This is a genomic window from Clostridium sulfidigenes (assembly GCF_000732635.1).
Lineage (GTDB): Bacteria > Bacillota > Clostridia > Clostridiales > Clostridiaceae > Clostridium_J > Clostridium_J sulfidigenes.
The window spans coordinates 115,344-230,686 of record NZ_JPMD01000001.1; the positions used below are offsets into that span (position 1 = coordinate 115,344).

The 115,343-nt window shown below is 30.4% G+C and carries 109 protein-coding genes and 1 riboswitch (2 of these 110 cut by a window edge); of the genes, 102 read left to right on the plus strand and 7 right to left on the minus strand.

The window, feature by feature from the left end; genetic code table 11:
* From IO99_RS00650 to IO99_RS00710, 15 genes are all read left to right on the plus strand, one after another.
* On the plus strand, positions 1-475 hold the 3' portion of the coding sequence (locus tag IO99_RS00650; RefSeq protein ID WP_035129058.1) for a hypothetical protein. The gene continues 116 nt to the left of window position 1, outside the view; 475 of the gene's 591 nt are visible here — the last part of the coding sequence; the start codon falls outside the window, past its left edge; it ends in the stop codon at positions 473-475.
* Between the two features lie 12 nt (positions 476-487).
* Entirely contained in the window at positions 488-2,920 is a 2,433-nt protein-coding gene (locus IO99_RS00655; RefSeq protein WP_035129061.1) for a Kelch repeat-containing protein, read from the plus strand.
* Positions 2,921-2,940: 20 nt separating this feature from the next.
* Complete coding sequence (locus IO99_RS00660) at positions 2,941-3,162, plus strand: hypothetical protein (RefSeq protein WP_035129064.1); 222 nt, start codon at positions 2,941-2,943, stop codon at positions 3,160-3,162.
* 3 nt (positions 3,163-3,165) lie between these two features.
* Entirely contained in the window at positions 3,166-3,312 is a 147-nt protein-coding gene (locus IO99_RS18900; RefSeq protein ID WP_156964256.1) for a hypothetical protein, read from the plus strand.
* Positions 3,313-3,683: 371 nt separating this feature from the next.
* On the plus strand, positions 3,684-3,866 hold the full coding sequence (locus IO99_RS00665) for a hemolysin XhlA family protein (RefSeq protein ID WP_035129067.1): 183 nt from the start codon (positions 3,684-3,686) through the stop codon (positions 3,864-3,866).
* A gap of 13 nt (positions 3,867-3,879) precedes the next feature.
* Positions 3,880-4,131, plus strand: coding sequence for a phage holin family protein (locus IO99_RS00670; protein WP_035129069.1), 252 nt, complete (start codon positions 3,880-3,882; stop codon positions 4,129-4,131).
* Between the two features lie 51 nt (positions 4,132-4,182).
* Positions 4,183-5,046: a peptidoglycan recognition protein family protein gene (locus tag IO99_RS18590; RefSeq protein ID WP_084178014.1), complete on the plus strand. Its 864-nt coding sequence runs from the start codon at positions 4,183-4,185 to the stop codon at positions 5,044-5,046.
* A gap of 496 nt (positions 5,047-5,542) precedes the next feature.
* A complete protein-coding gene (locus IO99_RS00680) occupies positions 5,543-6,136 on the plus strand; it encodes a hypothetical protein (RefSeq protein ID WP_035129072.1) in 594 nt (197 codons plus the stop codon).
* A 13-nt stretch (positions 6,137-6,149) separates the two neighbouring features.
* Positions 6,150-6,326 carry a hypothetical protein gene (locus IO99_RS18905; RefSeq protein WP_156964257.1) on the plus strand — a complete coding sequence of 59 codons (177 nt, stop codon included), beginning with the start codon at positions 6,150-6,152 and terminating at the stop codon, positions 6,324-6,326.
* Positions 6,323-6,985 (plus strand): PIN domain-containing protein, encoded by a 663-nt coding sequence (locus IO99_RS00685; protein ID WP_035129075.1) that lies wholly within the window; start codon positions 6,323-6,325, stop codon positions 6,983-6,985. Before IO99_RS18905 ends, IO99_RS00685 begins: the two co-directional genes overlap by 4 nt.
* Before the next feature lie 526 nt (positions 6,986-7,511).
* On the plus strand, positions 7,512-7,859 hold the full coding sequence (locus IO99_RS00690; protein ID WP_035129078.1) for a hypothetical protein: 348 nt from the start codon (positions 7,512-7,514) through the stop codon (positions 7,857-7,859).
* Between the two features lie 1,381 nt (positions 7,860-9,240).
* Entirely contained in the window at positions 9,241-9,870 is a 630-nt protein-coding gene (locus IO99_RS00695) for a sugar transferase (protein WP_278245212.1), read from the plus strand.
* Between the two features lie 408 nt (positions 9,871-10,278).
* Positions 10,279-11,403, plus strand: a complete 1,125-nt coding sequence (locus tag IO99_RS00700; protein ID WP_035129081.1) for a DegT/DnrJ/EryC1/StrS family aminotransferase — start codon at positions 10,279-10,281, stop codon at positions 11,401-11,403.
* Between the two features lie 118 nt (positions 11,404-11,521).
* Positions 11,522-12,847 carry a nucleotide sugar dehydrogenase gene (locus IO99_RS00705; protein WP_035129084.1) on the plus strand — a complete coding sequence of 442 codons (1,326 nt, stop codon included), beginning with the start codon at positions 11,522-11,524 and terminating at the stop codon, positions 12,845-12,847.
* 57 nt (positions 12,848-12,904) lie between these two features.
* Positions 12,905-14,281 (plus strand): mannose-1-phosphate guanylyltransferase/mannose-6-phosphate isomerase, encoded by a 1,377-nt coding sequence (locus IO99_RS00710; RefSeq protein ID WP_035129087.1) that lies wholly within the window; start codon positions 12,905-12,907, stop codon positions 14,279-14,281.
* Positions 14,282-14,348: 67 nt separating this feature from the next.
* On the opposite strand, the gene IO99_RS00715 is transcribed toward IO99_RS00710, so the two are convergent.
* Entirely contained in the window at positions 14,349-15,308 is a 960-nt protein-coding gene (locus IO99_RS00715) for an LCP family protein (RefSeq protein WP_035129090.1), read from the minus strand.
* 622 nt (positions 15,309-15,930) lie between these two features.
* Between IO99_RS00715 and IO99_RS00720 the strand changes: the two genes are divergently transcribed.
* The gene (locus tag IO99_RS00720; protein WP_035129093.1) at positions 15,931-16,701 is read left to right on the plus strand and encodes a tyrosine-protein phosphatase; all 771 of its coding nucleotides are present in this window, start codon (positions 15,931-15,933) and stop codon (positions 16,699-16,701) included.
* A 120-nt stretch (positions 16,702-16,821) separates the two neighbouring features.
* A riboswitch (cyclic di-GMP riboswitch) is annotated at positions 16,822-16,905 on the plus strand.
* Between the two features lie 266 nt (positions 16,906-17,171).
* On the opposite strand, the gene IO99_RS00725 is transcribed toward IO99_RS00720, so the two are convergent.
* Positions 17,172-18,230, minus strand: a complete 1,059-nt coding sequence (locus IO99_RS00725) for a GGDEF domain-containing protein (RefSeq protein ID WP_035129096.1) — start codon at positions 18,228-18,230, stop codon at positions 17,172-17,174.
* 313 nt (positions 18,231-18,543) lie between these two features.
* Here IO99_RS00725 and IO99_RS18190 point away from each other — a divergent pair, with 313 nt between their 5' ends.
* The 34 genes from IO99_RS18190 (at position 18,544) to IO99_RS00880 (ending at position 50,865) form a co-directional block, all read left to right on the plus strand.
* Positions 18,544-18,738, plus strand: a complete 195-nt coding sequence (locus IO99_RS18190) for a hypothetical protein (protein WP_051823794.1) — start codon at positions 18,544-18,546, stop codon at positions 18,736-18,738.
* 69 nt (positions 18,739-18,807) lie between these two features.
* On the plus strand, positions 18,808-19,206 hold the full coding sequence (locus IO99_RS18195) for a hypothetical protein (RefSeq protein WP_051823795.1): 399 nt from the start codon (positions 18,808-18,810) through the stop codon (positions 19,204-19,206).
* Between the two features lie 195 nt (positions 19,207-19,401).
* The gene (locus IO99_RS00735) at positions 19,402-19,611 is read left to right on the plus strand and encodes a hypothetical protein (RefSeq protein WP_035129100.1); all 210 of its coding nucleotides are present in this window, start codon (positions 19,402-19,404) and stop codon (positions 19,609-19,611) included.
* A gap of 56 nt (positions 19,612-19,667) precedes the next feature.
* Positions 19,668-19,889 (plus strand): hypothetical protein, encoded by a 222-nt coding sequence (locus IO99_RS00740; protein ID WP_035129103.1) that lies wholly within the window; start codon positions 19,668-19,670, stop codon positions 19,887-19,889.
* Between the two features lie 477 nt (positions 19,890-20,366).
* On the plus strand, positions 20,367-20,705 hold the full coding sequence (locus tag IO99_RS00745; protein ID WP_035129106.1) for a single-stranded DNA-binding protein: 339 nt from the start codon (positions 20,367-20,369) through the stop codon (positions 20,703-20,705).
* Positions 20,706-20,960: 255 nt separating this feature from the next.
* Positions 20,961-21,887 carry an SPFH domain-containing protein gene (locus IO99_RS00750; protein ID WP_278245217.1) on the plus strand — a complete coding sequence of 309 codons (927 nt, stop codon included), beginning with the start codon at positions 20,961-20,963 and terminating at the stop codon, positions 21,885-21,887.
* Between the two features lie 2 nt (positions 21,888-21,889).
* Positions 21,890-22,630, plus strand: coding sequence for a hypothetical protein (locus tag IO99_RS00755; protein ID WP_035129109.1), 741 nt, complete (start codon positions 21,890-21,892; stop codon positions 22,628-22,630).
* 51 nt (positions 22,631-22,681) lie between these two features.
* Positions 22,682-22,807 (plus strand): hypothetical protein, encoded by a 126-nt coding sequence (locus IO99_RS19710; RefSeq protein ID WP_341349068.1) that lies wholly within the window; start codon positions 22,682-22,684, stop codon positions 22,805-22,807.
* Between the two features lie 33 nt (positions 22,808-22,840).
* The gene (locus IO99_RS19715; protein ID WP_035129111.1) at positions 22,841-23,071 is read left to right on the plus strand and encodes a TM2 domain-containing protein; all 231 of its coding nucleotides are present in this window, start codon (positions 22,841-22,843) and stop codon (positions 23,069-23,071) included.
* A gap of 212 nt (positions 23,072-23,283) precedes the next feature.
* Positions 23,284-24,393: a capsular polysaccharide biosynthesis protein CapF gene (locus IO99_RS00765; RefSeq protein ID WP_035129115.1), complete on the plus strand. Its 1,110-nt coding sequence runs from the start codon at positions 23,284-23,286 to the stop codon at positions 24,391-24,393.
* A 2-nt stretch (positions 24,394-24,395) separates the two neighbouring features.
* Positions 24,396-25,532: a non-hydrolyzing UDP-N-acetylglucosamine 2-epimerase gene (gene wecB, locus IO99_RS00770; RefSeq protein WP_035129117.1), complete on the plus strand. Its 1,137-nt coding sequence runs from the start codon at positions 24,396-24,398 to the stop codon at positions 25,530-25,532.
* 151 nt (positions 25,533-25,683) lie between these two features.
* A complete protein-coding gene (locus tag IO99_RS00775; RefSeq protein ID WP_051823799.1) occupies positions 25,684-26,484 on the plus strand; it encodes a YveK family protein in 801 nt (266 codons plus the stop codon).
* A gap of 93 nt (positions 26,485-26,577) precedes the next feature.
* Positions 26,578-27,231: a CpsD/CapB family tyrosine-protein kinase gene (locus IO99_RS00780; RefSeq protein ID WP_035129118.1), complete on the plus strand. Its 654-nt coding sequence runs from the start codon at positions 26,578-26,580 to the stop codon at positions 27,229-27,231.
* Positions 27,212-27,877 carry a sugar transferase gene (locus IO99_RS00785; protein WP_198028536.1) on the plus strand — a complete coding sequence of 222 codons (666 nt, stop codon included), beginning with the start codon at positions 27,212-27,214 and terminating at the stop codon, positions 27,875-27,877. Before IO99_RS00780 ends, IO99_RS00785 begins: the two co-directional genes overlap by 20 nt.
* 35 nt (positions 27,878-27,912) lie before the next feature.
* Positions 27,913-29,115, plus strand: a complete 1,203-nt coding sequence (locus IO99_RS00790) for a glycosyltransferase family 4 protein (protein WP_035129120.1) — start codon at positions 27,913-27,915, stop codon at positions 29,113-29,115.
* 60 nt (positions 29,116-29,175) lie between these two features.
* Positions 29,176-30,213, plus strand: coding sequence for a polysaccharide biosynthesis protein (locus tag IO99_RS00795; protein ID WP_035129122.1), 1,038 nt, complete (start codon positions 29,176-29,178; stop codon positions 30,211-30,213).
* Between the two features lie 56 nt (positions 30,214-30,269).
* Complete coding sequence (locus tag IO99_RS00800; protein ID WP_035129124.1) at positions 30,270-31,379, plus strand: hypothetical protein; 1,110 nt, start codon at positions 30,270-30,272, stop codon at positions 31,377-31,379.
* Positions 31,380-31,391: 12 nt separating this feature from the next.
* Positions 31,392-32,510, plus strand: coding sequence for a glycosyltransferase family 4 protein (locus IO99_RS00805; protein ID WP_035129125.1), 1,119 nt, complete (start codon positions 31,392-31,394; stop codon positions 32,508-32,510).
* Positions 32,504-33,823 carry a hypothetical protein gene (locus IO99_RS00810; protein WP_035129128.1) on the plus strand — a complete coding sequence of 440 codons (1,320 nt, stop codon included), beginning with the start codon at positions 32,504-32,506 and terminating at the stop codon, positions 33,821-33,823. The genes IO99_RS00805 and IO99_RS00810 overlap by 7 nt, the downstream gene beginning before the upstream one ends.
* Before the next feature lie 108 nt (positions 33,824-33,931).
* Positions 33,932-35,425: a polysaccharide deacetylase family protein gene (locus IO99_RS00815; protein WP_035129131.1), complete on the plus strand. Its 1,494-nt coding sequence runs from the start codon at positions 33,932-33,934 to the stop codon at positions 35,423-35,425.
* 12 nt (positions 35,426-35,437) lie between these two features.
* A complete protein-coding gene (locus tag IO99_RS00820) occupies positions 35,438-36,724 on the plus strand; it encodes an oligosaccharide flippase family protein (protein WP_051823801.1) in 1,287 nt (428 codons plus the stop codon).
* Position 36,725: 1 nt separating this feature from the next.
* Complete coding sequence (locus tag IO99_RS00825) at positions 36,726-38,303, plus strand: asparagine synthase C-terminal domain-containing protein (RefSeq protein WP_035129134.1); 1,578 nt, start codon at positions 36,726-36,728, stop codon at positions 38,301-38,303.
* A 53-nt stretch (positions 38,304-38,356) separates the two neighbouring features.
* Positions 38,357-38,494: a hypothetical protein gene (locus IO99_RS18910; RefSeq protein WP_156964258.1), complete on the plus strand. Its 138-nt coding sequence runs from the start codon at positions 38,357-38,359 to the stop codon at positions 38,492-38,494.
* A complete protein-coding gene (locus IO99_RS00830; protein WP_051823803.1) occupies positions 38,491-39,459 on the plus strand; it encodes a GNAT family N-acetyltransferase in 969 nt (322 codons plus the stop codon). The genes IO99_RS18910 and IO99_RS00830 overlap by 4 nt, the downstream gene beginning before the upstream one ends.
* 4 nt (positions 39,460-39,463) lie before the next feature.
* A complete protein-coding gene (locus tag IO99_RS00835; protein ID WP_035129503.1) occupies positions 39,464-40,426 on the plus strand; it encodes a GNAT family N-acetyltransferase in 963 nt (320 codons plus the stop codon).
* Between the two features lie 195 nt (positions 40,427-40,621).
* Positions 40,622-41,029 (plus strand): glycerol-3-phosphate cytidylyltransferase, encoded by a 408-nt coding sequence (tagD, locus tag IO99_RS00840; protein ID WP_035129137.1) that lies wholly within the window; start codon positions 40,622-40,624, stop codon positions 41,027-41,029.
* Positions 41,030-41,470: 441 nt separating this feature from the next.
* Positions 41,471-42,277, plus strand: a complete 807-nt coding sequence (locus tag IO99_RS00845; RefSeq protein WP_035129140.1) for an ABC transporter permease — start codon at positions 41,471-41,473, stop codon at positions 42,275-42,277.
* A gap of 15 nt (positions 42,278-42,292) precedes the next feature.
* The gene (locus IO99_RS00850; protein WP_035129143.1) at positions 42,293-43,150 is read left to right on the plus strand and encodes an ABC transporter ATP-binding protein; all 858 of its coding nucleotides are present in this window, start codon (positions 42,293-42,295) and stop codon (positions 43,148-43,150) included.
* A 15-nt stretch (positions 43,151-43,165) separates the two neighbouring features.
* The gene (locus IO99_RS18200) at positions 43,166-45,877 is read left to right on the plus strand and encodes a CDP-glycerol glycerophosphotransferase family protein (protein WP_051823805.1); all 2,712 of its coding nucleotides are present in this window, start codon (positions 43,166-43,168) and stop codon (positions 45,875-45,877) included.
* A gap of 38 nt (positions 45,878-45,915) precedes the next feature.
* Positions 45,916-46,641 (plus strand): phosphocholine cytidylyltransferase family protein, encoded by a 726-nt coding sequence (locus tag IO99_RS00860; RefSeq protein ID WP_051823806.1) that lies wholly within the window; start codon positions 45,916-45,918, stop codon positions 46,639-46,641.
* Between the two features lie 19 nt (positions 46,642-46,660).
* Entirely contained in the window at positions 46,661-47,704 is a 1,044-nt protein-coding gene (locus IO99_RS00865; RefSeq protein ID WP_051823807.1) for an iron-containing alcohol dehydrogenase family protein, read from the plus strand.
* Positions 47,705-47,820: 116 nt separating this feature from the next.
* Positions 47,821-49,023 carry a CDP-glycerol glycerophosphotransferase family protein gene (locus IO99_RS00870; RefSeq protein ID WP_035129145.1) on the plus strand — a complete coding sequence of 401 codons (1,203 nt, stop codon included), beginning with the start codon at positions 47,821-47,823 and terminating at the stop codon, positions 49,021-49,023.
* Positions 49,020-50,117 carry a CDP-glycerol glycerophosphotransferase family protein gene (locus IO99_RS00875; RefSeq protein WP_084178017.1) on the plus strand — a complete coding sequence of 366 codons (1,098 nt, stop codon included), beginning with the start codon at positions 49,020-49,022 and terminating at the stop codon, positions 50,115-50,117. Before IO99_RS00870 ends, IO99_RS00875 begins: the two co-directional genes overlap by 4 nt.
* A 205-nt stretch (positions 50,118-50,322) precedes the next feature.
* The gene (locus IO99_RS00880; protein WP_035129148.1) at positions 50,323-50,865 is read left to right on the plus strand and encodes a transposase; all 543 of its coding nucleotides are present in this window, start codon (positions 50,323-50,325) and stop codon (positions 50,863-50,865) included.
* Positions 50,866-50,977: 112 nt separating this feature from the next.
* Here IO99_RS00880 and IO99_RS00885 read toward each other — a convergent pair whose 3' ends face one another.
* Positions 50,978-51,406: a CBS domain-containing protein gene (locus tag IO99_RS00885; RefSeq protein WP_035129150.1), complete on the minus strand. Its 429-nt coding sequence runs from the start codon at positions 51,404-51,406 to the stop codon at positions 50,978-50,980.
* A gap of 286 nt (positions 51,407-51,692) precedes the next feature.
* On the opposite strand from IO99_RS00885, the gene IO99_RS18205 reads away from it, so the two are divergent.
* On the plus strand, positions 51,693-54,536 hold the full coding sequence (locus IO99_RS18205) for a M4 family metallopeptidase (protein WP_051823808.1): 2,844 nt from the start codon (positions 51,693-51,695) through the stop codon (positions 54,534-54,536).
* Between the two features lie 174 nt (positions 54,537-54,710).
* Here the strand turns inward: IO99_RS18205 and IO99_RS00895 are convergent, their stop codons facing one another.
* Positions 54,711-56,735 carry a methyl-accepting chemotaxis protein gene (locus IO99_RS00895; protein ID WP_051823809.1) on the minus strand — a complete coding sequence of 675 codons (2,025 nt, stop codon included), beginning with the start codon at positions 56,733-56,735 and terminating at the stop codon, positions 54,711-54,713.
* 399 nt (positions 56,736-57,134) lie between these two features.
* On the opposite strand from IO99_RS00895, the gene IO99_RS00900 reads away from it, so the two are divergent.
* The gene (locus tag IO99_RS00900) at positions 57,135-57,914 is read left to right on the plus strand and encodes an SGNH/GDSL hydrolase family protein (RefSeq protein ID WP_035129152.1); all 780 of its coding nucleotides are present in this window, start codon (positions 57,135-57,137) and stop codon (positions 57,912-57,914) included.
* Between the two features lie 353 nt (positions 57,915-58,267).
* Here the strand turns inward: IO99_RS00900 and IO99_RS00905 are convergent, their stop codons facing one another.
* Positions 58,268-58,846 carry a sigma-70 family RNA polymerase sigma factor gene (locus IO99_RS00905; RefSeq protein WP_035129153.1) on the minus strand — a complete coding sequence of 193 codons (579 nt, stop codon included), beginning with the start codon at positions 58,844-58,846 and terminating at the stop codon, positions 58,268-58,270.
* 418 nt (positions 58,847-59,264) lie between these two features.
* On the opposite strand from IO99_RS00905, the gene IO99_RS00910 reads away from it, so the two are divergent.
* The 13 genes from IO99_RS00910 (at position 59,265) to recJ (ending at position 78,928) form a co-directional block, all read left to right on the plus strand.
* Positions 59,265-60,440, plus strand: a complete 1,176-nt coding sequence (locus tag IO99_RS00910) for an FprA family A-type flavoprotein (RefSeq protein ID WP_035129154.1) — start codon at positions 59,265-59,267, stop codon at positions 60,438-60,440.
* Between the two features lie 192 nt (positions 60,441-60,632).
* Positions 60,633-61,691 carry a glycosyltransferase family 4 protein gene (locus IO99_RS00915; protein WP_035129155.1) on the plus strand — a complete coding sequence of 353 codons (1,059 nt, stop codon included), beginning with the start codon at positions 60,633-60,635 and terminating at the stop codon, positions 61,689-61,691.
* Positions 61,692-61,790: 99 nt separating this feature from the next.
* On the plus strand, positions 61,791-62,924 hold the full coding sequence (locus tag IO99_RS00920; RefSeq protein WP_035129157.1) for a glycosyltransferase: 1,134 nt from the start codon (positions 61,791-61,793) through the stop codon (positions 62,922-62,924).
* Positions 62,925-63,034: 110 nt separating this feature from the next.
* Positions 63,035-63,823 carry a rhomboid family intramembrane serine protease gene (locus IO99_RS00925; RefSeq protein WP_035129513.1) on the plus strand — a complete coding sequence of 263 codons (789 nt, stop codon included), beginning with the start codon at positions 63,035-63,037 and terminating at the stop codon, positions 63,821-63,823.
* A 202-nt stretch (positions 63,824-64,025) separates the two neighbouring features.
* Positions 64,026-64,895 carry a radical SAM protein gene (locus IO99_RS00930; protein WP_035129159.1) on the plus strand — a complete coding sequence of 290 codons (870 nt, stop codon included), beginning with the start codon at positions 64,026-64,028 and terminating at the stop codon, positions 64,893-64,895.
* A gap of 184 nt (positions 64,896-65,079) precedes the next feature.
* The gene (locus IO99_RS00935; RefSeq protein WP_051823810.1) at positions 65,080-66,354 is read left to right on the plus strand and encodes an L-cysteine desulfidase family protein; all 1,275 of its coding nucleotides are present in this window, start codon (positions 65,080-65,082) and stop codon (positions 66,352-66,354) included.
* Positions 66,355-66,558: 204 nt separating this feature from the next.
* The gene (locus tag IO99_RS00940; RefSeq protein ID WP_035129164.1) at positions 66,559-67,959 is read left to right on the plus strand and encodes an MATE family efflux transporter; all 1,401 of its coding nucleotides are present in this window, start codon (positions 66,559-66,561) and stop codon (positions 67,957-67,959) included.
* Positions 67,960-68,107: 148 nt separating this feature from the next.
* Entirely contained in the window at positions 68,108-69,115 is a 1,008-nt protein-coding gene (locus IO99_RS00945; protein ID WP_084178019.1) for an alpha/beta hydrolase, read from the plus strand.
* Between the two features lie 361 nt (positions 69,116-69,476).
* Entirely contained in the window at positions 69,477-70,511 is a 1,035-nt protein-coding gene (mnmH, locus tag IO99_RS00950) for a tRNA 2-selenouridine(34) synthase MnmH (RefSeq protein ID WP_035129166.1), read from the plus strand.
* A 399-nt stretch (positions 70,512-70,910) separates the two neighbouring features.
* On the plus strand, positions 70,911-72,866 hold the full coding sequence (locus tag IO99_RS00955) for a DNA gyrase/topoisomerase IV subunit B (RefSeq protein ID WP_035129169.1): 1,956 nt from the start codon (positions 70,911-70,913) through the stop codon (positions 72,864-72,866).
* Between the two features lie 11 nt (positions 72,867-72,877).
* Positions 72,878-75,793, plus strand: coding sequence for a DNA topoisomerase IV subunit A (locus IO99_RS00960; protein WP_035129171.1), 2,916 nt, complete (start codon positions 72,878-72,880; stop codon positions 75,791-75,793).
* A gap of 21 nt (positions 75,794-75,814) precedes the next feature.
* Positions 75,815-77,134 carry a M16 family metallopeptidase gene (locus IO99_RS00965; RefSeq protein ID WP_035129172.1) on the plus strand — a complete coding sequence of 440 codons (1,320 nt, stop codon included), beginning with the start codon at positions 75,815-75,817 and terminating at the stop codon, positions 77,132-77,134.
* A gap of 15 nt (positions 77,135-77,149) precedes the next feature.
* Positions 77,150-78,928 carry a single-stranded-DNA-specific exonuclease RecJ gene (recJ, locus tag IO99_RS00970; RefSeq protein ID WP_035129174.1) on the plus strand — a complete coding sequence of 593 codons (1,779 nt, stop codon included), beginning with the start codon at positions 77,150-77,152 and terminating at the stop codon, positions 78,926-78,928.
* A gap of 146 nt (positions 78,929-79,074) precedes the next feature.
* On the opposite strand, the gene IO99_RS00975 is transcribed toward recJ, so the two are convergent.
* Together IO99_RS00975 and IO99_RS00980 are read right to left on the minus strand one after the other, a co-directional pair.
* A complete protein-coding gene (locus IO99_RS00975) occupies positions 79,075-79,266 on the minus strand; it encodes an alpha/beta-type small acid-soluble spore protein (RefSeq protein ID WP_035129176.1) in 192 nt (63 codons plus the stop codon).
* A 128-nt stretch (positions 79,267-79,394) separates the two neighbouring features.
* Positions 79,395-79,598, minus strand: a complete 204-nt coding sequence (locus IO99_RS00980) for an alpha/beta-type small acid-soluble spore protein (protein ID WP_035129178.1) — start codon at positions 79,596-79,598, stop codon at positions 79,395-79,397.
* 373 nt (positions 79,599-79,971) lie between these two features.
* Between IO99_RS00980 and IO99_RS00985 the strand changes: the two genes are divergently transcribed.
* The 37 genes from IO99_RS00985 to IO99_RS01155 all read left to right on the plus strand — a co-directional run.
* Positions 79,972-81,045 carry an undecaprenyldiphospho-muramoylpentapeptide beta-N-acetylglucosaminyltransferase gene (locus IO99_RS00985; protein ID WP_035129182.1) on the plus strand — a complete coding sequence of 358 codons (1,074 nt, stop codon included), beginning with the start codon at positions 79,972-79,974 and terminating at the stop codon, positions 81,043-81,045.
* A 557-nt stretch (positions 81,046-81,602) separates the two neighbouring features.
* Positions 81,603-83,003: an MBL fold metallo-hydrolase RNA specificity domain-containing protein gene (locus tag IO99_RS00990; RefSeq protein WP_242844059.1), complete on the plus strand. Its 1,401-nt coding sequence runs from the start codon at positions 81,603-81,605 to the stop codon at positions 83,001-83,003.
* 225 nt (positions 83,004-83,228) lie between these two features.
* Positions 83,229-86,738 (plus strand): pyruvate:ferredoxin (flavodoxin) oxidoreductase, encoded by a 3,510-nt coding sequence (nifJ, locus tag IO99_RS00995; protein ID WP_035129184.1) that lies wholly within the window; start codon positions 83,229-83,231, stop codon positions 86,736-86,738.
* Between the two features lie 176 nt (positions 86,739-86,914).
* Positions 86,915-87,307, plus strand: coding sequence for a DUF1292 domain-containing protein (locus tag IO99_RS01000; RefSeq protein ID WP_035129187.1), 393 nt, complete (start codon positions 86,915-86,917; stop codon positions 87,305-87,307).
* Between the two features lie 138 nt (positions 87,308-87,445).
* Positions 87,446-88,084 carry an HAD-IB family hydrolase gene (locus IO99_RS01005; protein ID WP_035129516.1) on the plus strand — a complete coding sequence of 213 codons (639 nt, stop codon included), beginning with the start codon at positions 87,446-87,448 and terminating at the stop codon, positions 88,082-88,084.
* A gap of 2 nt (positions 88,085-88,086) precedes the next feature.
* Positions 88,087-88,296 carry a hypothetical protein gene (locus IO99_RS19385; protein ID WP_242844060.1) on the plus strand — a complete coding sequence of 70 codons (210 nt, stop codon included), beginning with the start codon at positions 88,087-88,089 and terminating at the stop codon, positions 88,294-88,296.
* Positions 88,289-88,909, plus strand: a complete 621-nt coding sequence (locus IO99_RS01010; protein ID WP_242844061.1) for an aminotransferase class IV — start codon at positions 88,289-88,291, stop codon at positions 88,907-88,909. Before IO99_RS19385 ends, IO99_RS01010 begins: the two co-directional genes overlap by 8 nt.
* A 93-nt stretch (positions 88,910-89,002) precedes the next feature.
* Positions 89,003-90,766, plus strand: a complete 1,764-nt coding sequence (locus IO99_RS01015) for a FapA family protein (protein WP_035129189.1) — start codon at positions 89,003-89,005, stop codon at positions 90,764-90,766.
* 11 nt (positions 90,767-90,777) lie between these two features.
* The gene (locus IO99_RS01020) at positions 90,778-91,236 is read left to right on the plus strand and encodes a chemotaxis protein CheW (protein WP_035129191.1); all 459 of its coding nucleotides are present in this window, start codon (positions 90,778-90,780) and stop codon (positions 91,234-91,236) included.
* Positions 91,237-91,239: 3 nt separating this feature from the next.
* Positions 91,240-91,728: a chemotaxis protein CheD gene (locus IO99_RS01025; protein ID WP_035129193.1), complete on the plus strand. Its 489-nt coding sequence runs from the start codon at positions 91,240-91,242 to the stop codon at positions 91,726-91,728.
* A 25-nt stretch (positions 91,729-91,753) separates the two neighbouring features.
* Positions 91,754-92,881 carry a protein-glutamate methylesterase/protein-glutamine glutaminase gene (locus tag IO99_RS01030; protein WP_035129195.1) on the plus strand — a complete coding sequence of 376 codons (1,128 nt, stop codon included), beginning with the start codon at positions 91,754-91,756 and terminating at the stop codon, positions 92,879-92,881.
* Complete coding sequence (locus IO99_RS01035) at positions 92,881-93,645, plus strand: CheR family methyltransferase (protein WP_035129197.1); 765 nt, start codon at positions 92,881-92,883, stop codon at positions 93,643-93,645. The genes IO99_RS01030 and IO99_RS01035 overlap by 1 nt, the downstream gene beginning before the upstream one ends.
* Positions 93,646-93,656: 11 nt before the next feature.
* On the plus strand, positions 93,657-95,813 hold the full coding sequence (locus IO99_RS01040; protein WP_035129199.1) for a chemotaxis protein CheA: 2,157 nt from the start codon (positions 93,657-93,659) through the stop codon (positions 95,811-95,813).
* Between the two features lie 10 nt (positions 95,814-95,823).
* Positions 95,824-96,417 carry a chemotaxis protein CheC gene (locus tag IO99_RS01045; protein WP_035129201.1) on the plus strand — a complete coding sequence of 198 codons (594 nt, stop codon included), beginning with the start codon at positions 95,824-95,826 and terminating at the stop codon, positions 96,415-96,417.
* 17 nt (positions 96,418-96,434) lie between these two features.
* Positions 96,435-96,794 (plus strand): response regulator, encoded by a 360-nt coding sequence (locus tag IO99_RS01050; protein ID WP_035129202.1) that lies wholly within the window; start codon positions 96,435-96,437, stop codon positions 96,792-96,794.
* A gap of 16 nt (positions 96,795-96,810) precedes the next feature.
* Entirely contained in the window at positions 96,811-97,209 is a 399-nt protein-coding gene (locus IO99_RS01055; RefSeq protein ID WP_035129203.1) for a chemotaxis protein CheW, read from the plus strand.
* Positions 97,210-97,235: 26 nt separating this feature from the next.
* Positions 97,236-98,231: a flagellar motor switch protein FliM gene (gene fliM / locus IO99_RS01060; protein ID WP_035129204.1), complete on the plus strand. Its 996-nt coding sequence runs from the start codon at positions 97,236-97,238 to the stop codon at positions 98,229-98,231.
* Positions 98,224-99,408 (plus strand): flagellar motor switch phosphatase FliY, encoded by a 1,185-nt coding sequence (gene fliY, locus IO99_RS01065; RefSeq protein WP_035129205.1) that lies wholly within the window; start codon positions 98,224-98,226, stop codon positions 99,406-99,408. The genes fliM and fliY overlap by 8 nt, the downstream gene beginning before the upstream one ends.
* A gap of 121 nt (positions 99,409-99,529) precedes the next feature.
* Positions 99,530-99,817 carry a flagellar biosynthesis anti-sigma factor FlgM gene (gene flgM, locus IO99_RS01070; protein ID WP_035129206.1) on the plus strand — a complete coding sequence of 96 codons (288 nt, stop codon included), beginning with the start codon at positions 99,530-99,532 and terminating at the stop codon, positions 99,815-99,817.
* Positions 99,818-100,228: a flagellar protein FlgN gene (locus IO99_RS01075; protein ID WP_035129207.1), complete on the plus strand. Its 411-nt coding sequence runs from the start codon at positions 99,818-99,820 to the stop codon at positions 100,226-100,228.
* 10 nt (positions 100,229-100,238) lie between these two features.
* Complete coding sequence (gene flgK / locus IO99_RS01080) at positions 100,239-101,924, plus strand: flagellar hook-associated protein FlgK (protein WP_035129208.1); 1,686 nt, start codon at positions 100,239-100,241, stop codon at positions 101,922-101,924.
* Between the two features lie 27 nt (positions 101,925-101,951).
* Positions 101,952-102,923: a flagellar hook-associated protein FlgL gene (flgL, locus tag IO99_RS01085; protein WP_035129209.1), complete on the plus strand. Its 972-nt coding sequence runs from the start codon at positions 101,952-101,954 to the stop codon at positions 102,921-102,923.
* 210 nt (positions 102,924-103,133) lie between these two features.
* Positions 103,134-103,538 carry a flagellar assembly protein FliW gene (gene fliW, locus IO99_RS01090; protein ID WP_035129210.1) on the plus strand — a complete coding sequence of 135 codons (405 nt, stop codon included), beginning with the start codon at positions 103,134-103,136 and terminating at the stop codon, positions 103,536-103,538.
* Between the two features lie 4 nt (positions 103,539-103,542).
* Positions 103,543-103,758 (plus strand): carbon storage regulator CsrA, encoded by a 216-nt coding sequence (gene csrA / locus IO99_RS01095; protein ID WP_035129211.1) that lies wholly within the window; start codon positions 103,543-103,545, stop codon positions 103,756-103,758.
* A gap of 221 nt (positions 103,759-103,979) precedes the next feature.
* Entirely contained in the window at positions 103,980-104,327 is a 348-nt protein-coding gene (locus tag IO99_RS01100) for a flagellar protein FlaG (protein WP_035129212.1), read from the plus strand.
* A 15-nt stretch (positions 104,328-104,342) separates the two neighbouring features.
* Positions 104,343-104,732 carry a flagellar export chaperone FliS gene (gene fliS / locus IO99_RS01105; protein WP_035129213.1) on the plus strand — a complete coding sequence of 130 codons (390 nt, stop codon included), beginning with the start codon at positions 104,343-104,345 and terminating at the stop codon, positions 104,730-104,732.
* Positions 104,733-104,744: 12 nt separating this feature from the next.
* Positions 104,745-106,820 carry a flagellar filament capping protein FliD gene (gene fliD, locus IO99_RS01110; protein WP_035129214.1) on the plus strand — a complete coding sequence of 692 codons (2,076 nt, stop codon included), beginning with the start codon at positions 104,745-104,747 and terminating at the stop codon, positions 106,818-106,820.
* A gap of 6 nt (positions 106,821-106,826) precedes the next feature.
* The gene (gene fliT, locus IO99_RS01115) at positions 106,827-107,165 is read left to right on the plus strand and encodes a flagellar protein FliT (RefSeq protein WP_035129215.1); all 339 of its coding nucleotides are present in this window, start codon (positions 106,827-106,829) and stop codon (positions 107,163-107,165) included.
* Between the two features lie 231 nt (positions 107,166-107,396).
* Complete coding sequence (locus IO99_RS01120) at positions 107,397-108,209, plus strand: flagellin N-terminal helical domain-containing protein (protein ID WP_035129216.1); 813 nt, start codon at positions 107,397-107,399, stop codon at positions 108,207-108,209.
* 195 nt (positions 108,210-108,404) lie between these two features.
* Complete coding sequence (locus tag IO99_RS01125; RefSeq protein ID WP_035129217.1) at positions 108,405-110,045, plus strand: glycosyltransferase; 1,641 nt, start codon at positions 108,405-108,407, stop codon at positions 110,043-110,045.
* Positions 109,978-110,268: a hypothetical protein gene (locus tag IO99_RS01130; RefSeq protein WP_035129218.1), complete on the plus strand. Its 291-nt coding sequence runs from the start codon at positions 109,978-109,980 to the stop codon at positions 110,266-110,268. The genes IO99_RS01125 and IO99_RS01130 overlap by 68 nt, the downstream gene beginning before the upstream one ends.
* Positions 110,261-110,419 (plus strand): hypothetical protein, encoded by a 159-nt coding sequence (locus IO99_RS18920; RefSeq protein WP_156964259.1) that lies wholly within the window; start codon positions 110,261-110,263, stop codon positions 110,417-110,419. The genes IO99_RS01130 and IO99_RS18920 overlap by 8 nt, the downstream gene beginning before the upstream one ends.
* A 122-nt stretch (positions 110,420-110,541) precedes the next feature.
* Complete coding sequence (locus IO99_RS18210) at positions 110,542-111,924, plus strand: glycosyltransferase family 2 protein (RefSeq protein WP_051823811.1); 1,383 nt, start codon at positions 110,542-110,544, stop codon at positions 111,922-111,924.
* A gap of 29 nt (positions 111,925-111,953) precedes the next feature.
* Positions 111,954-112,655, plus strand: a complete 702-nt coding sequence (locus IO99_RS01140; protein WP_035129219.1) for a WbqC family protein — start codon at positions 111,954-111,956, stop codon at positions 112,653-112,655.
* A gap of 20 nt (positions 112,656-112,675) precedes the next feature.
* Entirely contained in the window at positions 112,676-113,407 is a 732-nt protein-coding gene (locus tag IO99_RS01145; protein WP_035129220.1) for a class I SAM-dependent methyltransferase, read from the plus strand.
* A 24-nt stretch (positions 113,408-113,431) separates the two neighbouring features.
* On the plus strand, positions 113,432-114,424 hold the full coding sequence (locus IO99_RS01150; protein ID WP_051823812.1) for a glycoside hydrolase family protein: 993 nt from the start codon (positions 113,432-113,434) through the stop codon (positions 114,422-114,424).
* Positions 114,402-115,343, plus strand: partial view of a glycoside hydrolase family protein gene (locus IO99_RS01155; RefSeq protein WP_035129221.1) — the 5' portion only. 18 nt of this gene lie beyond the right edge of the window; the window shows 942 of its 960 coding nt (coding positions 1-942); it begins with the start codon at positions 114,402-114,404; the stop codon falls past the right edge of the window. The genes IO99_RS01150 and IO99_RS01155 overlap by 23 nt, the downstream gene beginning before the upstream one ends.

The following is a 115,343-nucleotide window of genomic DNA, read 5'->3' on the forward strand; positions in this document are numbered from 1 at the left end:
GAAGAAAAACTTAGATAACTCTTGTATAGTTTCTATGGATGAAGAAAGTATAATCAGAACAGAAATATTTCTTAATATACAACCAGAAGGTAATTTAGAACAAAGAAGACAATATTTATTAGCACTAGGCAGAAAAAGAGATAAACTTAATGAAGTCACTATAAAGTCTATGGTTATGGCAATAATGAATGTGGATAGTACGGTTAAGTTTTATACTGGTTCAGAGGAGAATTCTCCAGAGCATGGACAAGGTGTAATTCAAATTATGGTTTTCCCTAGTTCTAATCAGGAGGAGTTTAGATTTGAGGATATTGAAAGGGCATTAAAACCTTTAATACCTGGACATATTAAACTTAATGTTACTAGATACTACTCTAGTTGGAGAGATGTAATGAATAACTTTACAAACTGGAGAAATATAAAAGATACTATGAAAAATTGGAGAGAGCTATATTACTATATGCCTCAAAATTAAAGGAGTGATGTTATGCAAGAAACTACTAATTATAGATTTAAAAAGATAGGTTTAGATGACTCTCCTCCGGATATAACTGCTACTAATCCTAATTGGGACGAGGCTGATAAGATATTAAAAGAGCATGAGGAAGGTATAAAAAAAGTCAGCAATATACCTACTGACATAGAAGGTATAAAAGGAAGACTAGATGCAGTTGATAGAGAAATACCTCTAAAACTAAATAAAAATGCACTAGAGCCGATAACAACAGGAGGAACAGCTAGTGCTTATACTATAACTGTAGAAGATCCTAATCTTTTTGAATATACAATAGTGCCTCATGTAGATAATGTAGATAATGCTACTATTTCCTTTAATGGAGGTACTGCTATTCCATTAAAGGAGGATGAAAATCCTATAAATGAAGGTACTTTAAGAGCTAATATTCCAGTAAAAATAGTGAGGGTAGGTAATGGTGTTTTTATAGTAAATAAACGTGGCGGAGGTATTACAAAATGTCCAGAATTAATTAGAACTGAACCTTATGCTATTACAGACCTCCCTCCAGCAACATTTATTAGCACTAGTGGAGGAAGATTAATTTATAATAAAGGATATTTATATTTATTTAGTGGTTATAAACTTTTTAGATTAGATTTAAAAGGTGAAAATTGGGAGGAATTAGCTGAGATACCGATTAACTTTTCTCAGGGTTCGTTAGTGGTTATAAATGATAAAATATACCTTATAGGAACTTCTGCGGCGGGGTTTAGTAAAAAAGTATATATATATGATATAGCTACAAATAGCTATATTCAAGGTGAAGATATTCCGACAAGTGCTTCTTCACTAACTGGTGCAGTAGCTATAGTAGTTGAGGGCTACATTCATATATTTTACAATACGCTTCATTGGAGGTATGACCCAACTAATAATACCTATGTTGAATTAGCTAAAGCTGTGTATAGTTATTCTTTTACCCCAATTGTTGAATTTCAAAATAAGATATATTCTTTTAGTTCAACTAATGATATCGTTTATTATGATGTTGCTACCGATACTTATACAGTTACAGGAACAAAGACTATAAATCCACATACTTATGGTGGAGCTACTAAATTTGGTTCATATGTTTATATCTTAGGAGGCGGTGTTGATTTTAACATTAACTATAAGACAAAAGTAGATAGATACAATTTTATTACTAATACCTGTGAGGAAGTAGATGGAATGGTTTCGAATGATGGTGGAGCCAGTTATACAGCGGATAATGAAAATATTTATTATGGGTGTACTGGTTATAATTATATAATAGCTTATAAACCTAAAAAAGAGGTATGGTACATACCCCAAAATATAACTATTTATCCACCAGAAACATATATACAACCTATTTCAGGTGAAATAAATAGGGTAAACACCCCATTGAAAACGTCAAAGGAAGGAGAATTTTCTCTAATACCTGGTCAAATATGGACTATGCAAAATAATGATAAAGTAGTAAAAACTAATATTTTCGTTGACTCTAGATTGGAGAGAATACAACATGAAAACTTACCTTATTACTTTTATTTAGGTACAGGAATCCTTGTGAAAGATGATATTTATATATTTGGGGGTGCTTTAGATTATAATGATGATACCCATAAATTTAAAGCCCTTAAATATAACATTCCAACGGATAAATTAACTGAAATAGCTGACTCCCCTTTACCTTGCTATATGACTAGTTTAGCTTTTGTAGAGTCTAATAAAATACATTTAATAGGGTCATATGCTAATGTTAGCACATTTGGTAAGTCCCACTGGGTATATGATATTGAAAAAAACATCTACACTCAGTTAGCAAATTTCCCGGAGGAAAAATACGGTTCAGGCTTAGGGTATTATAAAGGCATACTTCATATTTACAGTGGTGCCCCTAACCAAAATAATTATTGGAAGTATGACGTAACTAATCAAACTTACACCCTTTTTAAAAGTTTAGGTATAAATGGAATTACCATTCTTAATAATAAAACTACATGTGTAGGTGATGTTATGTATGTGACACACGTAGAATTAAATAAAATATATAAATTATTTCTTAGGACATCTAGGCAAGTACAATTAGGTTCACTCGATGCTTCTTACCAAGGAGAGAAGGGTCAATCTTGTATATGCAATGGTAACTTGTTTTGCATAGGTGGCTCATACCCCTCTTTCATAGGAGAATACCACTTGGAAGGACTTGGTTCATCCAAATATGCCTCAACTGGATTATCACCAGATGAATTATTGGGTTGTATTGCTATAGGTAGTAAATCAAGAATGTATTTATTTGGTGGAAAAGGTCGTTCTTACGATAATAAATTTATTGAAAGAAGACTAAGGACAGAGAAAATGTGGGTAAATGGTAGGTGTGAGTATCTAGGTAGAGTAATTGAAGGTAATGGTCTAGTTAATATAGACTATCTAAGATAAATAAAGAAAGGATGATATTAATGTATACTTATGAAATTAAAGAAAATGGATATGTAATTTTAAAAAATGGGAGGGCTTATATAGTACAGGAGGAACCATTCATACCAAATCCATCTTTAACTTACGAGGAGAATGCAAAAGCACAAATATTAGGTCTTGAAGCACCGGTTAAAGAGGAAGAAGATTTAAAAACAAGAATGGCTAATATGGAAATAGCAATGGCTAATATGATGGGGGTGTAGAATATGCCAAGTTGGAAAAAAAGTATATTTATAAATGCAATTAAAGCAAGAATGGAATTAGAGAGTAGAACTGAAGAGGATATAATACAGGAGTATACTAAGCTTACAGAAGAAGAAAAAACAGAGATATTAACTGATATAAACAAGTAGAGCCATAAGGCTTTTTTATTTTGGACAAATTACCAATAGAATTATATTACGAAGTAACATAAAGGCATTAGATTAATTTCTAGTGTCTTTTATTTTTCGAAAAATAATGTATGAAACTAAAGCTTGTCTGCTTTTAATGGATTATTTTTCTATACATTAAATTAACCATGAAGTGAATACTATGGATAGATGATTATTTACAAAATCATAATCTTATCTTATTTCTAGTATGCTAAAAATATTAAATAAATATACACTTATTTTAATATTTTTTAATTATTTTTTTAAAAGTTTAGTTCCTGTACTTATTATGGCATTTAAAATGATTTTTATACTTTTATTTAATATTTTTATTTTGAAGGAGGTGCAATATGGCTGATGAAAATACACAAGAGATAAAAGAAAGATTAGTAAGGATAGAAACCCTATTAGAAGTTAATAACAAAGATTTGTATAACAGAGTTAAAAAATTAGAAGATAGTCAGACATGGTTATGGAGAACTGTAGTAGGTGCACTTATTGGTGGAGCTATAGCTATTATATTTAAAATATGAAGGAGAGATAATTATGGAAATTATTAATTACATTACAGAAAATGCTTTAATTTTAATACCAGTACTATTAATAATTGGAGCTATACTTAAAGACACTGAAAGAGTAAAAGATAAGTATATTCCAGTAATTTTATTACCTATAGGTATTATATTAAGTCTCTTGGTAATGAAAGGTTTTAGTGCAGATAGTGTTGTTCAAGGAATACTTGTAACTGGAGCTGCAGTATATGGAAACCAATTAATTAAGCAAATATCTAAAGAGTAGTTTACAGAGTGAGAGCAATCTCACTCTTTTATATTTAAGGAGGAATGAATTATGAAATCAATAATAAGAAAGATATCTAAGTATAACTTTTCTAGTAGAAGTGGTCAGAAAATAAAATATATTGTAATGCACTTTACAGGAAATAAAACCGACACTGCTTTAAATAATGCTAATTATTTTGGCGGAGGGAATAGAAATGCTTCAGCGCATTATTTTGTGGATAGTAGTAACATAGTGCAAGTAGTAGAAGAAATTAACTCTAGTTGGCATTGTGGAGATGGTAATGGCAAGTATGGAATAACCAATCAAAACTCTATAGGAATTGAGATGTGTGGAACTAATGATGATATATCAAGTTCTACAGAGTCTAATACAGTAGAGTTAGTTAAACAGTTAATGAATAAATATGACATACCTAGTGATAGAGTAGTAAGACATTATGATGCAAGTAGAAAGGTGTGTCCTTATCCATGGAGTAAGAATAATTGGAGTATGTGGAATGACTTTAAAAAGAAACTAGCTGATAATAAGCCAAATAAACCTATTTCCAAAGAACTATATAGGGTTAGAAAGTCATGGAAAGATGCAGATAGTCAGAAAGGTGCTTATAGTGATTTGGCTAATGCTAAGGCTGAATGTGATAAGTTTAAAGGCTACTATGTATTTAATAATAAAGGTGAAAAACTATATCCAAAAGAGGAGGAATATGATATGAAAAAAATAGTAACTTATTTAGGGGATGCAGATTTATTTGCTGCAGTCATGGTGGCTCAAAAATTATCTTGCCCATTAATGCGAGTTAATGATTTTAAAGCATCTGGATTAAAAGCAGAACAAGTAATTCAAATAGGTGGAAAGGCTAATGATACTAACAGATTTTCTACTATGAAAAATGCAGCCAATAAGTATTTATAGGAGATTTAAAGGGTAGTGAGGTTTATAATGAAATACTCCTCTTATTCTGAGTAGTTAATTAATGCAATTTCAAGACTTAATCAGTAAAAGCAAAAGTTGATAGTTTATATATGCTTTAAAAATAAGAAATATATACAAATACGGTATTTAATGAGCATATGGCATAGCATAGATCTAAGGTGGACAAATAATACTATATTGGCGAGGTAGAGTATTGTATGGCATGGGAAAGGGTTCTAGGATAAGCTTAAATGAGAGTACACCAGTAAAATACAGAAGTGACTAATATATTACATTTTAAAATAATATAATAATAATTAATTGAAAATTAGATATAAAAAAGGAAATATGAAAAATTTGTAGAATATATTTTAAAGATTACTATTAGGCGTAATATAATTATATATTAATGTAATGATTAAAAATGTATATTATTGATTATTCTTAACATAATGATAAAATGTAATTATAAAATTCTATTTTATGGGGGTATAAAATGAATCAATTAAAAATAAATCAAATTAGTATTGTTACTTTTCCTAATGTGGGTGAATTGAATGAAAAAAAATTTAGAAAAATAGTAGAGCATTTATCAGAGTTTATAATAGGTTCAAATGGCAACACTATATCGTTTAATTTCAGAGTTGGTGAAAATGCTTACATTAACGTGACTAAAGATTCAATACAATATCAAATTATAGGAGAAGGTATAGAAAAAGAAAATATAGAAAAAGAAAGTATAGAATTAATGTTAACAAAGGTATATGATAGTTTAATGGTTGAAGAACTAAATTTTAGTGTTATTGATGTACAGGCATTAGCACCATCAAACAATTCTCTTGAAGAATCATTGAAGACTTTAAATTTACAATTTGAAGTTCCTAAAGGAACTTTAAAAGGCATTGGGTATAGATTTTTGATAGAAGGGGATAATTATAATGATGATCTAAAAAAGGAGCCATTTTTAAGTGATCCAAGATTCACTTATTATCAACTTACTAGAAATTTTAATAAAAATAAAATTAACTTGAAAACTGTAATTAATGATCTATATGATACATATAATACTATAGGAGAATATTTTAAATAAGATAGGTGAGAATATGAGTTCAAAATTAGATGAATTGAGAAATAAGGCGTTAAATAAACCTTTTTATCAATCAGATAAAGATGAAAAAATCAAGTATTTTAAAACTAACATATTTGATTATGATGATAGAAATATACCATATAAATATAGAGAAGATGTTTTAAGGGCTATGAGGGGTGAAAGTTTTTGAATAACTCATCGATATTTTTGACTGGTGGAAAAGGAAGAGACAAAATAAATGAGTTCCCAGAATTTGTTTATTTTGATACGAGTTACTGGAATCAAGCTATAGGAATTTCTAATTCTACATATAGAAGAGAATGTGTAAATTTTATAGAGGAATGTTTAAATAATAAATCTATAATATGTACTTCAAATTTAGTATTAGGTGAAATGGATCATGTAGTAGGAAATGCGTTTACTATGAATTATGCTAAAAATAATAATTTTAGCATACCTAAATTTAGTAATGGGAAATATAATATGAAAGCTTTGCATCAAAATATTATTGATTCAGATAGAGAATTTACACGTAAATATGAAGAACAATTATCATGTGTAAGAGACACAATTAAAAAAGTTTCAGTGAATTTAGATTATCTAGCAAATGAAGAGTTTAATGACTTAGCATTTAAAATTAGAAAGTCAACAAATTTTATATTAGGTGATAAAGATTCACAGCACGCTGCTATATGCTATAAAAATGAAATAAATAATATAGCAACAGTAGATGGAGATTTTTGGAGTTTAGATAATTTTAATGTATTTACTGTTCCTAATAATGATTTTAAGATTAAATCTATTGATAGAGCTAATGTTTATTTGAAATTTGATAAAAATAAGTATTAATAAAAACATAAATGAATAGTAAATGGAGGTTATTATTATTCTTAAGAATCAAATTAATTAAAAATTGTGCAGTAATTTTAAAATACATTGATATAATTTTATTGAAACTAATATATCATATGAATATAAATGTTGATTTTAAAGCTAAATGAAATTACGTTGGAATATTATATTTCGACGGTCGAGATTATATTTAAAAAAAGTGTTTAATCATGGCTTAATAAGTTAGCAGAGGAGAAGTAAACTTCTCGCAAGTGCTCCAGGAGGCATTGAAGAAGATACTAGATATTTAAATAATTAAAATATTAAAAGGTAGAAAGCAATATAATATTACTTTCTACCTTATTTTTCTTTTGTATAATCACATGGTTTAAGATGTATTTAGATTATAGACACTTAGTCTTCAATATATACATTGAGTGTAAAGATATAAATTGTATAGGTTGAAAATATATTTATACTTAATTGTATTGAATTGGGCTATATGTTAATATATTATTGAATTTAAGTTTAAGGGGTTGATGTTATGGGGGCAAAGAATAAAGTAATTTCAGGAGATTATTTAAATAAACCAGTTGTATCAGTTAGTGGAAAAGCCTTGATAGGTGTAGGAATGTTTAAACAATTAGAATTAAATAAGACTAATGTTATGGATTATGAAGTAGTAGACCAAGAAAGCAGAAAAAGTGCAGCTAGTGCAGTTGGAAGAGGTTTAGCTGGAAGTTTACTACTTGGACCAGTAGGAGCTCTTGCTGGGTTATCAGCTAAGAGTAAAGGCATACATATAATAGCTATCCAATTTAAAGATGGGAAGAAGAGTTTAATAGAAGTTGATGATAAGAAATATAAAGCAATTATGAAAAGTTTATTTTAATATAATTAAGACTAGGTTAATTCCTAGTCTTAATTACCTTATAAATAATGGTAAGTTATTTATAAAGTGCTATATTAAGCTTATATAGAATGTCAGAATAGAATAAAGACATTCCAAAGACATTCTGAGCATAAAAATACTTATAAAAACATATAACAATTAATGCATATCTAAATATAAAAGAATCCTTGTAATATCAAGGGTACAATACACTTATTTATATTTATATTTACATATAAATAAGTGTGTAAACAAACACAGAACTCGGCTTATAGGTTTACTCGACCCATTAAAAACACTAAGGTATGAACTTAGTGTTTTTTTAGCAATTTTGAATAAATCATAAACAGAGTTCTTTGCTTCAGAGGGAGTTTACTTCCACTGAAGGTTACTAACAGAATTCTTAGTATCAATTTATTAGATACTTAAAATCCGTTGTCCTTTAGGGGAAATCGTTATCCAGGGACGTAGCAGCTCTTTACTCCAACTTTGGAGAAGGTGGGGGTATTAGAGCTGGTAGTCATCGGATGAATAAGTAAAGTTTAAAAATCTTATTCTTTCAATAGGAAAGAATAAGATTTTTATTTTTCAGCAGAAGCGAGTAATTAATCTTATGGAAGTAAAAATATATTTCTTATAAAATGAAACTTAATATAAAATAAAATGTATCATACAATACAAATAATCAATGGAAATCTTTGAAATAGATACAAAAGTGTAGAAATATATAGATAAATAAGGTTATTTTACTTAAATAGCCTTAAATGAGGTTAAATGAATTTTAATAATTATAAATTATGTTATATTATACTAATATAAAGAATATTTAGTGAATTGCATGAAAGTGAAACAATTAACTTCAATTTTGGTTTCAAATTAGTTACCTAGTTATAATACTTTCATAAAATAACATTTGTGAGAATAGCAATAGTATCTGTATGTTTATTATTATTAATAAATAAAAAACCCTAAAATATAAAAAACAATAAGCATATCGTACAGGCACTAAATATAACCCTCATTGTGTTTGTATATATAATAAAAAGACTAGGATTTCCCCCAATCCTAGTCTTTTGCTTTACAAATAATTAATTATAACTAGAAAATAATGGAACGAAAACCTTTTAAAGCTACACAGTAAATACAATATGAGGTAATATATGGATGATATTATTAGGTATAAGGCTAAAATCTATGGTAAAATGATAGATATTGTGATATAATTTTTGAGTAATGATAGAAATAAAATTTTGTTAATAATGTGATTAAAATATTAAGTATAACAAAAATATAGGATTTAAAAATAAGACAGGCTTATTGGTAGTTATTCATGGGAAAAATGGATAGTAATAGTTTTATATCTTTGATTGGAGGAAATAAAGTGAAGAGGGCGTTTGATTTAGTGGTGAGTATTATAGCCTTAATACTATTGTCACCTGTAATTCTAGTTATTTCTATACTAATTAAATTAGACAATCATGGTTCTATAATATTTAAACAATATAGAGTGGGAAAAGATAATAAAGAATTTATAATTTATAAGTTTAGATCAATGGTAGAAGATGCACCAGAGGTAGCAACAACAGCTTTAGAAAATCCTGATGAATATATAACTTCTATAGGAAAATTTTTACGAAAGACTAGTTTGGATGAATTGCCACAGCTACTTAATATTATAAAAGGTGATATGAGTTTAGTTGGTCCAAGACCTGTAATTAATGATATTAATAAAAGTGAAAAAAAATTGCTTGTATTAAGAACTAAATATGGTATTCATAAATTAACACCGGGACTTACGGGATGGGCTCAAATTAATGGTAGAGATAGTATATCCATATATAAGAAAATCAATTTAGAAATTGAGTATATGGAAAGACAAAGCTTTATATTTGACCTGAAAATACTTTTTATTACATTTTTTAAGGTTTTTAAGCAAGAAGACATAGTTAATGGAAAAGAGAATGTGGTACAAGTAAATTATCACACCTTTGAATCAAAAGATGTTATGTAATCATTAAAGAGATTTTATAGTTTAAAATATAATATAATGTTTTAATGCAAATTGTTCACCAGGTTTATTTTAAAGATATTTTTAGAAAAAATAATTTTAAAGTGAATTTGGTGTTATATTTTTATCTTTATATGCATAAAAAGTATTAAGTTTTCTTATACTTACTAACCTTATGTTAGTAAATGGTTTTAACACAAGAAAATTCAATAATCTACTTATGTATCTTAAAATAATTAAGAAATATATCATAATCTTAAAGAAAAAAACTGATAATATATTAATAGATGATATAATACCTAATTTGTGGTATATTTGTTAAGTATGAATTTTTATTAAACATAAGAAAAAATATTTTATTTTTTTGCAAGTTGGTGTACAATTTGTATATGTAAATTAGGAGGGATTTTTTTGAAAATCAATTTTTATGAATCACAAAGAGAATATAAAGAAAAAAAGCATGAATTTGATGGAGCTATAAAAAATATAATAGATAGTGGAGCTTTTATATTAGGAAATGAAGTTAAAACCTTTGAGGAAGAAATAAAAGATTTTACTGGGGCTAAACATGCCATAGGAGTGGCATCAGGAACAGATGCTTTAGTTATTGCATCAGATATCCTTGGTTTTAGTGATAATAAGGAAATAGTGACTACACCTTTTACTTTTTTAGCTTCTACATCTTGTCTTGCAAAGCACGGTGGAAAACCTGTTTTTGTTGATATAGATGAAGAGTCTTGTGGTATGGATGTAGATCAATTAGAGGCTGCTATTAATGATAATACTGTAGGAGTGCTTCCAATACATTTATTCAATCAAATGTGTGATATGGATAAAATAATGGAAATTGCTAAGAAACATGATTTAAAGGTGTTAGAAGATGCAGCTGAAGCCTTTGGAATGAGATGGCAGATGCAGGGTGAAGAGAGATATAGACATGCAGGAACCATTGGAGATATGGGTGTGTTTTCATTTTTCCCTACTAAAACCTTAGGTGGGTATGGTGACGGTGGAATGATAGTTACTAATAGTGATGAGTTAGCCGATATGTGCCGTATGTTTAGAGTTCATGGAGCATCAAAGAAATATCACTATGACTATATAGGCTATAACTCAAGATTAGATGCTATGCAAGCAGCTGTGTTAAGGGTTAAACTTAAATATATAAACAATGCCATTGAAAATAGAGGAAGAGTTGCTAAGCTCTACACTGAAGGATTAAAAAATGTGGAAGGTGTAAAAGTTCAAGGTATTAAGTCTGCAAATCAAAAAAATGTTTATTATGTATTTAATATCTTTGCCGAAAACAGAGATGGCCTTGCAGAGTTTTTAAAATCTAAGGGTGTGGCAACTAGTATATACTATCCAAAGCCACTGCACCTACAAAAGTGTTTTGAATACCTAGGATACAAAGAAGGTCAGTTCCCAGTTACTGAAAAGATGTGTAAGCAAATTCTTGCATTACCTATATATCCAGAGCTTACTAATGAAGAAGTTGAATATATATGTGACTGCATAAAAGAATTTTATAATTAATAAAAGCTTTGTTTATCCAACAACAACCAGGTTGTTGGATAAATCTAATTAATTGTTAAAAATATATCAAAGTTTATCAAAATAATAATTGCTAATTTGAACAATAGGAGACGATATAATGAAAGATTTAAAAATATCCTTAGTAGGACTTGGCTATGTAGGAATGCCTTTAGCGGTAGCTTTTGCTAAAAAGCTTCCTGTAGTTGGATTTGATGTAAACAAGGAAAAGATAAATAAGTACTTAAGTGGAGTAGATGTAACTAATGAAGTTGGAGATGAAGCTATTAAAGCATCTACTGTAGATTTTACAAGTGATGAAACAAAATTAAGAGTATGTAACTTCCACATAGTTGCAGTACCAACTCCAACTAATGAAGATAAAACTCCAGATCTAAGACCAGTTATAGGTGCTAGTGAAATTTTAGGAAGAAACTTAACTAAAGGTTCTATAGTAGTATATGAATCTACAGTATATCCAGGGGTAACAGAGGAAATCTGTGTACCAATACTAGAAAGAGAATCTGGACTTATTTGCGGACAAGATTTTAAAATTGGATATTCTCCAGAGAGAATAAACCCAGGTGATAAGGTTCATAGATTAGAAAATATAATGAAGATAGTATCTGGTATGGATGAAGAAACTTTAGATACAGTTGCTAAAGCTTATGAACTAGTTATAGAAGCTGGAGTATATAGAGCTGAAAGTATAAAAGTTGCAGAAGCAGCTAAATTAATAGAAAACTGTCAAAGAGATGTTAACATAGCCTTCGTTAATGAACTTGCTATGATCTTTGATAGAATGGGTATAGATACTAAAGCTGTAATAGATGCCGCAGGTAGTAAGTGGAACTTTATAAAACTAAACCCAGGCTTAGTAGGGGGACACTGTATAGGAGTAGATCCATATTACCTAATTCACAGAGCTAAAGAGGTTGGTGTAGAATCAAAGGTTATAGCTGCTGGAAGAAACATAAATGATGGAATGGCTAAGTATATTGCAGAAAACACAGTGAAAAGTTTAATAAAAGCTAATAAGAGAGTTAAAAATGCAAAGGTAGCAGTTCTTGGACTTACATTTAAGGAAGATTGTCCAGATACAAGAAATACAAAGGTAGTGGATATTATAGATGAACTTAAAGACTATGGAGTAAATGTATTAGCCACAGATCCTGTAGCATGTAAGGAAGAAGTTAAAAAAGAGTATGGAATAGATATGGTTTCTATGGAAGATATTAAAGATGTAGATGCTATTATCCTTGCTGTATCTCATCATAATTATAGAGAAATGAGTATAAAGGATTTTGCTCCACTATATAGAAGTGAAGCTTTAGATGAAGTAGCAGCAGCTAAGGATGAAGTAGAAAAAGATGTATTCATAGATGTAAAAGGCATTATGAATAAGCATAGTATAGATTCAGATACTATGATTTATTGGAGATTGTAATATATTGAAATTATTTACTCCGATTAAATTTAAAGTACTCAGTTAGGAGATTAAGGTATGAAAGTAATAATTTTAGCAGGTGGAAGTGGATCAAGACTTTGGCCACTAAGTCGTGATAGATATCCAAAACAATTTATAAAGTTGCAAGGAGATAGTTCATCCTTATTTCAAGATACATTTAAAAGAAGTTTATTATTAGTAAATTTAGATGAAATATATGTAGTTACAAATGAAAAGTATAAATTTTTAGTTATGGGTGCAGTAGAAGAATTAGGTTATAAATGTAATGAATCTAATATTATCATTGAACCAGAATCTAAAAATACTTTGCCAGCCATTTATGCTGGAGTTAATGAAATAGTTAAAAAGGGGAATGATAATGTTATAGTATTCCCTTCAGACCATATGATTTTAAAAAGTCAAGAGTTTGTAAAGATTATTAAAAATTCTGAGGATCTAACTAAAGATTCTATAATAACCTTTGGTATTAAACCAGACGGGCCTAATACTGGATATGGATATATTGCACCTGGAAGTGAGAAATTAAATGGTTATGAAGTAAAAGCTTTTAAGGAAAAACCAGAGTATGAAGTAGCAGTTACATACGTGGAAGAGGGTTATTATTGGAATGCTGGCATATTTATGTTTAACACTGAATTTTTTATAAATGAAGTAAAACTCTATGCAAAAAATATTTACAATGCATTTAAAACTAGCAATAATATTAAAGAGGCGTTTAGTAAGATTGATGAAAAGATTTCAATTGATTATGCCATCATGGAAAAAAGTAAAAATGTTACTGTAGCACCTGTAGATATTGGATGGAATGATTTGGGTAGTTTTGATTCTTTTTATGATATTTTTAAAAAAGATGAAAATAATAATATTTGTGATAGTAACAATATACTTATTGATTCAAAGAATAATTATGTTTATTCAGAAAAAGGAAAACTAGTATCTATTGTTGGAGTTGATAATCTAATTGTAGTAGATAACAGAGATGCATTGTTAATATGTAAAAAAGAGCAGTCTCAAAGAGTAAAAGAAGTTGTGGAGATTTTAAAATCTAAGGATGATAGCAGAATAGAATATCCTGTTGAAGATTACAGACCTTGGGGAAACTATAAAGTTCTCGAAGAAGAACAAAATTCATATAAAATAAAAAGAATTAAAGTAAGTCAAGGGAAAAAATTAAGTTATCAGATGCATCATCATAGAAGCGAACACTGGATTGTTGTAAAAGGTATAGCAAGGGTAACTATAGATGACGTAGAGAAACTAGTGCCAGCTGGAGAAAGTATTTTTATAAAACCAAGACAAAAGCATAGACTTGAAAACCCAGGAAAAGTGCCCCTAGAGATAATTGAAGTACAGATGGGAGAATATTTAGAAGAAGATGATATTATAAGGTTTGATGATGAGTATGGAAGATAATATCATTAACAATATGGATGTAAATAAAGAAAACACCAACTATTATAAATAGTTGGTGTTTTCTTTATTATTTCTTATCATTAAATATATAATCTCTCATTTGTTTTTTAACAGTTTCAATATCAAACTTTAAATAGTATATTCCAGTGCTCATATCCCCTGTTCCATCTCCGTCCCTTGGGAATCTTTCTTGCTCTAAATTTCCGCTTCCTAAACCAACTACTTTAGTTGCTAGAGATACAAAATCACCAGAACTTAGATTAGTTTGAACTAGAGGAAGGATATTATTTAGAATATTAGGGTACGATTTCGGAGGTGCATTAAGAGCCTTAGTAAACACTGCAGACATTACATTTCTATGTCTGTGAGTTCTTTCATAATCATCACCACTAGCATATCTTATTCTAGAATAGGCCAAAGCTTGCTTGCCTGTTAATAATGTAGGTCCAGTAGAAGATACACCAGGTATATGTGATATTTCTTCTTCTGTAATATCGATAGTAATTCCACCTAGTATATCAATTATTTGTGGTAGTGAAGAAAAGTTTACTGATACAAAATCTTCTATATTAAGTCCAAAATTTTCATTTAAGGTCCTAATAGCTAAGGGAGCACCTCCATAGGCATAGGCATGATTTATTTTATCCATACCATGCTCTGGAATGTTAACATAGGAGTCCCTCATAATTGAAGTTACTTTAACTTTGTTATGAATTGGATCAATAGTAGCTATCATTATGGAGTCAGAACGTCCCGCTTGTCCCTCTTCTGCATCTATACCATATAAAACTATATTTTTTATAGATTCATGACTTTCATATTCTTTAAGTTCTTCCTTTGGAGTAATACTTAGATGAGATGTGTCTATCTTTACAGTATCCATCTTATTATATAAGGAATAAAAATATCCTGCTCCAATAGCTATTATAAATATGAATAATCCTAGAATTCCCATAGAAATTTTAAATCCCAGGGAGCGTTTCTTCTTTTTTCTTTTTTTATTAGGAACAAAATTATTTTGTGACATAGTTTCACTCCTCTCTATACCTAATTCTATCACCATATTTTATAGGTGTAAATATAAACAAATACATAATGGGTAATTATTCCATGAAATTTATTATAAATTTTTATGAACTTGATACGATGATATTATTATAAATTAATGGATAAATTAATAGTATATATGCACATAAAATGAATATTACTGTTGGAATATATTAAATAAGTGTCAAAATTATGCAAAATATTACTAGTAACCTTGATTTTTTACTAGTAATGTTACTGGAAATATGGTATTATATAAATGTGACAGTTATGTATGCAATTGAAATATAAAGGAATTTGTACTATGAGGAGAATAAAAGAATAAGATTACAACATACAAATTTGTTAAATTTTAATCAAGTATATAATTTAATCATTAGTACAACGTGGTAATGATGTGCAATATTATTACTAGAAGAGATGAAACGCTACTTGTGATTAGATTTTAAAAAAGAAGTTCTGTTATAAATTCTATAAACTTTTGAAAATGTCAATGTAAAAATACTATTGGCAAATACCAAAAATGAGTGGTAACTAAAAGAAGTAATTATTATGGTGATAAATAATATTTAGCATTTCACTTACAAGTTGGAGGAGTGATTATGATAGATTTTCATAGCCATATACTTCATGGAGTGGATGATGGATCTAAAGATGAAGATATGACTGTAGACATGCTTAATCTGGCAGTAAAGTCAGGAACAACAGGGATTGTTGCCACTCCACATTTTTTTAGGGGTAGGTTTCAAGTGCCTTATGAGGTAATAGAAAAAGAAGTAGAGAAATTGAAAATTTTAGCTAGAGAAAAGGGTGTAGATATAGAAATATTTTGTGGACAAGAAGTTTACTATACTAGTAGAATTCTAGAAAGCTTTCAATGCGGTGATATATCTACCATTGAAGATAGTAGATATATGTTAATAGAATTTCCTTTTAGAGAGTTTTCAGTGGATGAAGTTATAAATGATATATATGAACTTCAATTAAAGGGAGTTGTACCTATCATTGCTCATCCAGAGCGCTATAAAAAATTTATAGAAGCTCCTCACCTTATAAATAAGTTTGTTGAAGAGGGTTTTTTATTTCAACTAAACACAGGTAGCATAGCAGGAGACTTTGGACGAGATGTTAAAAAAACTGCAGAGTTATTTGTAAAACACAAAATATATAGCACTATAGGTTCCGATGGTCATAGGTGTGATGTTAGAACTACGGATATGACAGCGGGTATAAAAGCTATAGAAAAAATAAACCCTAGGTATGTTAAGGATATTGAGAATACTTCTGAGGAAATTTTAAAGAATAATAAAGTGAGTTTTCAAGGAGAAAAGATTAAAAAGTCACTTAGAATTATTAGTTTATTTAAAAGATAGAATGAAAATTATATAATTTACATAAATTTAAACTGGGTGTATCGGTTATGTAAAGGTCGGGAAATTGGGGGAACTTTTAATAGCTGATAGGGGTAAAATAAAATTCGACATAAATAACTTAAATATAAAGGGAATTATGAAATGTAGTCTGTACTTGGGCGCTTGGACTACAGGGAGTTAGTAGCGCAACCCACCTTTATCTTATTAATTCAGGGAAACTATAAGTTTGAAGGGGAAATTTATGGTATATGAGTTATTAAAAGATAGCGGTGGGTTATTTTTATCTAGTTTTATAAATTAAGAATTGGTGGGCAGTCTTAATTAAGAGGTAATATGCAAGGTTGACTCTATTAAAAATTACAATAATAAAGTGTGATAATAGACTGGAAATTTAGGTTAACTAGTTTTATAGTTAAATATGTAATAGGATCAGACCCCTTCTATTTTATATAGGGGTCTGATCCTAATTTTTAATTATTATTACACTTTCTTAAGCTTTGCATATACATTACAATGAGTTCATCTAAATATTGGCTAATTTCTAATCTTTTATCATAATCAAAGTTATCTTCTACTGTCACACATACTTCATTTAAAACCTCTTGCATATCTTTAATTTTGTAATGAAGTTTAGACAACCTAGCATTATTTTTCTCTCCATTACTACAATTAATATTATTATAATTCTTTCCATGGAATTGCTCATGGATTTCTTCTAGAATACTCTCAACATTTCTATTTATACCATCAACGGAGTATACTTCTGTATCTGTGGTTATTTTAGTATCTATATCACTATATCTTATTGTAAAATTGCTAAATAATTGGTTTAGTATATCTAAAATCTCTTTTATACTATTTTCATTATTTAAAACAATTAAAAATGAATCCATGTCATATCTTCCAATCCAATTTAATTTATTTAAAATTAACTCTTTAAACAGACTAGCTACATCTGCTACTATCTTTTCTTCTATATTTTTACCATATTTGTATCCGATGCTTTTTAAATAATCGATGGTTACTTTAATTATTGACATGGGATATCCGTGAATAATGCAATTATTTATATCTACAGCTAATCTTTCATCGATATAGTCTCTATTATACAAACCTGAGGTTTTATCAATAATATTATTATCATTTATTTCATCAATAATCTTACTTAAATTTGAATTATTACCTTTATCATAAAATATATTTCTGTCTTTTGATATATCCTTTAAAGTCTCTATAATATATGTTTTGCCATCTACATCCCAAGGTATGGCCATTATTAAAAAAAACTTGTTAGAAGTGTATTCTATCTTTATAAATATATCTTTTTTATTTAGTGCTCTCATGGAAATACAGTTATTACATCTAGAATCTCTTTTCCAAAAATCATAGCATTTACGTTCACCACATTCAATTTCATTTTCTTTAGCAATCATTGAAGTCAAATTTATTGGGTCTACAACTCTAATAACATCACTGATTTTACTTACTAGTTTCATTTCTCCCATTATTTTATTTAATAAGTTAATCATTGTATTTCCCCCTTAAACTTAATTTTAGTATATTTTATCACTGTTTACAAATAAATGGAATGGGGTCAGACCCCCTTCCACTTATATCCATGAACGTTGACTCTCCTGTTTCCTTTAGTTAAGGATATACTATTAATAAAATATATAGATAAAGTCTATAATCATAATAAAATAAATATAGAAGATTATAGTAAAATGACCACAACAATAAAAATATTAACTGATATGGAGTGATTTACCTATTAATAGTAAAATACAAGTTGGATGGATTATACATTCAACTTACACTTTTTACGAGAAGAGGGATGATTTAATGGATGCACTTTTAAGCTTAAAGAATACTATTGAAGACTTTTCAGTGGAGTATGATATTATTTCTCAAGCTGATTTGTCAACTGAACTGAATGAAAGACAAATAAGAATTCTTATGGGCATAAGTTCTGTTGACGAACAAATGAGATTAATCAACTGGAAATTAATGAGATTAATGAACAAATTGATAAATTAACAAACCATGCTGATGGTATAGACTATTGGTAGCAGTTGGTAGTGGTGTCGTTGCAGGTCCATTGATTCTTTGTGGGTTGAAGATTTCTCCTTTGAAAGGGGAAAAGAGTGGAGTAATAAAACATTCAATGATTTTGCTATGAAAACAGCTAAAAAGCAAGGCTATCATAAGGATAGATTAGATGGGGCAATAAGTTTCTTTGAGGACAAGTTCAAGATTCCAAGTGACAATGTTTGGAAAGGTACTGGTGCTGGAATAAGCACAAAAAGTCATCACCTTGATGATTTAGCACATCATCCTAAACCTTTAGGGTTATTTTCTTCAATTCTTACACAGTTTTCAAAGACTGGATATTTTCAAAATAAAGATGGTTCGTTTATTAAGATGGCAGTATCCGAAGAAGGAGATTTAATAGGTGAAGATTTTCCCCAAAAGATATTTGCAGGTAGTATAAATTGGTTCCAGTAATATTAAATGAGGTTATTGTTCGAGGATTCTATTTTATTCGCCGCTTTAGTATGCATTTAAAGAAAAGGGTAGTTTTGACAAAATCCAATGGAAGAACACGTTACCATGGAATAATCGCACTATTGTTAGAATACTCACCATTTCTGCAGGTACATTTATAGCAATTGATATGGCTGATGCAGCTATCGTTCCCTTGTGAAATCTATACAAGAAATAATAGATAGGATTAAGAAAATAGGACAGTATACATTTTCTATAGAGGAGCGAAATCCTGGATTGCTTAGTGAAATATACTTGGAAACTCATGGTGAAAAGCGCAAAGAGCATGATAAGTCCATTGTTGCTCAAGAAAAAAGAGATGAAGATCAAGATAAAGATATTCTAGCTCAGGCTAAGAAAGGTTAGAACATGATAGACTGTTTGCTGAGCAAACAGATAAAGATACAGAATGTGAGAAAGCATTGGAACTTTTAAAAATAGAAAGTATATATTGTAAAAAACAACTTTCTTTATATACAGAGGAGTTGGATTCCAAGGAGAAAAAAGATGAAGAATTAATGCAATTAATCCAAAGACATGATGATGAAATAAAACAATTAAATGAAGAGATAGATTTACTAAAAGAATCTCTTGAAAATAAAACCAATAAAATACTACGATTGTGTCAATTGCTATTGTTGTAATTTCATTAGTTTTTATTATCGTGCAATACTTTATATAGAAGAAGCGTATACATATATACAGGTTTAACATATAGAAAAAGTTAAGAGATTAGCAAATTAAAGCTAGTCTCAAATGCTATGGGCATGATCCTAAGTTTTAATCATTATGAACAAAGCTCACTTAGGCAAAGCCTTCCTCCGCAAGGCCAAAGGGAGATGTGAACAGAACGTGAATACTGGTCTGATAGTCTGCAGAAATGGGACATTTTATGCGAAATAATAGGAAAAAACTATTGTAAGGGTATCAGATAGGATAGGACTAGAAAGCAAGTCTAGAAATTTAAAGACCTCCAAGGTTATAAAAAAATTATGAATACCATAATGAAGCATACAAATTAACAGGTTTTGTATGCGTTTAAACTTATTTTAAATACATTGAATAAGATTGTATGTTCGTGTTAATAATTAAAACAAATTAACTTATGGAGGTAATGTTTTATGAATAAAGTAACTTTAATTGGTAACGTAGTAAGGGAGCTAGAATTAAAAACTTATGATGGTTCAGAGGGGAAAGGAAGCTATACAAAGTTTACATTAGCTGTAAATGAATATAGACATAAAGATAAGGATAACAATGCTGTTTTTATTAATGTAGTTGCCTTTGGTAGGCAGGCAGAAATACTTGGCCAATATGTGACAAAAGGCAGTAAGTTAGGTATTGAAGGAAAGATAAACACTGATAGTTATATTAATAGCAAGGGAGAAAAGAAATATGGCTTCGTAGTTACTTTAGAGAGATTTTATTTTCTAGATATTAAAAAGGAGAATATAAGTTAAGGGTACGGGTCCTTTAATTAAGCTCTTTATAGCTTTATATTTATATAGTATCCTAGTGAAAAATTTTAATAGTTAAATATGACATATAATCAGACCCCTTGTACTTTGTATCAGGGGTCTGATTATAATTTTTAGTCATTACTACATTTTCTTAAGCTTAGCATATATATTTCAGTTAGATTCTATGCTGAGGCGCTAGCATGAAAGAGATTATAATAGAAACATAAAAATATATAGATAAATCCCTTAATTAATATTCCCTTTGGAGGTAAAACACCATTTTCGGCTGAAGTGTTTTTTATAAACAATACTGCAAAATTAGATATTTTATGGGGAACTACAGACCCAATTAGTTTGATTGATCCTAAATATGCAGTTAGATTGAGGGTGCGTGCTTTTGGTCAATTTGCAATTAAAATTTCTGACTACCGTGTTTTTTTAACAGAACTAATTGGAGCTTTAGGAGATAGTCAAATTGTAAAATATGATCTTGTAATTAAATATTTTAAAGGAATTATAGTAACCAAGATTAAGACTATTATTTCCGATATAATTATTAATCAGAAAATTTCTGTACTGGAGATAACACCACGTTTAGAAGAGATTTCAGAGATTGTCAAGAATCGTATTTTCATGGAATTTGAACGTTTTGGAATTGAAGTTGTGAATTTTTACATATCCTCAATCAATTTTCCAGAGGAAGACTTTAACACAATCAATACAATTCTTGAGGAAAAAGCTGCTTTCGATATCATTGGTGATAACCGTTATAATGTTAAGAGATCCTTTGATGTGATGCAATCAGCAGCTGATAATGAAGGTGGAGGAAATTTAGCTACTGCAGGTATTGGACTTGGACTTGGAGCTGGAGCAGGTATAGCTGTTGGAAATAATTTTGCAACTGCTGCTAGTAGTGTAACAAATACTCCTGCCAAAACAGTAACTTGCCAAAAGTGTGGAACAGAAAATTCAGAAGGAGCTAAGTTTTGTTCAGGTTGCGGAAATAAGGTAGCAACTGCAAAAATTGAGTGTTATTCATGCAAAGCATTAGTGGATGATAATATGAAATTTTGTCCAAACTGTGGGTCTTCTATGTTGAAAAAAACTTGTACAAATTGTCATACAGAGAATTTACCAGGAACCAAGTTCTGTTCAGAATGTGGTACTAAATTGGAGGGGTAATTGTGAAGAATGATAAACTTTCATCAGCGGATTTGATGAAAATTTTAGGATGTTTTATTTTTGATATTGGAATAACATTAGCTTATTTTCAAATATTTGGCTTGTTCCTTATTATCGCACCTATTAAATCTATGTTAATACTTTTTGTTCTACTTATGGGATTATTAATTTTAAATGGAGCAATTATTTATCCTAGTATGATATTTAGAACTATAGGAATACCTTATACAGCAGGAACTGTGACCTTATGTATATTATATGCTATTATATCAAATGCTATTTCAATTTTTCTAATACCAGGAACTATCATTGGGTATGTGGTATGGGAATTAATCATTTTTGTAATCTTTATAATTATATTTTCAGTAATTGGAGCTTTTTCAAAGACCACTTCTGAAGAGGCATATAAAGCTGAAAAGGAACAAACTGAAAAAACACTTATAATGTTACAGTTATTAGAAGTAGAGAATGCACTTAATAGTAAAGAGAATCAAGAGGAAATTATGAAATGCCGCAGTCTTTTTAATGCATTGAAGGAACGCATTAAAGCTTCTACACCTTTTGGTAGAATTAGTGGTAATAATGCAGTTTTTCAAGTGGAAAACCAAATTAAAGAGAATTTAGTATCAATAAAGTTAGGTTTTCAAGAGGACTTAACTGATAAAACCTTGGCAGAACTTGAAAGATTACTTGAAGATACGCGAAGACTTGTTATGAATAGAGAAACTTTAAATATTAAATAGATTTATAAAATAATATTTTAGTATACTACAAATAAAAAGGGAGAGATTAAAATGAATGAAAGACAATGTCAAACTTGTGGAGCAGCAATTGATTTAAATGCAACTGAATGTAAATATTGTGGGGAATCAATAGCTGTTCAACAACCACAACAATATCAGCAACCGCAGTATCAGTAGCAACAATATCAACAAACACAGTATCAACAACCTATGTATGCTCAACCACCAGTTCCAAGCAAAAGCAAAATTGCAGCTGGAATACTTGCAATCCTACTTGGAGGCTTAGGAATACATAAGTTTTATTTAGGTAAAATCGGAATGGGAATATTATACATATTGTTTTGCTGGACATATATACCAGCTATAATTGGTGTTGTTGAAGGAATAATATATCTAACTGCAAGTGATGAAAAGTTTTATTATAAGTATGATAAGCATTAAATAATTGGGATAAAACACCATGGGGTCAGACCCCATTACATTTTTTGTAATAGAATATTTATTAACAAATATTAATATATTTGAAAAGATAGATTATTATTTATGGAGAATTTAAATGCATATCAAAATTATGTTATCAATCTCGAGGCAATTCAAACCTCTTGCAATGACCCCTGGGAATGTGAACAAATTATAGAAAGGTAGGTATGGTTATGAAAATACTTGTTACAGGCGCAAATGGTTTTGTAGGTAAAAACCTTATAGCAGAGCTTAATAATAGGGGTTATAATCACATATATAAATTTGACATAGATACGGACACAACACTATTAGATGAGTTTACTAAAAACTGTGGATTTGTATTTCACCTTGCGGGAGTAAATAGACCTAAAGATGAAAAAGATTTTATGGAAGGGAATTTTGGATTTACCTCAGAGCTTTTAGAACTTTTGAAGAAGCATAATAATAAATCTTCCATATTAATTACTTCTTCTATTCAAGCTGAAAGAGATAACTCTTATGGAAATAGTAAAAGAGCTGGTGAAGAATTGTTATTCAACTATAGCAAGGAAACAGGAGCCAAAGTTTTAGTATATAGATTACCTAATCTTTTTGGGAAGTGGAGCAGACCAAATTATAATACAGTAGTAGCTACTTATTGTCATAACATATCGAGAGGCTTAGACATACAGATAAATAATGAAGATGCAGAACTTACATTATGCTATATAGATGATGTTTTGGATGAGTTTATAAGAGCTCTTGAAGGTAATGAAACTAAAAATGGTGATTACTGTTGTGTTCCAGTAACTCATAAAATTAAATTAGGGGATTTAGCAGATAGAATAAGAAGCTTTAATGAAAGTAGAAAAGAATTAAGTGTTCCTAATATGGAGGATTTACTAACTAAAAAACTTTATAGCACATATTTAAGCTTTCTGCCAGAAGATGAATTTTCTTATGATTTAAAAATGAACTGTGATAACAGAGGATCTTTTACTGAATTTATTAGAACCCCAGAGAGAGGTCAAGTTTCAGTAAATGTAGCAAAGCCAGGAATAACAAAAGGAAATCACTGGCACCATACTAAGAATGAAAAGTTCCTGGTAGTAAGTGGTACTGGACTTATTCGTTTTAGAAAAATAGGTTCAGATGAAATTATAGAATACAAAGTAAGTGGAGAAAAGTTTCAAGTGGTAGATATACCAACAGGATATACTCACTCTATAGTAAATATCGGAAACACTGATATGGTTACTGTAATGTGGGCAAGTGAAGCCTTTAATCCTGAGAAACCAGATACTTATTTTTTGGAGGTATAAAAATGAGGAAGCTTAAAGTAATGACAGTAGTTGGTACAAGACCAGAAATAATAAGGTTGTCAGCTGTTATAAAAAAATTAGAAGAATCAGAAGCTATCGAACATATTTTGGTTCATACTGGCCAAAATTATGATTATGAATTAAATGAAGTGTTTTTTAAAGATTTTAAATTGAAAACCCCAGATTATTTCCTAAAAGCGGCTACTGGAACAGCAGTAGAAACCATAGGGAATATACTTGTTAAAATAGATCCAATAATGGAAGAAGTAAAACCAGAGGCTTTCTTAGTACTAGGAGATACAAACAGTTGTCTTACAGCTATAGCAGCCAAGAGAAGACATATTCCAATATTCCATATGGAAGCAGGAAATAGGTGCTTTGATCAAAGAGTGCCGGAAGAGACTAATAGAAAAATAGTAGATCATACTTCAGATATAAATTTAACTTATAGTGATATTGCAAGAGAATATTTACTAAGAGAAGGCTTTCCCTCTGACAGAGTAATTAAGACAGGAAGTCCAATGTTTGAAGTAATTAACTCAAGAAGAGAAGATATAGAAAAATCAGATGTATTAGAAAGATTAAATTTGAAACAAGGACAATACTTTGTAGTATCAGCTCATAGAGAAGAAAATATAAGCTCTGAAGTGAACTTCTTAAATTTAGTTGAGAGTTTAAATGCAGTGGCAGAAAAATATAATATGCCAATAATAGTAAGTACACATCCTAGAACTAGAAAGATGTTAGATTCAAAGGGAATTGAATTCAATTCTTTAATATCACTTATGAAACCACTTGGATTTAATGATTATGTGAAGCTTCAAACAAAAGCTAAAGCGGTATTAAGTGATAGTGGAACAATAAGTGAAGAATCTTCAATTTTAGGGTTTAGAGCACTTAATATAAGACAAGCTCATGAAAGACCAGAGGCAATGGAAGAAGCATCAGTAATGATGGTAGGGCTTGAAAAAGAGAGAATATTACAAGGCTTAGAGATACTAGAAAGTCAAGAAGTAGGAACTTTAAGAAGAGTAGCAGATTATAGCATGCCTAATGTGTCTGATAAAGTATTGAGGATAATATTATCTTATACAGACTATGTAAATAGAGTAGTTTGGGTAAAATACAAAAAATTGTAACAAGGTAAAAATTTGTAACGGGGTCTGACCCCATTCCATAAAATGGGATGGGGTCAGACCCTGTTTCATTTTATGGAAAATATCTTTTTATTGTAATTTTAATAAAAATTCAACATATATTATATTATATCAAAATAATTTGGGGGGGAGTATGAAATCAAATACAAGAGGGAACTTAGGTGAAAATATTAGTGTGAGAGAATCTACTAATTTAGAAGAAATCATTACTATAAAAGAAATGTTAGATGTTCCCATAAAAAGCTGGAAACTTATATTAATTTCTATTTTAAGCATAACCTTAATGGTAGCAATATTTACATTTTTCTTAATAGAGCCACAATATGAGACAAGTGCTAAGGTATTTATAGGTAAGGAGCAAGGATCTAAGGAAGAGTATAGTACCAATGATGTAGAAATGTATCAACAACTCTTAAAGACCTATTCAGAGTTAATAAAGACTAAAGATTTAACAAAAGCTGCAATAGACTCTTCCAATATTGATATTACTCCAGTAGAGGTTCTAAAAAAATTAAGGGTGGTAACGGTAGCAGATACTCAGATAATTGAAATTAAGTATCAAAGTAAAAGTCCGGATGAGGCTATTAAAATGATAAATTCTATAGTAAAGGAGTTTGTACAATTTGCAGTTAAGATAGTGCCAAATGGTAATGTGCAAGTCTTAGAAAGTCCAACCTTCCCAGAAAAATCAGTTGTTCCAAATAAGAGGTTGAATCTATGTATAGGAGTTTTATTAGGGTTAATGGTAGGTATAGGATTAAGTTTTTTATTAGAATTCTTGGATAATACCTATAAAACCAGGGAGCAGGTGGAAAGAGAAGTAGGTATACCTGTAATTGGACAGATTCCTAAGGAGGGAATTATCAAAGGTATAAAGGGAACTTCAAATGATAATTGTGAGGCTGATAATCATAAGAAAAATGAAGCTAAGTAAGTATAAAAATCATATATTGTATTAAGCATAAATGTTTTATGTAAATGAATATAAGTAAATATATTAATTTTTACTGGGGGATGCGAGGAGTAAATGCATATAGTTGAAAAAGAACCGAAATCTATTGTAGCAGAGAGTTATAGAACATTAAGAACAAATTTGCAATATTCATCCTTTGATGGGGAATATAAGGTAATAGTAATAACTAGTCCAAATCCAACGGAGGGAAAGAGTACTGTAGCAGGAAATTTAGCTATATCCTTATCAAAGGGTGATAAAAAGGTAATATTGATAGACTGTGATTTAAGAAAACCAGTGTTACATAAAAGGTTTAAATTGTCTAACGCTACAGGATTGTCGGATATAATATTAGCAAAGGAAACCAGGGTAATAGTTGGTCAGAGATATAATGAAAACCTAATAGTGATAACGGGAGGAACAGTACCACCTAATCCATCAGAAATGCTAGGCTCTAAATACATGACTAACTTGATAGCAGCGTTAAGAGAATTATATGACTATGTGATATTAGACACTCCACCTATTCAATTAGTTACAGATGCACAAATTTTATCAGCAAAGGCGGATGGAACTATATTAGTAGTAAAAGCAGAAGAAACTAAGAAGAGTTCGGTACATAACGCCATAGACCTGTTAAGAAAGGTTAATGCCAATATTATAGGGATTGTACTAAATGGAGTGGAGAATAAGGGGAATAGCTATTACTATGAAGATGGTAAAGTGTAATAATTTTCCCTCAGAAAAGGCGTTATGTATAAAGATAAAAAGAGGGTTTAGAAGAGCTATGATTTTATTTAAATATAATAGTCTAAAGAGAATCTTTGATATTGTATTTAGTTTAATATTGTTATTAGTCACAAGTCCTATTTTAGTATTGTCACTAGTAATTGTTTATTTACAGGATTTTAAGGAACCTTTATTTTCACAAAAAAGACTTGGTTTAAATAATAAGGTGATTAAAATTTATAAGATTAGGTCAATGGTTCATAATGCTGAAGAGAATGGAGTAAAATGGACCAGTGCTAATGATTTAAGAATAACTTGGTTTGGCAAATTTATTAGAAAGACTAGAATTGATGAGATTCCACAACTATTTAATGTTTTAAAAGGGGAGATGAGTATAATTGGTCCTAGGCCTGAGCTAGAGTTTTTCTATAATGAGTTTGAAAAAAACATACCGAACTTCAGGGATAGACTGGTTGTGAAACCTGGTCTTACAGGATGGGCTCAAATTAATGGCGGATATAATATAACACCACAGAAAAAACTTGATTTAGACTTGTATTATATAAAAAATATAGGGTATAAGCTTGAAGTGAAAATATTTCTTAAAACTATAAAAGTTATATTTACAGGAGATGGAGCAAGATAAAGGTATTGAGTATTAAATTAGGAGGATTTCGTGGGATGAAACTCATACTTGTATGTGAATTTTTTTATCCATATAAAACAGGAACCCAGAAAATACTAACAGAATTAGCAGAGGATTTAGTTGAGTATGGCTTAGAAATTGAAGTTTTGACAACTAAAAATTCTTATAGAGAAGAAAGTCAGAAGGTAGAAAAACAAGAGGTATATAAGGGCATAGGCATTAAGAGAATATTTTCTACGGATAAAAATAGAGATAGCAAAGTTGGAAGAATATTGAATTATTTAACCTTTACTATTAGCGTATTCCTCAATTTACTAACTAAAAGGAATTATGAAAAAGTTCTGTTAGTTTCAAATCCTCCTTTATTACCATATATAGGATATATCATTAAAAAGATAAGAAGAAAAGATTATATTTATTTAGTACACGATATTTACCCTGATGTTGCAGAAAAATTAGGTGTAATAAAAGAAGGTTGTCTCATATCAAGAGTAATGAATTATATAAATAATAAAATTTATAGCAATGCAGAAAAGGTTATTGCCTTAGGAAAAGACATGAAGGAGGTTATAGTAAATAAGGGTATAGAAGGTAATAAAGTAAAAATTATAACCAATTGGGCAGACTCAAAAGTAATTTATGAAAAAGAAATAGACATGAGTTTTTGTGAAAATCATGGGCTTAAAAATAAGTTTAACATTTTATATACAGGTAATATTAGTAAAGTTCACGATATTGATACTATTATTGATACTGCCAGAGTACTAAAGGATGAGAAAGATGTTAAATTCACCTTTGCTGGAAGTGGCAATAGAAAGCAATATGTAGTGGATTTAATAAAAAGTGAAGGATTAAATAATATTCAAGTAATAGACTATATGTTTGGTGAGGAGTATAATAATCTGTTAAATTGTGCAAATGTTTTTGTAACAACTTTAAATAAAGAATTAAAAGGCTTAGGAGTGCCATCTAAGACCTATACCTATATGGCACTTGGAAAGCCATTGATAGCTATAATGGATAAAAGCAGCGAAATAGGAAGTATGGTTAATAAGTATAACTTAGGTAGACAATTTGAAACAAATAATTCTCAGGCTATAGTTCAATTTATTTATCAGCTTAAAAATAATGGGGAATTATACAATAAAATTTCTGACAATGTAAGAAAAAAATTTAAGGATGATTATGAAAGAAAAAAAGTAACTGAAAAATTTTATAATGTAATAATATCTTCTTGATAAAGTGCATAGTAAAAAACTTTATAAGGAAGATAGTAATGAGTATAAAGGGGTTTTAATATGTTTAAGGACAAAATATTGCTAATTACTGGAGGGACAGGTTCCTTTGGAAATGCAGTTTTAAATAGATTTTTAAACACAGATATTGGAGAAATACGAATTTTTTCTAGAGACGAAAAAAAACAAGATGATATGAGAAAGAAATATAAGAATGATAAAATAAAGTTTTATATAGGTGATGTAAGAGATATACAAAGTATAAAGGGCGCTATGAATGGTGTGGATTATATATTTCATGCTGCTGCACTTAAACAGGTTCCAAGTTGTGAGTTTTTTCCTCTTGAAGCTGTTAAAACCAATGTTCTAGGAACGGATAATGTACTCACAGCGGCAATAGAGGCTGGAGTTAGGAAGGTAATATGCTTATCTACAGATAAGGCAGCTTATCCTGTAAATGCTATGGGAACTTCAAAGGCAATGATGGAAAAGGTTTTTGTAGCAAAATCAAGGACAGTTTCCCCGGATAAGACCTTAATATGTGGAACTCGATATGGAAATGTTATGTGCTCTAGAGGGTCAGTTATTCCACTATTTATTGAACAAATTAAAGCCGGAAAGCTCCTTACAATAACGGAGCCTAAAATGACCAGATTCATAATGAGTTTAGAAGAGGCAGTAGATCTGGTAATGTTTGCTTTTGAGAATGCTGAAAGTGGAGATATCATGGTTCAAAAGGCGCCAGCTTGCACTATAGAAGTACTGGCACAGGCTATAAAAGAACTATTTAATGTGGAAAGTAAAATTAAGATAATTGGAATTCGTCATGGTGAAAAAATGTATGAAACACTTTTAACCAATGAAGAATGTGCTATAGCAAAAGATATGGGAAAATTCTATAGAGTTCCAACGGATAAAAGAGATTTAAACTATGAGAAGTATTTTACATATGGAGATAACGAAAGAATAAAGATACAAGAATACACATCAAATAGTGCAGAGATTCTTGATGTTAAAGCTGTTAAAGAGAAGCTATTAACCTTAAGGTATATTCAAAAGGAGATAAATAGTTTTAATAGTGGCATAGTCACAATTAGGTGATAAGTGTAAGCATAAAGGTTGTAATTATAATTTTATATATATGAGGGGAATAATGTATGAGGTTGATAGCAAAAAATGTTATTAAATCTTACAAAGGATATAAGCCACTATGTTATATAAATGCAGAAGAGGTACTTGTGTTTAAACAAATGAGATTTTATATTTTTAGTTTGCAAAAAGAAGAATTTGATTATTTATGTGACTTACCAGCTAATATAAAGTGTAGGATGTTGTCTAAGTTAAGAATTTGCCAGAGAATATTTAGATTAGAACCTAGAACAGCTATTCTCGTGAAGGAAAATCTGTGTTTAGTTTCCTTTAGTGGTGGTGTATATCTATTAGATATTGAAGCCAAGAATGTGTTAAAGGTACATGAATATAGAGAAGGAATGAGCAATGTTCTATCATTCACCAAGATTTCAAATTTGAGAACTGTGGATGATGGAATTTATTATGGCGATTATTTTACTAACTCCTACAAAGAACCTGTAGGTATATATAAATACAATGAAAAACAAGGAATATTTAAGCAAATTTTTAAGTTTTCACAGGGAGAAATAAATCATATTCACCAAATTGTTGAGGATAAATGTAGGGATAGAGTTTGGATATTTACAGGAGATAGTGGAGATGCAGCTGCAATTTGGTATACAGAGGATAATTTTAAATCTATAAATAAGATTTTAGGACAAAGCCAGCTATATAGGGCTTGTAAGGCTTTTGTAGTTGAGAAAGGGTTAATTTATGCAACAGATACACCTTTAGAGCAAAATTATATTAGGTTATTAAAAATTAAAGATAGTGAAATAGAAGAGCAAAATTTAGCAGAGATAAATGGATCAAGTGTCTATGGAACCTATGTAGGTGGAAAGTTTATTTGGTCAACCACGGTAGAACCACAAAATGGTGAAAAAAGTAAATTATTACACCTATTATCTTACAGGCGAGGTTTAGGAATAAAAACTTGGAACAGTGAAGTAATTGAATATGATTATAAAAATAAAAGTATACAGGTAGTTAATAGCTATAAAAAGGACATTTATCCAATGGGATTATGTCAACTTGGGAGTGTGATGTTCATTGAGAATGAGTTCCAAAGTGGAAGACTGATTTCCTATGGAAGTGCACTTAAAAAAATAGATAATGTAATGATGGTTAGGCAATGATGGGGTAGTATTATGAGCAAGAAAGTTTTAATGATAGTATCTAATGGTTTTGACCCAGACCCTAGAGTATATAAAGAAGCAAAGGCTTTAAGGAATAATGGATATGATGTGGAAATCTTATGTTGGGATAGAGAAAATGATTATTTGGATAAGGAAATAGAGGTCTTAGAAGGAATAAAGATAAAAAGAGTGTATCCATATGCAAGATACAGCACTGGTATAAAGCAGATAAAGGCCTACATTAAGTTTTTGCTAGAAGCAAGAAAATATATTAAAGATAAGAAATATGATGTTATCCATACCCATGATTTTGAATGTGCAATAATTGGAGGTTTATTTAAAAGACAGAGGAAATTCATATGGGATATGCATGAATTCTATGACGGATTTAATCATTCAAAAATAAGAGCATTTATATATGAAGTAATTGCAAAAATTTGTTTTAATAAATCAGATGGTATTGTTTTTGTTGTTCCAGAACAGGAAAGTAGATATAAAGAGAAAATCAAATGTAATACTAAAACTGAAGTCATCATGAATTATCCTGAAGCAGAAGCCTTTGACGGTCTAAGAAATGTTCCAAGCCATAAATTAAGAATATCATTTATTGGCAATGTAAGAGATTTTAAATCTTTAAAGAGTTTAATGGATGTAGGAGAAAAATTTCCTAATGTGTTAATTAATATTAACGGATATGGTTCAGCCTATGATGAATTAAAGGGTATAGAAAGTAATTATAAAAATACAGTTATTACAGGTAGATATAGCTATGAAGAAATAAGAAAATACTATGAAAATACAGATATTGTTTTTGCAGTATACAATAGTGAACTGCCTAATACTGTATATTCATTTCCAGTAAAGGGTGCAGAGGCAATTATATGTTGCAAACCAATAATTTCAAATTCATCAACCATATTTGGTGACTATGTAAGGGATATGGATATAGGATTTCCTATAAGTGATAAATCTGAGGATGAATTATATTATGTAATAAAAAGTATAATTGAAGATAAAAGAATATTGGAAAACAAAGTAAGAAATCTAGGGAAAATTAGAAGTAAATTTTTATGGAGCAACGAAGCCAGTAAGTTGATACAGTTATATAATGAAGTTTTGATTGAGTGGTGATTGATATAGAAGTTAAGAAATGTGAAAAAGTTCAACAAGCTATATTAGTTATAATAATATTAGTAAATTTCGGATTAATGCCTATAGTACAATATGCCGAATCATTAATAGGAGTTAGTTTTATAAAGAGGCATATTATAGTTATAATATCTATTTTAATATATTGCATTACTGGGTTTATATATAATTTCAATAAACTTAGGGTTAGGGTAAGGATAGAGCTATTTACTTTTATAACTTGTGTTTTACTACAATTAGTAGCAATGCCTTGGGCTATAAGGTATGGAGATAAAGGACTTAGTGTTTATATAAGTGTTATTCTTAATACCTTTATTTCATCATGGTTAATGTATTTAATTGGAAGCAATTTTCACAAGCTTAAGGAGATTATAATAAATCCTAAAATAAAGTTGATAATGAATATTTTATTTCTTACTTTTGTTGGACTTATTATCTATGGGGTTACGTTAAATCCCTATGGTGAATTTCAAATATATTATGGAAAAATAAAAATTGATTATTTATTTATAGGTGATACATTTGCCATATATGCCTTCTTAATATTGTACGCAAATAAAAACAGATATTTTAAATTTCTTATAACTATATTAGGTGTACTAACTTTATATTTGATATCATCAAGGTTATCCTTTGCTATTTTTATAGCAGTTGTTTTCATTAATATAGGAATAGGGTTAATTAATAAGGTAGACGGATTAAATAGGGTAGCCATATTAAATAGGGGAATAAAAAAGAAAAGAATGTTATATTCAATAGGATTAATTACTTGCTTCCTCCTAGTTATCATGATTTTCACACACAAGTTAGGAAAAATAGAAATAAGCATTGATAAGTTGTACAACAATAGAATATTTGGTGGGCTTACTGATATAAAGAACGATGAATCTTATGTATCAAGACAGGAACTGGTAATATTAGGGAGGAGTGTATTAAGAGAAAATATTGTATTAGGAAAGTTTATGTATGAAGTTGAGATTATGGGAATTACAGGTGGCTACATACATAATATGTTTTCTTATTTAGTAGAATATGGACCTATATTCTTTTTCTTGTTTATTGCATGTTTACTAAAAAAAAGCTGGCAATTTTTTATACTGTATAAAAAAACAAAATTAAAAGATTCCTACGATGTGCTTAAGATTAGTATATTCATTTTTACCTTAATGAGTATAATTCTCGGAAGGTCATATATATATGCATATATATGGTTGCCAATAGGTATGATTAAAACCATTAATTGTAAGGAGCTCAAATCATACAGTAGGCTAAAGGATATACCAAAAGTGATGTAGGTTATGGTACTGATATATATTTAAATCATACAGTAGGTTAAAAAATATATGAATTTAATTTATAGATAAATTTCAAGATAAGTAAAATGAAATGATAGGTGAATTAAAGTGATAAATATATTTATAGAAGATAAAATTCATGAAAAAAAAATTAAATATGTATTTGATTATATATTTATGGTTTTAGGCCTTAAGTATAAATATGTGGAATATATCCAAGATTTCAAAAATGTGAACAATATTCTAGAATCATCAGATAGAGAATTTGAGCAGGATTTAAAAGGTATAATTATAATCTATGTAAAAGGTGATTTCACTAATCAGCATGAAACTGTAAGTAATAGAATTTATATAAAAGAAAGTAAAAAGTTATTTAATGATAGATATTTGAACAACATAGATTATGTTGTAAGAAGGCTTGATAATATAGTAAATTTAATGGGAGATAATGAATTATTTATAGAAAGAAAGAATAATAGTATTAAAACTAATATAGACATCATCTCTGATATTTTCTTTTTACTAACTAGGTACGAGGAAATAGTGAATAAGGAGCCATATACTAATGAAAAATTTAATAGGTTTCCATCTTCAGCATCCTTAATGACTAAAGAAAATGTATTAGATAGACCCATAGTAAACGAGCATATAGAGCTGTTATGGTCATGGATTGAGGAAATGAATTTAGGCTTTCAAAGAAAGCTTTGGTGGGGTGATAAGGACTTTGCTGTATGTATATCCCATGATGTAGATTTTTTATTAAGGTATAGAGCTGCGAGAAATATTATAAAAAGCATTGGTGTAGCTATATTAAGAAACAAGTCTATAAAGCAAACCATAAAGGTAACAAAGAACTATATTCAAAGCAAAAAAGATTACAAAAAGGATCCCTTCTTTACCTTCGATTATATCAGGGATATGGAAATAAAATACGGTCTAAAGTCATCCTTTTATTTTATGGTAGGTGGAACTAGCAAACTTGACAATTTTTATAATATATATGATGAAAAAGTTTTAAATTTAATAAATGATTTGGACCGAGGAGGCTTTGAAGTTGGATACCATGGTAGCTTTAATACTTTTAATGATTTAAGTCTTATGAGGAAAGAGAAAGAAGTTTTGGACAATATACTTGAGAATAAGAATTATGGAGCTAGGCAGCATTGTTTAAGATTTAAAGCTCCATATACTTGGAGAATCCAAGAAAAATTAGGAATCCTATATGATACAACTCTAACATTTGCTGATGAAGCAGGGTTTAGATGTGGAACTTGTTTTCCGTTTAAGCCATATGATGTGCTAAAGGATAGAGTTATTGATATATGGGAGATTCCTTTGATTGTTATGGATGCTACTTTGATAGAGAAAGAATATAGCTTTCTTACCCCGGAGGAAAGTTATGAAAAAATTATTAGTTTGGTTAAAGTGGTGAGGAAATATGGTGGTGTTTTCAGTTTATTATGGCATAACACATCTTTAGATAGATATAATTCCCTATATGACCAATGGATACCACAATATGAAAGAATCATGGAATATCTAGGTGGGGAAAAAGCTTTAAATGATACAGGAAAAGTTATAATAGACTATTTAAATCACTAGGAGATTAATAGTATGAGCTTTAAAAGAAATTTGATAAGTAATGTTATATTTCAGATTATAAATGTAATTATAGCATTTTGCACAAGTGTTATTGTAGCTAGGGCGTTAGGTCCAGAGCTACAGGGACAATCAGCTTATTTTATGCTGATTATTACTACAATTTGTGAATTTGCAGATTTAGGAATAAATAATTCAACCATTTATTTCTTAAAAAAAAGTAGCTATAACAGTAGTGAGGTAATAGGGACTAATCTAATATTTCTCATAGCTAATAGTGTATTTATAGGTGCATTATTATTGTTTTTAAGAATTTTAGGAGTGGTTCTTTCAAACTATAGTATATTTGTTTGTATTGTTGGAGCTACAAGTATTATATTTGCTTATTTAAAGGTTATGGGGTCTGAGCTTTATATTGCTAGAGAAGAGGTATATAAATTAAATAAATCTTTATTAGCATTTAAACTAATGAAGATTTTAGTGCTTGCTATATTATATATTTGGGGAAGGTTTAATATTCAGTCCTATTTAATTACCATGAACTTCATTACTATAATAGAAGGAGCAACCATATTTTTATCTATAAAAAATTCCTATGAGTTTTCCCTTAAAATGAATTTTCAATTTTTAAGAGTTGAAATTAAATATGCAATAAAGATGATACTTGCTTATTTGTTTATTTATTTAAATTATAAGGTGGATCAATTATTAATAAAGACAATGCTAGATGACTATCAGTTAGGATTGTATTCTGTAGCTGTGTATTTGGCTGAACTCTTATTTTTAATACCCACATGCATTAATTCGGCTTTAATAGGTAAGGTATCCAACATGAAGACGGATTTTAAAGATGTAATAATGAAAACAGTAAAGGTAACCTTTAATTTATCTATAATTCTAAGCTTAGTTGGATGCTTATGTACTGCACTTGTACCAATGGTATATGGAGCAGAATATGCAACTATAAAGATAACTATAGTTATTTTATTTGTAGGAATCATATTTGCTTCCATAGGTAAGGTTGCATACACTTATTTTACTATGAATAATAAACCGGAAGTACACATGTATATATCTTTAGCCACTTTAATTATTAATATTATTGGAAACTTTATGTTAATACCACTGTTAGGCATTAATGGGGCAGCTATAGCATCTACGATTTCTTATACATTGTATGGAGTAATATATCTAGTTATTTTAAATAAGAAAGAATATGTAAAGTATGGAGATATGCTATTTATCACCTCCAAGGATTTTAAGGATATGAAAGCCATACTTAAAAAAATAAGGAGTGAATAAATTGATTAAGCTAGTTGACCATAGTTTTAAATGGTATATAAAAGATAATATTAGTGTTATTGGATATGCTTTTATCGAAGAAGAATATCTAAATGATGAGGAGTTGGCTTACTATATAAAGGTTAATTTAGATAAATATAAGGATTTAAACAAGATATTAACTGAATTAAATGGTTTTTTTTCTATAGTTATTGAAAGTGGTGAGAACATTTATTTATGCTGTGATAGAACTAGAAGCTTTCCTCTGTTTTATTATATTGACCATGAAGGAATTAGGATATCAAATTTTACAAAGGAAATAGTAGGAGAAAAAATAGAACTAGATAGTGAGGCTGTGGAAGAATTCAAATATTCAAGTTTTGTGACGGGGGGAGATACTTTAATAAAGAATTTAAAGGCCGTACAAGCTGGAGAATTTATAACTATCAATAAATATAACTATGAAGTTTTAAAAAATACCTACTATGAATTTGCACATAAGGAGTATCTAGATATCCATAAAGTTGAGTTAATAAAAACAATTCATGAAAAGTATATGGGAGTCTTTAAAAGGCTCATAAGAAGTGTGGAAGGTAGAACCATAGTTATTCCTTTAAGTGGTGGGTATGATTCAAGGCTGATAGTTCAGATGTTATATTTGCTTAATTATAAAAATATCATTTGTTTTTCCTACGGAAAGCTAGGCAACAAGGAATCATTAATATCTAAAAAAGTAGCAGAACACTTTGGTTTTAAGTGGATATTTATAGAGTATACGGAAAGTAAATTAAAAGCAATGTATGAAGATATAGATAAATGTGAGAATTTTGCGTCAAATTATGTTTCTGTAATTCATTTGCAAGATTACATTGCTATCAAAGAGATGAAGGAAAATAGTTTGATACCAGATGATAGCGTCATTGTACCTGGTCATTCTGGAGATTTTATTGCAGGAAGTCATATTAAGCAATGCTTAACTAAGAATATGAAAAATCATAATACCATTAATAATGAAATAATTAAATCACACTACAATTTATTTAAAATAAGAAATTATAAATCAATAAAAGCTAGAGTTAATAAAAATTATAAAGTAATAGGAACTAATTCGATTAAAAATAATATCTCCCATTTTGAAAAATTTGATTGGAGAGAGCGTCAGTGTAAATTTATTATTAACTCCGTAAGAATGTATGAGTTGTTTAATTTTCAATGGAGAATACCACTATGGGATTTTGAACTTATAGATTATTGGTGTGAGATAGGTTATAGATATAGGATAAATAGAAATTTATATATAGAGTATGCTAATGGACTTGAATTAGAACAAGGCTTACATCTTAACCAGAATAATGTGAAAAGTGAAAAATCCTGTGGTGTTGGGGTAGTAATTAAAGAAAAAATTAAAGAAAGCTTTTTAGGTGGGATATTAAGATTTATTAAGTTTATAATTTCCTATGATAAGAAGGAGTTTGGATTTAATAACTTAATGAAGAGACATACATTTATTAAAAAGGGTATCATGGGAGCTATAAATGATAATTCAATATTTGCAGACGAGTATTTATTAAAAGTATTGAAAAGAAGTAGGAGTAAATAAAACTAATAATATTATTGCATGATTTTTGTAGAAAAGTACATGGAGGAAATACAATGAATTTTCAAGTGGTTTTTCACGGAAGAGAATTATGTGTTTATAACTCAAGGTCTAATGGTATATTTATAATAAATGATAATCAAGCTATTATTATTCATTACCTTAGAGTTAGGGAGGAGCAGCGTGGAAAATGAATAAAGAAAGGTATAGGGAATTATGTAAAACAGAAAAAACAATACCTATCTTTCTAATGGATTGGTGGATGGATGCTGTTTCTATGGATGGAGAATGGAATGTAAAGTTGTATGAGCTAGATAGTGAGATAATGGGGGTATTGGTATATTATTTAACCAATAGAGCAAATAAAAAAGTAATAACTCTACCGCCGTTGACTCAGAAAAATGGTATATGGATTAAGTATCCGCAGTATCAAAAGCAAGTTACAAAAATCTCCTACGAAAATAAGGTTACAAAAGAACTTTTAAATCAATTAGAGAGGGAAGATGTATATTCCTATAACCAAAATTTCGATTATAATTTTCAGAATTGGTATGAATTTTATTGGCGAGAGTATATACAAACTACTAGGTATACCTATGTAATTGAAGATTTAGCAGATTTAAAGAAGGTTTATGATAATTTTGATAAAAGCTTAAGGTGCAATATCCGAAAGGCAGAAAAAGTAGTACAAGTTAAAAGAAATTTAAGTATTGAAGAATTTTATAATCTTAATAAAATAACATTTGAAAGAAAAGGTGCGAATATACCCTATTCCTTTGAAATAGTAAAACGAATTGATGAAGCTTGCAAGGAAAGAAAATGTAGAGAAATATTTTACGCAATAGATGAATATGAAAACATTCATTCTGCAATATACATTGTTTGGGATTGCCATAGCGCATATTATATAATGGAAGGTGTAAATACAGAATTTCTAAATAGTCAAGCTACATCCTTATTATTGTGGAAGGCAATAGAGCATTCATCAGAATATGTGAAGAAATTTGATTTTGAAGGAAGTATGATGCAAAGTATAGAAAGGTTTTTCCGAAAATATGGAGGGGTTCAAAGGCAATATTTTAATATAAAGAAGATTTATAAACATGACTGTGTGTATGAGTTTGCAAAAAAAATATATAAGAAAATTAATAATAGGTGAAGATATGAATAATAAAGAAGCTTATATAGAGTTGTGCAGTAGGGAAAAAACAATTCCTATATTTTTAAGACATTGGTGGTTAGACGTAGTAAAGGAAGACGGGGAATGGGATGTAATAATTGAAAAAAAAGGTGAGAACATTATTGCGGCACTTCCCTTTTATTATAAGAATAAATTTGGGATTAAATATATAACTCAACCTATTTTAACTCAAAAAACTGGTCTATGGATTAAGTATCCAGTAGGACAAAATTATACTAAAAAGTTATCATATGAAAAAGAGACAATGACTAGCATCATAGAGAAGTTAGATGCGCTACAATTTCAAGGATATAAACAGCATTTTGATTATAGTATAACTAATTGGTTACCTTTTTACTGGAAAGGGTATAGCCAGACTACAAGATATACCTATGTATTAGAGGATATATCTAATATAGATAAAGTATTATTAAATTTTGATAGCTCTAAAAGAAAAAATATTAGAAAGGCCGAAAAGATAGTTGAGATAAGATATGATTTATCTGCAGAGGATTTTTATGCCAATCACAAGATGACATTAAAAAAGCAAGGGCAAAATATACTTTACTCCTTTGAGGTGTTTAATAAAATTTATAATGCTTGCTATGAAAGAAATAATGGACGAGTATTCTATGCGGTAGATAATGTAGGTAATATCCATTGTGCTTTATTTATAATTTGGGATGAAATCAGTGCTTATTATCTGATAAATACAATAGATCCAAAGTATAGGAATGTGGGGGCAGCAAGCTTAACTATATCAGAGGCCATAAAATATGTAGCTAATTATACTAAAAAGTTTGACTTTGAAGGCAGTATGATAGAAAATGTGGAAAATTCCTATAGGCGATTTGGTGCAGTACAAGTACCATATTTTTGCATATACAAGGAGTATTCTAGATTGTTTAAGATGCTAAATCAGATTAATAAAATTGTTAAAAGGTAGCAAGTTATAACACCACTGGGTCAGATTAACTTCCATTTAATACCACGGGGTCAGACCCCCTCCCATAAAATGGGGTGGGGTCTGACCCCGTTACATTTTATTCCAAAAAGTTGCTCATTACCATGTATAGTATTATAATAAGTAAGAAAACAAAATATAAAAATAAAGTAATTTATTTTTTGGAGGAATTTAATAATGAAAAAAGTAATTACCTATGGCACATTTGATTTATTACACTATGGTCATATAAACATATTAAAGAGAGCTAAGGAGCAAGGAGACTATTTAATAGTAGCTTTATCAACAAATGAGTTTAATGAAGTTAAAGGTAAGAAGTGTTATTTTTCATATGAGGAGAGAAAAAAATTATTAGAAGCAATTAGATATGTGGATTTAGTTATTCCAGAAAATAATTGGGAACAAAAAATTAATGACATAAAAGAATTTCATGTAGATACTTTTGTCATTGGAGATGACTGGGAAGGGAAGTTCGATTTCCTTAAAGAATACTGCAAAGTTATATATTTAGGCAGAACTCCTGAAATATCAACAACTAAAATAAAACAGGAGCTAGGTCTAGGACAAGTTGCAATAGGAAAATAATATACATTAAAATGGGACTAGTGTTGATTTGCTAGTCCTTATTTTATTGTCAATGGAATAAATAAAAACAGTATAAGTTAAATAAGGAAAACTAAACACAAGATAAAAGTTAGATTATTATTAGAGTTTTTATACATAGGATTTGTGTAAACAGAGTTCTTAGCTTCTATGAAGCTTACTAACAGACTTCTAAGTATCAATTTATTTGATACTTAGAAGCCGTTGTCCTTTAGGGGAAATCGTTATCCAGGGACGTAGCAGCTCTTTCTCCCACTTTAAAGAAAATGGGAGTATTAGAGCTGATAGTCATCGGATAAAAGTAATAAATCTTGTTAGATGTTAGTTGATGTGATAAAATGATATAAGATTTGAAGAGAAAGATAAGAAAAAATTTTTATAATCATAGTAATTTTTAAGAGAAGATATTATAAAGAGGTAAATATGATAAAGAGCATAAGGTATGTAGTAAGTGAAAATATAAGCAATATATATAGGATTTTTTTAATTGCTAAATATGAAATATTAGCAGAAAACAGAGACTCTAAGTTAGGAATACTTTGGAATGTATTAAATCCACTAATTCAAATTTCAACCTATTGGTTTGTCTTTGGAATAGGTATAAGAAGTGGTAAACCAGTAGATGGAATTGAGTTTTTGGACTGGCTATTAGCAGGAATGGCAGTATGGTTTTTTATTAGTCCCTCAATAAGGAAGGGAGTAACGTCTATTTCTTCAAAGATAAAGGTAATAAGAAAAATGAAATTTCCAGTGAGTATTTTGCCTACAACAGTAGTGGTGGAAGAAGCCATTATTCATTTATGTATGCTGGTAATAATATATGTTATTTTTCTTATTAGGGGTATGGTACCTAGCCTATACAATTTTCAGGTTTTATACTATTTAATATGTGGTATGGCTTTTTCAGTATCTTTAGCAATGATAACATCAGTGCTTAATATGTTTACAAGAGATGTGAAAAAAATAGTTAATGCAACTATGAGAATGTTAATGTATATAACCCCTATATTATGGACAATGGATAAGATGCCTAAGAATATACAAAAAATTATGAAGTGTAATCCAATATATTATATCGTTCAGGGGTATAGAGATAGTTTCTTCTATCATGAGGGAATATTATCTAATGTTAATGAGATGATAGTGTTTTGGGTAATTATAACGACTATGTTTATAGCAGGGAGTACATTAATGTACAAATTTAGACATAGATTTGTTGACATGATGTAAAATGGAGTGAAACCAATGGATAATCAGTATTCAGTAGAATTTAAAAATGTGTCTAAGATATTTAAATTGAAGAAAAGTAAGGGTAAATCAAATCATAGAAATTTTTATGCATTAAAAGATATTAGCTTTAAGGTTGAAAAAGGGGATGTAGTAGGTGTATTGGGAACCAATGGTTCAGGAAAATCTACTCTTTCTTCAATTTTAGCTGGAATATCTGAAGTGGATGAAGGAAATGTTAAAATAGTAGGGGAGCAATCTTTAATAGCAATAAACACAGGGTTAAATAGTGAGTTAACAGGCCTTGAGAATATTAAAATGAAGGGTGCTCTATTAGGTTTGTCTAAAAAGAGAATAGATGAGATAACTGAAGGTGTTATAGAGTTTGCAGAGTTAGGGGATTTTTTATACCAACCACTTAAGACTTATTCTAGTGGTATGAAATCAAGGTTAGGATTTTCTATATCTATAAATCTAAACCCTGATATAGTTATAATTGATGAAGCCTTATCTGTAGGAGATAGCAGTTTTTCAGCAAAGTGTATTAAAAAGATTGAAGAATTTAAAACAGAAGGTAAAACAATATTTTTTATTAGCCATTCCATATCACAAATTAAGAGCTTTTGTAATAAGGGTTTATGGATTGAAGGTGGTTACCTAATGGAATATGGTGATCTAGAAAGTGTTGCAGATAAATATGAAGCCTTTGTAGATGAATATAAGAAGAAAACACCAAAGGAAAAGAAAAAGTTAAAAAATGAAGCCTTTGAAAAAAGAATTGCAGTGGATAGGGATAAAGATACTGATAATAAGAGCAAAATAGCATTGTTTTCATGTTTGAAGAAAGTAAAATGTCTATTGAAGGTTAAAGGATAGAAGGGATATGGCATAATGAAAAACAAGTATATAAAAAATGTATATATTGAAAATGATAAAATTTATATAAAATCTGATAAGGAACTATCTAAGCTAGTTTTATTTAGCCCTAAGGTTCTATTAAAGGTTAATTGCTTTGAAAATGCAATTGATTTACAAGAGATAATAAAAAATAATTGGTGTTTCTTTGGCGAAAAGTCTCAGTTTATACTGTGTAATGATTATGAGGAAACAACTTCCCTAAGGTTAAATCAAATGAAGACCGTGGGTGAAAACTATATATGTAAAGGTTTTAATTTGAAAATAGGTAAACAAATGTATGTGATTGATATATTTGTAAATGGAGAAAATGAAGTAGAGCTAATAATAGAAAAGTATAAGGATGAAAGTAGTAGCTATTTTCAAATTGACACAAGCTATATTAGAGAGAATTTCCTACATATTAAAGGACAACTTAAGGGTTATGAAGAACTAGAAGCTAATCATAATAAAAGTTGTGGCACTGAGGATATGAAAGCTAAGTTAATGATTTACGATAGAAATCAAGAAAATCTTGAAGTAAACCCAAGTGAAGTACAAGGAGAAACATTATGGTTTAAAATTCATATTGATGAGGTACCAAGGAATGTTGAAGGTAATGTAAATACATTGCTAATAATTGAAGATAGAGTTCTTGATGTTAAGTTTAAAGAGGAAGTAAGATTTCAAAAGATTAAGTATGAAGATGAACAGGGCATGAAGAATTTAATTATTAAATCTGAAGATAAAACTAAGAGTTTAGTCTTTGATATAAATGGGAAACTTGCTATAGCACCTATTATTAAAAGGATGAGTTATGAAGATGGAAATATAATAATTAATGGAAATCTTAATGCTACTATAGATGTTTTTCAGGTTCCAGGGGTGGAAACTGTTATTAAGCTCAGTGCTGCAGATAACAGTATAATTATTGCAAATTCCTTAGAGGTAGTACAAGGAAGTTTTAGTTATGTAATTAGCAGCGAAGAAATAGGGGATATAAAAAGAGCATTTTCTGGGGAATGGAATTTAAAGATAGAGATGCTAGAAAATAATGAAGTTTTAGTAAGTGAAGATATATCCTATAAAAATAGTGAAGATGATATTATACTTTCTGAGATGATAAGAGGCGGAAGAGATAATATTTTAATAAAAGCTTACCTTACTGAAGTTGAAAAAAAATTAGCTTTATCAGTAGAAAGCGAAATAAATATAGATCAGATTTTATCAATATATGTTGGAAAGAATAAGTTAAAAATAAAATATAGAACTAAAGAGAATGTTGATAAATTATTGAATTCAAGATTGATTAAAACTAATGTTGCCACTGCAAGTAGAGAGTTGACATGTAACAAGGTTGTTAAAAAGGGTAAAAAAACTTATGTTTGTCATTATAAGTGTGATAATGTGAAGGATTTCGTAGATGAGATGCTATTAAAGGGAGTAACTTTATATACACAAATTGATACTCAGGAGTTTAAAAATGTCGTATCTGAGATTAATAGATATTCTATTTTCTTTAGTAAGTATGATATAGTACAATCTAGTAAAAAATATAAAAATCTATGCTTAAAATTATATAATGATATATTCTTAAAGTGCCCAGTTAAAAAGAAAAGGGTACTATTTGAAAGTTTTCTAGGAAGAAATGTATCAGGAAATCCTAAGTATGTCTATAATTACTTTGTAGAGCAAGGGTTAGATAAAAAGTATGAATTAATATGGATTTTAAATAATACTGAGGATGAGGTAATAGGTAGAGCTAAAAAGGTTAAGAGGAAGACTTTGAAATATTATTATTACATGGCTACAGCTGGTTATTGGGTGTTTAATGCAAGACAAGCTGATGAAATAATTAAAAGACCAGAGGTTTCTTACTTACAAACTTGGCATGGTACACCATACAAGACCTTAGGTAATGATATGTTTAATGCAAGTATGCCAGGGGTTAAAGATGTTAATGATTATAAAGAAAAATTCTATAGAAACTCTAGAAGATGGGATTATCTTATTGCTCAAAATAATTATTCTGCAGAGATATTTAAAAGAGCCTTTTCCTTTGATAAGGTAATGCTTCCTTATGGATATCCGGCAAATGATATTTTATACAAAGGAAACAATGAAAAATACATTAATGAATTAAAGGATAAATTCAATTTACCTAAGGATAAAAAAGTAGTAATGTATGCACCAACATGGCGTGAGGATAATTTTTATAGAAAAGGTCATTATAAAATGACTATGGAATTAGAGCTGGATAAGATGATGAAAGCTCTAGGTGATGAGTATATCTTAATTTTAAGAATGCATTACTTAATTGCGAATACAATTAATGTTTCTGATTATGCTGGGTTTGTGTATGATCTGTCTCAAGGCTGTGATATACAAGAGCTTTATTTAGTATCAGATGTAATGATTACAGATTATTCATCAACTATGTTTGATTATGCAAACTTAAGAAGACCAATGGTTTTCTTTGCCTATGATTTAGATAAGTATACAAATGATTTAAGGGGAGCTTACTTTAGTTTACCAGAAGTGGCACCAGGTCCAGTGGTAAAGACTACTGAAGCAGTTATTGAGTCTTTAGAAGATATATCAAAAGTAAAAGAAGAATATAGAGAAAAAGAAGAAGCGTTCTATAATAAATTCTGTCACCTAGATGATGGATACGCAGCTAAGCGTGTTTATGAGACAGTATTTAAATAAAATATAAATATAAAATGGATTTAGTGGAGGAGAAATAAATGAAAGCAGTAATTTTAGCAGCAGGCATGGGAAGTAGATTAGGAGATATAACTAAGGAAATTCCAAAGGCTTTATTGCCAGTTGAGAATACAACTTTATTAGGAAGAATATTAAATGATATTAAAGAAATGGAAAGTGTTGAAGAAATCTTAATAATAACAGGCTATAAATCAGAAAAAATAAGTGAATATGTTAGCGAAAACTTTTCTGAATTAAATATTACCTTAAGATATAATGCAGAGTACAATACAAGTAATAATATTTACTCAGTTCATCTTTGTGAAGAAGAATTAAAAGACGGATTTATATTATTTAATTGTGATATCATATACAATCCATTAATATTAAAGGATATTGATAAAACTAATGATAGTTTTATGATTGTAAACACAAATATAGTTTTAGATGAAGAAGAAATGAAAGTAAAAGTAAATGGTAATAGAATAGTAGAAGTTAGTAAGAAAATAGCACCTAAGGAAGGCTTTGGCGAATACATAGGAATTTTAAAATTTGAAAAGAATGAAGCACAAGCTACATTTGAAGAGATAAAAAGACTTGTTAATAATGGAGAGGTTAATATTTATTACGAAGATGCAATAAATAATATACTTGGTAATATTAAAGTTAATGCAAAAGAAGTAAATGAATTTAAATGTACTGAAATAGATACTGAAGAAGATTATAAGAGAGTACTAGATAGTATAGTACAATTTAACATAAAATAAGAATAAAGAGGCGATTACGTTGGAAAATAAGTTTCAATTACCAAATCTACTTAAAGTTGAACGAAACGTTATTAGTGATATAAAAAGTATTTTAGAAGAAGAAAATATTAAGTATTCTAAGTATGTATTTGTTGTTGATGAGAATCTAATTAATGTTTATAAGGATAAAATAGATTTTATAATTAACCAATTAGGAGAAGATAATTATATTTTCTGTGTCACTGATAATAGTATAAAGGAAGTTAGTAAGTTAAATGAAAAAGTATTTAACTTTAAGGCAGATTTAATAATAGGATTTGGTGGAGGTAGAGTATTAGATATATGTAAGTACGTTTCTTTTATGAGTAGAGTTAAATTTATTAGTATGCCAACTGCTTTAGCTCATGATGGGATAGCATCACCTATAGCTGTTCTAAAAGATAAAACCGGAATTACAAATAGTTGTGGTTGTGAACCCGCAACTGCAATTTTAATTGATTTAGATATAATTAAAAGTTCACCTCTTATATTAAAGCAATCAGGGGTGGGAGATTTAATATCTAATATAGTGGCATTGAAGGATTGGAAATTGGCAGAGAAATATAATGGTGAACGCATCAATGATTTTGCTGTAATGCTATCTAAAAGTTCAATTGCGTCTATAATAACTAGAGAAGAAATGTCATTGGATGATTATAAGTTTTTAGAGACTTTAAGTTATGCATTAATAATGAGTGGAGTAGCTATGGAAATAGCAGGCACTAGTAGACCTTGTAGTGGATCAGAGCATATGATTAGTCATTCCATTGATTACATATTAGGTGGTAGGGCACCCCATGGAATTCAGGTAGCTTTGGGTACAATAATTTCCTTAATGCTATATAAGGAAGATTATTCAAACATAATAGATATATATAAAAGATTAGAAATTAGTCTTCCTAAATTGACACGAGAAGAATTTTTAAGGGTTATGGATTATGCACCTGAAACAAGAAAAGGTAGATATACTATTTTTGATACAATTGATGATAAAAAGGTGTATGAAAATATCTATGAAGAATTGTCTCATATGGGAATATTTTAAAGATGAGGGTTGTTATCGACAACTCTCTTTAAGAGTTTTCATAAAATTTACAATAATAGTTGTAAAATAAATATAGCATTGTATAATTATGCTAAAGGGTTAGGAGACGAAGTGATATGAATATAGTTAAAACATTAAAGAAGGTAGTATTCTTTTTTGTGACATGTGTATATAAAAGTCTTTATAAACATATAAAGGTTGATGAAAAGACAATTCTATTTGTGGCCCACTTGGGTAGAGGCTATTTGTGCAATCCCAAGTATATATATGAATATATGCAAGGAAAAGAGGAATTAAATGACTTTAAATATGTTTGGGCATTAAAAAACCCCAATATAGAAATTCAAGGTGCTAAGGTAATTAAGTATAGAGGCCTTAAGTATTTTTATTATCTTGCAAAATCTAAGTTTTGGGTAATAAACTCTAAATTGCCTGAGTACTGCATTAAGAAGAAAAATCAAGTATATATTCAATGCTGGCATGGGACTCCTTTAAAGAGATTGGCCCACGATATTTCTGTTGCAGAGGAAACAACATTTTTTAGATCTAAGCAAACTAGAGATGAGATGTTAAAGTCCTATGATATAGATGTAGCTAGATATAATTATTTACTTTCTCCTAATAGACATTCTACTGAAAAATTTATGAGCTGTTTTAATATTGAAAGAGAAAGAGTAATTGAAACTGGATATCCAAGAAATGATTTTTTAGTTAATATAACTGGGGAGAAAATAGAAGAAATAAAAAATAGACTAAACATACCTAAAGATAAGAAGGTAATATTATATTGTCCAACTTGGAGAGATAATAAGTTTAATGATAAAGGTTATTATTTTGAGCTAAAGGTAAACTTTAATATGTGGCATGAGAATTTAGGAAATGATTGGGTAGTAATTTTCAAACCACACTACTTAATTGCCAATAAGTTTGATTCTAAGGGTTTAGAGGATTTCCTATATATTTTCCCGGAAAATTATGATATTAACGAATTATATGTAGTAAGTGATATTTTAATTACGGATTATTCAAGCACATTTTTTGATTACTCTATTTTAAATAGACCTATACTTTTCTATATGTATGATAAAAAAGAGTATAAAGAGGAATTAAGAGGTTTTTATTTAGATGTAAACAAAGATTTGCCAGGACCAATATTTGAAAATGAAAATGAGTTAATAGAAGCTATAAAAGATAAAAACATATTTGAAACTTATAAGGATATTCTGAAGAAATTTATTGGTCAATACCATGAGTTTGAAGATGGACATGCTTCTCAGAAGGTGGTTGAGAAATTAATCATAAGGGAAAGATTAAAATGAAAAATATAATAGTGTATTGTATATTGGCTGTGGTGAATTTAATAACATATCCCCTAAAAGTGAAAAGTAATAAAATTACCTTCATATGTTATTGTAGTGATAAATTGAAAAGGGATTTTAAACTTATTTCAAAGAAATTAGAGAAAGAGGACTCCTATGAATTAGTGTATGTACTCACTAATTATGAAAATTCCCTAAAAGGAAATGTGGCATTTTTATTTAATTGTATGAAGCAAGTGTATCATGTAAATACATCAAAGGTAGTGCTTTTAGATTATAATAATTTTGTTGTATCTAATTTCAAGAAAAAGGAAGTAAAGGTAATACAAGTTTGGCATGCTTGTGGTGCTATTAAAAAGTTTGGGAATGATATAGAAAGAGAATATCCAATAAAAAATTATGACTATGTTTTAGCTACTTCAGAAGAGTGGAAAAAGCATTACTCAACTGCCTTTGGGGTTAGTGAAAATAGTGTTCTCCCTATAGGAATTCCTTTAACGGACAATCTTTTTTCTAAAGAAAAGATGAAAAAGTACAAAAGACATATGCTCAAGAAATTCCCAAGTATAAAAGGGAAAAAAGTTATAGTCTATGCACCTACATTTAGAGGAGACCCAATATATGATATAAAATATCAAGATATAAATTTGCAATACTTAAAGGAACAATTGGGAGATGAGTATGTAATAATATACAAGCTTCATCCTTCCTTGGGAGACAGAGTAATTGCCAATGATGAAAGTATTATTGATGGAAACAGTGAAAGTATAAAAAGATTATTTTCCATTGCAGATTACTTGATTTCAGATTATTCATCAGTGATTTTTGATTTTTCAATAATGAAAAAGCCAATGATATTCTTTGTGCCAGATTTGGAACAATACAAAAAAGAACGGGGAATATATATGGACTACGAAGAAACTATGCCAGGCCCTATCTGTAAAACTGAAGAAGAAATAGTACAGGCTATTTTAAGTGAAATTTCTTATTCTGATAAAATAGAAGAGTTTAAAAATAAATACTTTAAATATCAAGATGGTAAATCCACTGAAAGAGTAGTAGAGCTAATAGCAAATTTATGTAAGGGGGTCTGACCCCCTAACAAAATTTGTAAGGGGGTCAGACCCCGAGGAAAAAAAATCCAGGGGGTCAGACCCCGAGGATTTTTTTTCCAATTTGAAGAAGGATATTTTTTAATATTCTTCTTTTTTTTATTTAAAGATATTTGTTTTAAATGTTTAAAATAAATATCCAAGGATATAATCTAAAGGAATAAAATTCCATAGAAGGAGATTGTATATGGCTAGGAAACTTCGTATTTGGTATACTGGAGCAATATATCATGTTATGTGTAGAGGAAATCGTAAAAAAGATATATTTTTAGACAGTGAGGATTATCAAGTATATTTAAAAATTGTAAAAAAGGTTAAAGAAGAATTAGATTTTGATATTTATAGTTATTGCTTGATGACGAACCACGTACATTTAGCAATTGGTACTAAAGATGATGACATAGGAAATATCATGAAAAAGATAAACATGCTGTATTCTATTTACTTTAATAGAAAGTATGATTTGATAGGACACCTATTTCAAGGAAGATACAGATCAGAATTAATACAAGAAGATAAGTATATATTAGAGGTTAGTAGATATATACACTTAAATCCCTTAAGAGCAAATATGGTAACAAATGCCCAAGATTATAAATGGAGTAGCTATAGTACGTATTTGGGATTATCAAAGGAAAAAATAATAAATACAGAAAGAATACTTTCTTACTTTGGAGAAATAAATGCAAGAAAATCATACAAGGTATTTATTGATAATGGTATTAGATAGGATGTAATAAAATGTAATGGAGTAAAAAAATGTAACGGGGTCTGACCCCCTAACAGTTTTTGGAAGGGGGTCTGACCCCCCTCCAAAAAAAGGGTGCGACCCCAACTTTAAATTACATTTGGTTACCTGTTGGTTCAGATATACTCTTAAGAGCATCTTGGGCATTGTCAGAAAGAATAGGTTCAAGGGAAATATCTCCCAGTGAAACAATACCTACAAGACTATTATTTTCTACAATTGGAAGTCTACGTATCTGTTCTCTACTCATTATTTCAGCAGCATCATGAACATCCATTTCTGGGTTCCCTACAGTAGGATTTGAAGTCATGATATTTCTCACTTTTGTTTGGGCTGAATCCTGACCTGAGGCTACAGATCTTAAAGCAATATCACGATCAGTAACTATACCATTTATCATTTTATTACTACATACTGGTATGGAACCAACATTATATTGTTTCATAAGTTGAGCAGCTTTCTCAATAGAATCCTCTGGGGTTAAACAAGCAACATCTTTTGACATAATTTCTTTTACTTTCATTAATTTCACCTCCATATATAGAGTAACCAATTAAATTATTATTTATTAGCTAGGAATTCTAAAATTTTTTGAAATTGATACTAGATATAGGTCTATATATGAGTCTATAAAAATCAAGAAAGCCTAAAAGATTTTTAAATTAGCCTAAAAATTCAAAATATTCTAAAAACAACCTAAAAATTCTAGCAAAATAGTTACATTTTTTTAATAATTATGGTAATATGATAAATAGGTGTTGACTAAATTATTAAAGTCGGGCCATTTGCTAGAGAAATGGGGGATAATTATGGGAAAAAAACTTATTTCACTTATTTTAGGCTTATCATTAACTTGTACTGTTTCGGCACCTGCCTTTGCTGCGGAATTAAAGGTAGACAAAGAAACAAAAAAAGTACAAGCTATAGAGAAACTTGAGAAGTTAAGTGATAAGACAGTAGAACTAAAGGAAAATGATGGACAAGTCTTTTTATCAGGAGAGCTTTCTGATAAAAAAGTTCCAAGCGAAAGTTCAGCGACTAAATTTTTACAGGAGAACAAAGACATCTTTGGAATTGACAATGCAAAAGAGGAACTAAAGGTTGTTGAAGTAAATAAAGATGACATAGGAGATACTTTTGTAAAGTTTGCACAAGTTATTGAGGGAACAGAAGTGCATAACAGCTTAATAAATGTGCACTATGATAAAAATGGAGTTATAGTTAGTGTTAATGGTAATCTAGAAGAAAATAAAGAAATCACTACCCTTGGTAGTAAAGATATTTCTCCTGAGGAAGCTATTAAAATAGCAAAAAGTCAATTTGAATTTAAAAAATTAAAAAAGACGCCAAAGGCTGAAAAGTTAGTAATAACTGAAGATGGTGTGAACTATGAAGTTTACAAGATAAATATTTTCTTTATGGAGCCTACCATAGGAAGTTACAATGTTTTTGTTGAAGTAAATTCTGGTAAGGTAATAAAAATAGAAAATAAGATAAGATATAATACTCCAGTAACTGGAACAGGTATTGATGTTCTAGGAAAAACTAGAGAGTTAAAGTTAAGTGAATATAAAGATGAAGCTGAAGATAAAGTACAATATGGAATGTTAGATTTAACAAATGAAGCCACAGAAGCTATAGCTACCTATGATGCTAGTAACAGCACCGAGGAACAACCCAATATACTTTTAGTTTCAAATACTACTAAGGCGTTTACAGCTGAAGAACATAAAGCTCCAGTAAGTGCCCATTATAATGCAGATAAGGTAATAGGATTTTATAAAAAGTTATTTAATAGAAATAGCTTAGATAACAAAGGAATGGCAATAGAATCAATTACTCATCTTGGATCAAATTACAATAATGCCTTTTGGGCTGAAGATATGATGTTTTACGGAGATGGAGATGGAGAAGAATTTACATACCTAAGTGGAGATTTAGATATTGTGGGTCATGAAATGACCCATGGATTAGTAGAGTATACAGCTGGTCTTGTATATGAGTATCAATCAGGTGCATTAGATGAATCTATGGCTGATGTGTTTGGAGTTCTTATTTCAAGTTATAATAAGTATAATGTTGCTAATGGAGGAAGTTGGAAATTTGACCCAGCTGATTGGGTTGTAGGGGATGATGTTTATACTCCTGACATTCAAGGGGATGCTTTAAGAAGTTTAGCAGACCCTACCCTGTATGGTCAACCAGCTCATATGGATAATTATTGGGACCTTCCTAATACAGAAGAAGGCGATAATGGTGGAGTTCATGATAATTCAGGGATTCCAAATAAGGCAGCATATAATATAGCTAGTAATATAGGAATGGATAAGACTGCAAGGATATATTATAGAGCTTTAACTCAATACATGCATCCAGATACTAATTTTCAGCAAGCAGCATACTGCCTTGTACAAGCAGCTGCCGATTTATATGGAAAAGGATCTAATGAGATTACAGCAATAAAGAATAGTTTTGCTTCAACTGGAGTGGCATATGAAGGACAAAAACCAGTCATTTCAGGAGTTACAGCTAAGAATGTAACAGTAGGAAATGCATTCAATACAAAGGATGGAGTTACAGCTGCTGATCTTGAAGATGGTAGTTTAACTACTAAAATAGCTGTTAATGGAACCATAAATACAAATAAAGTAGGTAAATACACTTTAACATATACAGTAACAGATAGCGATGGAAACAAGGTAAGTATACCTAGAGTTATTAATGTTATTGCTAGAAATGTACAAGTATCTTCATTAATAGGTGTAAATAGATACGATACAGCAGTTAGCTTAAGTAAGAGTCAATTTACAACTGCAAGTACTGTAATGATAGCAAATGGTGGGGCTTTAGCAGATGGATTAGCTGCTACACCACTAGCGACCTTTAAAAAAGCACCTTTACTTTTAACAGGAGCAAGTAGCCTTCCAGAAGGAACTAAAGGTGAAATAAAGAGATTAGGCGCTAAAAATGCTATTATTGTAGGTGGAACTAGTGTAGTGAATGAGAGTGTAGAAAATGAATTAAAAGCACTAGGTGTAACTAATGTAGAAAGAATTGGTGGAACAGATAGATATGACACATCTTTAGCCATCGCTAAATATATAGATAATAACTGCTATGATGTAAATAAAGTAGTTATAAGTAATGGATTTGGTCAAGCAGATGCCCTATCAATAGCTTCCGTAGCAGGTAGAGATAAGATGGCAATAATTTTAGTACAAAAGGATACAGTTCCTACTAATATTTATAGTTGGTTACAAGAAGAGACACTAGAAAATGCTTATATAATAGGTGGAACCACCGTTGTAGCTGACAGTGTTTTAAACAAAGTTAATGGAATCACTTCAGAAAACATAACAAAAAATAGACTAGGTGGTAAAGATAGATATGCAACTAATGCCATGGTTATAGATAAATTCTTTGGAAGTGTTGTAAATAAAACTTATATAGCAAAAGGACTACAACTAATAGATGCTCTAGCAGCAGGTCCAGTTGCAGCCCTTAATGGATCACCAGTAGTTTTATCAGGAGTTGACTTAACAACAGAGCAAAAAAATGTGTTAGATAAGAGGTTTGGAAATATCATCATAAGAACTGGTGGAGGAATTGCAGATAAAGCAGTAAATTCTTTAAAGAGTTGTATTCAACAGTAATTAAGTAATAGAGTCCAAGTATGGAGTATGCTACCATATCCTAGACTCGAATATAAAGCTGGTGCGGTATTTCGCACCAGCTTTATATTATGTGCAAATCATTGGTATTTATACTGAGCCGTGAGGCAAAAGAAACCAGAGGTTCATATTTAAAAATCTTATGAAATTTGATTTTTAAACTTTAAATTTCATAATAATTGTTTGTAAATTTTGTGCTAAATTTGATAGGTTTTCACTAGAGCTTGCAATTTCTTCTATAGAGGCAACTTGTTCTTCCATGGATGCTGTTGCTTCTTCAGTTGCAGCTGCACTTTCTTCAGCAAGGGCTGAAAGCTTTTCTAAAATATCTAGTATTTCATATTTTGTTTTTTCCATCTTTTCTCCTGAAACATTTAACTGTTTAACTACTTTTCCAGATTCTTTCATTGCTTCAGCAATTAACATATACTTATCTCTAGTATTAATTACACTACTAGCTTGTTCTTTAGATATATTAGATAGTCTTTCCATTGTATTTACAGCATTTTTAGCATTTCTTTGCAATTCATTAACCATTCCATCAATCTCTTTTGTAGAAGTGGAAGATTGTTCGGCTAATTTTCTGATTTCCTCTGCTACCACTGTAAATCCTCTACCTGCATCCCCGGCTCTTGCTGCTTCTATTGCTGCGTTTAATGCTAATAAATTAGTCTGCTCTGCTATAGAGGCAATAACATTACTTGCTTGTCCAATTTTATTAGAACTATCATTGGTTTTTAATATAACTTCATATATCTCTTTTGTTGCATCATTGCTTTCTTCTGTTATTTTTGATAGGGTATCAATGTCATTTAAACCCTCATTAACCACTTCTGTTACCTTCATTGAAGCAGTATTTAAATTTCTAACATTTTTTTGATCTTTTTCAATGATTTCTCCCAATATAGTAGCTTTTGAAGAACCTTCTTCCGTAATTAGTGATTGTTCAGAGGCCTCCATTGCTATTTCTTCTACTGTTTTTGATACTTCGTCTACAGCTATGGCTGATTGTTGTGAAGTAGCCGTCAACTCCTCTGAAGCAGCAGTAACTTGTTCAGAAGAATCACTGACTTTGTCAATAATATCCCTAAGATTATTAATTATCCCTTGTAGAGCTTTGGCTAAGGCTCCAATTTCATCATTTTTTTTGAGATAGTCTTCAGAAATATCTTCTGTAATATCTAAATTAGCTATTTTTTCTGAATGTTTTATTGTTTTTATAATAGGTTTAGTAATGGACCTACCAATTAAATATGTAATAGCAATACTAATAAATAAAATTATAGAAGTAACTATTATAATTGTTCTTTGTAGCCTAGGAATTGCAGATAAAACTTCACTCTTGTTGGCAATAGTAATAAATATCCAATCAGTACCTTCAATAGGAGCAAATCCAGCATATAAATCATTACCGTCAAGGGAATAGGTGCTAACTCCTTTCTTATCTTTCAATGCTTTCTGAAGTAGCGTAGACATTGAGGTTAGACTTTTATCCTTTTTCATTTCTTCAGACGGATTAAACTGATTTAATACTTTTTCCCTGTCTGGATGAGCAATTATTGTTCCATTACTATTAATAATATAGCTATATCCTTCATCACCATATCCAATATCATCTATAATTTCACTTAAAGCATTTCCGTCTCTACGCCCTATTAAAGCACCTACAACTTTACCATCTCTCTCAATAGGGGCTGCATACATTAAAACAATTTCATTGGTCACACGACTAATTAATAAGTCAGATACATTAACTTCGCCATTTAAAGCCTTTTTTACATATTCTCTATCACCTAATTGGTTAGTTGATCCATTTGAATAACGGGCAGTACCATTAGGCTCAACCACAGCAATATCAAGAAAATTTAGTCCTTCTACTTGCCTTTGTAGTATAGGTTGTTGTAATGTCCAATCCATGCTCTTAATTTTGTCTAATAGAGCTATTGTTTTTAAGCACTGTTCTTGAGTCTCACTTCTGCTCTCTGTTACTCGTGCTCCTTCAGCTGCTAGTGAAACTAGAGATTTTTCTGCTTCTTTTGTAAGAGCAATATTAATATTTTGTGTAGAAATCATTTCTAATGAAATTGATGATAATAAAATTAGCACAGAGAAGTAGATAACTAATTTTGTTTTAATACTTTTTATTTTAAACTTCCACTTAAAGTTTTTTAGACTTTTCATTCTCATACCTCCATTTAATTAATATATAGATTTTGGTTTTAATAACTACTACTTAAGGGTAGATATTTATAATATGTTATATGTGACATAGTGTAAATAGGTTACTTTAATAATAAATATTACAAAATATGTAGTTAATGTTCCAATTCATATTATAACAAATTATCCTATAAAACAACACAATTAAAATATTTTATACAAATAATACTATTTTTTTAACTTCAATAATCAAAAAAATTAAGTTTAGGTTATTAACTGATGAATCATAAGCCTATAGAAATTGAAGGTAGGAGTTCTAAATTTCAATATTACTTTGAAAATATACAAATATAGGATATAATATACTGGTAGGGAGGGGAATATATAATAAAAGATGGTGTTAAAACCATATTATGTATAGTGTTATCCGTTGCGTTAATTGCTACTTTGGCTTTAGGTATAAATAGATCTAAGAAGGAAAAAGAAAAGATTTTAGAAAGTAAAAAGCTATATGAAAACTCAATAAATCAAACATCTAAACCGAAAGAAGAGAAAAAAGAAGGTAATGTAGAGGGTGAAACCCAAGGAAGTGAAGAAAAGTTTATTTTGGAAGGAAAAACTCTACTTTCTCTTGGAGATGGAGTTTCAAAAGGAAGTACTTATCAAGAAAAGGTAAAAACTCTTTTGAATTTAAAAAGTGTAACAAATAACTCTAATAATGGCTTAGTTATGAATAGTATGCTTAACTTAATTAATGAAAAAGCCCTTAAGGATACAGATATTATAATTATTATGGTAGGTACTAATGACTATACTAACGGAAGAGCTCTAGGAACTAAAGATGATGGGGGAGAAGTTGAATCCTTTTACGGAGATGTGCAAGCGGTTATAAATGCAGCACAACAGGCTAAGCCTGAGGCAAAACTTGTATTTTTAACTCCATTAAAGCATGGATATATTGAAGGACAGCCAAGCTATCCTGATAAAAATAATATTGATCTTGGTTTAGAAGATTACTGCATGGCGATTAAAGAAGTATGTGATAAGAATTCTATACCAGTAATAGACTTGTTTAATGAAAGTGGCATAGAAGCAGAAAACATAGCTGATTATACTGTAGATAATATGAACCTAAATGAAGCTGGAAACGAAAAAGTAGCCAAGAGTATCAGCCAAGCTCTACAAGAGATATTTAAGTAGTATATGATAAAGTGGATACGCCTTGTATATATGCAACGTAGATACGCTTATTATTTATGTAGTTTTGTAATATAAATGAAAATTCTTATTTATGACAAGTTAATCATTTGTAACCAAAATTTAATGAAAAAATTCTAAAGCTCCTGCTTAGTAAAATTGATTACCTTCACTATTCGCCTTCATGGCTCAGTGTTCAGCTCTTGCCTTCCGTGGAAAGAATTACAGCAATTTTACTACTTGGAGCTAAGAATTTTTAACATTAAATTTTAAAAGGTTTCTGAATTCATTAACTTTTGTCATTTCTAAGAATTTCCAATAGGAATTATTTAAATTGCTTATTATTTATAGAGTATTTATATACATAAAGAATTAAGTGAGGACCTTAGCTTGTTAATAGCTACGGTTCTTCTTTTTGCTGCAGTTGAATAATTAAGATTTCTGGATTTTGAATAATCTTTTAGGTTGCCTTCACAATTTATGTAGATGAAGGTTATAAGATCTCTTAAGTTTTCTTGGAGGTTGTCCACTTCTTTTTTTATAAGTTTATACACTTCTTTTTCTATAAAACTATCTTCAGTTGATGCATCAGCTATTAAAGTATCTTCTATTCTAAGGTTAGTTTCAATTGGAGCCTCGATGGTTTGTACTTCATTATCTTTTGCTCTTTGCCTTATTAGGTAATTAAAATTATTTTTTATTGCATAGGATATATAAGCTGTAAAATTGCCTTTTTCCGGTGTGTATTTTTCAAGGCAACGCATTAAGGTTATGTTTCCCATTTGAATTAAGTCTTCCATTTCATAGCCGCGGACATGAACCTTTGAAGCTTGTTTAATTATTAGGTATTTGTATTCATTAATCAATTCTTCCATTGCATTTTGGTCTTTATTTTTTGCTTTTAATATAAGATTCTTTAAATTGGAATAATCCATAGATATAACCTCCTAAAATACTTTAATAATATATATGCATTTTTTTGAAAAAGTGGAAACATAACTGATAAAGAAATTTTAACACAAACGTTAGTTTGTGTAAATATATAATTTGAAATATTTGGATATAATATCTGGATTAAAATTTTAATTCTATATTTATATGTTCTCTTATAATATATAGTGAAAGAGGAACAATATATATAAGGGAAATATATACAAGGTATTGATACACTGTATTAGTTGATAATTAAAACAGAATAATATATATTATCACGAGATAAGAGATTTAAATGGTTTAAATATATTCTTTCTGTATTATAAAAATTTTTAAAATAATGCAGAATATCTTGCAATAGATAATAATTGTTTGTTAATATGTAAGTATGGAAGATAATATGAATGTGGAGGTAATGAAATGGAACCTTTAAAATTAACTAATTCAGTTCATTGGGTTGGGGTTAATAATCCTGAACTTAGAGTATTTGACATAATAATGGAAACACAAATGGGAACTACATATAATTCCTATTTAATCGAAGATGAAAAAATCACTATTATTGACACAGTTAAGGATGGTTACTTTGAACAATATTTAAAAAATATTAAATCTATTATAGGAGATAAAAAAATAGATTATATTGTAGTTCAGCATACAGAACTTGATCATAGTGGTTCATTAAAGGAGCTATTAAAGGAATATCCGGAAGCTCAGGTTGTTGGATCAAAGGCTGCCGTAAGATATCTTAAAGGAATTATAAACACGGAATTTAATTCTATCGATGCTTCAGGAGAGCTATCTATAGGAAAGAAGACTTTAAGATTCGTAAATGCACCAAATCTCCACTGGCCTGATAGTATATTTACTTATTTACCAGATGAAAAGATATTATTTACATGTGATTTTATGGGATGTCACTATTCACCAAGTGGGTGCATTACTGATAGTTGTTCTGGAAACTATGAAACTGAAATGAAATACTATTTTGATGTTATCATGGGACCTTTCAAAAAATTTATTAATACGGCTCTTGATAAGATTGAAAATATAGAAACTGAAATTATTGCTCCTAGCCATGGTCCAATTCATATTGATGATAGAGAGTATTATAAAAATTTATATAAAACTTGGGCTAAGGAAGCTGTTATTGAAGAAAAAAACATCCAAATATTCTATGTTTCGGCCTATGGAAATACAGAAAAGGTTGCAAATCATTTAAAGGATGCCATTGAAAAAAGAGGAATTAAGGCTGGAGTTCATGAAATTACAACTACACCTTTAGAGGAACTTGTATCTCTTGTAGAAAAGTCAAGTGGTATATTAGTAGGTTCTCCTACTATAAATCAAGATGCAGTGGAGCCAGCTTGGAATTTACTTGCTCATGTTAGTGCTATTGTAAATAGAGGTAAAATTGCTGGAGCTTTTGGATCTTATGGTTGGAGTGGAGAAAGTGTGCCTATGCTTTCAGAGAGATTAAAGAGCCTTAAATTTAATGTAATTGATCCAGGGTTTAAATTTAACTTTGTACCAAGTGAAGAAGAACTTAAATTAGCAGATGAATTTGCTGATAACTTCCTTGGATTGTTAAAGTAGTACACAGTATGTAATGAAAGTATTAATTGTATAATAAGAACAAGTGATGTAATTTTTCAGTTATATCACTTGTTCTTATTAACGTCTACTATTCCATATTTAGATAGTAAGAAGATAAATGAATATGTTATAATAGTAAAGTGTTATGATAATGAAATAAGAAACTGGGATTATGCTAAGGAGTGAAAGAGTATGAATGTATTACATATATGTTCCTTCTATCCGTCAAGTAATTTATATATAAACTTATTTAACGAGTTATATAAAAAAGGTGTTAAAAATAGTGTGTATATTCCTTGTAAACCTAAAGTTATTACAGAATCCAATAATTGTATTAAAGATAGTTCAAAACTTATATATGCACCTATATGTAAAAATGGCGACAGTATATGTGAAAAAATGGTAAATATATTTCATCAATATACTTTTTGCAATTATAATACTGTTGTATATAAAAATTTTAAGAAGCTAAAAGAAGTAGAAAAATGTGATATTATTCATGCGCATTCTCTTTTTAATGATGGATATCTTGCTTACAAATTGCATAAGGAAACAGGAAAAGAGTATATAGTGGCTGTTAGGAATACGGATGTAAATGGATATTTTAAAATAGCTAAACATCTTAGGAAGCTTGGTATAGAAATTATGAAGTCATCAAAAAAAATAATTTTTATATCTTATAGCTATAAAGAGCTGGTTTTAAATAATTATGTTAGCAAAAAAGATTTGAAGGAGATACAGGAGAAGTCATTGGTTATTCCTAATGGAATAGATGAATTTTGGCTTAATAATGGTCTCATAAAACCTAAGAATATAAATAAAGATAAAATTAGGCTCATTCAAGTGGGAAAAGTAGATAAAAATAAAAATGTTAATACAACAATTAAGATATGTGAAGAATTAAGAAACCAAGGAATTAACACAAAGCTATTTGTAGTTGGCGATGGTAAATTATTAAATAAACTAAAACTGCAATCTAAGAATAAAAATTATATTGAATTTAAAGGAAAAGCAAATAAGGAAGAATTAAAGAAGCTATATGATGAAAGTGATATTTTTATAATGCCATCCCAATTTGAGACCTTTGGCTTAGTATATGTGGAAGCTATGACTAGAGGGTTACCAATAATTTATACAAGAGGTCAAGGAATAGATCAATACTTTGAAGATGGTGTGGTAGGCTTTCCAATTGCATATAATGATTACAATGAAGGCGTGAAATCAGTAAAAAAAAATCATGTTGAACTATGAATCAATTAGTACTAATGGTTTAACAAACAGTAAGAGTTTTTCTTGGAAGCTTATAGCGAATCAATATATTGATATCTACCAATAAATGGGGGTGAGTAAATGAATATTTTAGTTATACCATCATGGTACGGCACTAAAGTGAATCCAACCAATGGAAGTTTCTTCAAAGAGCAAGCATTAGCATTAAAGGAAAAAGGTCATAATGTAATTATTGCTTTTGTGGAAGTAACTTTAGAAAAGCTTTCAAATGAGGATAAAAAGGTACAGTATTATATTGATGAAGGACTTAAAACCTATAGAATAAAAGAAAATAAGATTAGAAAAACTGGGAATATAGGTACTAGTATGGCTATTAAGAGAGGTATAATTAAGATTTATAATGAATTAACTAAAAATGACAAGATTGATATAATTCATTTACATTCATGTGTTTGGGCAGGAGCAGGAGCAGTTGCTATAAAGAAAAAGGCAAATGTTCCACTAGTTATCACAGAACACAGTTCTTTTTATGCAAGATATAAGGTTAATATATTTGAGGATTTTTTGATTAAGTATATAACTAAAAATAGTAATTATATGATTTGTGTAAGTAATACCTTAAAGAATATCATGTTGAAGTATACGGATAGTATAGATGTTATACCTAATATGGTTGATTGTGATAAATTTAAATTAAATAATATTAACTTAGAAGATAAGTTTATATTTTTAACTGTAAGTTATTTAAAGGATAATAAAAATGTAGATGTATTAATTAAGGCTTTTAAAAAAGCGTTGGATCACATTGATGCAAAATTAATAATCGGAGGCAAGGGTCCAGAAGAGGAAAAGCTAAAAAAGTTATGTGCTGATCTTGGAATTAGTGATAAAGTTGAGTTTAAAGGAGCATTAAGTAGAGCAGAAGTACCCGAAGTGATCAATAGTTGTAATGTATTTGTATTAGCAAGTAAATTTGAGACCTTTGGTGTTGTATTAATAGAAGCATTATCTAGTGGTAAACCAGTTATATCTACAAAAAATGGTGGGGCTCAAGATATTGTAAACTCCAATAATGGTTTATTAGTAGATGTAGATAGTGTATCACAACTAGGTGATGCTATAATCAAAATGAAAGAGAACTATTCAAAATATAATTCTGCAGATATAAGTAGGGAATGTAAGGATAAATACAACAAAACTAATATAGCTACAAGAATAGAAGAAGTTTACAAAAAATTATTACATAATAAATAGTAGCTAATGAAAATAAGTTGTATTATATAATAAATAGTATGTAGGAAAAAATTATGGTAAAATGTAAGAAAGCTAATAAATTTCATTGCATTTTTATAGGAGTGATTATATTGAAGTGGTTAAATAAGTTAGAGAGAAAATATGGCAGGTATGCTATTAGTGGATTGATGAAATACATTGTAGCAGCAAATTTGGCTGTATTTTTATTAGAGGTTATAAATCCAGGGTTAGAGGCAAACCTAATGTTAATACCTCAGGCAGTAATGGCAGGTCAAGTGTGGAGATTAGTTACCTTTATTTTAATTCCACCAGCAACCAGTGCCTTTTGGATACTCTTTACCCTTTATTTCTATTATATTATAGGTATGGGGTTAGAACAGGCTTGGGGAAGCTTTAAATTTAATATATATTATTTAGTAGGGATGATTGCTACTATAATTGTATCTTTAGTTGGCGGTAGTCCTGCTACAGGAGTATTTATAAATTTAACTTTATTTTTAGCCTTTGCATCTATATATCCTAACCATGAAGTTTTACTATTTTTCATTTTACCAGTTAAAGTTAAGTATTTAGGAATTTTAAATGCAGTGCTTTTGGTACAACAGTTTATAATGGGTGGAGTTGGAATAAAACTCATGATCCTTGCATCTTTAGCTAACTACTTTATTTTCTTTGGAAAAGACTTTATAGAGTTATTTAAAACTAAGAAGAAAGTTAAGAAGAATAAGGAAAAATTTAAAGTCATAGAGATGAAGGATTATGTACGTCATAGATGTACTGTATGTGGAATAACTGAAAGAGATGACCCTAATATGGAGTTTAGATATTGTTCAAAATGTAGTGGACATAAGGAATATTGCATGAATCACTTGAAAAATCATGAACATATTATTGATTAGTAGTGTATACCATGACTATTTGTTATAAAAAATTAAGGGATCCATCAGAATTAAAGGCTAACTATTAAGGTTAGTTAAATTTTGATGTATTCCTTTTTTATACCATGACTATAAGCTCTTATGTTCCCATCTTATTTAAAGGTGGAGGAAAGAGCTGCTACATCCTAGGATAAGGATTTCTATATATGAAGGAGGAAAATTTATGAGATATGAAGGTGCAGTTTATAGACCACCTAGTGAAGGAAGAAGTTTAATAGTTCAAGCTACCATTGGTTGTTCTCACAACAAATGTAGTTTTTGTAATATGTATAAGGCAAAGCAGTTTAGAATGAGAGCTTTAGAAGAGGTAATTGAGGATTTAGTTTGGGCTAGGGAGAGGTATGGATATATAGAAAAAATATTTATAGCTGATGGTGATGCTCTTATCATGCCTACAGAAAGACTTATTACAATTTTGGATAAAATTAAAGAATTATTTTCAGAATGTAAAAGCATTACTGTATATGCTAGTCCCAAGTCTATTTTACTTAAAACTCCAGAAGAACTAAAGCTTTTAAAAAGTAAGGGTTTGGCAATGGTATATCTAGGTATAGAAAGCGGAGATGATGAGGTTCTGCTTAAAGTGAATAAGGGAGCAACCTCAAAGGAACTTATTCAGGCTGGAAGAAAAATTAAGGATAGTGGAATAAAACTATCTTGCACTCTAATAAGTGGCTTAGGTGGGGTAGAGAACTGGAAAAATCATGCCTTAAACTCAGCAAAGGCTATTAATGCCATAGATCCAGATTATCTAGGCCTTTTAACCCTTATGACTCCTGAAGATGCACCTATATATGAAGAAATAAAAAGAGGAGCTCTTATGCTTTTAAATCCTAGGGAAGTAATGGAGGAGGTTTATCACCTTGTTAAAGAACTAGATCTTACAAATTGCATATTTAGAAGCAATCATGCATCAAACTATGCACCACTAGCTGCAGTACTAGGTAAAGAAAAGGAAAGATTACTTTCAGATATAGAAGGTTTTTTAGCAGGACAAAATAACTTTAAACCAGAATATTTTAGAGGGCTTTAATAATATTGAAATAAAGCCCTCCCTTTGATATAATTAGTATGTTAAAAAACTTTAAAATCTAATGAAGAAGGTCAGCGCAGAATGTAAACCATTACCTAATTTCAACAGAGCCTAAATATTAATGTACTATTTAAATTAAAGAGCTGTTAAATTAAAAACAGTCTATTAAGGAAGGATGTTAATAATGAAAAATACATACATAAATATTCTTAAAAGAGAAGTTATACCAGCCTTAGGATGTACAGAGCCCATAGCTCTAGCCCTTGCAACTGCGAAATGTAGTCAAGCTTTAGGAGGAGTTCCAGATAGGGTTACGGTTCTTGTTAGCTGCAATATTCTAAAAAATGGTATGGGAGTAGGAATACCTGGTACAGGAATGGTTGGTTTAAACATTGCAGCAGCCCTTGGAGCTATTGGTGGCAATGCAGAGGCTGGATTAGAGGTTTTAAAGGATGTTACTAAATCAGATATTGAAAAATCAAAGGAATATATAGCAGAGGGTAAGGTTACAATAGACCTTACTAAAGCACCAGAAAAACTTTATGTAGAGGTTATTGGACATAAGGGCCATGATAGCTCTTCTGTAATAATTAAAAATAAACATAACAATATAGTTTTAATTACTAGAAATGAAGAGATATTGTTTGAAATCGAAGAGGTTAAGACTGTAGCTACAGAGGATAATGGAGACGAGGAACAGTTATCTGTTAAAGATATATATGAATTCATAAAAACTGTACCCTATGAGGATATAGAGTTCTTAATGGAAGGTATAGAGATGAATCGTAGAGTTTCAGAGGCTGGAAGAAATGAAGAATATGGACTAAAAGCAGGAAAAATTTTATTAGATGGAAAGAACAGTAAGATGTTTGCAGATTCACTTCAAACCTATGCTATGGGATTAACTGCTGCAGGCGTTGATGCTAGAATGGATGGATGTACACTTCCAGTAATGAGTACAGCAGGTAGTGGAAACCAAGGATTAACAGCTACTTTACCTGTAATTGCAGCGGCAGAAAAACTAGGAGTTAGTGATGATACTTTAGTTAGAGCCGTAGCCCTTAGTGATCTTATAACTATTCATGTAAAAAGCTTTATAGGAAGACTCTCAGCTCTATGTGGATGTGGAGTTGCAGCTTCAATTGGAGCTAGCTGTGCTATTGTTTATATGCTAGGAGGAGAACTATGTGCTATAAATAAAGCTATAAAAAATATGGTGGCAGACGTTTCTGGTATGGTCTGTGATGGAGCAAAGCCAGGATGTGCTCTGAAAATTTCTACAGCAGTAGGTACATCAGTGCTATGCGCAGCCCTTGCATTGGAAGGGGTAGAAGTTTCATCTCATGATGGAATTGTTCATGAGGATGTGGAGAGAACTATAAAGAACATGGCGGATTTAGGGGTAGTTGGAATGGCTGATGCAGACAGAGTTATCCTTAATTTGATGATGTGTAAGTAAAAGGGATGAATTTTTAACTTGAAAGGGATAAATTTTTAACTCGTAATAGTTGACAGTATGGTTTAAATTATCTATAATTTTATAGGAAATTAAGTTTTGTAAAACTAAATAGAAGTGTAATTTTTAAAATTATACAAGTGCTGAAGCAAACCACTTTGATAACCTTCAAAGTGGTATTTTTTTTTGCCGGAAAGGAGAATATCTATGACTAAGAAAACTTTAAAAGAATTATTTTATGATAAGAAATTTTATAAGATGGTATTATTTCTAGCTTTACCAATTATATTGCAGAACCTAATAGCATCCTCAGTAAATATGTTAGATACTTTGATGATAGGAAGAGTTGGAGAAGTAGAGTTAGCAGCAGTAGGTATTGCTAATCAATTTTATTTTATATTTAGCTTATTTATAATGGGAATAAGTTCAGGATGTGCAGTTTTTATAGCTCAACTTTGGGGGAAGAGAGATAAAAATAATATACAGAAGGTTTTAGGTATTGGAATTATAAGTAGTGTTCTTATAACCACTGTTTTTAATTTAGTAGGAGTATTATTTCCAGAGAAAATAATTTCAATTTTCAACATAGATCCTCAAGTTATTAAGATAGGGTCTAGCTATTTAAAAATAGTTTGTTTTAGTTATATCTTTACAGCTATATCTTTTAACTATGCAGCTGCTTTAAGGAGTGTAGAAAATACTGTACTTCCAATGATAGCTAGTTTTTTAGGGCTAGTTGTAAATGGAGTTCTTAATACTGTCCTTATATTTGGTCTATTAGGTTTTCCAGCAATGGGAGTTAGGGGGGCAGCTATTGCCACCATAATAGCTAGAGGTTCAGAATGTGCACTTTTAGTTTTATATACCTATACTTCTAAGAACATTTTAGCTGCCAAAGCTAAAGATTTATTTAATATTACAAGGGAGCTGACTAAAAGTGTATTTGTAACTATGATACCAGTGCTTTTAAATGAAGCTTGTTGGGGGTTGGGGAACCTAACCTATGCAGTAATTTATGGAAGAATAGGAACTCAAGCTACGGCATCTATACAAATATGTACAACCATCTTTAATCTATTTATGATTATAACCTTTGGACTTGCCAATGTGGCGGTGGTAGTTATAGGTAAAGAAATTGGAGCTGGAAGAGAAAAACGAGGATTACTTTATGCTAGAAGACTATGTGTAGTTTCTTTGATTACAGGAGTTATATTAGCTGTAGTTTTAGCTATAACTTCACCAATAGTTTTAACTGTGTTTAAAGTTTCTGAGGAAGTGCTAAGAAATTCTTTAAGGATTCTATATGTATACTCTGCTCTAATGCCTCTTAGAGTATTTACAGTAATTTTGGTAGTTGGAATCTTAAGAGGAGGCGGTGATGCTAAATATGGTGCTATTGTACAGGGTATAACCCTATGGGGCATCGGAATCCCGTTATCTTTTGTTGCAGCCTTTATATTACATCTTCCAATATATTTGGTAGTTTCAGTTACTGCAGCAGAGGAAATTGTAAAATGTATTATTGTAGTTAGAAGATATAGAAGTAACAAGTGGATAAATAATATAGTAAATGAAGTTTCTAAGGAAAGTATAGAAATAGCTATATAATCATTTGTGTATTGGTATGTGTTGCTTAGCAATTATCATACCGATTTTTTTATTGAACTGTTGTCAGCCCCCAAAAATTTATATATAATTTATTATAAGGGAATTATTTGAAAATTATTTAAATAAAATATTTTGGGTGGGGTATATTATGACATATAAAGAAATGAAGTTAAAAATGCGAGATGGAAAAGAGATTTATTTATACAAATGGGAGCTAGATGAAGGTGTTAAACCTAAGGGAGTTATACAACTTATTCATGGTATGGCTGAATATGGTAGCAGATATGATAGATTTGCAAAGGAATTAGTTAAGGATGGTTTTATAGTTTATGCTGATGACCATAGAGGCCATGGAAAATCTGCAGAAAGCCTAAGTGCTTTAGGATATATTAGCGACAATGATGGATTCCATGACATGGTTCATGATCAACGTGAAATAAATAATTTTATAAAAGAAGAAAACCCATCACTAGATATTTATATTTTTAGTCACAGTATGGGGTCTTTCATAGCACAAAGGTATATGGAGATATATGGAGACACCGTTAAGGGTGTAATTTTATCTGGAACTGGTGGTAAACCTAATGCTTCAATGAATATGGGAATATTTTTGTCAAAGGTTATAATGAATCTTAGGGGTAGAAGAGCTAGTGGAAGACTAATGGATGATTTAGGCTTTGGGAATTATAATAAGCTAGTAGAGAATCAAAAAACTAAATATGATTGGTTAAGTAGGGACGAAGAGGAAGTAGAAAAATATATTCTAGACCCCTATTGTGGAGGAGTGTTTCCAGTATCCTTTTTCTATGATTTTTTAAAGGGAATGAAGGCTATACATAAAAAGGACAATCTTGTTAGCATACCAAAGAACTTATCTATAACCATGTTTAGTGGTGATAAGGACCCAGTAGGAAACTATGGCAAGGGAATATTATCTCTAGTTGACACTTTTAAAAGTTTAGGTATTAAAAATTTAAGTTATAAACTATATGAAGGTGGAAGACATGAAATATTAAATGAAATAAATAGGGATATGGTTACAGAAGATATTAAGGCATGTTTAAATAGCTGGGTTAAAGGGGATAATTATATTAGTAGTGAAGTAATAACATACACTAGTACAACCTTTGAAGGCAATACTTTAAGTGAAAATTAAACCAATACTTTAAATGAAAATAAACAGAGTTCTTTGCTTCAGAGGGAGTTTTTACTCCCTCTGAAGTTTAGAAATCGTTATCCAGGGTCGTAGCCGCTCTTTACTCCCACTTTGAAGAAGATGGGGGTATTAGAGCGGGTAGTCATCGGATAAAACTATATTTTAGATAAATCGAAAATAAACCTTAGGATTATTCCTGGTTTGACATATTAATCATTACAATATAGAATAGATAGAGTTGTAGTTATTTGAATTTACTATGGTTTGCAAGTGTTGTTTACGAGAAAATTATAGGAAGTTTTGCCATTGTAAAACAAATGACTTCTTATGGAAAGATGTTACTTAATTTGGAGGAATGATTATGTCAAAAACCATAGAATATAAAGATCTAACTGGAGACTATGTCCTTGTTGATGTGAGAAGTACAGGAGAATTTAATGAGGCTACTATTAACGGTGCAGTAAGTATTCCTCTTTTTAATGATGAAGAAAGAGCAATTATTGGAACCATATATACTAGAAAAAGTACTGAGGAAGCAAAGAGATTAGGGGTAGAGACAGTATCTAAAAAACTACCTTATATATATGATAAAATTCATGAGCTTGAAAAGCAACATAAAAATGTAGTATTATTTTGTGCTAGAGGTGGCATGAGAAGCGCATCTATTACAGATCTTTTAGGTGCCCTTGGCATGAGAGTTAGCAGAATCAAGGATGGTTATAAAGGCTATAGAGCCTTCATAAATGAGGAGTTGCCTAAGGTTAATGAAAAAGTTACCTATATAGTACTTCATGGTAATACGGGAGTTGGAAAAACTGAGATTTTAAAAAAACTTAGAGCTGATGGATATGATGTATTGGATTTAGAAGGATGTGCTAATCATAGAGGCTCCATATTGGGTGCTGTAGGCCTTGGAGATGGTACTAGTCAAAAGCAGTTTGAATCTAATATCTATGAGGAATTAAAGGCTGTTAAGGGTAAATATGTATTCATTGAAGCAGAAAGTAGAAGGATAGGAAGGGTTCTAATTCCGGAATATATACATTCTGATATGAAAAGGGGACTTCACATATTTGTAGATGCTCCAATAGATTTTAGAAGTAAGATAATAATTGATGAATACACTAAAAATAATAGCTGTAATGAAGAAATTTGTGATGCACTAAGAAGATTAAAGAAACATATCAGTGAAAAAAACATAGAAATATATTGTGATATGGTTAATAACGATCAGTATGAAGAAGTGGTTAAGGAACTTATGGTAAGGTACTATGACCCACTATATACTCACAGCTCTGATAAGTATGAATATGACAAGAAGCTTATGATAAACTCCATAGATGAAGGAGTAGAAGAATTAAAAAGCTTTATAGATAATTTAAAATGTGAAGAATAAAATATGTATATTAAGTAAAGCTTATAATTAATGTTTATGAGACTTTTGTAAAATAGACTAATCTAAATAAACCTTAAGCACGTACTAATATTATTCGCTAACAATAATATTAAAGCACATGCTATATATCCCATATAAGATTAGCAATATATTTTACGAAAACATAGCAGAACAGTAATTATAGGCTTTTTCATGTAAAATTTTAATATTTACTATATTTTAAATAAAGAACTTTGCGGTTCATTAAAGGGATAGAATTTTATTCAAGTAATTAGAAAAATAATAAAAAAATACTGCAAAAATAAGAACGTTTGTTTTGGAATTTCAAGAAAAAACTTTACTCCTTTGGAATAAAGTTATACAATAACAAATGTAACTCAACTTTTAAGGAGGGATAATATGGCGCAAAAGGAGAATAATAGAGGTACTTATGAAGTTACAGATCTCACATCTCTTGAAAAATTAGAGCCAGTAAGGGTTAGGCCTGGAATGTACATTGGCTCAACGGGTACTAAGGGTCTGCACCATTGTATATGGGAAATACTAGATAACTCTATTGATGAAGTTGCCAATGGATTTGGAGACAGGATAATAGTTACTTTAAATAAGGATAAAACTGTTACTATAGAAGATAATGGAAGAGGAATACCTACAGGAATACATCCTGTTAAAAATAAATCTGGGGTGGAGATGGTTTATACAGAACTTCACACAGGAGGTAAATTCAATAATAATAACTATAAGACCTCAGGAGGACTTCATGGAGTTGGAGCTGCTGTTGTAAATGCTCTATCTAAGTGGTTAGAGGTAGAAGTTAAACAAAAAGGAAATATTTATCTGCAAAAATTTCACTATGGATACGACAAAGAACTTAAAAGGGACATGCCGGGAACCCCAGCTACACCTTTGAAGATTGTAGGAAAGTCTAATGAAACTGGTACAAAAGTAACTTTTTTAGCAGATGGTGAAGTTTTCGGAAATGTAGATTATAAGTTTGAAATAATTGATGAAAGATTAAAGGAGCTATCCTTTCAAAATAAAGGGATTACCTTAATTCTAAGAGATGCAAGGAAAGATGATGTTGTAGAAAAAGTATATCATTCAGAGAGAGGCCTTTTAGACTTTATAGATTATTTAAATGAAAGTAAAACCGTCCTTCACAAAGAGCCAATAATTTTCCAAGGAGAAAGAGAAATTAATGGACTTATGGTATCAGGAGAAATATGCATACAGTTTACAGATTCTACGGCAGAGCATATTGCTAGCTATGTAAATAATATTCCCACAAAGGAAGCTGGTACTCATGAAACAGGATTTAAGACTGGTATGACTAGAGCCTTTAAAGAAGGTAGTAAGAAGTTAAATCTTTTAAAGGAAAAGGATAAGGACTTTGAAGGGGACGATATTAGAGAAGGTATGACTGCCATTGTAAAGGTAAGAATTACAAATCCAGTCTTTGAGGGTCAAACTAAAACGAAGCTAGGAAATGTTGAGGCCTATTCTGCAATGAATGACCTTGCCTATACTAAGCTAGGTGAATGGATAGAGGATAATAAAGAACTAGCTACTGTAATTATTAATAATGCCATTTCAGCTGCGGCTAGAAGAGAGAAAATTAAGAAAATAAATGAAGCAGAGAAGAAAAAGATAGGAAATGGTACTGCACCACTGGCAGGAAAAATAGCTGTCTGTACTTTGAAAGACAGAGAATTTACTGAGTTTATAGTGGTGGAGGGAGATTCTGCGGGAGGTTCTGCAAAACAAGCAAGGGATAGACGATTCCAAACCATAATGCCTTCTAAGGGTAAGATTATGAATACGGAAAAACAAAAATTAGAAAATGTTCTTGCAAGTGAAGAACTTAGAATCTTTAATACTGCCATAGGAACTGGAGTTTTAGAAAACTTTAAACCAGAGGAATTAAAGTATGGAAAGATAATTATACTAAGTGATGCCGATGTGGATGGATATCATATCAGAACCCTTTGGATGACTTATGTTTATAGATATATGAGACAACTTATTCAAAATGGAAATTTATTTATTGCATTACCACCTCTTTATAAGGTTTATAAAATCACTAAAAATGGTGAGGTTAGTAAGTACGTTTATAATGATGAAGAGCTAGATAAGGCTAAGAAGGAAATTGGTAAGGGTGCATTGATTCAAAGGTACAAAGGGTTAGGAGAGATGAATGCAGACCAACTTTGGGATACTACATTAAATCCGGCTACTAGAACTCTTCAAAGGGTTACCATTGAGGATGCTGCTAAGGCTGAAAAGATGATTTCCTTGTTCATGGGAGATGTGGTAGAGCCAAGAAGAAACTATATGTACAATCACGGTGAATTTTAGGAGGTGTTACAATGGCAAAGAAAAAAGAACCAATTCCAATAGATAATAATATTATAGATGTTTCTATAGATGAGGCTATGCCAGAGAACTATCTTCCCTATGCTGTAGAAGTATCAAAGGATAGAGCTCTTCCAGACGTAAGGGATGGACTAAAGCCTGTTCATAGAAGAATTTTATATGGAGCTTATATGCTTAAGGCATTCCCAGATAAGCCATATTATAAGTCTGCCAGAATAGTAGGAGACATTCTAGGTAAGTACCATCCCCATGGAGATACATCAGTTTATGATGCCATGGTAATTTTATCTCAGGATTTTACTACAAGAAAGCCCCTTATAGATGGTCATGGAAACTGGGGATCTATAGATGGAGATAGTGCAGCTGCCATGCGTTATACAGAAGCTAGACTATCTGGCATTGCCTTAGAAATGCTTAAAGATATTGATAAAGATGTAGTTGATATGATGGATAACTACTCTGATACAGAAAAGGAACCTACAGTTTTACCTGCAAAATATCCAAACCTTCTTGTTAATGGAGCCTTTGGTATTGCTGTAGGATTGGCTACCAATATTCCACCCCATAACTTAGGAGAGGTTATTGATGGAGCCATTGCCTATGCAGATAATGAGGAAATAACCACTAGAGAACTTATGGAATACATAAAGGGACCAGATTTACCTACTGGTGGAATACTAATGGGAAAGGATTCTTTAGTGGCTGCCTATGAAACTGGGGAAGGAAAAGTGGTTTTAAGAGCTAAAACTCATTTTGAAACCTTGGATAATGGTAGACTTGGTCTTGTTATTTCAGAGTTTCCTTATAGAAAAAATAAGGCTAAACTCCTTCAAGCCATATCTGATTTAACAGGGGATAAAAAGCATAGCAAAGCAGTGGAAGCCATTGCGGATATTAGAGATGAATCTGATAGAAATGGTATTAGAGCTGTTGTAGAATTTAAGAAAAACACTACAGAAGAAACGGCGGATAGAGTCCTTAAATATCTATTTAAGAGAACTGAGCTTCAATGTAATATATCCTTTAATATGGTGGCTTTAGCTGGTGGAAAGCCTAGGACCATGGGACTTAGGACTATAATTAAATACTATATAGAACATCAAAAGGAAGTTGTTACAAGAAGAACAAAAAGAGAGCTAGAAATAGCAGAAAAGAGATTCTATATTGTAGAAGGCTTTATTAAAGCTATTGGAATCATGGATGAAATAATTAAGACTATAAGGGCATCTAAATCTAAAAAGGATGCAGGAGAAAATTTAATAAGCAAATTTGGCTTTACTAACCCTCAAGCAGAAGCTATTTTAGAGTTGATGCTTTATAGACTTACAGGCCTTGAAATTAAGATATTCCAAAAGGAACATAAGGAATTAGAGACTAAGATTAAAGGACTTAAGAAGGTATTAAGTAGTGAAAAGGAGCTTATTAAAGTTATTAAAAAGGAGCTTCTAGAGGTTAAGGAAAAATATGATGATCCAAGGAGAACTACTATTTTAGAAGACGATAGTGATGCTAATATTCAGTTAGAAGAGCTTATAGTAGAGGAAGATGTGGTAGTAACCATGTCTAAGGATGGATATGTTAAGAGAACTGCTTTAAAATCCTTTATTAGAACAACACAAAATACTGAGGATATAGAATATAGAGAAGGAGATTTTAATAGATTCTTCTTTGAATGTAATACTAGAGATACCCTATGCATTTTTACAAATCAAGGAAATATGTATCAGTGTAAGGTTGCAAATTTAATTGAGTTTAAGTGGAGAGACAAGGGTGAGAGAATTCAAGGATTTATTAGAACTCTAGATTTAGATAAGGAACACATAGCAAATGCCTTTGTAGTACAGGATTTCTCTATTACTAGGGATGTGCTTCTTATGACCTCTAGAGGGTTTATCAAGAAAACTGAACTTAGCAAGTTTATTACTAATAATTCAAGACTTCAAGGTATTAAGCTTAAAAAGGATGAAGAATTGATAAGTGCTGAATTAGTAGATAAAGATAGAGAAGAAAGATTTATTGAAATAACTACTGCTAAGGGATTAAACTTCATTGCACAGGAGCCTAAGGTTGAGCCAGTGGATAGAGGTATAGTTGGAAAACCTATAGTTAATTTAACCCATGGAGATAGTATAACTCAGTGTAGTTATGTAGATGAATTTAATTATAAAGAGTTCTATATAACTGTTAATAAAAAGGGGATCTTAAGAACTTCCAGTAGAAGAAGCGGAGAACCGGTTATAACTACATCAAACTCTAACAGTGAGTTATTCCTATTTACAGCTGGTGGAGAGTTATTTAAAATGTCAGCCTTAATGATACAAAACATAGATAAAAAGGGTATTGAACTGGAAAAGCTATTTGAAGGTTATAATTCTAAGGATCCAGTGATTGCAATAATATCTGTGGATAATGAAGGAACCTCTAAAGAAAATTTCTACTTCTTTACTGAAAAGGGTGTAGTAAAGAAAACTAATATAGAAGAATTCACTGGTGATTTTACTAATATCTCAGCATATAAATTTAAGACTCCGGAGGATAAGCTAATTAAAGTAGAGGTTGAAGCTGACAAAGGAGAAGGGTTACTCTTCACAAGAAAGGGTATGTGCCTTAAATTTGATTTAGAAGCTATAAATGTCATGGGGAAAAATGCCACTGGAGTTATGGGAATTAGCTTAAAGGATGATGATAAAGTTATCTTTGCAAAAGCAAGAAGCGGTGCTATTTCAAATAAAAATAATGAATTATGCGTAGATTTATTTGAAGAAAATCTGAAAATAACTACCCAAAATGGTCAAGAGAATATAGTGGATTTAGGAGCCTTACCAATTCAAAATAGAGCTGGTAGAGGTAAAAATGTCATTGTATTTATGGATGATGACTTTATAGAAAAGGTAGAGCTAATTAAGTAATAGAAGTAAAGTGGGGGTAGCATGGATAAGATATTTTTAAAACAAGGAGTTAGGTTGCTTTATGAAAGAGTTCCAGGAAATATAACTTCTTTTACCATAGGGTTAGAAGCAGGAGCTAATAGTGAAAATTCTAATAATCTGGGCATTGCCCATGCTGTAGAACACATGGTGTTTAAGGGTACCCATAGTAAAAGCGAGAAGGAAATCAATGATATATGCAATGAGTACCTAGGATTTCATAATGCTATGACTAATTATCCCTATGTAGTTTATTATGGAAGCTCCTTAAAGGAAGATTTTAAAAATGCCTTTAATATATATTTTGATATAGTATTTAATCCAGCCTTTAGAGAAGAAGGTTTTAAGGAAGAAATGGCAGTTATCATAGAGGAACTTAAGGAGTGGAGTGATGATGTAGTTCAGCACTGTGAAGATTTTTTATTCTATGAAACCTTTGAAAAAAGAAGAATAAAGGAGTTAATCATAGGTAGAGAAGAAACTATAAAGGCTCTAACCTTAGAAGAGATAAGGGAGTATCATGAGAAGTTTTACACCCTAGATAACTGTGTAATTTCTGTAGTAACCTCTTTAGACCTAAGTGAGGTTATTGAAATTATTGAAGGTGAAATAGCATCCTTGAATAAGACAAAACCTTTATTAACGCATAACACCTGTGAAATAGAAGCCCTGGAAGGGGTAAAACCATCCTTCACCCAAAGGAGCTCTGAAAGAGTTTCATCAAGGGAAAGTCAAGAAGAAAAGACTTTTTCCCTTTACGAGAATCCCATGGCTGGAGTGTATATTGAAGAGAATCTCTCCATTAATGGCTGCAAGGTTCAATATATATTTCCCATTCATAACCTAAGTGAAAGGGAAGTTACCTTACTTCAATTATTTAATGAATATTTTGCAGGGGGCACTAGCTCCTTGCTCTATGATGAAATCAGAACTAAGAGAGGATTAGTATATGATATTCAAGGAAAGGTTAAGGGAGAAAAGGGCATAAAACTATATACCATAACTTTATCTACCTCTAAGGAAAATATTGATTTGGTTAGAGAGATAATTAAAGAAAACATTGATAAAGTAAAAGCTTTAAAGGGCATATTTACTGAAGATTTCTTTAAAAAATATATAAAAAGTCAAAATTTAAAGAGAATGCTTGCCCTAGAGAAATCCATAGTTTTATCTATGCACCTAGCTGTCTATGAAATAATGCACAGTGGTGGAGAATTACTGTTAAATGAGTTTTATAACCTAAGTAATTGCACAGAAGAAGAAATCCTTAGTGTGATAGATAAGGTATTTATTAAGGAAACAATAGGAATCATAAGGAATTAAAGGTAAGGTGATTTGGTGAATACTGTTTGGAAAGATAGTCAGTGCTCTATGGAGGTTTTAAAGGAGCTACTTAAGGATATAAAGGTTACTCCTATTACTCTTAGGGTGCTTATGAATAGAGGAATAGATACTAAGGAAAAGGCAGATGAATTTTTAAATTCTTCTTTGAATAAACTATATAACCCTTATCTTATGAAGGATATGGATAAGGCCATAGAGATTATGGTGGAGGCTATAAATAATAAGGAAAAAATTATGGTCTACGGAGATTATGATGCAGACGGAGTTACTAGTACTGCAATTCTTTATAAGGCTATAAAAAGCTGTGGTGGAATAGTAGCTTATCATATACCACATAGGGAAAATGAAGGCTATGGCATGAGTATTTCTAGAATAGAGACCATAGCAGAGGAAGGTTTTAATCTTATAATAAGTTGCGATAATGGGATTTCTGCTATAGAAGAAGTAAAAAGAGCTAAGGAACTTGGCTTAAAAGTTATTATCACAGATCACCATGAACTTCCCTTTGAGGAGATAGATGGAGAAAGAAGGATGGTAATTCCAAGTAGTGATGCCCTAATAAATCCTAAGCAGGAGGATTGTAATTATCCCTTTAAACTTTTATGTGGAGCCGGTGTGGCTTATAAGTTTTCTTTAGCTTTATATGGAGCTATGAATATGAAGGATAAAAATACCGATGATCTTCTAGAGTTAGCTGCCATTGGCACTATATGTGATGTGGTAGATTTAATGGATGAAAATAGAATCATTGCAAAGGAAGGGCTAAAGATACTTTCTAATACAAGAAATTTAGGAATAAAAGCTTTAAAACATATAATTGATATAAAGGATGAGGTAACTTGTTATAATGTAGGCTTTAACATTGGTCCTTGTATCAATGCTACAGGAAGGCTAGAAACTGCTGAGCTATCCTTAGATCTACTACTTTGTGAAGATATGGGTCAGGCTATGGATATTGCTACAAAGGTTTTTAATCTTAATAAGGAAAGGCAAGATCTTACCACCGAAAGTGTGGAACAAGTTTGTGCTGACATAGAAGGGTCTTCTTTGATAAATGATAGAGTACTTGTAGTATATAACCAGCATATCCATGAGAGTATTGCAGGAATTGTAGCAGGCAGAGTTAAGGAAAAGTATGGCAAGCCCACCTTTATTTTAACCCAGGGAAAAGATATGCCAAAGGGTTCAGGTAGATCCATTGAAGAATATAATATGTTTGAAGAAATGCTAAAATGTAAGGATTTACTAAGCAAGTTTGGTGGACATCCAATGGCAGCAGGACTTTCCATAGAAGAAAAAAATATTTCAAAGTTTAGACAATTATTAAATGAAAACTGCTATTTAAGTGAGGAAGATCTTGCTTCTAAAATGAGAGTAGATTCTCCCATAAAGTTAAATTATATAACAGAACAGGTTGTAGAAGAATTCAAGTTATTAGAGCCCTTTGGAAAGGGAAATCCAACGCCAATTCTAAAGGCTAATAGAGTTTTAGTGGCAGATATAAGATTTTTAGGAAGTGAATATCAGCATGTTAAATTTAGATTTAATGTGGAAGGTACCAATAATATGATAGATGGTTTATATTTCAATAAAAGAGATGAAGTTATTGAGATTTTAAAAGATGTCTATGGAGATGAATATGGAGATATTGGAAGTGGGTATATAAGACCGAAGGGTCTATTTCTAAATATATTATTTCAGCCGGATATAAATGAATATATGGGAAGAAGAAGTGTGCAATTAAAACTTAAAGATATAAAATTAGGCATCTGAAAATAAATAACAAGTGAAATATACAGGTAATATGGCTTATTTATTTTTGAATATGTCTTAAACTAATAAAGAGATGCACCTATAAGGTGCATCTCCTATTTAGGGTTTACTTACTATTAAATAATTTATTCAGATATTAATATATCCTATAAATTTCTTTCGTAAGCTTCAACCATTTTTTTAACCATTTGTCCGCCGATTGATCCAGCTTCTCTAGAAGTTAAATCGCCATTATATCCTTCTTTTAGGTTAACTCCAACTTCTTGAGCTGCTTCCATCTTAAATCTGTCTAAACCTGCTTTAGCTTCTGGTACTAATAATCTACTTTTGCTTGTCATTTTATATTCCTCCTCCAATAAATTAGTAGAAGTCAACAAACATATTAATGTGAACCTCTTATTATTTAAACAAATTTTGCTAACTTCTTAAATAATAAACTTACCACACGCTACTTACAAATGTTTGATTAAAGATTTCTTTCGTAAGCTTCAACCATTTTTTTAACCATTTGACCACCAACTGATCCAGCTTCTCTAGAAGTTAGGTCTCCGTTATATCCTTCTTTAAGATTAACTCCTACTTCTTGAGCAGCCTCCATTTTAAATTTGTTTAAACCTGCTTTAGCTTGAGGTACTGCTGGTTGATTAGAATTATTATTATTGTTTGACATGTATTTTCACCTCCTTTGTTTTGATAATAGTATTGTACCCGGATATAAGAAGATTATTTAAGAGAATGGGTGGTAACATATGAAAGATTATGAGCAATTACCTTTTTATGTATATATTCAATGGTTTTTAATATAAAATTCATATTTTATATTTACATTTGTCTTCATATGTGGCATAACTTAATAAGGAGCATAATATATCTAATATAATAAAAAACATATTATAATAAAAATCTATAAAATCTATATAGTAATAACATTATTTTTAGCTTTAGCGAGATTACATATACTCGTCTAAGGCTTAGATATTTTTATTTTAAATATTTCAAAGCTATTAAAGCTTTTACTAGGTAATTTTAGGAGGACTTTTAAATTGAGTAACAAAAAAATCATTATGACAGGTGGAGGAACAGCTGGACATGTAACTCCCAATATCGCACTTGTGCCCAAGCTAAAGGAGCTAGGATATGAAATACAGTATATAGGTACTGAACATGGAATAGAAAGAAAACTTATAGAAGCAGAAAAAATTAAATATCATAGTATTTCTAGTGGTAAGTTAAGAAGATATTTTGATGTAAAGAACTTTACAGATCCTTTTAAGGTTATTAAAGGGGTTTTTGAAGCAAAGTCAATTATAAAAAAAGAAAAACCAGCCATAGTTTTTTCAAAGGGAGGATTTGTATCAGTTCCAGTGGTGTTAGGAGCTTATTTTAATAAAATTCCAATTATAATACATGAGTCAGATATTACACCTGGTCTAGCAAATAAAATATCCATGCCCTATGCAACAAAGATTTGTGTTACCTTTGAAGAGGCTATGGATCATGTTAATAAAAAGAAAGCTGTACTTACAGGTTCACCAATTAGAAGTGAACTATTTAAGGGCAGTAAAACAAAGGCTAAGGAATTTTGTAAATTTAAAGATGATAAGCCTGTAATTTTAGTTACTGGTGGCAGCTTAGGTTCAAGAATTATAAATGAATGTGTTAGAGAAGCGTTACAGGACCTACTTAAAACTTTTAATGTAATACATCTATGTGGAAAAGGTAATTTAGATAAGAGTTTAAATGTAGTTGAGGGATACGCTCAGTTTGATTATATTAAAGAACAGTTATCAGATTTAATGCAATTGGCAGATATAGTAGTTTCTAGAGCAGGGTCTAATACTATATTTGAGCTTTTAGCTTTAAAAAAACCTAATATTTTAATACCGCTATCAGCTAAGGCAAGTAGAGGAGATCAAATTTTAAATGCTAAGTCTTTTAATAAATCAGGATATAGTAAAGTTATAGAGGAAGAAAATTTAAATGCATTGACTCTTTTAGAAGCTATTGATGAAGTTAATAGAGATAAAGAAACATATATTAAAAATATGAGCAAAAGCAAACAAAGGGACAGCCTTGGAAAAATAATAGACCTAATAGAAAGCTGTAAAAGAAAATAACAATAATAAAATTAATGTAGAGCATGTACTTATATTATTATCGCTCAGCCGTTTCGAAGCATTGATTTACTAAAAGGATTTATTCAAGGTGAAATCTACAACACAACAACTCGTATACACTCAAACAAGTTGTGTTGCTTACGATTTTACCATTCATAAATCCTAAGTAATGAAATATTCATAGAGGTTCTTCTAATAAATTAGAAGAACTAAGTTCGAATAACTAAATCAAAGATTTAGATTCTTACTTATGCAAATGGCGTTCGCTAACAATAATATTAAAGTACATGCTCTACATATATAAAAATTATTATAGTATATACATAGAAAATACCTGAAACCCACACTATGACAACAACTAGTTAAATAGTTAAATAGTTTTATAGTTAAATAGTTTTATAGTTAAATATATAAATTTTTCCCTATATAAATAGTTATATAGGGATATTTTTATATAGTGAAAATGATAAATATATAAATAGTCCATACATAAAATCCTATGGCATTAGTGAATAATAGTAAATATATTAAACATAGGAAAGATAGGAGAAGTTTCAATGGAGATAAAGTTAAAGTTCTTAGGAGCTACTAAGTGTGTTACAGGCTCTAGTCATTTACTTACTGTTAATGAGAAAAAAATACTTTTAGATTGTGGTTTATTTCAAAGTAATGATTTAAAGTCTTATAGTAATGATATATTGAATGTGGATCCTAAGGAAGTTGATTATATTGTATTATCTCATAGTCATGTGGATCATAGTGGTAGGATACCTCTTTTCTTTAAGTTAGGATTTCAAGGGAAGGTAATTTGTACTGAGCCTACTAAGGAATTATGTGGGTATTTACTTAAGGATGCTGCTAGAATCCAACAGGAGGAAACTTATTTTGAAAATCTTTCTAGACATGGTAAGGGTGTAAAAGCTTTAAGTCCTTTATATGATGAAGAGGATGTGGAACTAGCTCTAAAAAGTTTTTATACCTACGGATATAATGAGGAAATCCTATTGGGAGAGGGGATAAAAGTTATTTTTAGAGATGCAGGTCATATATTAGGTTCTGCAATATGTGAAATTTTAATCAAAAATTGTGGTGAAAGTTGGGTTAAATTGATATATACTGGAGATATAGGAAATATTAATAGAGATATTTTAAATAATCCAGAAAAAGAACTCCAGGGAGATTTTTTAATCCTTGAAAGTACTTATGGAGATAAGATGCATGAAGAAAAAGATAATTATGCAAAACTCCTAGAAATTGTAAAGGATATCATGGAGGGTAATGGAAATTTAATAATTCCTTGTTTTTCCTTAGGAAGAACCCAAGAGATTATATACATGCTAAATAGTTTTATAGAAAGTGGACAGTTGCAGGGCTGTAATGTATATATAGATAGTCCTTTGGCAGCAGGAATTACCCAAATATTTAGAAAGTATGAAGAATACTTTGATAAGAAGGCTAAGGCTCTTATAGAAAAAGGTGATGATCCATTGAACTTTAAAGGACTGCATTTTGTTGAAAATAGTGATGATGGAAAGAAGATTTACCAAGTTAAGTCAAAATCCATAATTATTGTAGCTGGAGGAGTTTATGATGGAGGGAGAATAGCTAACCATCTAAGAAATAATCTTCCTAGACCAGAGTGTGGGGTATTAATTACCTCCTATCAAGGGAACCAGAGCATTGGGAATAAATTATTAAAAGGAAACAAAAGAATTAAACTCCAAGGTGAGAACATTGAGGTTAAAGGAAAAGTTTATTATATGGATGGACTATCGGGTCATGCAGATAAGGCAGGACTATATAATTGGGTAAGTAGTATGAAGGAAAAGCCTAAGAAAATATTTCTAGTTCATGGTGAAGGAAAAAATATTGAATCCTTCACTAATAAATTAAAAAGTGAAAATTATTCCGTGGTTATACCGGATTTTTTGGATGAATTTCCCTTAGAAATTAATTAAAAACTTAACAAAGTGTGTTAATTTTTAGGGTTGAATTTTAATAAAATTAAGGTATAATTTAAATGTAAGGTCATGTTAAACATTACCAAACCTTTAGTTTGGCATTAATGTGTCTTAGAGAAATAGCTAAATATAAGTGAATTCATGATAGCATTTTAACAAAGAAAAAAATAAGATTATGAGTTTGCTAATAAAATATTTATAGAAGAAAGAGGGTTGCTTACAATGAGAAAAATGAAAACTATGGACGGTAACACCGCCGCAGCTCACGTAGCCTATGCATATACTGATGTAGCAGCTATATACCCAATTACTCCTTCATCACCTATGGCTGAACACTGTGATGAGTGGGCAGCACAAGGTAGAGAAAATGTATTCGGACAAAAGCTAAAGATAATGGAAATGCAATCAGAGGCAGGTGCAGCTGGAGCAGTTCACGGTTCACTACAAGCAGGTGCATTAACAACTACTTTCACAGCATCTCAAGGATTATTACTTATGGTTCCAAACATGTATAAGATGGCTGGAGAATTACTTCCAGGTGTTTTACACGTAAGTGCTAGAGCATTAGCAGCACAAGCTTTATCCATATTTGGAGATCATCAAGACGTTATGGCTACAAGACAAACAGGTTTTGCTTTACTTGCTACAAATAGCGTTCAAGAAGTTATGGACCTTGCTCCAGTAGCTCACTTAGCAGCTATTGAAGGTAGAGTTCCATTCTTACATTTCTTTGATGGATTTAGAACATCACATGAAATACAAAAAATTCAAACTTGGGATTATGAAACTCTAGGAAAATTCTTAAATAGGGATGCAGTAGATGCATATAGAGCAAGTGCTTTAAACCCAGAGAATCCTGTAACTAGAGGAACAGCTCAAAACCCTGATATATACTTCCAAGCAAGAGAAGCTTCAAATCCATTCTACAATGCAATTCCAGGAGTTGTAGAAAAATATATGGAAATGATTAATAAAGAAATTGGTACTGATTACCACCTATTCAATTATTATGGAGCACCAGATGCAGATAGAGTAATTGTTGCAATGGGTTCAGTATGTGATGTTGCTGAGGAAACAGTTGATTACTTAACAGCTCAGGGAGAAAAAGTTGGACTAGTTAAGGTTCACTTATATAGACCATTCTCATTAGAACACTTCTTTAAACATATGCCAGCAACAGTTAAAAAGATTGCTGTATTAGATAGAACAAAAGAGCCAGGATCTGCTGGAGAGCCATTATATCAAGATGTTAGAAATGCATTCTATGATAGAGCTGAAAGACCAGTTATTATTGGTGGAAGATATGGATTAGGTTCAAAAGATACTACTCCATCTCAAATAGTTACTGTATTCGATCACTTAAAAGAAGAAGAACTTAAAAATGGATTCACTATAGGAATAGTTGATGATGTTACAAATACATCACTAGACATTACAAGAACTATAGCTACTACACCAGAAGGAACTGTTGAGTGTAAATTCTGGGGATTAGGATCTGATGGAACAGTTGGAGCTAATAAGAGTGCTATAAAAATCATAGGAGACCATACAGATATGTATGCTCAAGCATACTTTGCTTATGACTCTAAAAAATCTGGTGGAGTAACAATGTCTCACTTAAGATTTGGTAAAGAAGAGATTAAATCTCCATACCTAATCAACCAAGCTAACTACATTGGATGTCATAACCAATCTTATGTTAATAGCTATGATGTATTAGCTGGAATTAAAGATGGTGGTACATTCCTATTAAACTGTATTTGGGATGAAAAAGATTTAGAAGAACACTTACCAGCATCAATGAAGAGATATATTGCAGAGCATAACATAAACTTCTACACAATAAACGCTGTAAAAGTTGCTCAAGAAATTGGTCTTGGCGGAAGAATTAACATGATTTGTCAAGCTGCTTTCTTCAAACTAGCTGAAATCATTCCAGTAGACGAAGCTATTAAATACCTTAAAGATGCAGTTCAAACATCATATGGTAAAAAAGGTGAAAAAATTGTTAAAATGAACAACGATGCTATAGATTCTGGAGTTAATGCTATAGTTAAAGTTAATGTTCCAGAAGCTTGGAAAAATGCAGTAGATAAAAATGAATGTAAGAAGGATACTCCTGACTTCATTAAAAACATCGTTGAGGTTATGAATAGACAAGAAGGAGACAAACTTCCTGTAAGTGCTTTTGAAGGAAGAGAAGATGGTACTTTTGACCATGGAACAGCTGCTTATGAAAAGAGAGAAATAGCTGTTAATGTACCACAATGGATTCCAGAAAACTGTATCCAATGTAACCAATGTTCTTATGTATGTCCACATGCTACAATAAGACCATCTATTGGAACAGAAGAAGATTTTGCAAATGCACCAGCAGCTATTAAGCTTGCAGATGCTAAAGGTGGACAACTTAAAGGCTTAAAATTCACAATGTCTGTAGCAGTTCAAGATTGTACAGGTTGTGGAAACTGTGCGCAAGTTTGTCCGGCTAAAGAAAAAGCTTTAGTTATGAAACCTATTGATACTCAAAAGGATCAAATAGAACCTTGGAATTTCACAGTTAAAATGAAAAAACCTGAAAATCCATTAGGTGTTGCTTCAGTTAAAGGTAGCCAATTTGAGACTCCACTTCTAGAGTTCTCAGGTGCTTGTGCAGGTTGTGGAGAAACTCCATATGCTAAGCTTATAACTCAATTATTTGGAGATAGAATGATGATAGCTAATGCTACAGGATGTTCTTCAATTTGGGGAGGAAGTGCTCCTTCAACTCCATACACTAAGAATCAAGAAGGTAAAGGACCAGCTTGGGCTAACTCATTATTTGAAGATAACGCTGAGTTCGGTTTAGGTATGTTCTTAGGTGCTAATCACCAAAGAGAAAAACTTACTGACTTAGTAAAGAAAGCAGTATCAACAAATTGTAATGAAGAGTTAAAAGCTGCTTTAAATGAATGGTTAGAGAATAAAGATAATGCAGAAGCTTCAAAAGCTGCTACTAAGAAAGTACTTCCATTAATCGAAGCAAACAAAAATTGCTGCGAAACAATGGCAGAGTTATATAAATTCAAAGACTTCTTCGTTAAGAGATCTCAATGGATCTTTGGTGGAGACGGTTGGGCATACGACATTGGATATGGCGGTGTTGACCACGTTCTAGCATCAGGAGAAGATGTAAATGTATTTGTATTTGATACAGAAGTTTACTCTAACACTGGTGGACAATCTTCTAAAGCTACTCCAACTGCAGCAATTGCTAAATTTGCAGCTTCAGGTAAGAGAACTAAGAAGAAAGACCTTGGAATGATGGCAATGAGCTATGGCTATGTATATGTTGCTCAAATAGCTATGGGAGCTGACCAAGCTCAAACTCTTAAAGCTATAAGAGAAGCAGAGGCATATCCAGGTCCATCTTTAATAATTGCTTATGCTCCATGTATTAACCATGGAATTAAGACAGGAATGGGTAATACTCAATTAGAATCTAAAAAAGCTGTTGCTTGCGGATATTGGGGATTATATAGATTCAACCCAACTCTTAAAGAAGAAGGTAAGAATCCATTTAGCTTAGATTCTAAAGAGCCAACTGAATCTTTCAGAGACTTCTTATTAAACGAAGTAAGATATGCATCACTTCAAAAAATGTTCCCAGAAGTAGCTGAGGAATTATTTGTTAAGACTGAACAAGATGCAAAAGAAAGATTAGAATCTTATAAAAAACTTGCAGCTCAATAATAGTTTTAAATAATCTAAGGGTTGTCTCCGTTTTGGGGCAGCCCTTTTATCTATGCAAAATTAGGATAATTGTTGGATGAAAATAAAAACTTTGTATTAAAATATTATAAAACACTTCTAAAATATGAAGATTAAGGGTACAATGAAGAGGAGTATTATTTAAGGAGGCTATTAATATGGGAAATAACTGTTGTGGAAATAATGAAGATAAAAAAGAAACAGGATGCTGCGGAGGACATGAGCAAGAAAGTCATGAATGCTGCTGTGGAGGACACGATCATGAACATGATCACGAAGAATGTGGTTGTGGCTGCGGAGAGCACGAAGCAATGTTCGTTGAGTTAGAAGATGAAGAAGGAAATGTAACTCAATGTGAAATAGTTGATGGATTTTTATTTGAAGAAAATGAATATGCATTAGTACAAAATCCAGATGACGGTTCAATATACTTATTTAAAGTAGTTGGTGATGACGAAGTAGGAGAACTTGTTGTACCAGAAGATGCAGAATATGATGCAGCAAAAGCATATTACGAAGAATTACTTGCAAATGAAAATAGTGAAAACTAATTAAACTTTTAAAAGCCGCTATTTATATAGCGGCTTTTATGCTGCGTTGTCCATATTCTCCTATGGAAATAATAATTAAGGAGGATATGGAATGGATGATCAAGGGTTAAGAATAACATGAAAGTAGGTCAATTTCACATGGAAAAACTAGCTATATTTGATATTGATTATACATTAACTAAAAAGGAGACTTCTATAGAATTATATAAATATATGCTTAAGAAGGATAGAAAGTTACTTAGGTATTTACCATCACATATAATAACTGGTATTTTTTATGGTTTAAAGGTGTATAATGCTGGAAGAACTAAGGAGAATTTTTTAAGATTTTTAGCAGGAACCAGTGAGGAAGACTTAAAGAAGTTAGTGAAAAGCTTTTATAAGGAAAAGATTGAGAGCATATTGTATGAAGATGCAATTAAAGCTATTAAGGACTTTAAGGAAAAGGGTTATAAGATATATTTAATTTCTGCCTCTCCTGAGTTTTATGTTAATGAATTTTATAGTATAAAAGAAGTAGATAAGGTTATTGGAACTAAGTTTCATATTGATGAAGGAAAATTTAATCCTAAAATTTTAGGGGAAAATTGCAAAGGTGAAGCAAAGGTAAAAAGATTAATGGAGGAATTAAAAAAAGACAATATAGAAGTGGATTTTGAAAATTCCTATATGTTTTCTGATTCTCTTTCGGATTTACCTCTTTTAAAGTTAGTGGGCAAGGGATATTTAATAAATTATAAGAAGAATCATGAATTAGAGATTTTAAGGTGGCGATAAGTATGGAGAATTGTATAAATGATTACTTTATAAAAAATGATGAAGCTTATGAAAGGGAGGAATTTCAAGATATATATGTGGTAGAAGGTAAGTGCATATATGAAGTTATTAGGGTTATAGATGGAGCTCCTCTATTTTTAGATGAACATTTAGCTAGGCTTGAAAATTCTTTAAAGTTAGAAAAAAAAAGAAGAACTTATATCTATGGATAAGATAAAGGAGTACATAGGAAAGTTAATAACTCTAAATAGAGTTGACAATGGTAATTTAAAGCTTGTAATAAATATGGATAATCTATTTATATTTTTTATAAAGCATTCTTATCCAACTAAGGATATGTATAGTAAGGGAGTAAAGACTATTCTTTATTTTGGAGAAAGACATAATCCTAATGCAAAGGTTATAGATAATTCCTTTAGGGGAAAAGTTAATGAAAAAATAGATGCTAGTGGAAGTTATGAAGCTATTTTAGTAAATAGTAAAGGGTACATTACAGAGGGAAGCAAGTCCAATATATTTATGATCAAAGGTGATGAAATAATTACAGCTCCAGTAGAAGGGGTACTTCCAGGAATAACTAGAAGCGAGATAATAAAGGCTTGTGAAGAACTGGGCTTAAGGGTAAGAGAAGAAAATATTCATTGTGAACATATAAAAAATTTAGATGGATTATTTATATCTGGAACTTCTCCTAAGGTGCTACCTATAAATGAAGTTGAAGGTATTATAAAATATGATAAAATTTATCAAAGAATTTATGATATAAAAGATAAGTTTGAAGAATTAATTACAAGAAACTTAAAGAATTATAAAACAAGTAAATAGTAAAGTATGTCAAAAACAATACGATAATATATTATAGTATTGTTTTTGTATTTTAGAAGGAAATGATCTGTATTATGTATTAGGGGTGATAATGTGGAAGATAAGACATTAAGGGAAACTGCAAAAGTACTTGATGGCAAACTAATTATTACTGATGATGAAAATAATTCTGAAGGTCCTTGGATTGTAAAGGGCAAGGATGTTAGTTTATTTGTGGATGAACAAGAGGTAAAAGGAAGAGTTAGAGTTAACTCTGAGAGTAAAATAGATATAACTTTTAATGAATCTAAGGCAATGAGGGAATTGAATATTAATATTAGTGAAGACAAAATGATAGCTAGTATATCAATAAACTATAGTCCTGAAGTTATTTATACTTTAGAAGATACACCGGAAGCACCCATGATTACCTTAAATGCAAAGGTAAAAGAAGAGAAATTTCCACCTAAATTTACAAGGGATGAAATATTAAAAGAACTTAAAGATAGGAATATAATTTATGGAATTGATAATAAGATCATAGATGACATAAGGAATATGGACAAGATAGAGAATGTTATTGTTGCAAGGGGAAAGGAACCTGTTGAACCTATAGATGATGTATTAGAAGTATATTTTGATACCAATGCCCATAAGGGATTTAAAAGTGACCAATGTGGTAATGTAGATTTTAAATCTATAGGTAGTATAACAAGTGTGAAGAAAGACGATATTCTTGCAAAACGTACTGTAGGAAAAGAAGGTACTATAGGTATAAACTTATTTTCTCAACCTATTCAACCTAGAAAAAGAAAAGTTAAGGACATGATGGTGAAAACAGGATGTAAATTTAAAGATAAGGATACTATAGTGTCTACAATGGAGGGTAAACCTCAAGTAAAGGGATGCGTTTTTCAGGTTAATAATGTTCATGAGGTTGTTAGTGATGTAGATATAACTACAGGAGATATTAATTTTATAGGCGATGTAATTATTAATGCTGATGTTAAAGATGGTATGAAGGTTAAATCAGGAAATACCATAATTATAAAGGGAAATGCAGTAAGATGTAGTCTTTGGTCGGAGGGAGATATGCAAATCATTGGTAGTGCAATTTCATCTACCATAAAGATTAGAAGTGAGTTCTCTGAGTTTAAAGGGTATTTAGAAGAGTTATCTGCCATAGTGGATAGTTTTCATAGTTTGTATAAGGCTGTAATAGCAGTTAAAGAAAGTGGAGATATAAAGGGGAATATAAGAGATTGTGATATTATAGGTCTTGTCATAAAGAGTAAATTTCCTTTAATAACTAAGATAATTAATAAAGTATTAAGCACAATGGTAGAAATTAATGATAATAACAATGAATTATTTAGAGTATTAAAGATTAAATATGCTAACAAGAATTATATGTTAATAAGTGGTGTAGAAGAACTAATTAAGGTTAAGACTTTGGCAGAAGAGAAAATAAAGGCTATAGAAGCTATGAAAGATATTAATTCAGATGCTACAATAGGTTACATTCAAGATTGTACAGTATTTTGCTCTGGAAGTTTAACAGTAAATGGAAAAGGCGTTTATAAATCCAATGTTTATGCAGAAAAGGGTATATATTTTACAGGAGAAGGTCAATGCGAACTTCGAGGGGGAAAAGTTAAAGCGAAAAGTGAAATTAAGGCAAAGATAGTAGGTTCGCCTTCTGGGGTTATGACAGAGGTAGTAGTAGATAAGGAAGGACATATTTATTGTGATATTGCTTATTTAAATACTAAGTTTATAGTTGGAAATATGGAAACTATAATGGATGAAACATGCAAAAGTGTTCACGTATATATAGATAAAAATAGAGAGCTAATTGTTGAAAAGTTTAAAATTTAGGAGGGGTAAAAGTGGCAGAGGAATTTAAATTACTTGTGTTTAGATTAGGAGAACAGTGCTTTGCAGCAGATATTAGAGAGGTGGAACGTATTCTAAACTATGAAGAGCCAACAAAAATTCCAGATTCACAGGATTTTTTAGAGGGAGTTATAAATTATCAAGATGGAATATTACCAGTAATTAGTTTAGCTAAAAAGTTTGGGATATATGGTTTAGAAGATAAAGAAAAAGAAGGTTCTATAATCGTTGCTAGAAATGAAGAGGGTGCCATAGGGGTTATAGTAGAAGCTGTTAATGAAGTTATATCTAGGAAAGTGGATGACTTAGAAGAGACTCCGGACATATCTTCTAATATATCTAAGAGATATGTTAAGGGAATAATAAAAGACACAAATAAAAATACTATTATTTTACTTTTAAATTTAAATGAACTTCTTTCAACGGATGAAAAGGAGAAAATAGAAAGGTAAGCTATGGAGTACACGGAGATAAAAGTAGGCATTGCAGATTATAAAATAGCAAAATGTCCAGATAGACTTATGACAATTGGACTAGGTTCTTGTATTGGTATTGCCATGATTGATAAAAAAAGTGGAATTGGAGGCCTTGCCCATATTATGCTTCCAGACAGTGAAAAGTTTAATAAGATAGCAAATGAAATAAAGTTTGCTAATCTTGCAATACCTATTCTGATTAAAGAAATGATAGAGAATGGTGCAAAAGAAAAAGATTTAAGAGCCAAGATTGCTGGTGGGGCATCTATGTTTAACTTTGCAGACAGCAAGGTTAATATGGATATAGGTGCTAGAAACAGCCTAGCAGTTAAGGATATATTAAAGGCTAGAAAAATACCTATAGATAGTGAAGAAATTGGAGGAACTAAAGGAAGAACAATAACCTTTGATACAGTAACAGGGGAGCTATATGTAAAAACTGTAGGAGAAGGTATTAAAATTATATAGAAATTAATGATTGGAGTGATTACATATGGTACAAAAGGTTTCAGTTATGGTTGTAGATGACTCCGCTTTAATGCGAAAGATGATATCAGATATGATAAATATGGAAGATGACATGGAAGTGATAGCCATTGCTAGAAATGGAGAAGATCTTTTAGAAAAGTTAAAAAAGCAGGTTCCAGATGTTATCACTTTAGATATTGAAATGCCAAAGATGAATGGGATAGAAGCTTTGAAGAAAGTAATGGAGTTAAAGATACCTACTAAAGTTATTATGATAAGTAGTTTAGCACAAGATGGTGCCGAGGAAACTATGGAATGTTTAGAAAATGGAGCTATAGATTTTGTACCTAAACCATCAGGTTCAATTTCTTTAAATATTAATGTAGTTAGAGAAATTCTAGTTTCGAAAATAAGAGGTATCAGATTTGTAAGAAACACTTCTTCCATTAGTAACACAAAAGATGTTGACATTAAAGAAGGTAAAACAAGAGAAATACATAGAGTTTCTCAAGTATTGAAAATAAGAGAAAGAGACTCAAGGCCTAAAGTTATAAGAAATAAAGAAATAGGTAATAAAAAAATCTCAGCAATTGTAATGGGGGCATCTACAGGTGGTCCTAAGGCATTATTTAATGTTATTACAAACCTTCCAGAAAAATTAGGAGTTCCTATATTAGTGGTTCAGCATATGCCAGAAGGCTTTACAAAAGCTTTTGCTGAAAGACTTAATAAATTTTCTAAGGTTAAGGTGGTGGAAGCCAGGGAAGGTATGTCCATAGAAAAGGATGTTGTATATATAGCACCTGGTGGTAAACATATGGAGATAAGTAGAAGCAAAACTATAACCTTAAATTTAGAATCTCCAATGTGGGGAGTAAGGCCGGCTGTAGACAAGCTTTTTATATCAGGAGCTAAGGTATTTGGTGAGAATCTATTAGGTATTATCCTCACTGGTATGGGAAGAGATGGTGCTGATGGAATTATAGAAGTGAAAAAAGCAGGTGGAGCCACTATATCAGAAGATGAGTCTACTTGTATAATATATGGAATGCCTAAAGCAGCTTATGACACTAATATGATAGACGAAGTTATTCCACTTTATGATATTAGTAAAAGAATAGCTAATATAGTACTGGGGGATGTGAAGAATTAATGGATTTTACAAAGTTTGAAAATTTTATATTAAGAGAGTTTAATTTAGATTTGTCTGGCTATAAATCAGCTCAGTTACATAGAAGGATACTTACTATTATGTCTAGGGCTGGAGCTAAAGATTTAGATGAATATATGGTATTAATAAAAAAAGATAAGGTTATAAGGGAAAAGTTTTTGGATTATGTTACGATAAATGTAACAGAGTTCTATAGAAACCCACAAATATTTCAGGAACTTGAAAATTTTATAAAAAGTGAATTATCCTATAATAGACCACTAAAAATATGGAGTGCAGCTTGCTCTATTGGGGCAGAACCGTATTCTATATCTATGATGCTAAAGGAGATGACCCCTAGTGTTAGACATAAGATATTAGCTACAGATATAGATACTAACATCTTAATAAGAGCAAAAGCAGGAGAGTATGTAAGTGGAGATATTAAAAACATACCTAAAACCCAACTTCATAAGTATTTTAAACATGAGGGGGAAAAATTTATAATTAACCAAGAAGTAAAAGATCTAGTAACATTTAAAAAACATGATCTTATATTAGATAGCTATGAAGGTGGCTTTGACATAATTGTATGTAGAAATGTGGTTATATATTTTACGAATGAAGTAAAAGAAAAAATTTATGAAAAGTTTTCTAAAGCATTAAATTCAGGAGGTTTATTATTTATAGGTGCTACAGAAAGTATATATGGATATAAGAATTTTGGTTTTGAGAAACTTTCAACATTTATCTATAAGAAAATTTAAGGAGGGGTAATATGGACACTTCTCAATATCTATCTATGTTTTTAGAAGAGTCAAGTGACAATCTACAACTATTAAATGAATCATTACTTATATTAGAAAATGATTCGGAAGATATGGAAATATTAAATCAGATTTTCAGAGTTGCACATACTATTAAAGGAATGGCTGCTACTATGGGGTATACTAAAATGGCAGAACTGACCCATAAGATGGAGGATGTATTGTCCAAGTTTAGAGAGGGACAACTTAAGGTAACCCATGAAGTGGTAACAGTATTGTTTAATTGTTTAGATATTTTAGAATCCATGGTAGGGGATATTACTGATGGAGGTGATGGAGACTTAGAGATTAATAACATTGTAACTCAGCTAGTAAAGATAGCGGAGGGAAATGAAAACATCCCAAAGGAAGAAAATTCATCAGATGCAATTCAGAATAAAGATAAAGAAGTGGCGCAAGATATAATGGGCAGTGAGGAGAGTGTAGACTTAGGTCTTGATGAATATGATATTGATACCTTAAAGGAAGCTTTAAAGAATAATTTCAATACCTTCCATGTTCATGTTGGACTTGATGAAAAAACTATTTTAAAATCTGCTAGAGCATTTATTTTATTTCAGACTTTAGAGGAGAATGGAGAAATCTTAAAATCAAATCCAAAGCTTGAGGATTTAGAAAGTGAAAACTTTGATTTTGATATTGATTTAGTATTTGTAACAGAAACCTCTCAGGACATAATAAGAAATTCTATAAATGGAATATCTGAAATAAGGCAAGTTGAAGTAAGAGACATAAGTAGTTTGGTTAAAAATGGTAACAGTATTAGCGATGGTAAAGGAGCTAATGAAATTGCTGCCACAACTTTAGCTACTAGTACTAAGGCTACAAATACTGTTGAAATTGCTAAAGACAAAGAAAGTTCTAACAAAGTAGTAGAGCTGAAGGATTCAAAAAATAATCTTAAGGCAAAAACTGTAGAAACAGCACCTAGTAACAAAGAGGAAAATAAAAAACAACCAGTAAAACATAAAAATAAAGGTGTTGGACAATCTGTTAGAGTGGATTTAGAAAGATTAGATAACTTTATGAATATGGTATCTGAGCTAGTAATTCATAGAACTAGATTAGAGCAAATAAGTGCTAATCATAAGATTGTGGAATTAAATGAGACATTAGAAGAAGTAGCAAGAACTACTACTGATCTTCAAGATTTAGTTATGAAGATTAGAATGTTACCTTTAGATGTAGTATTTAATAGATTCCCAAGAATGATAAGAGATTTATCAATGGAACTAAATAAAGAGATTGATTTTGAAATTCAAGGACAGGATACAGAGCTTGATAGAACTGTAATTGAAGAGATAGGTGAACCTTTAATACATTTACTTAGAAATGCTGCAGACCATGGAGTTGAGTCAGCAGAAAAAAGAATTAGTCAAGGTAAGCCAGCAGCAGGAAAGATAAAATTAATTGCCTATTCTGAAGGTACCAAGGCTGTTATAAAGGTAGAAGATGATGGTAGTGGTATCAATGTAGAAAAGGTTAAGGCTAAGGCAGAGAAAGTTGGTATTAATACTGAAGGGATGAGTGATAATGATATAAAAAATCTTATTTTCTCTCAAGGGTTTAGTACTAATGAAGTAGTTACTGATATATCAGGAAGAGGAGTTGGAATGGATGTTGTAAAAACAAAAATTTCAAGCCTTGGAGGAACCGTAGATGTATTCAGTGAAGAAGGAAAAGGAACCTCCTTTATAATAAAGTTGCCTTTAACTCTACAAATAATTCAATCCTTACTTGTTAAGATTGGAACAGAGACTATGGCTATATCCTTAGGATTTATCGATAGAGTTATGGAATATAATCCAGAGGAAATTAAAAGAACAAATAATAAAGAAATTGTGGTATATAATGATAAGGTGTTTAAATTAGTAAGAATTAATGATAAATTAGATATAGAAAGTAAGGATTATGGTAAAAAATACGTAATACTTGCAAAGGTTGGCGAAAATGAAGTTGCCTTAGTTGTTGATTCATTATTAGGACAAAAGGAAATAGTTATTAAAACCTTTGGAAACATACTAAAATCCACAAAAGAATATATTGGAGCTACTATATTAGGTGATGGATTAGTGACATTAATTTTAGATGTAGCAGCACTTATTTAGGAGGAGAGCTATGGAGTTTACCGAGTTACAAATAGATGCATTGAGAGAGATTGGTAATATAGGTCTTGGAAATGCAGCTACAGCCATGGCGCAAATCTTAGGGAAAGAGATACAAATATCAGTTCCCAGGGTAAATGTTATTTCCTTAGAGGATATTTTTGAAAGGGTAGATGAAGAAACTGTAGTTTATGCAGTAATTGCAAGAGTTCTTGGTGAAGCCCCAGGAAATATATTATTTATGTTTGATACAGCTACAATGATGAAGATTGCAGAAATGCTAGTTGGAAAGCAAGAGGGAGAAGAGTTAAATGAACTAGGTTATTCAGCCCTTGGAGAAATAGGTAACATAATATTTGCAACCTATATGAATGCCATAAGTCAAATGACTAATTTAAGGCTATTCCCGTCGGTACCTGCAGTAGCGAAGGACATGCTTACAGCAGTGCTTTCCACAACTTTCATTGAATCTGGTCAATTTAATGACTATGTATTAGATATAGAAACAGGATTTTCTCAGGAGAATGAAGACTTAAGAGGTGATTTTTATTTTATCCCAGCGCCAGGGTCTTTGGAAAGAATATTAGAATCATTAGGATTAAATTAACGGAGGTTATGTAGAAAATGGCAAGAGTATTAATAGTAGACGATGCGACTTTTATGAGAATGATGGTTAAGGATATTTTAGAGAAGAATGGATATGAAGTTATTGGAGAAGCTAATAATGGAATTAAGGCAGTGGAAATCTATAAAGCAGAAAACCCAGATATAGTAACCATGGATATAACAATGCCTGAGATGGATGGAATAGAAGCAGTTAAACAAATCAAAGCTTTTGATCCAAGTGCAAAGATAGTTATGTGTAGTGCAATGGGACAACAAAGCATGGTTATGGATGCTATAAAAGCTGGAGCAAAGGACTTTATAGTTAAACCATTCCAAGCAGATAGAGTACTTGAAGCTATAAAAAAAGTATTAGGATAATATGGGGGGGATTTTAGTGCAAGTTGTGGTTTTTACAATAGGTGACGAAGAATTCGCAGTAGAGACAAGCAAAGTTCAAGGAATAAACGGACTAATGAAAATCACAAAGGTTCCCAAAGCGGAAAAATATATTAAGGGACTTATAAATCTAAGAGGAAGTATACTTTCCGTATTAGATATTAATCTTCTTTTAGGTATGAATATAAGCGATGAAAACAATAATAACATTATAGTTTTAGAGTTAGATGGTGAGCAAGTTGGAATAACTGTAGACCATGTAGAAGAAGTTATGAATGTAGAAGAAGATATGATTAAAAGAGTTCATGAAGATAAAAATAAGCCTTTTATAAAGGGACTTATTAATCTTGAAAATAGAATATTAACTATGATTGATATTGATAAACTACTACAATAGACCCACTGGGTAGAAAGAGGTAGAATATGGCAGAAACCTTATCGCAAAGTGAAATAGATGCACTTTTATCTGCCTTGTCTTCTGGTGACTTAGAACCAAGTGACATTGAAAAAGATGAAGAAAATGTCAAAATAAAAGATTATGACTTTAAAAGACCTCAAAAATTTTCTAAGGATGTTATTAGAGCTATAGAAGTTATTCATGATAATTATGCAAGGATAGTATCTAACTATTTAACAGCTCAGCTTAGAAGTAATGTTAAGGTGAAGATAGAGAATGTAGAACAAATTACATATGAAGAATTTATACATTCTATTCCAAGCACCACTGTGCTTAACTTGTTTAGGATGCCTCCCCTTGATGGTCAAATAATATTAGAGACTAACGAGGAATTTGTCCTTAGAATATATGATGTTCTAGCTGGAGGAAGTGGAGACAAAAAGCCTAAATTTAAGGAACTCACAGATATAGAAAAAAACATTATTAAGCATGTTAATCAAGAAATGATTTCTAAGTTAAAGTTAGCTTGGGAAGATGTTATGCAGGTAGAAACTATTCTGGATAGTATAGAAACTAATCCGGCATTGAACCAAATTTTGGCTCCTAATGAGCCGGTGGCATTAATAACTTTTAGTGTAGATATGTTTGATACAAGTTTACTTATCAATATATGTATTCCACATCTTAGTATAGAAAAGGTTCTAGATAAGTTAGTTATAAAAAATTGGTTTAGCACCGTAGATAATGAACAAGGTGAAGAGGTAAAAGATAAAATAAATAAAGTTATAAAAAATGTAGACGTAGGAATGAAGGCTGTCCTTGGAGAAACGAAGATTTCTGTAAATGACTTTTTGAATTTATTTACAGGGGATATTATTACCCTAGATAGAAGCTACGATAGCACTGTTGATATTTATGTAGAAGATGAGCTTCTATTTAAAGCTAAGCCTGGGTTAAAGGGTAAAAATAAGGCAGTTCAAATAATTGAATATATAGACAGAGGAGTTGAGAATGATGGATAATTCGTTTCTTTCACAAGAGGAAATAGATGCCCTTCTAAATGGAGATGGTGGTTCTTCGGAAAATGAACCAGTTAATGAACCAGCTGAGGAATTATCAGATTTAGAAAAGGATTTATTGGGTGAAGTTGGAAATATATCTATGGGTACAGCGGCCACAGCACTTTCAGCTGTAGTTGGTAAACCTGTAAATATTACAACTCCAACTATAACTCTTAGTACATTAAATAAGCTAAAAAAGAGCTTTAAAACACCTAATATAGTATTAGATGTTCAATTTGTCAGTGGAATAGTTGGAGGAAACCTATTTATTATAAATATTGAAGATTCGGCAGTTATTGCAAACTTAATGATGGGTGGAGATGGAGTTGTAGAGCCACCAAGTGAACTTTCTGAATTAGAAATAAGTGCTGTTCAGGAAGCTATGAACCAAATGATAGGATCAGCAGCAACTTCTATGGCAACTATGTTTAGTAGAGAAGTAAATATATCACCTCCAATATCTTCTGTTTGTGATGAAAATTCAGAGGAGATATCTACAGACATATCTGCAGATGAAGAAATAGTGAATGTTTCCTTTAGAATGACCATAGGTGATCTAGTTGATAGTAATATTGTACAAATATTACCAATTGCTACAGCAAAGAAAATTGTAAGTATTATGATGGGAACTGAGGAGAATGCACCAGCATTAGAATCTTCAAAGGCACAAAATGAAGTGAAAGTTGTAGCTGAACCTAAAGAAATTTCTATGAATAATGAAGATGTAGCCAGTGAGACAATTTCAAAAGATACTTATAGAAATGAAAATAATTACAGTGTTCAAGGTCAAGGAATTGTAGGAAATTATGAAGAACCTGTTAATGTGAAGCAAGCATCCTTTGGACAGCTAGAAGAAATTAGAGGTGCAGAAATGCCTAAAAATATAGACTTGATATTAGATGTTCCATTAGAATTGTCAGTGGAGCTTGGTAGAACGAAGAAGAATATAAGAGATATTCTGGCTCTTACTAGAGGTTCTTTAATTGAATTAAATAAGCTAGCAGAGGAACCAGTAGACATTTTTATCAACGGTAAACGAATTGCCCATGGTGAAGTAGTTGTAGTAGATGAAAACTTTGGTGTTAAAATTACTGAAATTGCTAGTGGAGAAGATAGAGTAAAAAGTCTTTCTAAGTAAAGACTTTTTTTCTATTAATAAAAAATTAATAGGGTTGTAAAAATTTTACTAAAAAACCCTATAAACTTTGATTAAATAGATTCGAGTATAAAGGTAGAGAGAAAAAGTTGGGAGTGAAAACATGAAAATTAATAATGGAAATATTCACGCTCTATATGTAAATAGCTATAAGACTAAAGAAAATATTAAAGCAGAAAATACTAAACCAGACAAGGATATGGTTAAGGATACTTGTCAGCTTTCAACTTTAGGAAAGAGCTTGAATAAATTAGCATTAGAAGAAGAAAGTGTTGGTATCAGTGATAAAGAAGTAGAAAAGATAAAAAGTAGAATTTCTAAAGGAACATACACTGTAGATTCACAGGTTTTGGCTAAAGCCATGATGGCATATGGGAAAGGTGGACAATAGATGAAAAACCAGCTTAAGGGAATATTAGAAGAAGAGTTAAAGGCAATAAAGGCTCTTATAGATATTTTAGAAGCTCAACATGAACTATTGGTTCTTCAAGATGTGTTTAAATTAGAAGCTATAACTAAAGATATAGATGATTGTAGTAGAAACTTAGCAAGAGCTGAAGGTTTGAGAAGAAGCTTAATAGGAAAAGAATCTATTAAAAAAATAGTAGAAGAAGTAGATGGAAAGGAAATTACTCATATATATGATGAAATGGTTAAAGCTATTAATGCTTTAGTGATTCAAAAGGAAACTAATGAACTACTAATAAAACAAAGTCTTAGCTACACAAATTCTATGTTAGCTATGATAAGTCCTAAAAAAGAGCCGGTAGTTTATAATGGATATGGAAAAATAAAGAGATAAGGAGAAGATTATGTCAGGATTATTTGCAACATTAAATACATCAAAGGGTGGTATGTTTGCTCAGCAGCAATATATCAATGTAACTAGCCATAATATTTCAAATGCTAATACGCCAGGTTTTTCAAGACAACATATTGTACTTCAAACAGCAAGACCTCAAACCATAGCAGGGGGCGTAGGACAAATTGGTACAGGTGTAACTGTAAGCTCTATTGAAAGAACAAGAAATCAGTTTCTTGATTTTCAAATAAGAAAGGAAAGCTCTCTTCTTGGCAATTATGGTGTTAGACAAGACTACTTATCAGAAATTGAAGGTATCTTTAATGAACCTTCTGATACAGGAATATCAGAGCTTATGTCAGAGTTTTTTGATGCATGGCAAACTCTTTCTAAGAATCCAGAAAAATCTGATGCTAGAACAGTAGTAGCCCAAAAGGCGAAAGCCTTAGCAGATGAACTAAATCATACTTATAAGAAGTTAAATGATACTAAGGATAATGCAGCTAAAGAGATACAAAGCAACCTTTTTGAAGTAAACACTATTCTTGATCAATTAAATTCTATAAATAAAGAAATAATAACTGTTACCATTGCAGGGAACAATCCTAATGACTTATTAGATAGCAGAGATTTACTTTTAGATGAGTTAAGTACAAAATTTGGTATCGATACTAGAAATCAAATACTTAATGGAATTACTTGTAAGTCTGAAGATAATTTAAACATAAGTCTAATAAGGAATAAAGATTCAGATGAGATTAATAAATTTGCATATGTAAATAAACTAACAAAAAATCCAGATGGAAGTTATGATATAGAATACTATAAAAATGGAGATATGACTTCAGATAAAAATAAGGTTACTTTAACAGGAGTTACTCTTTCTGATGAGCAGTATGAAAATTTAAATAATGGAAGAGTTCTTGTTACTAGTGAAGACGGAAGTGTAAATCTTACAGGTGGAGCATTAAATAATGATCAAATATTTAATCCATCCTCAGGAAGGATAGGTGGACTTCAATCAATTCATGAAGATGCTGAAAGTTACATAGAACAAGCTAATACCTTAGCAAAGACTTTAGCATTCGCAGTAAATGCAATTCATACAGAGGGGATTCCAGCAGGGGAAACAAAGTATGCCTTCTTTGTTAATTCAGGAAATAACCCTCTTGATTATGATGGTATTACAGCAGGAAATATCACAATGAATTCAGATATCCTAAAAAATGTTATGCTAATTCAGGCTGGAGCAAGTAAGGGTTCAGGTTCTACAGATGGAGATAGAGCACTAGCATTGGCTAGCCTAAGAGACTTTGGCCTTAATATAGATAGTATTCAAAGTGGTGGAAAATATGAGGATTTTATAAAGGACCATTTTGAAACTGATACGGTTACAGGCAAAGTACCTAATGGAGTACCAAAGTTTAAAACTATCGATGGAGGAGTTAAGGTAGAGGGATTCTTTAAGAATACTATAAATAAACTGGGAGTTCAGTCTGAGGAAGCTACAAGAATTGTCAAAAATCAAAATACTTTATTAAAGGGACTTGTTGAAAGAAGACTTTCAACTTCAGGAGTATCCCTAGATGAGGAAGCAATAAACCTTGTACAATTCCAACATGCCTTCCAAGCTAATGCAAAGGTAATAACAACGGTAGATCAACTCCTTGATGTAGTAATTGGACTAGTTAGGTAGAAATAGTGAAGATATAGAGGTGATAAAATGAGAATAACTCATGGTGTAATGGTTAGTGGCTTTTTAGGTGATATGAATACTAACTTAAATAGCTTAAATAAAATACAAAAGCAATTAAATACTGGTAAGGAGTTTTCAAAACCTTCCGATGACCCTTTTAAAGTAGCAAGGTCCATGCAGATGTATTCAGAAATAAATGCTAATAAACAATATAACACTAATATAAAGGATACTATAAACTGGATGGATACCACAGACACAGCACTAAATAATGGTACTAAGTGTTTACAAAGAATAAGAGAACTTATGGTATCCGCAGGAAATGCTACCTATGGTTCATCAGAACTAACTGCCATTAAAGAAGAGATAAATGAGAGAGTAGCAGAATTTGGACAAATCTTAAATACTAGCTTTGATGGAAAGTATATCTTTGGTGGTAAGGATGGAGCTTCGAAACCAGTAGAGGTAAATTTAGATGGTGTAACAGGTGAAAATTCCATAAGTATATCAGGAAATGAAGATATTATTAATAAATCTCTAAAAGTAGAGATTTCTTCTGGGGTTACAGTGGATTATAATGTAAATGCTGTGGAAGTTTTAAAGTTTAAGGATAAAGATGGTAATGGAAATGTGGTAGATGGTGCCGGAGTACCAACAGGGGAAATGGATGTAATGAAGTTCTTTGATGACCTTCTAAATAACTTGAGTGATGTAAATGGTAAGTCTAAGGTTGTAGGAGAAAACTTGGATCAAATTGATAAGGTTATAGATAATATGCTTAGTGTAAGTGCTAAGGTTGGTACTGTGCAAAATAGGATGGAAAGTGCTAAGGAGCTAAATACAGCACAAAATGAAAACCTTACAGAAATACTATCTGGTAATGAAGATATAGACTTCATGGAAAAGAGTATGGAGATGGCTGTAGCAAGAACTATCTATGTAGCATCGCTGCAAACTAGCTCCAAGGTTCTTCAGCCATCAATTCTGGACTTTTTATAAAGACTTGTAGGCTATGAAAGTTCTTTTCTATGACCGGATAAGTGTATGAAGTATATTTTTAATTAAGTCTACGCTTTTGTGAAATTACCTACCCTCACTATTGGCCATCCTGGCTCAGTGTTCGACTCTTGCCGTCCGTGGCAAGAGTTACGGTAATTTCACAAGGCTACAACTAAGAGTTTCTAGAATCAAAAAAAGATAAGAGGTGTTATGATGACTGCAGAGGAAAAAGATAAGAATGTTATTACCTTTAATAATGGGTTGCCGGGGTTTGAGAGCTTAAAAACTTTTGTTCTTGAGGATATAGAAGGTTCAGAGCCTTTTAAGAACCTTAAGTCTACAGAGGATGAAAATATAGGCTTTGTAACTATAGTTCCCTTTGATTTTAAAGTGGATTATGAGGTTAAGTTAACGGAGGCTGTTATAAATTCCCTTAAGATAGAAGCTCCTGAAGATGTTTTGATTTTAAATACGGTTACTCTTAATAGTGATGCTAAGAAGATAACTACTAATTTAAAGGCTCCTATTATAATAAATTCAAAAAATAACTTAGGGTATCAAATGATTCTAGATAGGGAAAACTATAGCATTAAACATCCCTTAATAAAGGAGTGATAGTATGCTAGTGGTAACAAGAAAACTAGGTGAAGGAATTAAAATTGGAGACGATGTAGAGATAACTATAGTTAAAATTGACGATAACTCTGTTAAGGTATCTATCAATGCACCTAAGGAAGTTAAAATATTAAGAAGTGAACTTTATAAAGAAGTAGGGGAAGAAAACATCAACGCTTCTAAAATAAACATGGAGCTATTACCAAAAATAAAAAAATAATTTTATACATAACCCCCAAATAGTTAATTATTTTTAACTATTTGACTATGTAAATAGTTAGCTATATAAATATAAAACTATATAGCTATATAACTAGTTAACTATATAACTAGTTGTTGTCATAGTGCGGGGTTGAGAGAGTTATATAAATATCAGGGAAGATAATTAATATAATTTACCGAAACATTTATTATAAAATATTATAATTTGGGGGAATTAATATGGAAGTAAGTAGAGTTAATGTTGGAAGAACCATGGAAGGTGTAACTCCAGCAAGAGAAGTTCAACATGTTTCAGAAAATAATGCAACGACACAGGAAGCTATAGATAAAAATCAAAATTATAAATTAGAAGAGATTCATAAGGCTGTTGATAAACTTAATAAATTTATGGAAGACGAAGATATCCATGCAGAGTATGAGGTACATGATAAATTTAATCAGATAATGATTAAAATAGTAGATAATAAAACAAAGGATGTATTACTTGAAGTACCACCAAAAAAAATCCTAGACATGGTTGCTAAAATGTGTGAAATGGTGGGGATACTTGTAGACAAAAAGGCCTAAACTGGAGGAGATAAAATGTATAATGCAGGTGCTAATGCATATAACGCATACAAAAATAATAGTGTAAATTATGCTTCTAAGGAGCAATTACTTTTAATGCTTTTAGATGGAGCTGTAAAATTTGCTAAAATTGCTAGACAAGCTATCTTAGATAAAGATGTAAAAAGTAGTCATGAAAATCTTGTTAAGACTCAAGATATATTTACAGAACTCATGATTACTTTAGATCAAAATGCTGGTGAATGGGCAGTGAATATGTATAAGATATATGAGTTTATAAAAGAAAGACTTTTCCAGGCAAACATTAAAAAGGATGTAAAAATTATAGATGAAGTTATGCCTCTTATAGAAGAAGTACGAAACACATGGCAGGAGGCTTATGAAGTTTCAAAAGGAAAAAAGTAAGGAGGAGTAAATATGAGAGTAACAGGACTTGGCACAGGATTAGATATGGACAAATTGGTAAAAGAAACCATGCAACCCTATAGAATTAAAATTCAGCAACAACAACAACAAAAGGAAATAGCTGAAATAAAACAGCAACTTTACAGAGATGTAATTAAGGAATCTAGGGAGCTTTACAATAAGTATTTTGATGTATCAAAAACAGATAGTTTATTATTGAGTAAAAACTGGTCATCAGTAAAATTTCAAACTTCTAATGAAAATGTGTTAACTGTAGCTGGTGGTAGTGATGTAAAATCAGGTAATTATACAGTAACAGGAAATACAGCCACAGCAGCTAAGGCAATAGTGACAGAGGGATTAGATTCAGGTAATAGCCTTGTGATAAATGGAAAAGAATTTACCCTACAAGGAGATACAGCAAAAGCAAGGGCTGAAAACTTAAATAAAGAATTAAAAGCAGCAGGAATGAACGTATCTGTTAGGTATAGTGATTTTGCAGGAACGGAAGCTGGAAATCAAAGTGGATTTATCTTTGAATCTACAGTTTTAGGTAAGGATAGCACCTTTACAATAGGAGGGACAAGTTCATTAGTAGGCACTATAGTAGATGGAATAGATGCAACAGCAGCAACTGTAACTGGATTTTCAGTAAGTGATTTTAAATATGACGCCAATAATACAATAACCTTAACTGTAGATGGTAAGCCGATTTCAATTGAAATTAGTGGTGCAAGCATTAAAAAAGACGGCGCTGATGAAATTGATAATGAAAAATTAAAGACTGTTTTAAATGAGAAATTAAAGGCATATAAGTTAGCTGCAGAAGTTTCTGAAAATGGTGATATTACTTTTAGTAGTAAAGTATTAGGAAGTAAGGTTGAAAATTCTAACATGAAAATAAATGGTAGTGTTGGAGTTTTCACAAAAGGAACAGATGCTACCTATACTACTAATACCCTAGATAAAAGCACAATAGATGGTAAAACAATTTCAATTAATGGTATGGCATTCAAGGTTGATTTTTCAGAAGCTGCTAAGAATGGAATATCAGAGCAAGAATATATAGACAACTTATTGGTGCAACAAAACGTAAATATGAAAGCTAAGATTGAGGGAAGTAATATAGTATTTACATCTAATATAGCTGGATCTAAAGGTAAAGCTGATATTGGAATATTAGATACTTCAACTGGGATAACAATGCAAACACAAGGTACAAATGGCGAAATAATAATAAAAGATGATAAAGGAGGAACATATACTTATACGGGTACGTCTAATACTGTAATTTTGGATGGAATGACCTTTAAATTTACAGGAGAAATACCAACAGAAGGTATAAGCGTAAATGGTAAAAGTGATGTAACGAAAATTAAGGATAAGCTTGTTGATTTCATAAATGATTACAATAAGCTTATAGAAAAGCTTAATACTTTAACTACAGAAAAACGAAATAAAAATTATATGCCGTTGACAGACGAACAAAAAAAAGAATTATCAGAAAGTGAAATAAAACTTTGGAACGAAAAAGTTAGAAAAGGTCAGTTATATAAGGATTCAGACATATCAAGAATAGCAAATTCTATGAAAAGTTCTATGAGAGGCCTTGTAAATGGTGTAAATGGTAGCATGGAAAAATTCGGTATTAAACCAGTATCGGATTATCAAGGAACTAAAAATGGAACTTTTAGCATAGATGAATTAAAACTTACAGAAGCTTTAGAGAATAGAACAGAAGATGTAATGAAGTTCTTTACAAGTACTCCTACTGAAGTAGAAGGATTGTCTGAACAAGAAAAATATAATAGTACAGGAGTTGCGGAAAGACTAAAGTCTATATTTTTTAATGAAACGGTAACTACAAATTCAGCATTAATTAAAAAAGCTGGGATAGAAGGTTCAGCATCCATAAGCAATAATGAACTAACCAAATCTATTGAAAAGTATGACAGAAAAATGGTAGACATGGAGAAAGATTTCTCAAGACGAGAGCAACAATTATACTCTAAGTGGGCAACTATAGAAAGTATGATGAATAAATTAAACTCTCAACAAAGCTATTTAATATCTCAGCTAGGAATGTAATTTGTTATGGAATTAAAAGAATTATTGTTAGAATACAAAAGCATCACTGAAGAATTCATAAAAGTAATGGGTGAAGGAAACTACGAACTTCATGGTGACAAACTTTTAAACAAAAGAGAAGCTATTTTGAATGAATTAAAGAATATGCATTTTGATAAAAGTGAATTTAAGAAAATTTCACAAGAAATTAATTTAATAGACATAGAAGAGAAAACTTCTAAATTACTTGATTCTGAGAGAAATAAAATTAAAGAAGAAATTTTTAACTTGAAAAATAATCGTAATGCAGCGAAAACTTACGGAGTTAACTTTAAAAATATTAATTTTATTAATAAAGAAGTATAAAGTAAAATTCAAAACTTTCGATAGAATAAGTATAGGGATTGAAACGTATAGAAATTAGAAAAATATTAATAAATAATATTTTAAGGGTATAAAGTTATATGTGAACGGTCCGAATATTTTATTATAAGGCTTAAGCAAACACTCTATATAGAGAAATCTGTTACCTAAAGGTAATGTTTCTAAATAAAAAATAGGACAAGGATGTCCGTTAAAATCAAGGAGGAATTTATAATGATAATTAATCACAACATGAATGCAATGAATGCTCACAGACAAATGGGAATTAATACGGGAAATTCCGGAAAATCAATGGAAAAATTAAGCTCAGGTTTAAGAATTAATAGAGCTGGAGATGATGCTGCAGGTCTTGCTATTTCTGAAAAAATGAGAGGCCAAATTAGAGGTCTTGATATGGCATCTAGAAATGCTCAAGATGGTATTTCTTTAATACAAACAGCAGAAGGTGCTTTAGATGAATCTCATGCAATTGTTCAAAGAATGAGAGAATTAGCTGTTCAATCTGCTAACGGAGTATTAGAAGATGAAGATAGAAACAAATTAGATCTTGAATACCAAGAACTTTCAGGAGAGTTAGATCGTATTGCTGACAAGACTCAGTTTAATAAAAAGCAAATATTAGATGGTAGTATATCTACAGTTGCTGTACAAGTTGGTGCTAATGCAAATCAAACAATTGACATTACATTAGCTGATAACTCAGCTTCTACATTATTAGGAGCAGTAGGAGATGTTAAGAATGCAGCTAATGCTCAAACAGAAATTGCAGCGTTAGACACAGCTATATCAACACTTAATACAAATAGAGCTACACTTGGAGCTACACAAAACAGATTAGAGCATACTATTAGAAATCTAAATAATGCTTCCGAAAACTTACAATCTGCAGAATCAAGAGTTAGAGATGTTGACATGGCAAAGGAAATGATGAACTTCTCTAAAAATAATATTTTACAACAAGCTGCTCAAGCTATGCTTGCTCAAGCGAACCAAGCTCCACAAGGAGTACTACAATTATTAAGATAATTGAAAATCTGAATTTTTGATTTAGTTATTCAAGATTACTTATATGTAGTATAGAAGAAAGTATCTTAAATATATAGATATAAAAAAAGAGGTCAGGGGAAATTTCCTCTGACCTCTTTTATATATTCAATTGATAGTGTATAAATTATTTATGTTTATCTAGTATCAATTGAATATATAAAAGGAGGATTGAAAATGATTTGTGAAAAAAAAATAAGTATTTGTATGATGGTAAAAAATGAAGAGAATAACATAGAAAAATGTTTAGAAAGTTTGAAAGATGTGCTAGAAAAAATTCCATCAGAATTAATAATATTAGATACTGGGTCTGATGATAATACAGTTAATATTGCTCAAAAGTATACTGATAAAGTATATTTTGAAAAGTGGAATAATGATTTTTCAGATATGAGAAATAAAAGCATAAGCTATGCCACTGGAAAATGGATTTTTATTATAGATGCAGATGAGGTATTGGAAGATTCAAAAGAAATAAATACTTTTTTTAATAGTGAACAGTATAAAAGGTTTAATAGCGGTTTTGTTAAAATTAAAAATTATATTAGGAGAGATTATTATAATATAGCTTATGTACCAAGGCTATTTAAAAGAGATAAGAATTTTAGGTATGAAGGTAAAATACATGAACAACCGATTATAAAGGAACCTTCTTACTTTTTTAAGAGTGAGTTAATTCATTGGGGATATAATACAGAGGATTTAGAATTAATGAAAATAAAATTTGAAAGAAATACTAAATTATTGAAAGAACAATTAGAGAAAGAACCAGAAAACATATATTATTGGCACCAATTATCTCAAAGCTATAATTCTTATAATTATACTGAAGAGGGGTTACAAGCAGCTGAGAAAGCTTATGCAATTGCAAAATATAAAAAAATAGATCTTAAGAACATGATGTATATATATACCCATTTAGCTTTAATTTATTATCAACAGAATAAATATAATGAATTAGAAAGCCTTTGTATTGAAGCCTTAGAAGTTAAAGATGGATATTTAGACATAAATTATTTTTTAGCAAAAGCACAACAGAGACTATTAAAAGATGAAGAGGCTATAAAAAATTATGAGAGATACTTAGAAATACTTTCTAAGTATCATACATCCCCTGGAGCAAAAGATGTTACTGTTACAGTATATTCATTGGATGCTGTTGAACATGTTTATAGAGATTTATGCTTAATTTATAATAGGAAAAAAGATTATGTGAAAGTATTATATTATGCTGATAAAATTGAAAATTATAAAGTTCTAGAGGGAATAATTCAATATTTAGTAATAGCATTTATTGAGAGAAAAGAATATGTAGAATTAGTAGATTATTACAATATTAAGCTTAAAGATAAGCCTGAAAATCTGAAAGAAATTTTTGTAGAAAGTTTTGAGGAACAATCAAAATCATTAAAAAAAGAAGAGAAATTAATTATTTGGAAATTATTTTCACAGTATGATGATTATGGAACTTTAAACAAGATAAGACTAGTTTGTAATAATAAATTACGATTAGAAGAAGATAAAATTAATCATCTTATTAAGAAATTGCAATTAAACAAAAAACCTAAGTTTTATGGAGATGTAATATTTTACATTCTTAGAGTTCATAGTGATTTTGGAGAGTTATTAGGAAATTTAAAGGAAGATAAATTAAATACTTATTGTGAATATTTATATTCACAGTATTTGGATGAATTTATAGAGTTGGGAAAAGGTTATATTTATAATATGTTAGGTAAAAGTATGAGTTATGAAGAAAAAAAAATTCATCAAGTGTTTATCACATTTTTTAATTATAACAGAAAAACTTCAAGATAAAGAATATGAGACTATTTTTAATGAGTACATTAGTAAGGGTATAGAATGTATAAAAGAAATATATAATCCAAATATAATAAATAATGAAAGGATAGAAGATTTAAAAAGTGACGAAGAAGAGTTTTTACTATATATAAGCAAGCTTGAAAATAAAATAACTAATGAAAATCATTATGTAAAGTATTTAAAAAAAAGCTTTGAAAGCATATCCTATTATGAATAAAGGTATAAAACTTCTTCTTGGAAAAATAAAAGGAAACCAAGATGATAATTTAAATAGTGAATTTGAAGAATATAAAAAGATAATAAAAAATAATATATTTGCTCTTCTAGATTCAAAAAAAATAATAGAAGCAAAAAAAAATTATAAATGAATATTTGAAAGTTATGCCAAAAGATTTGGAAATGCTTATGATAAAATCGGAAATACAAGTTCAGTTTATGGAACAAGAGATAGTATAACTACAATATTGTAGTTAAATAAGGTGGGAAGTTAATGAATAGTAGTGTTATATCTTATGAAAAAAAATTAAAAGAAAATATTGGGATACTCATTGAAAATAATAAACTAGTAGAAGCGAAAGAGATAATTAATCAATATGAAAATATAGTAAGTAATGATATAGAAATTTACTCAATTAAAGGTGTTATAGCTATGATGGAGGGGAATGTATATGAGGCAGAGAGGATTCTAAAAGAAGGATTAGCTTTAGATGCAATAAATTTTGATGTGCTTTATAACATGGGATATTTGTATGAAACAAACAAAAACAGTGAATTAGCAATAAGATATTATAAAAGAGCATTAAAAAATGGAACAGACGAAAAAATTAAAGATTCAGTATATGAAATACTAAAAGCATTAGGTGTCAAAGAAAGTAAGGAAGAAATATTAAAAGAATATGACAAACTGGATGAAATTAAAATATATAAGAAAAAATTACAAGCTCAAAACTCGATTTATCCAAAGGTAACAATTATTATACCTACTTATAATCAGAAAGAACATTTAAGGGAAGCAATTGATAGTTGCCTTAAACAAGACTATCAAAACTTAGAAATATTAGTAGGAGATGACTGTTCTACAGATGGTACTGATAAAATGATGAGGAAGTATGTAGAGAATGATAAGCGAATAAGATATGTTAGAAATAAGAAAAACCTTGGAGGTGAAGAAAATACAAAGAAATTATTTTATAATCATACGACTTCTATGTATGGAATGATTTTTAATCATGATGACTACTTTATTAAAAATGATTATATATCAAAAGCGGTACATCGTTTAATAAAAAACCCAAATTTATCTTTAGTTTGGGCGAATAGTAAAATTAAAAATGAAAGTACAGGAAAAATAGGATATACTAATTTTAAGAATAAAGAAACAATAAAAGGTATTGATTATTTTATTAATTATGAAACTCAGATGTATCCCCATATAACTGGAATGTTAACTTCAGTTTTTAATTTTCAAAAATTAAAAAAGATAGGAAGTTGGGGACTAAAAGGACAGGAATACAGTATTTTTTTAGATACAATTTTATATTTAAAGCTCATGTTAGTTGGTGATATTGGATTTATTGATGAAGAAGTCAGTGTATATCGTTTACATAAAGATAGCATAAGTTATAATTTTCCTAGAACATATGATGATATTGTAATTAAAGAATTTGAGTTAATGAAAGAATATGTATTGAAAGAAAATTTACTAGATAAAAATCAAATGTATATTTGGGTTGAGAGCAGAGTATATGGTTATGTTAGATGGAGATTTCTTACACTGTGGAATACTGGAAAAAAGAAAGATGCGTTAGAATTGATAATTGACATAAAATCAAATTATCCTAACAGTTATGAAAAAATATTAAATAATATATAAGTTGAAACAATTATAAGGAGCATTTAAAAATGAAAATAGGAATTATGCAGCCATATTTTTTCCCGTATATAGGTTATTGGCAATTAATTAATACGGTTGATAAATTTATTATATACGATAATATTGAATTTACAAAAAAAAGTTGGATAAGAAGAAATAGAATTTTATTAGGAAACACAGATAGAATGATTACTTTACCTATAAAAAAAGATTCGGATTATCTTAATATTAATGAAAGAATGATTTCGCAAAATTTTAAAATGGAAAGAATAAAGTTATTAAATCAAATTAAGGTGGCGTATAAGAAATCACCTCAGTTTGATATAATATTTCCTTTAGTAGAAGATTGTATAATGAAAGAAAATAGAAATCTTTTTGATTTTATATATTATTCTGTAAAAAAAATCATTGATTTTTTAAACATTGACACAGAACTTATTATATCATCAAAAATTAATATGGATCATAGTTTAAAAGGCAAAGAACGTGTAATAGAAATTTGCCATCAGTTAGGAGCAAAAGAGTATGTTAACCCTATAGGCGGAATAGAGATATATGATAAAAAAGAATTTGAGGAAAATGGAATAGAGTTATTTTTTTTAAAAACAAACGCTATAGAGTACCATCAGTTTAATAATAATTTTGTGCCAAATTTATCTATAATTGATATGTTAATGTTTAATGATAAAAATAGGGTAAAAGACATGCTTTTAGAATTTAAGCTAATTTAGGCTAAAAATGGGGGGTTAATATGAATATATTAGATAAACATGTAAGAGCTTATAAAGGTGGAATTATCTATGATTTTGATAATAATATTCAATTAAATTGGTATCCTAATCGAATTGTTGAGCTTATGCAAGGAAATGAATCCATATTGGAATTTGGATTAGGACATGGTATAACAACTAGCATTTTTAATGAATATTTTAATAGACATGTTGTGATAGAAGCATCAGAGGCTGTTATCCAAAACTTCAAATATAGGTATCCAAATTGTAATGCTGAGATAGTAAATACATTTTTTGAGCAATTTGATTCAAATGAAAAGTTCGATATAGTAGTGTTAGGATTTGTTCTAGAACATGTGGATGATCCAGTATTAGTAATGGGAATTGCACAAAAGTTTTTGAAATCAGAAGGGAAAATATTTTTAGCAGTACCAAATGCAGAAGTTTTAAATCGAAGAATAGGATATGAAGCGGGACTTTTAGAAAATATGGAGATATTATCAGAACATGATTTATTATGTGGACATAAGAGGTATTACACAAAAGAGACTTTTACCAAAGATATTGATAAAGCCGGACTTGAATTAGAAAAAATGGAAGGAATTTATTTAAAACCTTTAACAACAAATCAGATGTTGTCATTAAACTTAGATAAAGTAGTAATTGAAGCGATTTGTAGAGTAGGAATAAATTATCCTGAATTGTGTTGCGGGATGTTGGCACAAACAAAAATAAAAACAATGATAAAATAAATAAACTATCAAAAGGAGATAACAATGTTTATATGGAAAAAAATGGGAAAAGTATTTGACCCCAATATAGTAGAAGGTAAATCTTGGCTAAAAGAATTTGCGCAAGCACCATGCGTTCTCATAAGAGATGATTTTGTTAGAATATACTTTTCTTGTAGACCATATCCAGATAAAAATGGACAATATATAAGTTATTCAGCATATATTGATGTAAAAAGGGAAAACCTATTTGAAATTATTGATATTGCTGAAAAACCTATATTAGAATTAGGTAAGTTAGGGACATTTGACGAGTTTGGTACATATCCAGTTTCGGTTATTGAAGAAAAGGATGCTATAATTGTATACTATGGAGGATGGACTAGATGTGAGTCTGTACCATTTACAGTAGCTATTGGAATGGCTAAAAGTAAAGATGGTGGAAAGACGTTTCAAAAAATAGGAGATGGTCCATTGTTAGCTAGTAATGTTAAAGACCCATATGTAATTAGTGGTCCTAAAATTAGACAATATAATGGAAAATGGTATTTATGGTATGTAGCAGCAACTCAGTGGCTTGAGAATAATGGGAAACCAGAAGCGGTGTACAAGATACGTATGGCAACTTCTGATGATGGCATAAATTGGAATAGAAGTAGTGAAAATATTATAGAAAATAAGATCGAAGAAAATGAGTGCCAAGCAAGCCCAGATGTATTTTTTTATAAAAATAGATACCATATGTTTTTTTGCTATAAATATAGTTTGGATTTTAGAAATAATGAAAGAGGATATCGCATAGGATATGCTTATTCGTATGATCTTATAAATTGGAAAAGAGCAGATGAATTAGTAGGAATAGATTTATCGGAGAGTGGATGGGATGATCAATCAATCGCATATCCACACGTTTTTGAGTTAGATGGAGAAATTTATATGCTTTACCTAGGGAATCATGTTGGGAAACATGGTTTTGGGCTTGCAAGATTAGCAGAATACCAGGAGGATAACATTAATGAAGTGGGAAAAAATAGGTAAAATATTTAATCCGTTAAATTTTAAATTGAACAATGGTTGCCAAGAATATGCGCAATCTCCACAAGCACTGGTTTTTGATGACTATGTTAGAATTTATTTTTCAAGTCGAGTAAAAAGTGAAAATGGGAAATGGTTGAGTCATGTAAACTTTGTAGATATGGACAAAAGCTTTAAAAAAGTGCTTAGAGTATCTGAAAAAGATGTTATAAAGCTAGGTAAATTAGGAAGTTTTGACGAACATGGAATATTTCCATTTAGTGTATATAGATGTGATGGTAAAATTATTGCATATACAACGGGATGGAATAGAAAATTTTCGGTTTCAATTGATGCAGGAATTGGTTATGCTTTCAGTGAAGATAACGGAGAAACTTTTGAAAAATTAGGAGAAGGTCCTATATTGTCTGCATCTCTTGAAGAACCATTTTTAGTGGGAGATGCGTTTGTAAGGAAATACGAAAATATATACTATATGTGGTATATATATGGTTCAAAATGGATTAAGGATAAGAATGAATTAGATCCACAACGTGTTTATAAGATTGCTTATGCGACTTCAACCGATGGAGTTAAGTGGTCAAGAAAAAGACGAAATATTATTTCAGATAAATTAAACAAAAATGAATGTCAAGCCTTACCTACAGTAATTTTCAATAATGGTAAATATCATATGATTTTTTGTTATAGAGAAGCAATAGGTTTTAGGTATGACAAAAGTAAAGGATATAGATTAGGCTATGCATGGTCAAGTGACCTAATAAATTGGAAAAGAGAAGATGAGAGGGTAGGATTAAATCTTTCAAATAAAGGAGAATGGGATTCGGATATGATGTGTTATCCTAATATATTTGAATGTGAAGGACATATATATATATTATATAATGGGAATGAGTTTGGAAGATATGGATTTGGATTAGCT

Coding starts and splice junctions, on each gene's coding strand:
- IO99_RS18590 (WP_084178014.1), top strand. CDS start 4,183: ATGAAATCAATAATAAGAAAGATATCTAAGTATAACTTTTCTAGTAGA.
- IO99_RS00905 (WP_035129153.1), bottom strand. CDS start 58,846: ATGGATTATTCCAATTTAAAGAATCTTATATTAAAAGCAAAAAATAAA.
- fliS (WP_035129213.1), top strand. CDS start 104,343: ATGTATAATGCAGGTGCTAATGCATATAACGCATACAAAAATAATAGT.
- IO99_RS00715 (WP_035129090.1), bottom strand. CDS start 15,308: ATGTCACAAAATAATTTTGTTCCTAATAAAAAAAGAAAAAAGAAGAAA.
- IO99_RS01040 (WP_035129199.1), top strand. CDS start 93,657: ATGGACACTTCTCAATATCTATCTATGTTTTTAGAAGAGTCAAGTGAC.
- IO99_RS19385 (WP_242844060.1), top strand. CDS start 88,087: ATGGAGAATTGTATAAATGATTACTTTATAAAAAATGATGAAGCTTAT.
- IO99_RS01120 (WP_035129216.1), top strand. CDS start 107,397: ATGATAATTAATCACAACATGAATGCAATGAATGCTCACAGACAAATG.
- IO99_RS00800 (WP_035129124.1), top strand. CDS start 30,270: ATGAGGTTGATAGCAAAAAATGTTATTAAATCTTACAAAGGATATAAG.
- IO99_RS00665 (WP_035129067.1), top strand. CDS start 3,684: ATGGCTGATGAAAATACACAAGAGATAAAAGAAAGATTAGTAAGGATA.
- IO99_RS19710 (WP_341349068.1), top strand. CDS start 22,682: ATGAATGAAAGACAATGTCAAACTTGTGGAGCAGCAATTGATTTAAAT.
- IO99_RS00835 (WP_035129503.1), top strand. CDS start 39,464: ATGAATAATAAAGAAGCTTATATAGAGTTGTGCAGTAGGGAAAAAACA.
- flgL (WP_035129209.1), top strand. CDS start 101,952: ATGAGAATAACTCATGGTGTAATGGTTAGTGGCTTTTTAGGTGATATG.
- IO99_RS01000 (WP_035129187.1), top strand. CDS start 86,915: ATGGGAAATAACTGTTGTGGAAATAATGAAGATAAAAAAGAAACAGGA.
- fliM (WP_035129204.1), top strand. CDS start 97,236: ATGGCAGAAACCTTATCGCAAAGTGAAATAGATGCACTTTTATCTGCC.
- IO99_RS01025 (WP_035129193.1), top strand. CDS start 91,240: ATGGAGTACACGGAGATAAAAGTAGGCATTGCAGATTATAAAATAGCA.
- IO99_RS18910 (WP_156964258.1), top strand. CDS start 38,357: ATGAATTTTCAAGTGGTTTTTCACGGAAGAGAATTATGTGTTTATAAC.
- IO99_RS00745 (WP_035129106.1), top strand. CDS start 20,367: ATGAATAAAGTAACTTTAATTGGTAACGTAGTAAGGGAGCTAGAATTA.
- IO99_RS00790 (WP_035129120.1), top strand. CDS start 27,913: ATGAAACTCATACTTGTATGTGAATTTTTTTATCCATATAAAACAGGA.
- IO99_RS00930 (WP_035129159.1), top strand. CDS start 64,026: ATGAGATATGAAGGTGCAGTTTATAGACCACCTAGTGAAGGAAGAAGT.
- IO99_RS00660 (WP_035129064.1), top strand. CDS start 2,941: ATGTATACTTATGAAATTAAAGAAAATGGATATGTAATTTTAAAAAAT.
- IO99_RS00850 (WP_035129143.1), top strand. CDS start 42,293: ATGGATAATCAGTATTCAGTAGAATTTAAAAATGTGTCTAAGATATTT.
- IO99_RS00910 (WP_035129154.1), top strand. CDS start 59,265: ATGGAACCTTTAAAATTAACTAATTCAGTTCATTGGGTTGGGGTTAAT.
- mnmH (WP_035129166.1), top strand. CDS start 69,477: ATGTCAAAAACCATAGAATATAAAGATCTAACTGGAGACTATGTCCTT.
- IO99_RS00990 (WP_242844059.1), top strand. CDS start 81,603: ATGGAGATAAAGTTAAAGTTCTTAGGAGCTACTAAGTGTGTTACAGGC.
- IO99_RS00980 (WP_035129178.1), bottom strand. CDS start 79,598: ATGTCAAACAATAATAATAATTCTAATCAACCAGCAGTACCTCAAGCT.
- IO99_RS00805 (WP_035129125.1), top strand. CDS start 31,392: ATGAGCAAGAAAGTTTTAATGATAGTATCTAATGGTTTTGACCCAGAC.
- IO99_RS00720 (WP_035129093.1), top strand. CDS start 15,931: ATGATAGATTTTCATAGCCATATACTTCATGGAGTGGATGATGGATCT.
- csrA (WP_035129211.1), top strand. CDS start 103,543: ATGCTAGTGGTAACAAGAAAACTAGGTGAAGGAATTAAAATTGGAGAC.
- IO99_RS19715 (WP_035129111.1), top strand. CDS start 22,841: ATGTATGCTCAACCACCAGTTCCAAGCAAAAGCAAAATTGCAGCTGGA.
- IO99_RS00915 (WP_035129155.1), top strand. CDS start 60,633: ATGAATGTATTACATATATGTTCCTTCTATCCGTCAAGTAATTTATAT.
- IO99_RS00875 (WP_084178017.1), top strand. CDS start 49,020: ATGAAAAATATAATAGTGTATTGTATATTGGCTGTGGTGAATTTAATA.
- IO99_RS18190 (WP_051823794.1), top strand. CDS start 18,544: ATGGATGCACTTTTAAGCTTAAAGAATACTATTGAAGACTTTTCAGTG.
- IO99_RS00785 (WP_198028536.1), top strand. CDS start 27,212: ATGAAGATGGTAAAGTGTAATAATTTTCCCTCAGAAAAGGCGTTATGT.
- IO99_RS00870 (WP_035129145.1), top strand. CDS start 47,821: ATGAATATAGTTAAAACATTAAAGAAGGTAGTATTCTTTTTTGTGACA.
- flgM (WP_035129206.1), top strand. CDS start 99,530: ATGAAAATTAATAATGGAAATATTCACGCTCTATATGTAAATAGCTAT.
- IO99_RS00920 (WP_035129157.1), top strand. CDS start 61,791: ATGAATATTTTAGTTATACCATCATGGTACGGCACTAAAGTGAATCCA.
- IO99_RS00710 (WP_035129087.1), top strand. CDS start 12,905: ATGAAAGTAATAATTTTAGCAGGTGGAAGTGGATCAAGACTTTGGCCA.
- IO99_RS00935 (WP_051823810.1), top strand. CDS start 65,080: ATGAAAAATACATACATAAATATTCTTAAAAGAGAAGTTATACCAGCC.
- IO99_RS18900 (WP_156964256.1), top strand. CDS start 3,166: ATGCCAAGTTGGAAAAAAAGTATATTTATAAATGCAATTAAAGCAAGA.
- IO99_RS01145 (WP_035129220.1), top strand. CDS start 112,676: ATGAATATATTAGATAAACATGTAAGAGCTTATAAAGGTGGAATTATC.
- IO99_RS01050 (WP_035129202.1), top strand. CDS start 96,435: ATGGCAAGAGTATTAATAGTAGACGATGCGACTTTTATGAGAATGATG.
- IO99_RS00860 (WP_051823806.1), top strand. CDS start 45,916: ATGAAAGCAGTAATTTTAGCAGCAGGCATGGGAAGTAGATTAGGAGAT.
- IO99_RS18920 (WP_156964259.1), top strand. CDS start 110,261: ATGAATAAAGGTATAAAACTTCTTCTTGGAAAAATAAAAGGAAACCAA.
- IO99_RS00680 (WP_035129072.1), top strand. CDS start 5,543: ATGAATCAATTAAAAATAAATCAAATTAGTATTGTTACTTTTCCTAAT.
- IO99_RS00895 (WP_051823809.1), bottom strand. CDS start 56,735: ATGAAAAGTCTAAAAAACTTTAAGTGGAAGTTTAAAATAAAAAGTATT.
- IO99_RS01140 (WP_035129219.1), top strand. CDS start 111,954: ATGAAAATAGGAATTATGCAGCCATATTTTTTCCCGTATATAGGTTAT.
- IO99_RS01005 (WP_035129516.1), top strand. CDS start 87,446: ATGGAAAAACTAGCTATATTTGATATTGATTATACATTAACTAAAAAG.
- IO99_RS00975 (WP_035129176.1), bottom strand. CDS start 79,266: ATGACAAGCAAAAGTAGATTATTAGTACCAGAAGCTAAAGCAGGTTTA.
- IO99_RS00775 (WP_051823799.1), top strand. CDS start 25,684: ATGAAATCAAATACAAGAGGGAACTTAGGTGAAAATATTAGTGTGAGA.
- IO99_RS00965 (WP_035129172.1), top strand. CDS start 75,815: ATGGATAAGATATTTTTAAAACAAGGAGTTAGGTTGCTTTATGAAAGA.
- IO99_RS01100 (WP_035129212.1), top strand. CDS start 103,980: ATGGAAGTAAGTAGAGTTAATGTTGGAAGAACCATGGAAGGTGTAACT.
- wecB (WP_035129117.1), top strand. CDS start 24,396: ATGAGGAAGCTTAAAGTAATGACAGTAGTTGGTACAAGACCAGAAATA.
- IO99_RS01150 (WP_051823812.1), top strand. CDS start 113,432: ATGTTTATATGGAAAAAAATGGGAAAAGTATTTGACCCCAATATAGTA.
- IO99_RS00940 (WP_035129164.1), top strand. CDS start 66,559: ATGACTAAGAAAACTTTAAAAGAATTATTTTATGATAAGAAATTTTAT.
- flgK (WP_035129208.1), top strand. CDS start 100,239: ATGTCAGGATTATTTGCAACATTAAATACATCAAAGGGTGGTATGTTT.
- IO99_RS00955 (WP_035129169.1), top strand. CDS start 70,911: ATGGCGCAAAAGGAGAATAATAGAGGTACTTATGAAGTTACAGATCTC.
- nifJ (WP_035129184.1), top strand. CDS start 83,229: ATGAGAAAAATGAAAACTATGGACGGTAACACCGCCGCAGCTCACGTA.
- IO99_RS01045 (WP_035129201.1), top strand. CDS start 95,824: ATGGAGTTTACCGAGTTACAAATAGATGCATTGAGAGAGATTGGTAAT.
- IO99_RS00780 (WP_035129118.1), top strand. CDS start 26,578: ATGCATATAGTTGAAAAAGAACCGAAATCTATTGTAGCAGAGAGTTAT.
- IO99_RS01075 (WP_035129207.1), top strand. CDS start 99,818: ATGAAAAACCAGCTTAAGGGAATATTAGAAGAAGAGTTAAAGGCAATA.
- IO99_RS18905 (WP_156964257.1), top strand. CDS start 6,150: ATGAGTTCAAAATTAGATGAATTGAGAAATAAGGCGTTAAATAAACCT.
- IO99_RS01130 (WP_035129218.1), top strand. CDS start 109,978: ATGAAGAAAAAAAAATTCATCAAGTGTTTATCACATTTTTTAATTATA.
- IO99_RS18205 (WP_051823808.1), top strand. CDS start 51,693: ATGGGAAAAAAACTTATTTCACTTATTTTAGGCTTATCATTAACTTGT.
- IO99_RS00820 (WP_051823801.1), top strand. CDS start 35,438: ATGAGCTTTAAAAGAAATTTGATAAGTAATGTTATATTTCAGATTATA.
- fliW (WP_035129210.1), top strand. CDS start 103,134: ATGATGACTGCAGAGGAAAAAGATAAGAATGTTATTACCTTTAATAAT.
- fliT (WP_035129215.1), top strand. CDS start 106,827: ATGGAATTAAAAGAATTATTGTTAGAATACAAAAGCATCACTGAAGAA.
- IO99_RS01030 (WP_035129195.1), top strand. CDS start 91,754: ATGGTACAAAAGGTTTCAGTTATGGTTGTAGATGACTCCGCTTTAATG.
- fliD (WP_035129214.1), top strand. CDS start 104,745: ATGAGAGTAACAGGACTTGGCACAGGATTAGATATGGACAAATTGGTA.
- IO99_RS01010 (WP_242844061.1), top strand. CDS start 88,289: ATGGATAAGATAAAGGAGTACATAGGAAAGTTAATAACTCTAAATAGA.
- IO99_RS00765 (WP_035129115.1), top strand. CDS start 23,284: ATGAAAATACTTGTTACAGGCGCAAATGGTTTTGTAGGTAAAAACCTT.
- IO99_RS00880 (WP_035129148.1), top strand. CDS start 50,323: ATGGCTAGGAAACTTCGTATTTGGTATACTGGAGCAATATATCATGTT.
- IO99_RS00655 (WP_035129061.1), top strand. CDS start 488: ATGCAAGAAACTACTAATTATAGATTTAAAAAGATAGGTTTAGATGAC.
- IO99_RS00945 (WP_084178019.1), top strand. CDS start 68,108: ATGACATATAAAGAAATGAAGTTAAAAATGCGAGATGGAAAAGAGATT.
- IO99_RS00845 (WP_035129140.1), top strand. CDS start 41,471: ATGATAAAGAGCATAAGGTATGTAGTAAGTGAAAATATAAGCAATATA.
- IO99_RS18200 (WP_051823805.1), top strand. CDS start 43,166: ATGAAAAACAAGTATATAAAAAATGTATATATTGAAAATGATAAAATT.
- IO99_RS18210 (WP_051823811.1), top strand. CDS start 110,542: ATGAATAGTAGTGTTATATCTTATGAAAAAAAATTAAAAGAAAATATT.
- IO99_RS00705 (WP_035129084.1), top strand. CDS start 11,522: ATGAAAGATTTAAAAATATCCTTAGTAGGACTTGGCTATGTAGGAATG.
- IO99_RS01125 (WP_035129217.1), top strand. CDS start 108,405: ATGATTTGTGAAAAAAAAATAAGTATTTGTATGATGGTAAAAAATGAA.
- IO99_RS00830 (WP_051823803.1), top strand. CDS start 38,491: ATGAATAAAGAAAGGTATAGGGAATTATGTAAAACAGAAAAAACAATA.
- IO99_RS01035 (WP_035129197.1), top strand. CDS start 92,881: ATGGATTTTACAAAGTTTGAAAATTTTATATTAAGAGAGTTTAATTTA.
- IO99_RS00885 (WP_035129150.1), bottom strand. CDS start 51,406: ATGAAAGTAAAAGAAATTATGTCAAAAGATGTTGCTTGTTTAACCCCA.
- tagD (WP_035129137.1), top strand. CDS start 40,622: ATGAAAAAAGTAATTACCTATGGCACATTTGATTTATTACACTATGGT.
- IO99_RS00670 (WP_035129069.1), top strand. CDS start 3,880: ATGGAAATTATTAATTACATTACAGAAAATGCTTTAATTTTAATACCA.
- IO99_RS00960 (WP_035129171.1), top strand. CDS start 72,878: ATGGCAAAGAAAAAAGAACCAATTCCAATAGATAATAATATTATAGAT.
- IO99_RS00690 (WP_035129078.1), top strand. CDS start 7,512: ATGGGGGCAAAGAATAAAGTAATTTCAGGAGATTATTTAAATAAACCA.
- IO99_RS00725 (WP_035129096.1), bottom strand. CDS start 18,230: ATGATTAACTTATTAAATAAAATAATGGGAGAAATGAAACTAGTAAGT.
- fliY (WP_035129205.1), top strand. CDS start 98,224: ATGGATAATTCGTTTCTTTCACAAGAGGAAATAGATGCCCTTCTAAAT.
- IO99_RS00795 (WP_035129122.1), top strand. CDS start 29,176: ATGTTTAAGGACAAAATATTGCTAATTACTGGAGGGACAGGTTCCTTT.